Below are 115343 nucleotides of genomic sequence, written 5' to 3'. Positions count from 1 at the left end.
TGCGTTGGTACACCCAGGCAGGTACGCCGCGGTTACAGGTGACGGACAGCTACGATGAAAGCACCGGTAAGTATCAGCTGCAGGTGCGCCAGAGCTGCCCACCTACCCCCGGGCAGAGCGATAAGGCACCTTTCCATATTCCCCTGGCTATTGCCCTGTTAGATCAGCAGGGGCAGGAGCTGGTGGCGGAGCAGGTCCTGGATGTGACCGAAGCGGAACAGGTATTTGAATTTGTCCTGCCGAGTCGTCCTCAGCCCAGTTTACTGCGAGGATTTTCTGCCCCGGTCAAACTGGACTATCCCTATACGCGGCAACAGCTGCGCTTTTTGATGAGTCAGGATAGTGATGGCTTTAACCGTTGGGAGGCAGGGCAGCGGCTGGCGGTGCAGGTTCTACAGGAGCAGCAGGCGGCCTATCTGCAACAGCAACCCCTGCAACTGGATGCGGATTTAGCCGATGCTTTCGCCACCACCTTGCAGCAAACACAGCTGGACCCGGCGGTGGCGGCCAAGGTATTGGCATTGCCCTCCGAAGCTTATTTGGCTGAGCTGGCGGAAGTGATTGAGGTGGAAGCCATCCACTACAGCCGCGAAGGCATCAAACAGCAGTTGGGCGAGCAGCTTTATGAGCAGTGGCTGGCGCGTTATCAGGCCAGCCGAGCCCAGGGCGGTTATCAATTCAATAGCGCGGAAGTCGGGCGGCGGGCTCTTAACCTGTGCTGTTTGGCCTATCTGGTGGCCAGTGGCCGGCCTGCGGCCCTGGAGTTGGCTGAGCAGCATTACCTTCAGGCCGATAACATGACCGATTCCCTGGGTGCACTAGGCGTGTTGGTACAGTATGCGCCCCCTGAGCAGAGTCAGGCTTTGCTAGATGACTTTTACCAGCGCTGGCAGGAGGACTCCCTCGTCGTCAATCAGTGGTTGGCACTGCAATGCGCTACCCCGAATGGGGAGGCGTTGGCGCGGGCAGAAACACTTTTGCACCATCCAGCCTTTGAATGGCGTAACCCGAATAAGGTACGGTCAGTATTAGGGGCCTTTGGTCAGAACACCCTGGGCTTGCACCGTGCGGATGGCCAGGGTTACAGCTTCCTGGCCAAGCAGATCAGTTATCTGGATGCCATCAATCCGCAGATCGCGGCCCGTCTGTTAACACCGCTGACCCGCTGGAAGCGTTATCCTGCTACGCGGCAGCAGCAAATGAAGGCCGCACTCCAGACCCTGGCGCAAGGGGCGCTGTCAAAAGACGCCTACGAGATAGTCAACAAAAGTCTGGCTTGATTTAACAGGAGGCCGCCTGCAGGTTAGCAGGCTCCTCCCTACAATGAAGTCCACAACCAAGAAGGGCTAAGTTATGGAATTTCGTTTAAACCCCGCCGATAAGCCGCAACTTCAGCAACAACTGCGTTTGGGCCTGTCCTACCAGGAGCGCCTGCAGGATGCCGAGGCCGCTCTGCGCCAGGCCCAGGCTGGTCGCTGGTGGATTCCAGGGGTGGTCTGCTTGCTGTTGTTCGCCATGTCATCGGATCTCTTCCTCGGTGCTGGTTTCGCTTTCCTGCTGGTACACCTTTACGGTCTGATTAAGGCCAAGCTAGAAGTAGGGCGTTTGCAGGAGCGTAAGCAAGAGGTGGATTTTTGGCTGCACCGCAAAGGATTGTTACTGTTGGGTCAGTCACTGTATTTCGAGCGTGATGAAAAGCGCACCACCCCGTTAGATCCCTACAACGACGAGCATTATGGCGAAACCAGCCAAACCCAGGCAGCGTGAATTTAAAGGAATCAGTCGGCGTGCCCGTCAGCTGCTGAGTCAGCCAGAGGGGGCAACGGTTGATTTCAAACGGGACCTGACCGGCATTAAGGGCTACCTCCTGGTAGCCTTTGCGAACTCAGCCGATGGTGGCGCCTTATTAATTGGCGTGGAAGAGTACACCACGGCGCATGGGGTGCAGCGCGGACGGGTTGTGGGTTGCCCGGTGGATGACGATGCGCGCTTGCTGGTGCTCAATAAAGCCAGTGATTGCATGCCAGGGGTCGATGTGGAAATCTTCGTCGAGAATCTGGCGAAGGCGCCTTTTCTGCGGGTGGAAATTCCCCCCGGGCGGCATAAGCCCTATTGCACTTCTAAAGGTGAGTACACCATCCGCAGTGACTCCCGCACCCGTGCTCTCTATCCGGCTGAACTGCTGTCCATGTTTATGGAGCGTGAGAGTGACCTGTTTCTCTCCCGCTTTCGTGATGCGGCCCAGCGTTTGGAGCAAACCCTGGAAGATATCAGTGGCTTGTTGACGGAAGGGCTGCCGGGAATTGGTAACCGCCTGCAGGGCTTGGATGAGCAGCTGGTACAGACTGCGACAGCCCTTGAGCAGTTACATACCAGTAATCTCAACCATGCCGATAGCCTGAGTGAACTGTTACGCACCCACGTCAATGCGATTGCCACGGTGAAGAATCTGAGCCGTACTTACGTTCAATCGGAAGTGCGCCATCAGCAGCAGATGCAAAATATTGAATCCCTGCTGGAACAACTGTTAGCGCGTCAAACCAAGCAGGATTAAGCAAGCAAAACGGCCCTTAAAGGGCCGTTAGTAAGGCGGGGGAGGCGATTATTCCTCGTCGCCGAGCTCTTCGCCGGATTCCAGCTCAAGCGCTTCCTCTAATTCCTCTGCACTCATCACCACCTCTTCATCATCGCCATTGGGGAAGATGGCAACATAGGTGTTGTCCTGAGTCAGGCCGGGTGTCCAGCGTTCCAGCCAAACATCCAGGGACACCGCCTCAGGCTGACAGTCAGCCCAATCATCGGTTGCCCACTCTTTGGCGAAGTCAGGGTGTGGCCAGACCGGGATACAGTCTAAACCATCGGCGCTCATGGCAACCCAACCTTCTGCTGATTTCAGGCTCCAGATTTGTTCCCAGTCGATCACTTTACGCAAGAAGTAGTCGTAGCGATCTACGGCGGGCAGGTTACGGATTTTCTGCAGTTGTGCAGAGCTGAGTTGGTAGGGCATAGCTGCACCCTCATTCAGGCCGATTTGCCGCTAGTGTAGCAGGAAAGCCGAGGGACGCAGCGGGTAATTTGCAGCTTTAAGCCAGGATCTCGCGTAAACACTGGATAAGTGTGTCGAAGCGGGTAGGAAGAGAGCGGTAACGTCTTTTGACTAAGTACAGAGGCTCATAGACCGGATGGACAGTGGGGAGGATGTAAAGCTGTTGTGGAGCATGAAAGCTTTTGACCGCGCTTAGTGGCAGCACGGTAAAACCTAAGCCCTGCGCCACCGGTAAGAGAATTTGGCTCAGCTGATTGATGTAGCCGCTGCTGGGTAAGGTGCGTGGATTTAACTGTTGTAAGGTCGCACTTTGGCTATGGGAGCAATACAGAGTGAGGTAGTGCTCCACATCGGGGTGACGAATCAGCCCGAGCTGGTGCAGAGCCTCAATGCTGAGGGGGCGGTTTGCATAGCGATGAGGTAAGACTAAGCAGAGATGCTCTTGGCCAAGAGTCTCTGCACTTAACTCCGCATAATCGGCATGGGCTGTCACAATGCCAAGATCCAACTCACCGGTATTGAGCAAGTGCAAAATGCGCTGATTAGGCGCTACTTCTACTTCTGTAATCAACTTTGGATGTTGGGTTTGTAATTGCAGCAACCCCGGGTAAAGGCGTAATGCTAATGCGCCTGAACAGCCCAGGCGGCATAGGCCGCTGAAGGGGTCGTCAAAGCCTAGGCTATTGAGTAAGTGGTGCTCGTTCTGTGCTTGTTGCTTGGCATATTGATATACCAATCTCCCTTGTTCTGTCAGTTCAAAATGTTTCTTCGTACGTAACAGGAGGGGATAGCCACAGGCTTGTTCAAGTTTGCGGATATGCTGACTCACCCCCGGCTGCGTCATGAATAGTTTCTCCGCCGTTTGGGTGAAGTGCTCTGTCTCGACGAGTGTTGTAAAGGTTTTCAGCCAGCTGGGATGGATCATGATAACGATTAATTATGAAATGGCGAATAAATGATAATTTCATGTGCTTTGTTCGGCAATTTATTCTTGCGCACCTAATCAGCAATGAACTTAACCGTCGATCACGATTGCGAGGTGCACAATGTCGACTCCTTATCCACGCACTTTTTCCCATATTGGTATTTCGGTACCTGACCTGGAAGCTGCCGTTAAGTTTTATACCGAGGTGCTGGGCTGGTACTTGATTATGCCGCCGACCGAAATTAGCGAAGATGACTCTGCGATTGGTGAGATGTGTACCGATGTCTTTGGTGCCGGTTGGCAGAGTTTCCGCATCGCTCATCTCTCAACCGGAGACCGGATAGGGGTTGAGCTTTTTCAATTCAAAAACCAGCAGAATCCTGAGAACAACTTTGAATATTGGAAAACAGGTATTTTTCATTTCTGTGTCCAAGATCCCAATGTTGAAGAGCTGGCGGAGCGAATTGTGGCGGCAGGGGGTAAAAAGCGTATGGCAGCCCCACGCTACTACTACCCAGGTGAGAAGCCCTATCGCATGATTTATATGGAAGACCCCTTCGGTAACATCCTGGAAATTTATAGCCATAGCTATGAGCTGCACTATGCGAGTGGTGCATACCGCTAGCGAGAACCCTGTGCGAGGGGTTTAGCCAGCATCCTTGTTGTTTTACCCACCAGGGCCAGGCACTTACGCCAAGTACTTAAATCAAGTACTTAAGAGCCAAGCGCTGGTGGGTTTGCCGTTTGCAGGAATAGCCAAACGAGTATTGCACTGGTCAAGAACAGCGCTGCACAATTAAGTGGTCAAGGTAAGTTGTGGTAAGGGCAAGGCTTTTACGTTTTGCTGAATCGATTGGTGTGTGGCAATAGACACAAGGATTGGCCTATGAAATTTCATTCTTTTCCTGTTTTGAGCCTGATGTGCTTGGTGCTGGTTTCCTTAGCGGGTTGTGCGAACCGGGCAGGCGTGGGGCAGGGTATGCAGCAGCTGGAGGTCGAGCTGAGTTACCGCCAGCGTATCGCGGTGCCGAGCGATGTCTGGGTAGAAGTGGGTATTTATGATGTCAGCAGTGCCGATGAGGGTATTGCCTTGGTGGAACAGCGCTGGCAGCCAGCGACCCAGGTGCCTTGGCGGGCACAGTTGCGCTTTGATCCTGGCGAGCTGATTGCCCAGCATGATTATGAGGTGCAGGCGCGGGTGTTGTCGGCAGCAGGCGAGCTGCTGTGGCTGAATGCAGAAAGTTATCCTCTACAAGCTCCCTGGTCGAGCCGGATGAGTGTGCTATTACAGCAGGCTGAGGACCATAGTGATGCCGAAGGGCTGAGCTATCAGTGTGGCGATGGCAGCCGTTGGCTGCTGGTGGCGGAGGGCGATGAGATACGGCTGTTGCGCCACTCCGCCGAAACCGGGCGCTTATTGCGGCCCGCTGCAGGGGACTCGGATCAGGTGTTTGTTGCCCCTGGGGCACGTCTAATTCTGCTGGAACAGCGGCTACACCTTGAGCTGGACGGACAGCGTTGGTCTGATTGCCGCTTGCTGCCGTAGCAGGGCGCGCCCTGTCTACGGCCTCCTAGTGGGCTTAATTCGTGCGCCGGGCTAAATAGCGCTCCACCGTATCAACAATCGCCTGGGTGTGGGGATCGATTTCCAGATTGACGCGATCCCCCACCTGGCTGCGGCCAAAGGTGGTGACGTTTAATGTTTCGGGAATCAAGTAGATATAAAAGCCTTCAGCAGTGAGCCCGGCAATGGTCAGGCTGCAACCGTTAAGGGCAATGTAACCTTTATCCATTAAGTATTTGCGATAGGCGGGGGGGACCTTAAAGCTCATCTTGCAGTTATCGCTGCTGCGTTCAATGGCGCTAATCAGAGCGCAATCATGGATATGGCCAGAGGTTTGATGGCCGCCGACTTCATCGCCAATGCGAGCTGCTCGCTCAAAGTTGGCGAAGTCCCCCTCACGCAACTCACCTAGATTGGTCAGTGCCAGTGTCGACTGGATGAGATCAAAGCTCGCCTCATCCCCCGCTACTTCAGTGACCGTCAGGCAGGTTCCATTAAAAGCGACGCTGGCACCGGCTTGTAGACCTTGGCAGGCGCCGGCAGGAAAACGAAAGCGCAGGGTACAAAAATCGTTCCTTGCCTGGCGGGAAACTACCTGAGCCTGGCCTTGCACAATGCCGGTAAACATCGTTTGTCCTTGGTCGTTAACATGGGGCGATTATGGTAGCAAAGTCGTTTGGTGACGTCTTGCCTGTGGAACGGATGGATCAAGGGTGCGTCAGTCGGGGCTTTTGGTTAAAATACCGCCCCTTTTTATAGGTGGCGGGGCGCGCCTGGTGATAGGCGGCGAGACGCACCTGGTCAAGGCAGGGCCTTTGTTCTGCCTGACGCACTCTGTAGCCTGCAACAGTTTAAATAAGGGCGCAGCCTAAGCTGTGCTGACAGGAGCCTGAATGTTTGATTTGCAGCAGTATTCCCGTGCCAGCCTCAAAAATGATGTGCTGTCCGGTTCAGTGGTAGCGCTGGCGCTGATCCCTGAAGCGGTGGCCTTTTCCCTGGTGGCGGGCCTGAGTCCTATTGTGGGGTTACATACCGCCTTTATGCTGGGCCTGATTACCGCTCTGCTCGGGGGTAAGCCTGGCATGATTAGCGGTGCCACCGGAGCGATCGTGGTGGTGTTGGCCGGTTTGGTCGCCTCCCATGGTCTGGAGTATGTGCTCTGGGCCACGATCTTGACCGGCTTGATCCAGATCTCCATCGGCATGGCGCGTTTAGGCAAATTTATTCGGCTAGTGCCCTTGCCGGCGATTTTCGGTTTCGTGAACGGTTTGGCCATCGTCATTATGCTGTCGCAGTTCCCGCTGTTTGAGGGCGAGGGCTGGCTGATGTATGCCCTGGTGGCGGTTACCATGGTGATTGTGTGGCAGTTGCCGAAGTACACCAAGGCGATCCCTTCTTCCCTGGCGGCGATTATCGTCATTAGTGCGCTGGTATTGAGCCTGGATCTGGATACCAAACGGGTCGGGGATCTGGCGGATATCAGTGGTGGGTTCCCCAGCTTTCATCTACCAACCGCCCCGCTGAATTGGGATACCCTGATTACCATTCTGCCTTACTCGGTGATTATGGCGCTGGTCGGCCTGATTGAATCCTTGCTGACACTGACGGTACTGGATGAAATGGGTGGCAAGCGCGGTCGTGGTAATAAAGAGTGTATTGCCCAGGGCGTAGGTAACACCGTCTGTGGTTTCTTTGGTGGCATGGCCGGTTGCGCCATGATCGGCCAATCCATTATCAACTTTACCAGCGGGGGATTAACCCGGGTGTCCAGCACGGTGGCGGCGGTGCTGCTGATTGTGTTTGTAGTCAATCTGGCGGATTACATTGGCATGCTGCCGGTGGCGGCGTTGGTCGGCATCATGTTTATGGTCTGTGTGGAAACCTTTGAGTGGGGCTCCTTTGCCCGTATCAAGCGGATGCCCAAGGCAGATGCGTTGGTGCTGGTGGCAGTGACGGTGATTACGATTTTCGCTGACCTGGCGATTGCCGTGATCATGGGGGTGATTATCTCTGCTCTGGTATTCGCCTGGAAGCACGCCAAGATCAGCGTAGTGGCGGTGGAAGAAGGGGAGAATGAGCGCCTGTATCGCCTGGAAGGCCCTCTGTTTTTTGGCTCTACGACCGCTTTCCTGGAGCGCTTTAAACCCGAGCAGGACCCCGAGCGAGTCATTATCGACTTTGCAGAGGCGCGGGTGATGGATTCCTCTGGAGTGGAGGCCATCGATAAACTGACGAAGCGCTATCTGGATGCTGGCAAGCAAGTGCGTCTGCGCCATCTGAGTGAAGACTGCATTGCGTTATTGAAGCAGGCGGGGCCTTTCTGCAGTCATGAACTGGATAACCCCACCTACAAAGTAGCCGCGGATGTATAAGCCCTGATGATTACTGCGAGCACCCCAGGACGTTTAATGCTGGCCCCGATGGAGGGGTTGGTGGATGTCATTCTGCGTGATCTGCTCACCCGGATGGGGGGCGTGGATACCTGCGTGACGGAGTTTATTCGGGTGACGGATACACTCCTGCCTAATCGTACTTACTATCGTATGTGTCCGGAATTATTGCAGGGGGCACGCACGGCGGCGGGGGTGCCAGTGTGGGTGCAGTTGCTTGGCAGTGATCCTGAGGCCTTGGCCCGTAATGCCCGCCGTGCCGCCAAGCTGGGGGCGCCGGTGATTGACCTGAACTTTGGTTGTCCGGCCAAAACGGTGAATCGTCACTGTGGCGGGGCGGCCTTGCTGGTTGATCCCGAGCGGATTCACCGCATTGTGGCGGCGGTACGGGCGGCGGTACCGCCACAGATTCCGGTGACGGCAAAGATGCGCCTGGGGTTGCAGGATCGCAGCCTGATGTTTGATAACGCCAGTGCGATTGAGTCAGCGGGTGCCAGCCTCTTGACCATTCATGCCCGCACCAAAGTGGAAGGCTACCGTCCTCCTGCCTACTGGGAGGAAATCGCCCGTATTGGTGAGCGGGTACAGATACCACTGGTTGCCAATGGCGAGGTGTGGACGCTGGAGGATTATGACCGCTGCCGCCAACAAAGTGGTTGCGTGGATGTCATGCTAGGACGGGGGCTGGTCTCTCAACCCTGGCTGGCCCTGCAGATTCGGGCGCGGCAGCAGGGCTTACCGATACCCGAGCCCAGTTTGGCGCTGCTCAGCCCCTGGTTGCTGGCCTTCTGGAGTCGTTGCCTGAATCACCTGAGCTTCAACTTTGCCCTGGGGCGCTCAAAGCAGTGGCTGAAAATGCTGTGTCGGGGCGTCCCTGCTCTGCAGGCCGAATTGGCTGAACTGCAGCGGGAAACCTGCCCTATGGGTTTTGGCCAGCGTTTACTGCAGTTAAGTGATAGTGAAGCGGCACGCCAGCACCAGGTGGATTCACAGCCCAGTGCGGCTTAATTAAGGTTGTCTGACTAAGGCTGCCTAGTACTGTAAATAGGAAGCCTTAGGCACGCTTGTTCCTCCTACATTTGCCCGGTACTGCCCAATATCTTGTCCGCCTGGTAACAAGCGCCAAGCCTGTATGGCGCCAACACAGGCTACAAAACTTTCCGTTATTGCTAAAGACGCAGAGGCACGTCTAGGCTCCCAGGGAGTAGGTGGACTGATCGGTGCTGGAATCAACGGCTTTATTTTTCAATAGTGTGGATGTTTACCCAGTATATTGTTTGGTGATGCTTCACCTTGTGCGCATTGCTACCAAAGTGTGCCTGTTTGGCTCTGGCATTTTTGGCAAGACTGGACGAATATTAACCCGTTAGGGAAAGCGAGCTGCAAGATAACGCGCAATGCTTTGCAGAAAAACGAGCATGCTCGTTTTTAACGGAGAAACTCAGTTATGAAGTCGATTTTTCTCTTTTTATTTCAAATGCTTAGCTTATTTTTTCTGCTCAATAGAAAGAAAAGAAATAAGCATGCGCAGGATTATAATGTTATGCCTCAAGGAGGAAGTATGTTCTATCAGCCAAGTGATATAAAACATGGAGAGCAAATTGATGAGCTAATGTGCTCATTAGGCAAGTTTATTGTTGAATTTGAAAGAGTTTGTGCTTCCATTCAGTACTTAGTTGTTTTTGTGCTGGAAAAGGACGGTTTGAGAAATCAACAGCTTGCAAAAATTGTGGTTGGAGATAAGGCTGCCCGTGAGTTACGCATTTTATTCGGCACTATCTATCAAGAACTTCCAGAACAGGATGCTGACGACAAAAAATCAGTAAAAGACCTTCTTAACCGCTTTGATAAACTTGCTGAATTTAGGAACGAACTTGTTCACGCCAATTGGGGGCTTGGAGATGAAGCCGGTGATGAGGAATTAACAGCGGTTCTTCAAAAGATAAAGAATAAACCAACTAAAGGCCTCATCCATAAACGAGCACCGATATCTAAATCTCTAATCGATAGGTTTGCTCTAGAAGCTCGAAAACAACTGGTCCTTTTTCGTCGGCTTAGCGTCGCATTACTTCAGTCAGGTTTTAAAACTAGTGACCACATGAATAGGTTTTCGGATTGCGAGTTAGAGGTGTCGCTATTCGAGTGGCTTAAGGCATAACAAACGCATCAAGTCGCCCAGCAAGCTGGGCTGGGACACCAAAACTACGCGGCGATTAGTTGGTGCTCCGCCCAAGTTTAACCAATCGCCGCTTAAGTTTTGCTGCCCCTTATGCGGGCGTTATAAGGTCGGAGTAACATGAAAGGATATTTTTTAGTCGTTGATATTTTAGGCTTTGGCCAAATGATTAAAAATCTACCGGAAGATGATTTAAACCTTAAAATCGAAAAATGGATTTCGATAGTAAAGAGTGTATGTGATTCTTATGATCTGAAAAACTATCAACTTATAAGCGACACCTTATTCATTGGTGTAGGGGATAGTGACTCTGAGTTAATTCAGGTTGTAAACGCTAGTCGAGAGCTATTAAATAAAAGCGTGAAGGAATCAATACCTTTGCGAGGGGCTATTAGTTTTGGTGATTATACATGGTCGGATGAACTTGTATATGGCAAAGCAGTTATCAGCGCTCATGAATTAGAAATGAAGCAAGATTGGGTAGGGATTGCCTGTATAGAAGGCATAAAAATACCTAATGGGTGTGCAAACTTAATCTGTTATGCACTGCCTCTTAAAAAAAGTGATAATCGCATGGGAGCTTCGGTTATTTGGGACGTTCCCGAATATGAAGACTTGATTTATTATTTATCAACAGGCGGGCTATGCCTGCCTGATAAAGCTCTTAGTGCAGATTGGTTTGCTAGAGTTGAAAAAACTATTTTATATTCTATGTATATAAAACTTGCTAAAAAATATTCATTTCCACAAAAAGAGTTTGGTGGGGTTAGCCCTTTACACTCAATTAGTAAGCACTTTGAAGAAACCTTATAACAAGCCACTAAAGCTTGACTCGTAACAGTTGGCTCGGTTCCGCTTCGCTACACATTTTAGCCAACAATTACTCGCACCTTGGTGGGGCGTTATGTAGTCCTTCATTATTTAGGGTGGGTGCACAACGCGATGTTTGCTGTTAGTTCAGTATTTGGTTTAACGGTGTTGTTTTGAGTTAAGCACAATCTTTAAAAGGTATGTGCGCAACGTGGTGTTTGCTGAATGCTAGGCCACTGGTTCATCAACGTTGCATCTGGTTTGGCACAATCGGCAAAAGGCTGGTCATGGTCTGATGTTGTGGTGTTAAGCAAATAATTTTAAGTTGCTTGGTAGTGCGCTTTGCTGAAAGTGGAGCGGTAGCTTGGTAAATCCGAATGGCTGACAGTAGATAGGTTGTTTTGTTTAAGTCGGTGCAAATTGCTTAGATTTTTGGCTGGCAGTGTGTGGTTTAGCAAACTACATAACAAGCCGCTTAAGTTGCTCACTGGCGTTCGCGGGACAAATATTACTTGGCTTTTGTCACTGCGTTCCAAAGTATAAGCCAAGTAATATTTGCCTCTTAGCGGGGCGTTAGGACCGCACAATAGTTCGGAGAATAAAGTGGATTTAGACTTACAAGGAAAAAACTTACTTGAACTCTTGGTAAGCAAGTTAAAGACGGTGGTACCGGGCAAGCCAGAAACTTATATTGGTTACAAAGAGTGCCACGATCGTCTTGGACTTCCTCAGATGAGAGAAAAATGGGGAGAGAGCCTCAAGCCTCAAGGGCTTTCGTCATTGGCGGATTGGACTAAAGAAAATAATAAACCGGGAATTACTGGAATAATTATTAACCTTTCTACAAAGGAGCCAGGAAAAGGATACTTTAATCTTTTTGGAAAGAATGATGGTGACTATGCTTGGTGGGCTGATCAAATAGCCAAGTCAAAAGCGTACGATTGGTCTCCATATATTTCAAAAGTATTTGATCTTGTTCCAAGTGATCTTGATGTGCCTGATAGGGGAGATATAGTTACGTCTCGTATAATAAGAGACTCATCTCTATCTTCAAAAATAAAAATCCTTCACTCTTATGAATGTCAGTTGTGTGGAATCGCACTGGATATGCCGGAAGGTAAAAAATACGCAGAAGGGCACCACATAAAACCGCTTGGTAAGCCACATAATGGCCCTGACGTTATTGAAAACATGATTTGCTTGTGTCCAAACCATCACGCCATGTTGGATTATGGTGCTATAAAAATTGACCCTAAACAGATACGGACAGTTGATGGACATGAAATCTCAAAAGACTTTATTTCGTATCATAATGAATTCATATATCAGCCCTAACAAGGTGGTGCAGTGGAGCCAGTTACGCTCCGCAAATTTTATGGTATCGCTTCGCTCTTTTTACCATAAAAATTGCTCCACTACACTGACCACGGCGTTAGTGAAATTAAGCGAATCGAGCAAGTATCTGAAAATTAGATAGAGAGTTCATCGCCATATCACTTTGTCTATCCACAGTAATGCAGCTAACAAATGTATCAGTCAGAACGCTCGCAAACTCGCGTCTATTACAGGGAGGTTGTGTACTTTGAGGATTAAATGCATGGAAGAAAATACCGAAAATTGGCGACAGTACTATGAAAAGGCACTATCTCGCCCACATCACCCACGAACTGAACTTGCTGTTCAATCTAACGAATCTTGCTCCAAGGTGGCTATAGACTGTGGTTGTGGTACTGGAAGTGATATTGTCTATTTAAGTGAGCAAGGTTTCTATGTTTTTGGCTTTGACGTTAATGCGGACTCTATCTCAATTTGTCGTGATCGATTTTGTTCTAAAAATAATGTGTGCCTTTCGCAACAGTCATTTGAAACGTTTGACTTTCCAAAATCTGGTGTTGTTATAGCTAACTCTAGTCTATTTTTTGCCAATCCTGATACTTTTAAGGTAACTATGCAAAAAATTACCTCATCAATAGCTATCGGTGGTGTTTTTGCTGGTGACTTTCTAGGGTATAAAGATAGTTGGGCTAGCGGTTTTCGAGTTTCTACAGCTCCTGTTACCAAATCTGATCTGCTCGGGATATTTGCGAATTTCGATATCTTAGATTTCAGTGAAAGAGACGAATTTGGCAAAACCTTAATAGGTGTGAAGAAGTATTGGCATACGTATTCTTTAATAGCGAAAAGACGAGCATAGCAAAAATGTTCAATTCGGATCTGTAAGTGGATGCCGAAGTCGCTTCTTTCAAATATGGCACATGTTTGCTCATTGTTTTACTCAGAATTGGCTGTGCTACCAATTCTGACTCAAAGTGGGGGGTTCCTGGTTGTTTCAGCGGTTTTTTAAACGAAGAACGTAAGCGTTCAGCCAGCCTTAATCCGGTGTCTTGTTTACCCCACCAAACTCCCCTCAATCTTTGACTCTCTCCGCATTCTTATTCCACCCTTCCTTAAATATGCAGGGGTTCTAGTTCGCTATCTTGCTGGCGTTGTTTGCGTAGCCGCAGCTCGCCCAGAATTTGCAGTAAGAGCTCGCTCTGCCAGTCGTAGCTTTCGCCGCGCTCTGCGGCCAGTAGGGCGCCTTCAAGATCTTGCAGGGCGTAATCCAGGGTGGGGTGCTTGGCTTGGCGGCGAATATCGTTAAAGGTGGCAATACCGGCTTCGGGCCAATTGCTCTGTGCCCATTCGATTAGTTTCAAACGTGCCAAGGTTGGCTGGCGGTTATAGCACAGCATGGCCAGTGCCTCGTAGGCTTCCTGTTCATCCAGCGCGTGACGCTTTTGAATTTGCATCTCCCGGGTTTGCTCCAGTTGCGCGCTAAGACGGCGCAATTGCTGCTGCTGGCGCCAAGCGATGGCCATCCCCACCAGGCCCAGCAGCAGGGCGAAGGCAGTGGTGAGCGGCCAGAACCAGTTGGCCTGTGCAGTGTTATCGGGGCTGGCTGCGGTGGCGCCTTCCAGACTGAGGTTGACGGGCGCGATGGCGCTGCCACTGCTGCTGGGTTCTAAGGGTTGGCTGTTGTGAGTGTCTGGGCTGGCAGTGGGGCTGCTGAGGGCGGCGGTATCCGCCAGGATGTCAAAACCTTGTCCTGGTACTTCCACCTGATTGGCTTGCTGCTGGCGCAGATTCCACCAGGGTAGGGTCCAGGCGGGCAATTGCAGTTGGCCACCCTGGTTAAAGGTGAAGCGCTGGACGATTTCCAATTTGCTGATAATGCCTTCTCCATCTTTCCAGCTTTGCTGGCTGGCGATGGCTTGCTCACTGCTAATGCCGGCTACCTGGGGGGGCGGGGGCAGATGAATACGCTCGGGGGGGAGGCCTGAAACCTCCAGGGTGATCAGGCGGTCACGTTTATCACCCGGGCGCAGTTGCGCATTGCCTTCATCTTTCCATTGATGTTTGAGATTGAGCTGGAAGGCAGGCAGGAAAGGCTCAGCTGGACTGGCTTCCAGCGTCAGGTTGAGGGGTTCGGTTTTTAGCTCCAGTGGCAAGGGTTCTTGATCCTCACCCTGGATGTTACCCGTCAGACTAAAGCTGCCTAACTTGAAGTCACCGGTACGATCCAGGTACAGCAGGTAGTGGCGCTCTACACTGCGCAGGCGACGGCCATCCAGGGTTTCCTGATAACTGGGGGCAGGGTGCTCCAGTTCCAGCAACTGACCACCAATGACTTCTGGGGTCTGCAGGCGTGTGCCGGGTAACAGTTCGCCTTCATGCTCAAGTAAGAGCTGTAAGGGGATGGCTTGCCCTACCCGATAAGGTGGCTTGAGTCCGGTGCTGAGGGTCAGGCTGATCTGCGGTAGGGTACTGGTTGCTGCCGAGGGCTCTGCTGTGCTGGCGGTGCTATCGGTTGCCTCGGTGGCAGCTTGAGTGCTGGGTTGGCTGACCACCGGGTAGGCAGGTGCGTTAACCGGGGGAGTCGCTGCTTGGCTGACTACTTGTAGGCCAATCGCATCCGAGCTTTCGTTGCCGACCCGAATGGGGGGCAAAGTTAAATTACCTGCCTGACGGGGGCGTAGCTCAATGCTCCAGCGCGTACTTTTTTGCATGCGGTTGTTGCTGTAGCGGAACTCGGTATTGGCGCGGGAGCTGAGGATTTCAAAGTCGCGATTGAGGCTGCTCAGCTGCGGAGGTTGATCAACCACCGGGCCCTGAACTTGCAGGGTTAGGGTAAGGCTTTCCCCCAGGTTTAAGCGGCTTTGGGACAGGCTAGCCGTCACCTCAGCCCAGCTGTTGGCGCAGGTGAGACTGGCAAGAAGCGCCAAGGTAGCCAAGGCCTTTTTATCCTGCATAGCATTCCCCATCACTTTCTATAAGACTTTCAGCATGTTAAGCCGAGGTGACGGCGAAGTCGAGGTGCCCGGTCAGGAAGGAAAAGCAGGTAAATCCGGCAAATAGCCACGCTTGGCTGTCATATTGGGGAGGCCACTGTTACCTGGCTGGGCAATCGCTCACTGCCTTCTATACTGTGGGTACTAAAACCTGGGCACTGCCGACTAGGTAAATAACAACGAACAAGGAATGGGATATGCCGCACACCCTGGCTGAAACCAAAAGCAAGATCCTCGAACGTCTCGACCAAGCCATTCAAGCGCAAATGCCGGGAGAACACGCTGAATTGGTGGGGCGTTTTGCCCGTTATGCTCTGTTAAATGCCCCGTTGGAGGATTTGGCCCAGCGGCGTCAGGAAGACTTGTACGGAGCCATGCTATATGGCTGGCATTATTTGCAGCAGCGCCAGCCTGGCGAAATAAAAGTACGGGTTTATAACCCCAACTATGAGCAGCAGGGGTGGCAGTCGGGACACACCCTGGTTGAGGTGCTCTGTGAGGATCGTGCTTTTATTGTTGATTCCCTACGGATGGCGATTAATCGCTATGGCATGACTATCCATACTTTGCAGAATGCGATTTTACCGGTGGAGCGTGATGAAAAAGGGCGCTTGCAGCAACTGCATGCCAAGCACGCCGGGGCGGGGAATTTTGAGTCTTATGTGGTGATGGAGGTGGATCGTCACTCGGATGCCGACAAATTGCGTAGCCTGCAAACGGATATTGAGCAGGTATTGCAGCAGGTGTTCGCGGTGGTGGACTCCTATGATCCGATCTGTGAGCGGTTGCAAACGGTACTGGCTGAGTTGAAAGAAGGGCAGGTGCCTGAAGGGGTGGATCGCACTGAGCAAAAAGAGGTGCGTGATTTTATTCAATGGTTGCTTAATAACCACTGCACCTTCCTGGGCTTTGAGAGTTACAGGGTCAAACCCAGTAAAGAGGGCGTCACCCTGGAGGCTGAGGGTGAGTCGTTGGGGGTGTTTAATCTCTGGGATGATGGTTGTCGGGGGCAGTTATTAGCCGCAGAGCCCACCAAGGGGCATGCCCTATTAGCTATGGCCAAGTCTCCGCGCAAAGCGGAAGTACATCGCCCGGCCTATCCTGACTATCTGATTATTCGCCGTTTTGATGCTAAGGGGCGTTGGGTAGGTATTTGGCGCATCCTTGGGTTATTTACCTCCTCTGCTTATGCCAGTAGTGTGCGCCAAGTGCCGTTGTTGCGGCATAAATATAAAGAAATCATGAAACGCTCTGGCTTCTATGAAGGGGGCTACAACTGGAAAGAGCTGACCCAGATACTGGAAGTCTACCCGCGGGATGAGTTCTTCCATACCGAAGTCGATGAGCTCTACGCCACGGTCATGAGTATCCTGCAAATTCAGGAGCGGCGGCGAATTCGGGTGTTTATCCGCCACGATGTGCCAGGGCGCTTCTATTCCTGCCTGGTATTTGCGCCCCGTGAAATCTATAGCACCAGTTTCCGTTTGGCGGTACAGCATATTCTGGAAGAAGAGCTGGAGGCAGGAGAAACCGAGTTCAATACCTTCTTCTCGGAAAGTGTATTGGCTCGTACACAGTATGTATTGCGATATGACTCGCCGCGTCCGGGGCAGCGCCCGGATGTCAAGGCAATCCAAAGCCGCATCATTGAAGTGGCCCGTTCCTGGGATGATCATTTACAGCAGGAGCTGGTTGAGCATTTAGGGGAGGAAAAGGGGCTAGAGGCGATCAGTCGCTATAACCAGGCCTTCTCCGCTGCCTATAAAGAAGACTTTAATGCGCGCACGGCCTTGGTCGACATTGAGTACATGGATGCGGTGACGGCCGCCAAACCGGTCTCTCTGCGCTTTTATCGGGCGATAGAAGCGGCGGAGCATACGTTTAAGTTCAAGCTCTATCACTTTGGCACCCCGCTGCCGCTCTCTGACATTTTGCCCATCCTGGATAATTTTGGTTTACGGGTGATTGATGAGCATCCCTATGAGGTGGTGCGCCAGGACGGCAGCATCTGGATTCATGATTTCAACCTGATTCTGAAAACTCCCGTCGAGGTGGACTTAAAAGAAGTGCGGGAGCTATTTCAGGATGCCTTTATGGCGGTATGGACAGGGGCAGCGGATAGCGATGAATTCAACCGTTTGGTCTTGCAAGCTCAGTTGAACTGGCGTGATGTTGCGGTGTTACGGGCATACGCCGCCTATATGAAGCAGATTGGCTTCTCCCTGAGTCAAATGGCGATTACCCAGGCCCTGTCTCAATATGTGCCCGTGACACGTTTACTGGTGCAGTTATTTCGTGCCCGTTTTAAACCCTCGCGTGCGGATAGTTGGGAGGTGGATGGCCCCGCCTTTACCAAGGTGTTGCTAGAGAGCCTGGAGCAGGTGCAGTCCCTCAATGATGACCGCATCCTGCGCATGTATAAGACGCTGATTCAGGCGACCCTGCGTACTAACGTCTTCCAGCCGGATGGCGAGGGGGCTTATAAGCCCTACCTGAGTTTTAAATTCAGCCCTGAGCATGTGGATGAAATCCCGCTGCCCCGGCCTAAGTATGAGATTTTTGTCTATAGCCCGCGGGTGGAGGGGGTACACCTGCGTGGTGGTAAGGTTGCCCGTGGTGGCTTGCGCTGGTCAGACCGTTTTGAAGATTACCGCACCGAGGTGCTAGGGCTGGTGAAGGCGCAGCAGGTGAAGAATGCGGTTATCGTCCCTGTGGGGGCAAAGGGCGGATTTGTCTGTAAGAAGCAGTCACCCACTGCCAGCCGGGACGAAATTCTGGCGGAAGGGATCAGCTGTTATCAAACCTTTATCCGTGGCTTGTTGGATATTACCGACAATCTGCTGCAGGGTGAGGTGGTGCCGCCCCAAGGTGTGGTGCGCCATGATGAGGATGACCCCTATCTAGTGGTGGCAGCGGACAAGGGCACCGCCACCTTCTCAGATATTGCTAATGCGATTGCGGCGGAATATGGCTTCTGGCTGGGGGATGCCTTTGCCTCGGGAGGCTCACAAGGTTATGACCATAAAAAAATGGGCATTACCGCACGCGGTGCCTGGGTTTCGGTACAGCGCCACTTCCGGGAAATGGGCCTGAATCCGGATACCACCGACTTCACCGTGGTGGGAATCGGTGACATGGCTGGTGATGTGTTTGGGAATGGTCTGTTGATGTCCAAGCATGCGCGTTTGGTAGCGGCCTTTAACCATCAGCATATCTTTGTTGATCCCAATCCGGATGCTGCGCAGTCCTATCAGGAGCGCAAGCGTTTGTTTGATTTGCCTCGCTCCAGTTGGACGGACTATGACAGCAAGCTGATCTCGGCGGGGGGCGGGGTATTCTCCCGGAGTGTGAAATCCATCCCTATCTCGGAACCGATGAAGCAACGCTTTGGCATTAGCGCCAGCCAGTTGACGCCGAATGATCTGATCAAAGCTATTTTGCGTGCACCGGTCGATTTGCTCTGGAATGGCGGTATTGGAACCTACATCAAAGCCTCGGATGAACTTCACACAGAAGTGGGGGATAAGGCCAATGATGGATTGCGGGTCAATGCAAAAGAGTTGCGCCTGAAAGTCATTGGTGAGGGCGGTAATTTGGGCCTGACGCAGCGGGGGCGGATTGAGTTTTCCCGTGCAGGCGGACGCCTGAATACCGACTTTATTGATAATGCCGGTGGGGTGGACTGCTCTGACCATGAGGTTAACGTCAAAATTCTGCTTAACCGGGTAGTGGCGGCAGGGGATCTGACCGAAAAACAGCGCAATCAGTTATTGGTGGAGATGACCGAGGATGTCGCGCGGCTGGTATTGCAGAATAACTATCGGCAAACCCAGGCCCTCAGCATGGTGCAATCCCAGGCGGTGAAGTATCACGAAGAAATTCGCCGCCTAATGGAAAACTTTGAAAGTGACGGCAAGCTCAATCGCCAGTTGGAGTTTTTGCCTACGGAAGAAGAACTGCGTGAGCGCCGTGATGAAGGGTTGTCTCGCCCTGAGCTGGCGATCCTGATGGCTTACGTAAAGGCGGATTTGAAGGCCGAGTTGATTAACTCCAGCGTCGGTGATGATCCCTATGTGGCGAAAATTATTGCCACTGCCTTTCCACCCCGGATCGAACAAGGCTTTGCCCAAGCGATGCTTGACCACCCACTGCGGCGTGAAATCATTGCTACCCAGTTGGCCAATGACATGGTCAACCATATGGGCATTACCTACCTACAGCGCTTGCAGCAATCTACCGGGATGCTGGGGGATGTGATTGCCCGCTCCTATTTGGCGGCGAAAGCGATTTTTGATCTGGATACCCTCTGGCGTGATATTGAGCGCCTCGATTATCAGGTGCCAGCCGATGTGCAGCTGCGCATGATGAATGAGAGTGGGCGCTTGGTACGCCGTGCCAGCCGCTGGATGATTCGCCATGTGCGGCTTGATCAGAGCGTGCAGGAAGCGGTACAGCGTTTTGCTGAGCCTACCCAGGCCATTGCTAATGCGCTCAGCCGCTATCTCTATGGTGAGGCTAGTCGTGAATTTAGCGACTTGCGTACTCGCTTTATTAAAGCGGGGGTGCCGGAGAAACTGGCGGATCGGGTGGCGGCTTCAGATTTGCTCTATACCAGTCTGAGTCTGATTGATGTGGCTACGGAGACGGGGCGTTCGTTGGCGCAGGTTGCGGAGGTGTATTACACCCTGGTGGATATGCTCGACCTCTATTGGGTAGGTCAGCAAATTAACCAGCTGCATGTAGGCAACTATTGGCAGGCCCAGGCACGGGAAAGCTTCCGCGATGACCTGGATGAGCTCATGCAGCGTCTAACATCGGGAGTGATTCAGGGGACAGAGCTGAAAGGGGATGGTCGAGAAGCAGTACAGGACTGGGCTAAGCAACAAGGCGTGCTGATTAAGCGCTGGCGCAAGCTGCTTACGGAAATGCGTGCGATGCCTCAGCATGAGTATCCACTCTTTACTGTCGCGATCCGCGAGTTGGCAGATTTGGCCCGGCAGTCCTTTTGATCCCACCTGATCCTTCGTTGGATAAGAAAAAGTGAGGCCAGCAGGCCTCACTTTTTTTGCGGCTATGTATAATGGCCCGGCCAAAACAGGAGGAGATATGGCTTACTCACTGCTTCGACCGCTGTTGTTCTCATTTTCTGCCGAAACGGCCCATGAACTCACGTTGGACTGGCTCAGTGCGGCGGCACGTTTAGGGCTGACCAAAGCGTTGCCGGCGGCGCCTAAAGCCGAGCCACGTAAGGTAATGGGGTTGGAGTTTCCTAACGCAGTCGGGTTGGCAGCAGGGTTGGATAAAAATGGCCACTGCATTGATGGCTTGGCCGCTTTAGGTTTTGGCTTTGTTGAGATTGGTACCATTACTCCTCGTCCACAACCTGGCAATCCTCAGCCCCGGTTGTTCCGGCTGCCGCAGCGTAATGCCATCATCAACCGCATGGGGTTTAACAATGAAGGGGTTGATCAGCTCCTTGCCAATGTTGACCATGCCAAGTTTCGCGGCATTCTGGGAATCAACATCGGTAAAAATGCCGCTACTCCGGTGGAAAACGCATTGGATGATTACCTGATTTGTCTGCAAAAAGTCTATCGGGCTGCCAGTTATGTCACCGTGAATATCTCCTCACCGAACACGCCTGGACTGCGCACCCTGCAATATGGCGATAGCTTAAAAGCCTTATTAGCCCCCCTGCATGAGGCCCGCCTGCGCTTGGCACAAGAGCAGGGTAAGCACGTACCTATTGCGGTTAAGATCGCACCTGATATGAGCGAGGAAGAGGTGCGGATGGTGGCGGATACCTTGGTGGAGACCAAGATGGACGCAGTAATCGCCACTAACACGACTTTATCGCGTGAGGCGGTGAAGGGGTTGAAGCATGCGGATGAAGCCGGTGGTTTAAGTGGTGAGCCGGTGCGTGATGCCTCGACGGCAGTGATTAAAACCCTGTCAGCCCATTTGCAAGGCGCTCTGCCGATCATCGGCGTAGGCGGTATCCTCTGTGGGCGAGATGCGCAGGAAAAGCTGGAGGCGGGGGCTTCATTGGTGCAGCTCTATTCTGGTTTGATTTATCGCGGGCCAGGGCTGGTGCGTGAGTGTATTGAAGCTACGGCGAAGGTATAGCGCTATTAATAAAGAAGGCTGTCAGCGGGACTGACAGCCTGGTTTAGTGGGTCACACCTTTGCAAGAAGTTCACCTAGTGAAAAGGTGAGGGCGCAGTAACAAGGCGCTATGGCAAAGAATGAAAAAGTCAGGTTGAAGGGTAAAGGTTATCCCATTGAGGGATCACGGTGTAGGGCAGCGACACCAGACATGCCACCCCAGTATGCTTCTCTTCCCGAACGCCAGCCGCTCATCCATACGGCGCGTTCATCCATATTATTTAATGGGCAAAGATCGCGAGACTTGCCCGCCAAACCGATCTGATATCCTCGATTGAAGTGACGTTGAGTGGAGTCGCGCTTTTGTTTTCTCATAGTCCGTGACCTCATGATCGAAATGGGTGGAGAGCCACTCTGCTTATTAACCCCAGTCTTGTTACATCCAGGTTTAGCTAAGTAGAAGAAGCTAACTCCAGAACAACAGCATTAGGCTGTCATCATTTTTTAGCAGTTTTAGTGCAGGGGTGTCGAGGAAGAATCTGTTATATGTATCACCCTGTTTATGACTGGATAGTATTTAAACCATTTTGACCAACAGGTTTAACTAGGGATCAGCCACTTAGCGTGTTTTTGTAACTTATTGATGAGTTGAATTCTTGTTTTTTATTATTAAGTTGAAAAATTTTTAGGATGGGGCTTGTGTAAACCCTAGAGCGGGGATAGGCATTGTCGGCGAGGTGGCGATATTGCCCTCTGGCTATGAGCTGTTTGGACTCCGCCTTGCCCCTCCAGTATCATGCACGCCTTTATAGAATGCCGGACGATTGACTATGAGTGAACGCCATACCTACCTGGTAACTTGCCCCAAAGGGCTGGAATCCCTGATTGAACAAGAGCTGCTGAACTGGCAAGCAGAAGGGGTTCGGCAAACGGTGGCAGGAGTCTATTGCCAGGGCCCGCTGGAGCTGGGCTATCGGTTGTGTTTGTGGTCACGTTTGGCAAACCGAGTGCTGTTGATTCTGGATGAGTGGCAAGTGCAGAACATCGATGAGCTTTACGATGGGGTGAAGCAAATCGATTGGCTCCAACACATCCAGGCTGAAGGCACCCTGGCGATTGATTTTAGCGGTCGCCTGCCTGGAGTTAACCATAGTCACTTTGGTGCTCAACGGGTCAAGGATGCCATTGTGGATCAGATTCGTGAGCAAACCGGCCGTCGTCCCAGCATTGATGCCAAGCAGCCAGATATTCGCGTTGCGGTACATGTTCATCGTCACCGCGCCACCCTTTCTTTGGATTTGGCGGGTGAGTCCTTACACCGTCGTGGCTACCGTTTACAGTCTGGTATTGCACCGATGAAGGAAAACCTGGCTTCAGCCTTGTTACTGCGGGCCGCTTGGCCAGATACCGCTGCTAAGGGTGGGCGTTTGCTCGACCCGATGTGTGGCTCTGGCACTATTTTGCTGGAAGCAGCGCAGATGGCGTTGGATATCGCTCCGGGTTTAGCCCGTTGGCAATACGGCTTTATGCGATGGAAGCAGCACGATAATGCGCTTTGGCAACGTTTGCGGGAGGAGGCCCAGGCTCGCAAAGAGGCAGGGTTAGAGCGTGGTTGTGCCGAGATTCGGGGCTATGATGCGGACCCACGGGTGATTAAGGTTGCTGAGGCCAATATCGAACGGGCAGGGCTGGCCAAGTGGGTCAAGGTGATGGTGAAAGAAGTTGCTGCCCTGTCTAAGCCCAGCCATGTACAGGATCAGGCGCCTGGACTGCTGATCTGTAACCCCCCTTACGGTGAGCGTTTGAGTGATACACCGGTGCTGGTACATCTTTACCGTCACCTGGGTGAGCGCCTGATTGAGCATTTCCAGGATTGGAATGCGGCGGTTTTCACCGGTAATCCCGAGTTAGGCAAGCAGATGCGCTTGCGCTCACATAAGCAATATAAATTCTTTAATGGCGCCTTACCCTGCGAACTGCTGCTGTTTAAGGTGGAAGAGCCTTATATCGTGCGGGCGGTGGAAGCCCGTACTCAGGAAGAAGCGCAGGTACAGCTCAGTGAAGGGGCCAGCATGTTTGCCAACCGCTTGCGTAAAAACCTCAAGGGGTTGAGCAAGTGGGTGAAAAAAGAACAGATAGATGCCTATCGTCTCTACGATGCGGATATGCCGGAATATGCGGTGGCCATCGATCTTTATCATGATTACCTGCATGTGCAGGAGTATGCACCGCCTAAAAGCATTAATGCCGATAAGGCACAGCAGCGTTTGAATGAAGTCTTGGCGGCGTTGCCAGTGGTAACGGGTATTCGACCTGATCGCATTGTACTGAAACAGCGCCAACGCCAAGCGGGGCGGGCACAGTATGAGCGCTTGGATCAGCAGGGCAAACTGCTGGAAGTGGTAGAAGATGGCTGCAAACTGTTGGTGAATCTCACCGATTATCTTGATACCGGCCTGTTCCTCGACCATCGTCCGGTGCGACGCCGTATCCAGCAGCTGGCAAAAGATAAGCATGTCCTTAACCTGTTTTGCTACACCGCAACCGCAACGGTGCATGCCGCGAAGGGGGGCGCCCGTTCTACGACGAGTGTGGATATGTCCCGCACCTATCTTGATTGGGGCCGCAAAAACCTGGCGGTGAATGGCTTTTCCGAGCGCTTCCATCGCTTTGAACAAGCGGACTGCTTTAAGTGGCTGGATGACTGTAAAGACAAGTTCGATTTGATCTTTATGGACCCGCCTTCGTTCTCCAACTCCAAGCGGATGGACGATGTGCTGGATATCCAGCGCGATCATGTACGTTTAATCCGTATGGCGATGCGTTGCCTGGCCCCAGGTGGCTTGCTGATCTTCTCCAACAACCTGCGCTCCTTCAGTCTGGATTATGGTGCCTTGCACAATTTGGATATCCAGGATGTGACTAAGCAGAGTTTTGATCCGGACTTTGCCCGCAATACCCGCATTCACCAGTGCTTTGAGATCCGGGCCAAAAACGGGTGAGAGCATCGGCCTGGTTAGCCAGCTTCCCTGCGCTGTCCTCGTTGCAGGGGCCTGCGTGGCAGCAACTGTTAGCTGCTGCGCGGGTGCAGCAGCTACCGGCAGGCACAGCGTTATTCCATGTTGGACAGACTTGCCAGCAGTTTATGCTGGTTTTATCCGGTTCGGTGCGGGTGGAGAAAAACGCAGTTAATGGACGCGAGTTGGTGCTCTATCGGGTAGAGGCTGGGCAAAGCTGTATTTTGACCAGCGCTTGCTTACTGGGGGGCTCGCCTTATCAGGCCGATGGGGTGACGGAAACCGCAGTTGAGGCTGTGGTGATTCCAGCGGCGATCTTTCGCCAAGCACTCGATAGCTGTGCGGGGCTGCGTGCTTTCGTGTTCGAGCAGTACAGTCAAAGGATTACTGAGCTGCTGATGTTGGTGGAAGCCGTGACCTTTAGCCGTTTGGACGAGCGTTTAGCGGCCTATCTGCTACGTCATGCAGAACAGGGACAACTCCAGCAGACTCATCAGCAGTTGGCGGCGGAGTTAGGCAGTGCACGAGAGGTGGTTAGCCGTCTGCTCAAGGAGTTTGAGCGCAATGGTTGGCTACGCTTGCAACGTGGGCGCATCCAGCTGGAAAACCAGCAAGCCCTGGCTCAACTAGGCTCCCCTGAACTCCGTTAGGCTGATTAAAGGGGTTGGTGACAAAGTCACAGATCTTTAGTTTTTACTTTATTAGACTGCGCTTATCTAATCTTGGTTAGGAGATCAGCATGCAAGCTAATGTGGGTGGTTTAGATCGTGGGTTGCGTATAGTCGTGGGGGTAGCGCTAATCGCCACCGCGCTGATGGGGTGGTTGCCGCTGTTGGGCTGGGTCGGAATTGTTCCCTTGTTGACGGGGTTATTTCGTTTCTGCCCGTTCTATCCTTTACTTGGTATTCGCACCTGTAAGATACGTGACTAGATGTTTGACGCGGGCCTGGTAACGGGCCCTTGCCCCTCCTTCAGCTCCCTCAGCTTCTTTTTCCTGTTAAATTCTGCCTTTTCTGCGAATACTTGATTGCCTCACTGGGTTTTAGGGTTGTTTTGTACTAAAACAGCATGAAAACGTCATCCTATGGGGCTAGTATCTCGGCCTCTGTTTGAGGACTCGAATCAACTGCAGGGAGGGGTAACATGAAAGGAGCCAATAATAATGTTTAACCGTGAGTTGAAGAATCAGCTGCAAGCCCTGCGTCAACGTGAGCAAGAACAGCAGGCGGTGATGGAAGCGTTAGGGCGTTCACTGGCAGTGATCGAGTTTACTCCCGATGGCCATATCGTGACGGCTAATGACAATTTTTTAGCAGCGATGGGCTATGAGTTAGCGGAAATTCAGGGACAACACCACCGTATGTTTTGCTTACCGGCCTTAGCGAAATCCGCTGAGTATGCCAGCTTTTGGAGCAAACTGGCGCAGGGGCACTTTGTTAGTGGACAACACCAACGCGTTACCAAGACAGGTAAAAAAGTATGGCTAGAAGCTACCTATAACCCGGTGAAAGATAGCCAGGGTAAGGTAATTAAAGTGATTAAGCTGGCTTCGGATATTACCGAGCGAGTCGAAAAGGATTTGGAAGCATCCAGTAAATTACAGGCGCTGGATCGCTCATTAGCGGTCATTGAGTTTACCCCTGACGGGAAAATTTTGACGGCTAACAAAAATTTTGTGAATGCCGTGGGTTATAGCCTGGATGAGATTAGAGGCCAGCATCATCGGATGTTCTGTGAGTCGGATTACGCGCAGTCAGAGGCATATCGTCAGTTCTGGCAGACTTTGCAGCAGGGACGTTTTCTGGCTGGACGTTATAAGCGTATTGGTAAGAGTGGACAGACGCTGTGGTTAGAAGCCAGTTATAACCCCGTTTTTGATGAGCAGGGGCGGGTGATTAAAGTGGTGAAGTTTGCCACGGATATTACCCAGCAGGTGGTGCATACGGAGGAAGAGGCGCGACAAGCAGCCGGTGCCCATCGGATTGCATTAAAAACGGAGCAGTTAGCGGAGCAGGGCAGTCATATTATTGAATCTGCCAGTGCAGAGATGGGGCAGATTGCCAAAGGTATTGAGCATGCTGCCAGTCAGTTAGCGGAACTGGGTAAACAGTCGGAGCAGATCACTAACATTGTCAATGCCATTCGTGGCATTGCTGACCAGACTAACCTGCTGGCTCTGAACGCTGCCATTGAGGCTGCGCGTGCAGGTGAACAAGGGCGGGGTTTCGCTGTGGTAGCGGATGAAGTGCGCTCCCTGGCAGGACGAACCAGTGAATCGACGGCCGAAATTACCGGCATGATTGAACGGATTCAGTCGGGTACCCAGGCGGCAATCAATAGCATGACAGAGTGCCAAAGCCAGGCGATTACTGGGGTCGAGTTAGCCAACAAGGCAGCCCATGCCATTACGGAAATCCGGCAAGGAGCGCGGGAAGCGGTTGAAGCTGTCAGTATTTTTGCCAGTAAAGAGTAATTTCATCTGTATTCGGCATCCAAGCTAACAGCTGCCGCGTTGGCGGCTGTTACTGAAGCAAATGACTGCAACATAATGACTGCACAGGGTTGGATGAAGACTATCTGCATAGATACAGGGCGCAGCAGCAGGAGCTGCTGCAACCCCTTGTATAACTGTCTCTAGGCTGGCTAGCACTCTGTTGTTGGCAACAGGGTCGATATTCATCAACGCGTTTTATCCTACTTAGTGCCTATCTATCTGAGTCATTTGCGCTCAGTACCTCCCACATTTTGTTGTAGCAACTAGGCACCAGCGCAGATCAAAAAGTTGGATTTGCTAGCTAGAGCAGGAATGCCATTCGCGTCACGAGCCTAGCTAAAGGCGACACTGCAACGCTGTCTTGTTTGCCTGTCTGCTTTTTAACTAATTGTTTTTAAATTGTTTTTTGATTTGGCTAGAAGGTGCGCCTGTGCTGTCAGGAACAAACTCGCCTTGACATTGGAGTCTAAAATTGCGAGTTTATTTTTAATTGATCGTTCAATTAAAAACCTAATTGCCGAACAGGAAAGACAGATGCCTAAACTGGGCATGGAAGAAATTCGCCGTCCACAGTTAATCGAAGCCACGATGGCAGTGATTGATGATGTGGGTTTGCAAGGTGCCAGCATTGCCTTGATTGGTAAGGCTGCAGGTGTCTCGCCGGGGATTATCAATCACTATTTTGGTGGTAAGGATGGCTTGCTGGAAGCCACCATGCGGGCGGTGTTACGCCAGTTGTCGGAGCATGTACGCGAGCGTTTGCAGGCCACGCAGCCAACGGATGTGTTGGGGCGGATCAGCGCCATCGTCGGCGGTAATTTTGACCCGCGCCAGTTGGATCAGCGGGTGGTAAAAACCTGGTTAGCTTTTTGGTCGCAGGCGATGCATGACCCCAAGCTATACCGTTTACAGCGGGTCAATGAGAAGCGCCTGCTGTCGCATCTGCGCTTGGAGTTAAAGCGAGTGTTACCGGCAGCCCAGGCTGAGCTTGCAGCTCAGGCCATTGCTGCCCTGATTGACGGTATCTGGTTAAGGGGAGCCCTCAGTCCCGATGGGATCGATGGTGCCCTGGCACAACGAATCATTGCACATTATTTGGCTCTGCAGCTGCCCCATTTGGCGGGCACCACTGAGGCGGAGTCTGGACAACCCTATTGCACACAAGGCAGGCACTGATGCAACAACAAGCACTTTATATTCATGGTCGTTATCAGGATGCCACTTCTGGCGAAACCTTTGTTACCCGTAACCCCGCCACGGGTGAGGTGTTAGCGGAGGTTCAGCAGGCCTCACTGGCGGATGTCGATAAGGCAGTTGCCTCCGCCCAGCAAGGCTTTGCGGTGTGGTCGGCGATGAGCGGTGTCGAGCGTGGCCGCATTCTGCAGAAGGCTGTGGCGTTATTGCGTGAGCGCAATGATGAACTGGCCCGTCTAGAGGTGCTGGATACCGGCAAGCCACTGCAGGAGGCGCTCTATGTCGATATCGTCACCGGTGCGGACGTGATCGAATATTACGCTGGCTTAGCCGCTTCCATTCAGGGGGCGCAGCAGAGCCTGGGTGAATCCACCTTCTTCTATACCCGCCGTGAGCCGCTAGGGGTCTGTGCCGGTATTGGTGCCTGGAACTATCCCATTCAAATTGCCATGTGGAAGGCCGCTCCGGCGCTGGCAGCGGGCAACGCCATGGTATTTAAACCCTCGGAAGAGACCCCGCTGACCGCTTTGAAGCTGGCAGAGATCTTTACTGAGGCCGGTTTACCCGATGGCGTATTCAACGTGGTGCAGGGGGATTACCGGGTTGGTCAGGCGCTGTCACGTCATCCGCAGATCGCCAAGGTGTCCTTCACCGGTGAGTGCGGTACCGGTAAAAAAGTAATGGCGGATGCAGCAGGCACCCTTAAGCAGGTGACCATGGAACTGGGCGGTAAGTCGCCTTTGATCGTCTTTGAGGATGCGGACCTGACCCGTGCGGTTTCCGGCGCGATGATGGCGAACTTCTATACCCAGGGTGAAGTCTGCACCCACGGTACGCGGGTATTTGTCCATGCTAGCCGTTATGACGAGTTTTTGGCGCAGCTGAAAGAGCGTACCGAAAAGCTGGTGGTAGGGGATCCATTGGCTATGGAGACTCAGATTGGCGCCTTGATTTCACGTCCACACATGGAAAAGGTGCTGGGCTACATTGAGGCGGCTAAGGCTGCAGGGGCGCGATTACTCTGTGGTGGCGAGCGTGCGTCCGGACAGGGGCTGGAGCAGGGTAACTTTGTGCTGCCGACCGTATTTGCTGACTGCAGCGATGAGATGCCTAATGTGCGGGAAGAGATCTTTGGCCCGGTCATGTCAGTACTCAAATTTGAAGATGAGGCTGAGGTTGTCACTCGTGCCAATGCAACCGGTTTTGGCCTGGCGGCAGGGCTATTCACCCAGGACTTTGCCCGTGCCCATCGGGTGATTGCCAAGATGCAGGCGGGTATTTGCTGGATTAATACTTGGGGCGCTTCCCCTGCTGAGATGCCCGTGGGTGGCTATAAAGAGTCCGGCTTAGGCCGTGAAAATGGCATCGAAACCCTGCATCACTACACCCAGACCAAGAGTGTGTATGTGGAGCTCGGTGAGCTGCAGTGCCCTTACGCCTAAGCGGGAGTGATGGAATGAGCAAGGTTTACGATTACATCATAGTCGGCGCAGGCTCCGCAGGGTGCGTGCTGGCCGATCGTCTCAGTGAGGATGGCCAGCATCAGGTGTTGGTGCTGGAGGCTGGCGGTAGTGACAAAAGCATCTTTATTCAGATGCCAACGGCACTGTCGTATCCGATGAATACGGAAAAGTACGCCTGGCAGTTTGAAACCGAGCCGGAAGAAGGCATAGCCGGGCGCCATCTGCATTGCCCCCGTGGTCGGGTATTGGGTGGTGGCTCCTCCATCAATGGCATGGTGTATGTGCGTGGCCATGCCTGTGACTTTGATGAGTGGCAGGAGCAGGGCGCGGAGGGCTGGAGTTATCAGGACTGTTTGCCCTACTTCCGCAAGGCAGAAAGCTGGAAAGGTGGGGCGGATGACTACCGTGGTGGCGAAGGTCCCCTGGCTACCTGTAACGGCAATGACATGAAGCTGAACCCCCTCTACCAGGCTTTTATTGATGCCGGGGTGCAGGCGGGTTATCCCCATACCGAGGATTACAACGGCTACCGCCAGGAAGGCTTTGGCCCAATGCATATGACGGTGAAGGATGGGGTGCGTGCATCCACCTCCAACGTCTATCTGCGCCGGGCGATGAAGCGTCCTAATCTGCAGGTGAAAACCGGTGTGGTAACCCGTCGGGTGCTGCTGGAGGGCAAACGTGCGGTAGGTGTGGAAATTGAACACCAGGGCCGTATCGAACAGGTGGCTGCCTCCAAGGAAGTGATTCTGGCGGCGGGCTCCATTGGCTCACCGCAGTTACTGCAACTCTCCGGTATTGGCCCTAAGGCGGTACTGGAGGCTGCCGGCGTGCCGCTCCAGCATGAATTGCCAGGGGTGGGAGAAAACCTGCAGGACCATCTGGAGGTGTACTTCCAGTTTTGGTGCAAAGAGCCCATTACCCTGAACTCCAAGCTGGGCTTAATCAGTAAAGGTTTGATCGGCACCCGCTGGATTCTGTTTAAGGATGGCCTGGGGGCCACCAACCACTTTGAGTCCTGTGGCTTTATCCGCTCCCGGGCGGGGTTGAAGTGGCCCAATATTCAGTACCACTTCCTGCCTGCGGCAATGCGCTATGACGGCCGCGCGGCAGTGCAGGGCCATGGTTTCCAGGTGCATGTGGGCCCCAACAAGCCTGAAAGTCGCGGACGGGTATGGATTAAATCCGCTGATCCCCATGCGAAGCCGGGGATTAAATTCAATTACATCAGTACCGAGCAGGATAAACAGGACTGGCGTGACTGCATCCGTTTAACCCGGGAAATCATTAATCAGCCTGCGCTGGATCCCTATCGGGGTGAGGAAATTCAACCTGGTAAGGCGGTCCAGAGCGATGAGGAAATTGATGCCTGGGTGCGCGCCAATGTAGAGAGCGCTTATCACCCCTCCTGCTCCTGCAAGATGGGGGCGGAGGATGATCCCATGGCAGTCGTTGATCCCGCTTGCCGGGTGCGCGGTATTGAGGCACTGCGGGTAGTGGACTCCTCCATTTTTCCCACCATTACCAATGGCAATCTGAATGCCCCCACCATCATGGTGGCAGAGAAAGCCGCGGATTTGATTCTGGGACGTGCGCCTTTGCCTAAAGCCGAGGTGCCGGTCTGGATTGATCCGGACTGGCAAGCACGCCAGCGTCAGGCTGCGCCCAAGCGGGTGATCCAGCCCAGCGGCTAACCGTTACTGGCGGAGTGGCATGCCAGGGCAGCAGGGTTTAGGCGCCTCTGCTGTTCTGCCACTCCGCCATTTTCCCTTCCCAAGGATGAATGGAACCCCCTTTTTAGGTGGGTAGGGCAGGTTTTTGCCCGCAACTTTTGCTGATAACAGGCCGATCTGCTTGGGCATTGCCCAGGCTGGCACCGGCCACGGGTAGCTCAGGCTGCCAAGCTGGTCGATCTTCGGGTCGCTCAGATTAAGTCACATGCCGACAACAACAATAACGGAGCCAATGATGATGACTAACCTGCTGACGGTAGCCATAGCGGTTACCTTGCTTACTTCAGCCTGGATTCTGCTTCGCTATCCTAAGCTGTACTGCAAGGGGGAAATCCCCAGTTCGCTGTTTGCCTTTATGGCCATTCTGTTTACCTCCGGTCTGGATGTGGGACTGATCATGTTCCCGCTAACGGAGTTTCCGACCTATGCCGCCGAAGAGGCATACCAGTTCACCAATCCCCTGGCGATTGAATTTGGCTTTTGGGGCTTTTTGGTCTGGGGCTTCTACTTTCTCACCACCTTTTACTTCTGCATTGTGGAACCACGCTTGAAGCTGTTTGAAATTCCGCTGATCAAGTGGTTAAACAATCTGGTGATTGTGGGTACCTGTGCCTTTACCGGTTTCCTGTTCCTCAGTTACCTGCCCAGCTATGTTGAGGGGATCGGTGATGGGGCGCGCTTCGCTTTGGTGGCGCTGGTGGTATTGATGGCGGTGCTGTCGAGCATGGATATTGGCTATGTGAAGTGGCTGAGTATCGGCTCCACTTGGCTATTCCTGGCCTTGATCGCCGCTATGGGGCTGTCACAACCAGGGCTGACGGGCGCAGAAATGGCGGCCACCCTGGGGTTGATTGGCGGTTACTTTAGCAATCTTGATCAGTTTGTGGCGCCCATCTCAGACTATCACCAGTTTTACCTGTTCTGGTGGTTCTCCTGGAGCATTATGATTGGCCAGTTTGTTGCCCGCTTTGTCGGGGGGTTACCCACCTGGCAACTGTGCTTGGCCCTGTTGGTGATTCCGTCCATTCCCTTGGCAATCTGGTTCTCGGTGTTGTACTACCAGTATTCCAGCGGCTTACCCCTGGCGGAGTGGGCGAAGTTGGCGATGGTGGTGGTGGGAGTGATTTTTGTGATCAACTCACTCGATTCCCTGATCCGCTTGTATACCAGCAATATGGGCATTTCCGTTGAGCGTCATGGCCGTCTGCCCTATGTATTGGGTAACTTTGTGGCTATGTATGGTTTGATTCTGCTTTACCAGTTCACTCCCTTCGATATTGCCTGGGTCGGAACCTTGGTCATTGGCCTGTATGCCCTGGTGTATCTGCTGTTGATTCGGCAACGGACACAGTTGCGGATGGAGCCTGTGCCAGTACGTTAAGTGAATACAGGTTAAGCGTTGCAGGTGAGTGGGGTGCGGGGCCCCATGATCACCAGCGCGTTAGCCAAGGCGCTGTGCGCCAAGTTTAGAGTGCAAAGGCTTCTAGTTGCCAATGGGCTGGATTCGCATCCGCTACCCTCAGGAGCCAGCCTTGCTTATCCCAATCGCCCAAGACGATGCGTTCTTTACCCTCAGCCAGAGGGTGACGCTGGGGGCGATGGGTGTGACCGTGAATGAGGATGTTGACCTGGTGACGCGCCAGGGCTGCCTCGACCTCGGCAGGGGTCACATCCATAATGTCATCCGCCTTATTGCTGGCGGCCATCTTGCTTTGTGCACGCATTTGCTCAGCTAGTTTAATCCGCTCTTGCAAGGGCAGGCTGAGAACCTGTTGTATCCAGGCAGGTTGACGTACCTGCTGGCGAAAGGCCATATAGGCCTGGTCCTGGGTGCAGAGGCTATCACCATGCATCAACAAAACTGCTGTGCCGTAGAGATCGATCCGCTGCTCTTCCGCCAATAACTGCATGCCGCAGTGCTCGGCGTAGGCTTCACCCAAAAGAAAGTCGCGATTACCGTGCTGAAAGTACAGACGGCAACCCTGGTCATGTAGCTGGCGCAGTACTTTCGCCAGCTGCAATTGCCAGGGCTGCACCCCGTCATCGCCAATCCAATACTCAAAAATATCCCCCAGCAGATAGAGGGCTTCCAGCCCCTCTGCCTCGCGGGCCAGTAAGGCCAGCAGTGCCTGATGAATATCCGGGCGCTTGGGGTCGAGATGCAGGTCAGAGATGAACAGGGTAGTCATGGGTTAGACAATCTCGGCAGATTCGATGATCAGATCTTCTACCGGTACGTCCTGGTGGCCGCCTTTGAAGCCAGTAGCGACGGCTTTCATGCGATTAACCACATCCATGCCTTCAACCACTTTACCGAACACGGCGTAACCCCAGCCGTCCATGGTCTTGCCACGGTGATCCAGGAAGGTGTTGTCCGCAACGTTGATAAAGAACTGCGCAGAAGCAGAATGAGGATCCATGGTACGGGCCATGGCGATGGTGCCGGCTTTGTTGGACAGGCCGTTGTCGGCTTCGTTCTCAATCGGTGCTTTAGTGGGCTTTTGCACCATGCCGGGTTCAAAACCACCGCCCTGGATCATAAAACCATCGATCACACGGTGAAAGATCACGCCGTTGTAAAAGCCGTCTTGGACATAGCTTTCGAAGTTCGCGGCGGTTTTGGGGGCCTTTTCGTGGTCCAGTTCCAGGGTGATGTCACCCATGTTGGTGTGCAGAATAATCATAGTTGCAGCCTTAATCGATGCTGGGAAAAGTAGCGTTGTACGCTTGGCGGGCACTTTAGCCCAAGGTCGCAGAGGGTGCAATGGAAGGGCGATGCTGACCGCCTGGATTGACGGCCAGCCTATCCCTTAATCAGCTTGCCAGAGGGCGGCGGGAGTGATATCCGCCAAGGTTGGTGTGCCTGCCAGTGACATGCAGACTTCCAGCTCTTCACGCAGAATACGCAGCATATGGGCCACGCCAAGGGCTCCGGCTACTGCCAACGCATAGAGTTGCGGGCGGCCCACCAGCACGGCATTGGCTCCTAAGGCGAGTGCTTTAAACACATCTGTGCCCCGTTCAATAGCGCCGTCTAGCAGCAAGCATTTATCGACTCCGACGGCCTGGCGAATTGCCGGCAGTACGTCGATGGCGGCGGGCAGGCAGTCCAGCGTGCGTCCACCATGATTGGACACCACCACGCCCTGGGCGCCCACGGCAAATGCCTGTAGTGCATCAGCGGGACTTAAAATTCCTTTCAGAATCACTGGCAGTGAACTTTGCTGGATTAGCCAGGCGATCTGCTCCCAGGTGGGGGCTTCACTCATCATGCCTTGAAAAACAATGCTTTGTGATGGACTGAAGCTGGCCTGGGGGAGTGGCGGACGACCACGCAGGTTTACTGCTTCAACCCCCTCCAGCAGGCTAAAGCCTGCGCGCTGGGCGCGGTTGCGGATGCCATGTAAAGGAGCATCAACGGTAATCACCAGGTGGCTATAGCCAGCTGCTTCGGCTCGGCGCATTAACTGCAGCGTAAAGTCTTGGTTCTCCTGCACATAGAGTTGAAACCATTTGGAGCCCTGGCTGCAGGCGGCAATTTGCTCAAGGCTATAAGAGGCCAGGGTGCTCGTGATAAAGCAGGTTTCGAGGGCTTCGCAAGCGCGGGCGGTGGCGAGCTCCCCTTCCGGGTGGGCTAGGCGTTGGAAAGCGACAGGCGCCAGGAAAATGGGGTGGCGCAATGACTGTCCCAGTAGTTGTAAGTGGGTACCGCCATGGGTGAGATCCCGTAGTACTCTGGGCATGATTAGCAGGCGATCCAGGGCTGTACGGTTACGCTTAAGGCTAATCTCATCCGCGCCGCCACCGGCAATATAAGCATAGGTAGCGGGTGGCAGGTGGGCCTGGGCATAGCGAGCATAGTCGCTGACACTGACCAGGTCGGCGGGGATTTGGCTTAAAGGGGATAGGGTGTCTGACATGGTCAGGTCTCCACCCAGTGTTGCAGCAGGTTTTGATAGACCCGTGACAGACGTATAACTTCAGGGTGGTTGGCATGCAACTGTTGGCTGAGCTCACGAATGCTGTTATCGACTTCAACCAGGAGGTGGCGTTCGGTATGGCTTCGCACCATGCTCTGAATCCAAAAAAAAGCACAGACTCGTTTGCCCTGGGTAACCGGATGTACTTGATGCACGCTGGTGGAGGGGTAGAGGATCATATCGCCAGCCTGCAGTTTGATCAGATGACTGCCATAGCTGTCGTCAATCTGCATCTCTCCCCCTTGATACTGGTCTGGTTCGGCGAGAAAGAGAGTGGCAGACAGGTCGGTGCGTAGCCGCACTGGGGTGCGGGGAATGACGCGGATGGCATTGTCGACATGGGCGCCGTAGTGCCCCCCCTGGTGGTAGCAATTGAACATGGGGGGGTAGATTTTTTGTGGCAAGGCGGTTGCGATGAAACGTGGGTGCTGGGCCAGTCGATCTAAAATCAGGTCGCCAATTTGTTGGGCCAGGGGATCGTCTTGCGCCAGTTGCAGGTTGGCCTTTACCGCTTGGGCTTGACTGCCCGCACTGAGCTTGCCATCCACCCAGTTGGCTTGGTCAAGGTGCTGGCGTAGTTGGCTGACCTCTGTGGCGCTGAAAAGTTGGCTAATTTGGTAAATCACCGTTGGCTACTCCTCTTGGTCCGGATGCTCAGGGCGGCATCCACTCTGATGCGGGCCTTCCGCCAAACGAAATGCGCAAACCAGGGGCGAAGGGGAGCCCCTGGTTTGGCCGTTTGAGGTTAGAACTTGTAGGTCAGGGTCAGGTTGGCAGAGCGGGCATCGCCAAGGTAAACGATGCTGCCGCCACGATAGACCGCTGTGTAGTACTCCTCATCAGTGACGTTTTGCAGGTTGGCACGTAGCTCCAGATCCTGGCTGAAGTTGTAGGTGGCAAAGAGGTCATAAACCCGATAGCTCGGTAAGCGAACGCTGCTGGTTGCCCCAGCATCCGGTTGTCCACCGAAGATTTCACTGGCATAGGTCAGGTTGCCACCGAAGGCAAACTTCGGTGTTGCCTGGTAGCGTAGTTGCAGATGGGCACTCTTCTCGGAGAAGTTTGCCTTGGGGAGCCCAATATTGCTGGCGTTGTATGAGGCCAGGGTTTCGGAGTTCATCAGGGCCACTCCCACTTGGCCGCTGAGTTTGTCGGTCAGGTTACCGGACAGCCCCAATTCTATGCCCTCAACGCGGTTTTTCCCGGTGTTGAGTGACCCACCGGAAGCATAGGAGTCATTGCCCCCTTCAATCACATCATCCTTGGTGATTTGGAATAGCGCTGCGGTGGCCAGCAGACGATCGTCGTTGAGGTTAAATTTAACTCCGACTTCATAGTTGGTGGATTGCTCTGGCTCTGCGGCGGCGTAGTTACCGGCGCTATCCGAACAGAGGCCGCCATAGCCACAGTTGGTACCGGCATCGGCTTCACCACCATTGATGTTGGAGGAGGTGCTCCAGCTGGCATAGAGCTTGCCGTTATCCCAGGCAGAGAAGACTGCGCCGAGATGGCCATTCCAGAAACCATCGTCATAGGCGTAGGTTTTACTGTTGGAGGCGGTGAACAGATGGTAGTCGAAGTAGTCGTAACGCGCGCCGGCAAAGACTTCCAGTTTGTCGGTCAGGGTGACGGTGTCCATCAGGTAGGCCGATAGGGTCTCTAGCTCCAACTTGCTGGCCATAGCGTTTTTGCTGGTACTGCCCTGCCATAGATTATGTTGAGCACTATAGGGATTGAGTACAAAGCTATTGCTGGTGGTGATGGCGTAGTTACCGGACTTTACCGTTTCTTTGGCGTATTCCGCTCCGGCAATAATTGTATGGCGGCGACCGGCGATATCGCGGTCAATCAGCAGGTTGGTCTGGTTGCCCAGGTAGTTGTTATCCTACCAGCCGGTAAAAGAACGCAGCCCACTACTGGAGCGGCTACTGTAGGCAGAGACAATGTAGTCGTTGCTGGTGTTGCCTAGGCGGCTTTTGTTTTCCAGGCGAACGCCATTGCCAAAGTCATAGTCGAGACCGAGGGTAAAAATATCGGCGCCGGTTTTTTGGAAGTCCAAACCATCTTGTCCGACATAGTCATACTTCAAGAATGAGCCGCTGGTGCGGTTGTAAGCGATGCCGGGGTCAGTGCGGTCATCGGTGCTGAAGTGGTAGTAGTCGGCATTGATGGTGAGCTTGTCTGTGGCTGCAATGGTGGCGGTCAGCAGGGCTCCCTGACGACCTTCGCCAGCAGGAGCACGGGAGGGGGTATCTGCCTGGGTGTATAGCAGGTTGGCGCGAACGGCGACCTTGTCATTCAGCGCTTGGTTGCTGTCGGCGCTGTAACGCTGGTAGCCATCGCTGCCAAGACCAGCACTAAGAGTGGTGAAATCATCATCCAGGATGGCTTTTTTGGTGACGGTGTTGACCGCTCCACCGGTGGAGCCTCGTCCGGCAAAGGTTGAGCTAGGCCCCTTGGTGATTTCAACCTGATCCAAGGCAAAGGTCTCGCGTGTAATCAAGCCGGGCTCACGCAGACCATCGGTATAGACGTCACTGCGGGCTTCATAGCCGCGAATAATGTAGCGATCACCAAAAGAGTTACCACCTTCACCTGTTCCCAGCGTAATACCGGGTTGAGCGCTGAGCAGATCCTTGAGCTCTGTTTTGCCGGAGTCTTCAATCAGATCCTTAGTCAGTACAGTCATCGTTTGTGGGGTGTCAGCAATATCCCGGCTGCGACGCTTGTCTGACAGGGATTTGGCTTTGTAGGGAGCACCAGGTTCGGCGTAGGGATTAGCGTCTGCAGGTAGCTTGGATTCCTCCACCACCAGTGTATCCAGCGTCACATCGTTTGGCTGGGGGCTGGCAGCATAAACCATGCCGGAGGTGATAGCAGAAATGGCTAAAGCCAGACTGCTAACAACCATAGGAGTTCGCTGGGAGGGGAGTGCACAGTCTGAGGGCTGATTGACTACAGCGGTCAGGCGTTGATTAAGCATTACAAGAGGCTCCTTTATTAAGGTCATCATGCGTTTTGGCAGGCAAGCAATCAGGGTATTTGGCGTGCTCGGGCAGCGCCGTCAGTTAGCAGGCACCATGGCTGGTACCACTAAACATCCGTGTTGGGGTATGCCATCAGGGCTGTGCTAATGCTGACTGAGTAATAAGGAGGTCAGGTGCCGAAGGGTTATTCCGTGCCTAAGAGGAAGGAAACACTGGGGACTGGCCGTTGCGTACAGAGACGCGGGTACGACTAAGGTTTTCAAGTTAGTTATCTCAATACTGCAATATGTTGAAATAATTAAGAAGGCGAATGATATGAATTGTCATTTGCTTTTGGAAGCGTATTTACATTTTGACTGTGCAAGGTGCTGAATGGCGAAGGTCAGGCCTCCAGCAGGGGGGAGATGACGGCGAGAAAGGGGAAGGATTGCAGCGGGTCAGAGGGTTTAGGCTTTGGTTGTGCTGCTTTCTGCGAGCCCTTAAACTACGGCTTTATTTTTTCTGACGAAAAATTGGGTGCCATGAGCAGCAACGACAAAACCGCGCCAAGCAACTTTATTACTCAGATCATTGAAGCGGATCTGAGTGCTGGCAAGCACAGTAAAATCGTGACCCGTTTCCCGCCGGAGCCGAATGGCTACCTGCACATCGGTCATGCCAAGTCTATCTGCCTGAACTTTGGCCTGGCCGAGCGTTACAAGGGTGAGTGTAATCTTCGTTTTGACGATACCAACCCGGAGAAAGAGAGTCAGGAGTACATCGACTCTATCCAGGAAGATATCCGTTGGCTGGGCTTCCGTTGGGCCGGCAAAGTGCATTATGCCTCCGACTACTTTGACCAGTTGTATCAGTGGGCACTGGAGTTGATTCGCAATGGCAAGGCTTATGTGTGCCAGCTGACACCTGAGCAAATGCGTGAGTACCGTGGCTCCCTAACCGAGCCTGGTAAGCACAGCCCCTACCGTGATCGTAGCGTGGAAGAAAACCTGGCGTTGTTTGAACAGATGCGTGCAGGTGAGTTTAAAGAAGGGGAAGCGGTGCTGCGGGCCAAGATTGATATGGCCTCCCCCAACATTAACCTGCGTGATCCGATTATTTACCGGGTGCGCCATGTGCACCATCACCAGACTGGCAATAAATGGTGTATCTATCCCAACTATGATTTTACCCATGGTCAGTCTGATGCAATTGAGGGGATTACCCACTCTATCTGCACCCTGGAGTTTGAAGATCATCGGCCACTGTATGAGTGGTTTCTGGATAACCTCAGTGTTGCCTGCAAACCCCGCCAGTATGAGTTTGCCCGGCTAAATCTGAATTACACCGTGACCTCAAAGCGCAAGCTGAAGCAGCTGGTGGATGAGGGGCATGTGAATGGCTGGGATGACCCACGGATGCCGACTATTTCTGGTTTGCGCCGTCGTGGTTATACCCCAGTGTCACTGCGTAACTTCTGTGACATGATCGGTGTCACCCGTAGTGAGTCCGTGGTAGATGTGAGCACGCTGGAGTTCTGCATCCGTGAAGACCTGGATGCCCATGCCGCTCGGGCCATGTGTGTTTTGCAGCCGCTTAAGGTGACCCTGACTAACTTCCCGGAAGGGCAGGTAGAACAGATTACCCTGCCTAATCATCCTAAGGATGATAGCTTCGGCAGCCGTGTAGCTCCCCTGACTCGTGAGTTGTATATCGAGCAGGAAGACTTTGCCGAAGAGCCACCGAAAAAGTGGAAGCGTTTGGCGCCAGGGCAGCACGTGCGTTTGCGCGGCACCTATGTGATCAAGTGCGAAGAAGTGATCAAGGATGCCAGTGGCCAGGTGGTGGAATTGCGCTGCAGCTATGATCCTGCTTCCGCTGGGGTCAATACCGAATATAAGGTGAATGGTGTGGTGCACTGGGTATCGGCTAGCCATAGCGTGCCTGCTGAAGTGCGTCTGTATGATCGCCTCTTCACCGAAGCGGACCCGGAAGGGGACAAGGATAAGAGTTTCCTCGATTGCATTAACCCTGAATCGCTGGTGGTTATGAGCGATGCCCGTGCAGAGCTCAGTCTGGCGGACGCTTCTCCTGAAACGCGTTTCCAGTTTGAGCGTCAGGGCTATTTTGTGGTGGATCGTCGCGACTCTCGCCCGGATCGTTTAGTCTTTAACCGTACTGTTGGCCTACGGGATTCCTGGGCGAAACAGCAGGGTAAATAAGCGCAAGCAAATAACGGATGCCCAATGCCGCCCGTCAGGGCGGCCTTGCTTTCTGATGTTGGAGGCCTAGGTGCTGCAGATATACAACACCCTGAGTAAGGGTAAAGAGACGTTCAAACCCCTGGAACCCGGTAAGATCAAGATGTACGTGTGCGGTATTACCGTCTACGACTTCTGTCATATCGGTCATGCCCGGGTGATGGTCTCTTTTGATGTGATCACCCGTTACTTGCGCTACCGCGGTTATGACGTCACCTACGTGCGTAACATCACCGATGTGGATGACAAAATCATTAAGCGTGCGGCCGAGAATCAGGAGTCCGTCGACTCTCTCACCGAGCGTATGATTGCCGCCATGCATGAGGATGAAGACAAGCTGGGGGTGTTGCGCCCCGATCTTGAACCCCGTGCCATGGCGCACATCGAGCAGATTATTGAAATGGTCGCCACTTTGATTGACAAGGGCTATGCCTACCAGGGCACCTCCGGTGATGTGTATTACCGGGTAGAGCGCTTTGCCGATTATGGCAAACTGACCAACCGTAATCTGGAGGATCTGCGTGCCGGTGCACGGGTAGAAGTGGCGGAAGACAAAGAAAGCCCACTTGATTTCGTGCTGTGGAAGCACGCTAAAGAGGGGGAAGTCAGCTGGGATTCTCCCTGGGGCAAGGGGCGCCCTGGCTGGCATATCGAGTGCTCGGCTATGTCCAAGTGCTGCTTGGGTGAAACCTTTGATATCCATGGTGGTGGACCGGATTTGCCCTTCCCCCACCATGAAAACGAGATTGCCCAGTCTGAAGCGGCTAACGGTAAAAAGTTCGTCAACTACTGGATGCATGCTGGTGCGGTGCGGGTAGATAACGAGAAGATGTCCAAATCCTTGGGTAACTTCTTCACCATTCGTGAAGTATTGGAGAAGTACAACCCGGAGGTGGTGCGTTACCTGCTGATCTCTACCCATTACCGTAGCCAGATTGACTACAGCGAAGACTCCCTGCGTGAAGCGCAGCAGGCACTGGAGCGTTTCTACAATGCCTTGCGGGGGCTGGACTATGCCCCGGATGATGATGCGGGTTTGACGCTGGATTATGAGCAGCGCTTCCAGCAGGTGATGGATGATGACTTCAATACCCGTGAAGCTTTGGCGGTCATGTTTGATTTGGTCCGCGAAATCAATCGCTTGAAGAAAGAGGATGCAGAAGCCGCTGCACCCTTGGCCGCATTATTGGTGCGCCTCGGTGGCATTATGGGCATTCTGCAGCAAGATGCGGAAGCCTTCCTGCAGGGCGGTGAACTTGCGCCAGGTTTGGATGCTAATGCCATTGAAGCCTTGATTGAAGCCCGTGCCCAGGCCAAACGTGATCGTGACTTTGCACGGGCTGATCAGATTCGTGATGAGCTGAAGGCACAGGGGATTATCCTCAATGATAGCCGCGATGGCACCACCTGGACGCGCGATAGCCTCTAGGCCTTGCATAGGTTAATTGGCCTCTAGCCAAGAAAAAACGTCTACACTCTAAGCCCGGGTTCTCCGGGCTTTTTTCTGCCTGGCAGAAGGCTTTTAACTGACCGGGAATCCCGTTATGATCCGGACGTTTTAAACCAATTAATTTAACTAATTGGTTTGATTAATAATTAATACTAGGGCCTTTATCGCTGTGTCTTGTGGTTGCTTGCCTAGTCTAACTGGCTAGCAAGCTGCGAATTGAAGCTGGCAGCCAATAACAAGCGAAAAGACACCTAATAGCCAAGGTTGAGCCAAGATGCTGGAATCATTGTTTAAGCTAAAGGAACACGGGACTACCGTGAGAACAGAAGTGGTGGCAGGGATCACCACGTTCTTGACGATGGCCTATATCATCTTTGTTAACCCTTCTATTCTGGCGATTTCTGGAATGGATCAGGGGGCCGTATTTGTTGCTACCTGTGTGGCGGCCGCAATCGGTTGCTTCATTATGGGCTTTATCGCTAACTATCCTATCGCGTTGGCTCCCGGCATGGGGCTGAATGCCTTCTTTACTTTCGCCGTGGTCGGTGAAATGGGGTATTCCTGGCAGGTAGCGCTGGGAGCGGTGTTTCTCTCTGGTGTAACTTTCTTGTTGCTGAGCCTGTTCCGGGTGCGTGAGTGGATCATCAATGCCATTCCTCAACCGTTGCGGATGGGGGTGGCGGCCGGTATTGGCTTGTTCCTGGCTATTATTGCCCTGAAAAGCGCAGGTATTGTGGTGGATAATCCTGCCACGCTGGTTGGCTTGGGCGATGTGAGCTCCCCCTCGGTACTGCTGACGGCATTGGGCTTTGTTCTCATTGTGGCGCTGTCGCACTACCGCGTTCCTGGCTCGGTAATGATTGGCATTCTGGTCGTGACTGCCATTGGCATTATGTTGGATGAGGCGCAGTTGGCGGGGGTGATGTCGATGCCTCCCAGTGTCGCTCCTACCTTTATGCAGATGGATATTGCAGGTGCGCTGAATATTGGCATGCTGAGCATTATTTTTGCGTTCTTGTTCGTGGATTTGTTTGATACCGCCGGCACTTTGGTTGGGGTATCGCAGCGTGCTGGTTTGTTGGATGAGCAGGGCAAACTGCCGCGTATGGGACGTGCTTTGATTGCCGACTCTACCGCTACTATGGCGGGAGCCATGATGGGAACTTCCACCACCACCAGTTACATTGAAAGTGCTGCTGGGGTGAGTGCGGGTGGTCGCACTGGCCTAACGGCTGTAGTCGTGGGAGGCCTGTTTTTATTGGCGCTGTTCTTTTCGCCCTTGGCTTCGTCTATCCCGGTTTATGCTACAGCGGGGGCATTGCTATATGTGGCCGTACTGATGGCAGGTGCCTTGGCGAAGGTGGAGTGGGATGATATTACCGAGGCGGCTCCGGTACTGATTACTGCAATCAGTATGCCTTTGACCTTCTCCATTGCTCACGGTATTGCGTTGGGCTTTATTAGTTATGGAGCCATTAAAGTGGCTTCTGGACGCTACCGTGAAGCAGGGGCAGGGGCGCTGATTCTAGCAGTGCTGTTTGTCGTCAAGTTTATCTATTTGGGGTAAGCTCTGCTGACCGGAAAAAGCCGCCCTTACCGGGCGGTTTTTTTATTTTGGCAGTGACGTAAAAAGGGGATTGATCAATGCGCTCGCTGTGGCTTGTAGCATTCGTGATCTGGTTAAGTGGTTGTGCCACTGTGATGCAGGGGCAACATAAGAATTATGTGAATCCTTATCAGCCTGTGCAGATGAATGCCAAGCTGGTGTTGGAGGCGCCTCTTGAGGCCAAAGGGTACTTGGATACGCTAACGTTGCAATTGCTGGGCAAGGGCTTTAGCCATGCTTATGTGAAGGAACAGGCACCTAAAGATTATCAACCGGACTATCGTGTACTGTTGTCACTTGGCAAGAGTACTGGGCAAAAAACCGTCTCCGAGCCGCAATATGGTTATGTCAATGAAGGCTGGCGTACAGAGTGCGTCGATACCGCTAATGGACGTCAGTGTAACTCGGTGCCGCAGATGAGCTGGGAGGTTGTGGGATATCAGGACAAACAGGTGGTGACGCAGCGCTTGTCCGTCAGTTTGGAATGGTTACCCGCTAAAGGTGGGGAGGCTGTATTAAAAAGCGTGGCTGAGAGTGATCAGGCAGGTTGTGCCGATGACAAGCTATATCGCTTTCTCTTGACCCAAGCGGTGCAGCGAATGGATTTTTTACAGAGTCGTGAAGCTCCGTTTCAGGTGGAAATGCCGGAAGATTACAGCTGCCAATAAGCTGTCGTTATTGCACCCTTGATACAGCTCAAGTAGCACCCTGGCTAAAGTTGGCTATCTTCTAGGATGCCCGCTGCGTCTAATCGAGGACGGGGCGGGCATTTTTGTATTCATTCATAGAGGAAGCGAAGATGGTCGAGCCGTTAGTGCTGACCGATGCCATGCTGGTGTCGGGGTTAATTCTGGCTTTCACTTTCATTGGTATTTTTACTGAACAGATGCATGGCTATGAACGGGCTAAGTTCGCCATGCTGGGGGCAGGACTGATGTTGGTGGCAGGCCAGTATTACGGCTTTTATAGCCCTGAAAAGGCAATAGAGGCTGTGGATTGGAATGTCGTGTTTCTATTGGGCTGCATGATGGCAATCGTTGCCATTATGTTGCCAACGGGAGGTTTTGAGGCCTTGGCTGCTTGGTTAGCTAGGGTAAGCGGGGGACGGCAGTTCCTATTGCTCTGTCTGTTGGGGACAGCTGTGACCCTGATCTCGCTATTGTTGGATAACGTCACTACGGTGGTGATTTTTGGGCCGCTGATTGTGTTGATTGCCCAGGCTTTAAAAGTCAGTCCTATTCCGTATTTGTTAGCCGCTGCGTTATTGTCGGATACCGGTGGGGTAGCCACCCTGGTAGGAGATCCTCCCAATTTGATGATTGGCTCGGCTGCCGGAATTGATTTCAATACCTTTTTCAGTCATATGGGCGGCATTGTTTTGGCGGCCTGGATTGCTATTTTGTTTGCTTTGCGTTTTCTCTGCCGGCACAGCTTGCATGTGGCGACTCAGGGAAGTTTTGAGGAAAACTTCCAATTTCATAATCGTAAATTGTGGAATCAGTCGTTGTGCGTATTGGGACTGATGGTAGTGCTCTTTATGTTTCATCATGCTATTGGCTGGGCGCCTTGGATGGTGGCGGCAACGGGGCTAACCCTGTTGCTGTTTATTGCCCGTCATGTTGAGCTGGAGCATGCGATGGAAGAAGTGGAAATGCCATTGCTGATGTTTTTCGTCGCGCTGTTTGTGATGGTGGGTGGGGTCGAGCAAAGCCGTTTTCTGGAATACATTGGCCAATTTATTCTGCCCTTTATTCAGCAAGACCTGTTGATGGCGACCCTGGTATTGATGTGGGTAGCGGCAATTTTGTCGGCCATGATCGATAACATCCCCTTTACTGCGGCGATGATCCCTATTTTGCTTGGCGTTGAGGCGCAGGGGGTGAATGTCACGCCGCTGTGGTGGGCGCTGGCAATTGGGGTGGGGATGGGGGGCAATGGCACTCATATCGGCTCAACTGCCAATGTGTACATTGTGACGCTCTCCGAACGCTTGGCCAAAGAGCGTAACGATCCCAGTCTGGCGATTACCCCTTGGGTGTGGTTTCGCATTGGTACGCCGGCTATGTTGGTCACGTTGGTTGTGTCCTCGGTTGTCTTTACCTTGTTTTTCGAGTTTTTTGCCACTTCCTGGCGATAATCAGCGTGGGCGTCGGAGAAGAGTGACTCTTCGGCGCCATTACCGCTTGCCTTCATCCCCCAGTCCATCTAAAAATCAATCAGGGCCCGTTTGTCTATGTGGCCCAATAATAATAACGAGGTAGTTATGGGGCACAGTGAAGGCTATCGCTTGGTAACCCGTGGGGATTTCGATGGCTTGGTATGTGCGATGCTCCTGCGAGAGCTCGATCTGATCGACGACATCCTGTTAGTTCATCCTAAAGATATGCAAAGCGGTGAAGTGGCGATTAACGGTTCAGATATCACCGCCAACTTGCCTTATGTTCCAGCCTGCCATTTGGCGTTTGATCATCATCACAGTGAAGTACTGCGTTATGCCTCATTAGAGCCTGATAACCTGATTTTGGATGCTAAGGCCCCCTCTTGTGCACGGGTGGTATACAACCACTTTGGCGGAGCCAAGCGTTTTCCACATATTGACCCTGAGTTATTGTTGGCGGTAGACAAGGGGGACTCCGCTGCTTTTTGCCTGGATGAAATCCTCAATCCCAGTGGCTGGGTGTTGCTTAACTTTATTATGGATGCGCGCACTGGCCTGGGTCGTTTCCGCAACTTCCGCATTTCCAACTATCAGTTGATGTTGAAACTAGTGCAGTACTGCCGTGACCATAGCATTGAGCAAATTCTGCAGCAGGAGGATGTCAAAGAGCGGGTTGAGCTGTACTTTGAACATCAGCAACGGGCGAAAGAGCAGCTGAACCGCTGTGTGAGGGTAGAGGGCAAACTGGCGGTGCTGGATTTACGTGAAGAAGAGGTGATCTGGGCCACCAATCGCTTCATGGTGTATGCCTTATATTCCCAAACCAATATTTCGATGCATTGCATTTGGGGGGTAAAGCAGCGCAATACGGTTTTTGCGTTAGGGAAGTCAATCTTTCAGCGTGACTGCCCGGTCAACATCGGTGAGCTGTGCTTGGAGTTTGGCGGGGGTGGGCATGCCAATGCGGGCACCTGTCAGGTGGATAATGAACATGCTGAACGGGTACAGGCCTTGCTGGTTGAGCGTTGTCGACAAGACTAGTGGGTGGAGCTGCGGAGACGAGGGGATACCAGGCTCCGCTTATTCGCTTACCCTGGATTAGCGAAAGCTAGCCCAGATCGGACAGTGGTCAGAAGGCTTTTCCATTGCTCTGATTGTGTAATCAATCCCTGCATCCTGCAGTTTGGCCAGCAAGGGAGAGGTGACCAGAATGTGGTCGATGCGCAGCCCCCGCTTGGGGGTGTCCTCAAAGCCTTTGCTACGGTAGTCGAACCAGCTAAACCATTCCTGGTTATCTGGGTTAAGTTGGCGCCAGGTGTCGGTTAAACCCCATCCAAGCAAACGCTGATACCACTCGCGCTCTTCCGGCTGGAAGCTGGTTTTGCCGGTACGCAGCCAGCGCTTACGGTTGTCTTCACCGATGCCAATATCGTTATCCGCCGGTGAAATATTAAAGTCTCCCATCACCACTACCTGCTGTTGATTATCCAGGCGTTGCTCCAGGTAATCCTGCAACTGGTTATAGAAGCGGCGTTTATGGGGGAACTTGAGGGGATGGTCAACGCTTTCTCCTTGCGGGAAATAGCCATTGAGCACGATCACGGGTTTGCCTTCGGCATCAGCGTAAGTGCCGATGATCATTCGGCGTTGGGCATCCTCTTCATCATCGGGAAAGCCCTTCTCTAACGCCAAGGGCGCCTGCTTGGAGAGTAAGGCCACGCCATAGTGGCCTTTTTGGCCATGATAGTGCACCTGGTAACCCAGTGCCTGTACATCCGCCAGGGGAAACTGCTCATCCGCGACCTTGATTTCCTGCAGGCCAATGACATCGGGTTGGTGTTGTTCAATCAGCGCCGCTAATTGATGGGGGCGTGCACGGAGGCCATTGATATTAAAGGAAATAATTTTCATATTAGCTCGGCATCTGCGAATAGATGGATTTTAGCTGCTCTTTGAAGCGAGCCATGATCTGCAGGCGGCGCAGCTTGAGGGTAGGGGTGAGACATTGGTTTTCTACCGTCCAGCCCTGATCGGTCAGAAGGACTTGGCGAATTTTGGCATAGCCCGGCATTTGTCCCAGGCTGCCATTCAGGCGACGTACTAATTTAGTCCGTGCGGCCTGAGGTAACTCCTGCAACTGTTTAGGGTTGAGGCCTTCACTTTGGCAGTAATCGCGCCAGTTTTCTGGGTTCACCACCACAATGGCGGTCAGGAAGGCCTGGCCATCCCCCGCTACCATGATTTGTTCAACTAACGGATCCAATGCCATGGCCTGTTCTAGGTCATTGGGGGAGATGTTCTCACCATTGGAAAGCACCATAATGTCTTTGGCACGACCCCGGATATGAATACGCCCGCGTTGGTCAATTTCCGCCAGGTCTCCGGTGCTTAGCCAGCCATCGGCATCCAGAATTGCGGCGGTAGCATCGGCTTGTTTCCAATAGCCCTGCATGACGGAGTCTCCCTTGACCAGTAGCTCGCCGTTCTCCCCTAAACGAATTTGTAGGTGGCTTAACGGACGGCCCACACTAAAGGGGTGGTTACCGGTGAGGTGGTTGACTGAAACAACGGGACTGGCTTCGGTTAAGCCATACCCTTGGAGCAGATTCATGCCCAGGCCGCAGAAGATTTCCGCCAGCTCATTGGCCAGTGCTGCACCGCCACTGACGGCAATGCGCAAACGTCCGCCAAAGGCATCCCGGATATTTTGTGAAACCTTGGGCACCAGAATAGGGGCCAGCAAACACAAAGGATGCCAGCGCATTTCCCCCTGCTGATACATAAATTGGCGCCAGCCGGCTTTAACTGCCAACCGGAAGAGGCGGCGTTTTTGCGGCTGATCCTTCAGCGCATCAACAATTTTGCGATAGAAGCGCTCAAACAAGCGTGGCACCGCAATCATAATGGTGGGGGCGACCTGTTTGAGATCATGGGCGAGGGTTTCGATGCCGCGAGCATGGGCGACGCTGGCCCCTAGCATCATCGGGATGTAGTAGCCGCCGGTACGCTCCAGCATGTGGGACAGCGGCAACACCGATAGAAAAATGTCCTCCTGGTAGCCATCAATAAACTCTAATGAAGAGGAGGCATCCATCAACATATTACGATGGCTGAGCATCACGCCTTTGGGGAGGCCAGTGGTGCCGGAGGTATAAACAATGGTAGCTAAGCTGTCGGGCTCAACCTGTGCCAGGGCGTAAGGCAGGTCAGCATGGGGAGGGAGCCAATCTTCCAGCGCAGTAATATCACTGCGCTCATCCGGTTGTAGTGCCAGTACCCGTTGCAAATGGGGGAGCTGGGCCTCCATATCCTGTAACTGGCGCCATTGGCTACTGGAGCTAAAGAGCACTAATTTAGCTTCGGTATCCTGCAGGATGTGGGCAACATTACCGACCCGATCATTGATGTATAGGGGGACGGTAACCAGGCCCAAGCCAAGGGCGGCTAAATCAAATAACACCCAATCCAGGGAGTTTTTAATCATCAGGGCAACACGGTCACCTGCTTGCAGGCCTTCATTACGGAAGGCTTGTTGCCAGCGGGCGGCTTCCTTGGCGACTTCTTTCCAGCTCACCCCTTTCCATTGGCGGGTGGCTGCATCGTGGACTTGATAGGCAGTTTGTTCTTCGCTGCGACGGACACGTTCTAGAAAAAGTGCAGGGACGGTGGTCGCTTGTTCGAAGAAGATGACATCTTTCGTTTTCATAATTATCAGCTTGTATCGACCAAGCGGAAAACTCTAGCAGGCTGCCTAACAGAAGCAAAGTCTCCAGAGGAACTTGGCGGCTCGATCGGCGTCTTAGCACCATGCGAGTCGTATATCAGTTAAAGCTTTTATACACTGGGACAATCTAATGAAGAGGAAGTGAAGGTGAGCCAATACGATTTTGATTTGTTTGTCATCGGTGCCGGTTCGGGTGGGGTGCGTACAGCGCGGATGGCAGCAGGCCTAGGTGCGCGGGTGGCGGTATGTGAAGACCGCTATATGGGAGGCACCTGTGTCAATGTTGGTTGCGTGCCGAAGAAACTGTATTCCTATGCTGCTCACTATGGACATGATTTTGATGATGCGGCTGGTTTTGGCTGGCAGGTTGAGTCTGTACGTTTTGATTGGTCGACCTTGCGTGACAATAAGAAAGCGGAAATTGCCCGCCTTAATGGTATTTACCGCAATATGCTCGGCCAGGCCGGAGTGAGCTTGATTGATGGCCGTGGCCGGGTTGTGGGGCCTCATGAGGTTGAGGTGGCGGGCCAACGTTATCGGGCAGAACGGATTTTGTTGGCAACTGGTGGCTGGCCGTTTATTCCTGAGGTGACAGGTAAGGAATTAGCGATTACCTCCAATGAGGTATTTGATCTGGAGACATTACCCCAGGCAATGGTGATTGTGGGGGGAGGTTATATCGCGGTGGAGTTTGCCAGTATCTTTGCTGGCTTAGGGGTGGAGACGCATCTTTGTTATCGCGGCTCACTGTTTTTGCGTGGCTTTGATGATGAAATACGTGCCTTTGTCGCTGAGGAAATGACTAAAAAAGGGGTGAAGTTGCACTTCAACACGGAGGTGAAGGCGCTGGCAGGGGAGCCTGGTGCGTTGCAAGTCAGCTTGAGCAGCGGCGAGACGCTGCAGGTGCAGCAAGTGCTCTATGCAACCGGTCGCAAGCCGAACGTACAGGGCTTAGGGATTGAGGCGCTTGGAGTGGTATTGGATCAGCAAGGAGCGGTCGTGGTTAATGACAGCTTCCAGACTTCAGTGCCTTCCATTTATGCGCTGGGGGATGTGATCAATCGGGTACAGCTGACTCCAGTTGCTCTGGCGGAGGGCACCTTTCTGGCTCACCACCTGTTTGGTGAGGGGCGTCCTCAGCCGGATTATCAGTACATTCCCACTGCTGTTTTTACCCATCCGAATATTGCCACGGTTGGTTTAACAGAAGCACAGGCAATAGAGCAGGGACACCAGGTGGCGGTGTATCGTTCCAGCTTCCGGGCGCTCAAGCACACATTGTCGGGGAGTGAAGAGCGTACGCTGATGAAGATGCTGGTGGATCAAACAACCGATAAGGTGTTAGGCATTCATATGGTGGGAGCTGAAGCTGGCGAAATTATTCAGGGGATGGCGGTAGCGTTAAAAGCTGGAGCGACCAAAGCGGTCTTTGATGCCACGATTGGCATTCATCCTACAGCAGCAGAAGAGTTTGTGACGATGCGCACACCAGTGCGTTAGTGATGTACGAAGGTAGGGGAAAATCGGGCAGAAGGGCCGACACCAGGCTGGCCCTTCTCACTCCCTGCCCTAGGGGATCAAACTTAAGCACGCCGAGCTAGTATAGCCAAGCTCCGTTGACTTGTCTGTAGCCGGTTACATAAAGTCAAATACTTTCTCCATGAGTGCGTTTTTTTCCGTGTTTCTCAGCATAAATCGCTTTATGTGCCTACATCCTTCTTTAGTTAGTCGCGACGTAGATGGTCCGGTATGGCAATTGGACAGGGAAAATTAAAGGCAACGATATAGGACGACAACAGAAAGGTCAGAATCGCGGTGGCCTGTATCACATGGGAAGCTTCTATGCCGATTAAGCGTAGATCCGTGGCTAGGTAGGCGATCAACAGGGAGAACTCGCTGACCTGACCAAGACGGAAGCCTATCTCCCATCCCATCGAGCGCCCTTCGCTAATGCGGGTGAGCAGTAAGCGGAAAATAACCGGCTTGAGGCCCAACACCAGCGCTGCCAAGACCAAGGCGGGCAGCAGAATGTCATCCAGCAAGGCTAGATTGAAGCTGGCGCCAATCGAGAAGAAGAACAGAATTAAGAAGAAATCACGCAATGGCTTCAGACTGGTGGCGATGTACTGAGAGATAGGGCTGGTGGCTAACGCGACCCCGGCGGTAAAAGCCCCCATTTCTGCTGATAAACCGAGCCACTGAGCGCCCTCTGCTAAACCTAAGCACCAGCCAATGGCAACCAGGAAAATATATTCATGGAAGCGGTCAAAGGCCTGGATCAGGCGCAGTAACACATATTTGACGAAGACAAAGGCGAACCCAATCATTACTGGGAAGGCGAGTAAGGTCTTCAAATAAGTACTGGCTCCACCATCTCCTTCGCCGGAATAAAGTGCAAGCAGCACGATGATGGCAATCACGTCTTGCAGCAATAGCAAGCCGACTACTAGCTCACCGGTATGCTTGTGGTGTAGTACGGTAGTAGGAAGAAGCTTGATACCAATGATGGTGCTGGAGAACATCATGGCTAAGCCAATAATCAGGCTTTCCGTCTGACTAAAACCAAAGAGTATGCCCACCGCATAGCCAAAGCCGGCAAAGGCTAAGGAGCTTAGTACAGCGACCAGCGTGGCTTTTCGTAGCATATGAATCAGGTGGGAGGGCTGCATGTCCAGGCCGAGCAGGAACAACAGAAAAATAATACCGATGTGGGCGATTTCATCCAGTAGCTTAATGTCGGCCACCCAACCAAAACCGTAGGGGCCAAAGGTGGCGCCTAACACAATATAGGCAACCAATAGTGGTTGCCGAGTGTAGAGTGCTACAGAGGCAAGCAGTGCAGCGCCTGCAAAAATTAAGAAAAACGAATAAACCAGATGCTGTTCCATGCTAGAGCCCAGGGTCAGGTGAGCGCGTCAGATAGGCGCATATTGCCAGTTTCTTTTATGCCAAATCCATAGAAACAAGACAGACGACAAACAACGTTGCACAAAGTGTACCAGCCAAATGGCTACCAAGCCGCCTCCGAGTACGGGGCCGAATAGCCAGGCAAAGGGCAAAAAGAATAACCACTGGCTGGCAATATTGATTTGCATGGCTGTTTTGCCTGAGCCACAACCCAATAAAGCCTGATTGAGCACTAGGGCTGCCGCATCTAAGACCAGCATCAGTGCTGTGAGTTTTAGAGGAGTTTGCGCCAGAGCGATCAATTCGGGCTGATGCAGGAAAAGCGCCAGAATGCTGTCACTGAATAGCCATAAGGGTAACGCTAACAGGGCCAGGAGGATAAACGCCAAGCGGACGCCTGTTACTCCCCAGGCAAAGGCGGAGTCTTGCTGCTGACGCCCTAAATCCTGATTGATCAGCGTTGTGCAGGCAATCCCGGTGCCGACGCCAGGAAGAATCAATAGCAGGGACAAATTGACCAGTACGTGAGCCACTGCCTGTTCACGGGTTCCGATCAGGCCAATCACCCAAAACATCAGCATCAGGCCAAAAGCAAAAAACAATTGCTGAGTTGAATGGGGAATCAGGGTGCGGATCAGACCTTTGCCAGTGCGCCAGCAGGGTGCCCAACGGCTATGGGTTTGCCGCCAACTCCGCCAGGCGAAGATGCCGCACCCCAGCCATAGTGAAATGAAGGTACCTAACCCTGCCCCCTCTGGGCCCCATTCCGGTAATCCCAGGTAGCCTTTTACCAGCACTAAACTCAGTAAAATATTGAGTCCATGCAAAGCAGCTAACCATTTGAGATAGGCGAGGGTACTGCCCTGACCATGGAAAAAGCCGCGAAAAACCAAGTTTAGTGCGACTGCTGGTAGGGCAAGTAAACGCCAGAATAGGTAACTTGATGCAGTGTGCTGCACCTCCGCTGATGGATTTAGCCAGTTCAGCAACCAAGGCGCAGCGGTGAGCATTAGTAAAGTGAGACTGGTACCCAGTAGCAATGCGAGTAAACAGGCACTGCTGAGAAGAGGGGCAAACAGCTGAGGTTGTTGGCGGCCAAGAAAGCGGGCAGTGCGTCCCTGTACACCGGCAGCTAACCCCAGGAGTACAGAAGCAGCAAGAAACGCCACGTATCCACCGAGGCCGACCCCAGCCAATGCCACCTCACCGTAGGGGCCCACTAAGGCGGTATCGACCAAGTTCAGCAGGCTTTGGGAAAGCATGCCGATCATGATGGGTAAGCTCAAGGAAAGGAGTTTTCGCGTGCGCACAAACGAAGTACATCTAAAGAGAGTGGCGGCATTGTAGCAAAAAGCGTAGTTGGCTGGGGGAAATAATAACCAAGCGATTTAGTAGGGTTTAACTTATATCAGCACTCCCTTACAATAGAGGCACTTTGATGAGGTAAGGCTGCTATGTTGACTGTAACCGACAGCGCTCAGGACTACCTGGCGCAACTGCTTGAAAAGCAAGGTGTAGAAGGGATTGCTGTACGTATTTTCGTAACCCAGCCTGGAACGCCTTATGCTGAAACTTGCTTGGCGTATTGCCGTCCTGAAGAAGTTATTCCCACTGATGAAGTGATGGAACTAGCGAAGTTTCGTGTCTATGTAGAACCCAACAGTATTCCTTATTTGGAAGAGGCTGTGGTGGACTATGCTTCTGACCGCATGGGTGGGCAGCTGACGATTAAGGCGCCGAATGCCAAGATGCCCAAGGTGAATCCAGATAGCCCTATCGAAGATCAGATTAACTATATTCTCTACTCGGAAGTGAATCCTGGTTTGGCTAGTCATGGTGGCGAAGTGAGTTTGGTCCGTCTAGAGGACACTGAGCTAGGCAAGTTGGCTATTCTGAAGTTTGGTGGGGGTTGCCAGGGCTGTAGCGCAGTGGACATGACCCTGAAGGAAGGGGTTGAGAAAACCCTGGTGGAGCGAGTAAAAGGTTTGGTAGGCGTGCGGGATGTCACTGATCACACCGTTAAAGACAACGCCTATTATCAATAAGCCTAGTTTATATGCCTAAATGTTATGGTGAAGAGTTGTACGTTTTTTGTACTCTTGTGCTATAACTTTAGTCACTGCTCTCTGTTCGTTATGCTCCCCGCTGGGGATGGTAAAGCTTAGATAGCGTATTGATAACAGAGGCGGTCACGGATGCAGCGCAAAGCTGCATCCGCGAAACTCTCCCAGTGATAGGGGCTGCATAAGTGTCTTGATCTGGTTAACCAATACGAGGAGGGTTCAACGCTGCTAACTAAAGGTAAGTGTTTGTGAGAGCAAATGTTAGTTGATAGCAAGTGTTTAAATGAATGCTGGAGTAGCAGTAAGAGTCTTAATCGTGAATCACTTAACTGTGAATCGATTGTAAAATTGAATACTGAGTATTAACTCGTTAGATCTGTAAATAGCGAAACGTGCTGAAATCGCTAAAGTGCTTAACCTACGTTTTTAAACGGATTTTTCCCTTCCATTAGGCAGAGCCTCGGCTCTGCCTTTTTATTTGTCTGGCGTGTTTAGGGAGGGGAGGCGGGCTGCCCCTGATCCTCCCTGAAGGTGATTAACTGCGCCGACCAGGAAGTATGTCCTTTAAACGTGCGCGGATATCACGCAGGCATTTGGCCGTGGTGTCCCAATCGATGCAGCCATCCGTGACGGATACGCCGTACTCCAGCTGAGAAAGATCGGCCGGAATAGACTGGTTGCCTGCCTTGATGTGGCTCTCAATCATCAGTCCTACAATCGACTTATTACCCTCCAGGATTTGATTGGCAACGTTCTCGGCAACTAAGGGCTGCAGTTCAGGGTTCTTGCTGGAGTTAGCGTGGCTGCAATCAACCATGATGTTGGCCTGCAGCTTGGCCTTGTCCAGTTGTTGATCACAGAGGGCTACGCTAACCGAGTCATAGTTCGGCTTGCCGCCACCACCGCGTAGAACAACATGGCCATAGGCATTGCCACGGGTGCGGGTAATCGCTACCTGGCCATTCTCGTTGATGCCGAGAAAACTGTGCGGTTGAGAAACGGACTTGAGAGCGTTGATGGCAACATCAAGGCTGCCATCAGTACCGTTCTTGAAACCGATGGCACAGGAAAGACCACTGGCCATTTCCCGGTGGGTTTGGGATTCAGTGGTACGGGCACCGATGGCGGACCAGCTAATCAAATCTTGCAGATACTGTGGAGAGATAGGATCCAGTGCCTCGGTTGCCAGAGGCAGACCAGTCTCAGCCAAATCCAGTAACAGCTGACGCGCAATATGCAGGCCCTCTTCGATCTCAAAGGTGTCATTGAGATGAGGGTCATTGATTAGTCCCTTCCAGCCGACAGTGGTACGAGGCTTCTCAAAATAGACTCGCATCACTAAGAACAGAGTATCGGAGACTTCATCAGCCAATTGACGCAGGCGCTCGGCATAGTCTTTGGCCGCTGCAACATCGTGAATCGAGCAGGGACCAACCACTACGAATAGGCGGTGATCCTTGCCATCTAGAATGTTTCGAATGGTTTGGCGTCCCGCCATGACGCTGGCACAGGCCTGGTCTGAGAGAGGAAGTTTGTCTTTTAGCTGATCCGGTGTGATCAGCAGTGTTTGCGACTCAATATTGAGGTTTTCTACGCGTAAATCCGTCATGTTGTTACCTGGGCATTGCCCTGAAATCTGAGGCTCCTTCGTGGAAGCCTTCTTTATACCCTAACGACTAAGTCGTCCCCGCTGATGTTGTACCACAGTCAAGGAGGCGACTTAAGCCTTGAAGCTGGGCGCTAAGACGAAAATATGGATAATGCCTGCGGAACTCTTAGATTGACCCAGGGTCGAACGGGCACCGAAGTGAGGAGCCTCTATGTTTGCGCGTCTAGTTGGATTGATTGGTTTAGTGTTAGTGCTGCCCAGCTGGGCTGGGCTTTTCTCCTCGCAGGCTGAAGGCCCGCTTGAGGTTGAGCAGGCTTATCAATTTTCGGCGGTACAGCAAGGTAATCAACTGATTCTTAACTGGCTGATTACGGACGGCTATTACCTCTATCGGGATAAGGTGGAGTTGAGCAACCCTGGCCCTGTGTTATTGCTGGAGCGTCGTTATCCTCCTTCACAAAGCAAGGATGATCCACTATTCGGCCAAGTAGAGGTGTATTACCAGGAAGTGACACTGGAAGTCGATATGGCCAGTGCGCTGAGTGGCCCGGCGGATGATGTGATCAAAGTCACCTATCAGGGTTGTTGGGAAGGTGGAATTTGTTATCCCCCTGTGAGCAAGGAGGTGAAGGTCAGCCAAGTTGCGCCTTTGGCCGCTGGAGCAGGGTTGGCGAACAGTCAAGCGGTCCTCCAAACCAATGCTGCTCAGGGCTCGGCAGGGCAGGTCTTGCCACAAGGGCAAGGGGTGACTCCTCCGCCGGCGACTGTATCGGCTCTTAGCAGTAGCTCTAATTGGTGGCAGGCAGGGCAGTTTGAATTTGTCAGCTTGCTAGAGCGCCAACCCTGGTGGTTGGTGTTGGCCATTTTCTTTGTGGCAGGTTTGGGATTGGCTCTGACTCCCTGTGTGTTTCCTATGTTGCCGATTCTGTCCAGCATTCTGGCCGGACAGCGGCAACTCACAGCCTGGCGTGGCTTTTGCCTGGCTCTGGTTTACGTCGTGTCGATGGCACTGACTTATACCTCGGCGGGAGTCATTGCCGGCTTGTTTGGTGCCAATATTCAGGTTTGGCTACAGATGCCGGGAGTGTTGTTGCTAACAGCGTTGTTTTTTTTACTGTTTGCACTGGCGATGTTTGGCGTATTCAACCTGCAAATGCCGAATGCCATACAAAGCTACTTGACTGAATTGAGTCAGCGTCAGCGCGGCGGCAGTTGGCGTGGTGTGGCGGTGATGGGGGTATTATCAGCCTTGATAATGGGGCCCTGTGTTGCGGCGCCGTTGGCGGGAGCCCTGCTTTTTATTGGCCAACAAGGCGATCCTTGGTTAGGAGGCGCGGCTTTATTTGTGCTCAGTATGGGCATGGGAGTGCCATTGCTGGTGTTGGGAGGATCAGCGGGTCACTGGCTGCCGCGGGCCGGCGCCTGGATGCATAAGGTCAAGCAAGCCTTCGGTGTGCTCTTGCTGTTTATGGCCTGGTGGATACTGGCACGTTTGCTTGATGCCACCCTGAGCATGGCCTTGCTGGGTTTGCTATTGGTCGTGTCGATGTTTGCGTTAGGTGTGGTAGGACGACCCAGCGCCAGTGGCTGGGGGAGGACGTGGCAGGCTTTGGGGTTGTTGCTGGCGTTCTATGGCGTTTTATTGCTGGTGGGTGCCGCAGCAGGCGGTCACAATGTGCTCAAACCATTACAACCCTTTGCGGGGGGTGGGGCGGCTGGGGTGAGCGCTGCTAGGCAGGGTTTGGCGTTTAAGTTGGTCAGTACACAAGCGCAATTGGATGCTGAGCTGCTGCAGGCAGCGCAGGAAGGGAAGCCTGTGATGCTGGATTTTTATGCCGACTGGTGTATCTCCTGCAAAGAGCTGGAGTACTTCGTGTTTAGCGATGCACAGGTGGTGAACGCCTTTGCTGATGTGCATTTGGTCAAAATTGATTTGACCGCTAATACGGCGGAGCATAGCCAGATGTATCAGCATTACCGTTTGATTGGCCCACCGGCATTAGCTTTCTATGGAGCGGATGGCCAATATCGTCCTGAGTTGACATGGGCAGGGGTGCTAACGGCTGAACAGCTGCTCGCATTACGTGGACGCCTGTAAACACTAGGTAAGATAAAGTTCTTGCTTGAGCTTTGTGGGACTCTTCTCTAAATTATTCTGTAACGGAATACATAAGCCTCTTTTTATAACTGAGGCTTGAGGGGAGCCCCCATGAAGTTGCAACAATTGCGTTATATCTGGGAAGTCGCCCGTCACGATCTTAATGTGTCGGCGACTGCACAGAGTCTGTATACTTCCCAGCCTGGCATTAGTAAGCAGATTCGTTTGCTAGAAGATGAGCTAGGCGTTGAAATTTTTTCCCGCAGTGGCAAACACCTCACCCATATCACTCCTGCCGGTCAGGCGATTTTGCAAAAGGCGGGCGAAATTCTACGCCGGGTAGAAAGCATCAAGCAGGTTGCTCAAGAGTTTAGTAACGAGAAGAAGGGCAGCCTGTCGATTGCGACAACCCATACCCAGGCTCGTTATGCCTTGCCGCCGGTGATCCAGACCTTTATGGGTCGCTATCCTGAAGTAAGCCTGCATATGCACCAGGGCACGCCAATGCAAATTGCGGAGCTGGCGGCGGATGGTACCGTTGATTTTGCCATCGCGACTGAGGCGATGGAGCACTTCCATGATTTGATCATGATGCCCTGCTACACCTGGAATCGCTCTATTGTTGTACCTAAGGATCACCCACTGGCAAAACTGCCAAAATTGACCCTGGAAGCGGTGGCAGAGTATCCGATTGTTACTTATGTCTTTGGCTTTACTGGCCGCTCTAAGTTAGATGAAGCCTTTACCAGCCGAGGGCTACAGCCTAAGGTCGTTTTTACTGCGGTGGATGCGGATGTCATCAAAACTTATGTGCGTCTGGGGCTGGGGGTAGGCATTATTGCCACCATGGCGTTTCAGCCAGGTTCGGATGAGGATCTGGTGGCACTGGATGCCAGTCATTTGTTTGAGCCCAGCATCACCAAAATTGGTTTTCGTCGGGGCACCTTTTTACGTGGCTATATGTATGACTTTATTGAGGCATTTGCTCCGCATCTGCGTCGTAGCCTGGTACAGAAGGCAATTGATTGCAATTCAAAGGCTGAGTTGGATGAACTCTTTGCAGAGATGAAGTTGCCTGAGCATTAAGTTGTACCTGTCACTTGAGGCGTATAAGGCGTAAAGAAGGGGCTCGATGTAGCCCCTTTTTCATTACAAGTGTGCGAGGGTGAACTCAGTCGCGTAGTGCTTGCAGCAGGTTGCCCACTTTACTGAGGGTTTCCTGATATTCCGCTTCTTCATCTGAGTCCGCGACTATCCCGCCACCGGCCCAGCAATATAATTGTTGCTGGTGGGCAATAAGAGTGCGAATGCTGATGTTGGTGTCCATTTGCCCGTTGAGGCTGAGGTAGCCAATGCTACCGCAGTAGAGGCTGCGCCTATGGGGCTCAAGTTCTTCGATGATTTCCATTGCCCTGACTTTGGGGGCACCGGTAATAGAGCCACCGGGGAAGCAACCTTTTAATAAAGGAACTCGATCCTGGGAGCGCTGCAAACGACCGCTAATAGTTGTGACCAGATGATGCACATTGGGATAGCTCTCAATCGCAAACAGTTTGGGCACTTTGACCGAACCAATAATACAGCTACGCCCCAGATCATTACGCAGCAGATCAACGATCATCAGGTTTTCTGCGCGATCTTTCGGGCTATGTAATAGTGCCTGAGCATTTTCCTGGTCGATGCGCGGGTCTTGTGCCCGCGGACGGGTGCCTTTGATTGGCTTGGTTTCTACCTGAAGTTCGCGCACCTGCAAAAAGCGTTCTGGTGACAGGCTCAGTACATCTCCTCCCTGCCAGGGCAGGTAAGCGGCAAAGGGAGTCGGTGCGGCTTGACGCAGGCGTAGATAGGCTTGCCAGGTATCCCCTTGATAAGGTGCCTGGAAGCGCTGTGCCAAGTTGACCTGATAGCAGTCCCCTGAGCGAATGTATTCCTGAATGCGGCGAAAGCGTTTGCCATAGTCGGCTCGGCTAAGGTTACTTTGCCAGGCGCGGTTAAGTTGGAAAGACGCAGTGGGAAGTGCTGGAGCGGCTGGTTGCAATAGGCGTTGGCGCCATTTGTGCAGCAGTGATGGTGGGCACTGAGGGTGGCTGACTAGCCAGCTCTGCTGTTGTTGATGGTCAGTGATGACCGCCCAGAGATATAAGTTAGCCTGCATCCAGGGCAGATGGATATCAGCATTTGCCTGCTGAGGTAAGGTTTCCACTAAGCGGCCAAGGTCATAGCCCCAATAGCCAATCACTCCACCGGTGAAAGGTAGATGTTGCTCGGGACAGGATGGGTACTCGTTCAATAGTTCCTGCATGGCGCAGAAAGGATCGCTGGCGCAGGGCATAAGCCGCTGCTCGCTATCATAGAGACGACAGCCATTGCTGTCGCCGACTAAGCGCAGCAGAGGGTCTGCCGTCAGGATGTCATAACGACCCTGACGAGTGTGATCGGCTTGGTGCTCACCCGCATTGCTATCAAGCAAAACGGGATACGGTCCCTCACGCAGGAGGGGAAAGACCTCAACACTGGCGCGATAAGGAAGCGCTTCAATCAATGCCACTGACTAGGACTCCCGGCAAAGAAGGCGGCATTCTACCCACTCGTTATACAAAGGTGTAGGCTTAACGCCTTCATTTATTATGTGGGCGTCTTATTCTGTATGAGTGTTGCTTCTTATACCGTTACCGTTGAGGAAATAAAACTCGATAAGGTGTGCTTAAGCTATCGGCTGTATCAGAATGCCGCCTGCCCTCAGGCGCGACAGGCACTGCTACTTCATGGTGCGGGGGTAGGGGGGGAGCTGACGTGGGATATGGTTGTGCCCCATTTGACTCACTGGAGCAGCATTCTAGTGCCGGATTTACGTGGTATGGCAAAAACGTATTTCCATGATGGGCAGGAGCACGCATTTGAGGTGCAGGATGTGGTGGTGGATCTACAAACACTGCTCGATCAATTAGCTTGGCAGAGTTGTGACCTGGTGGGGTATTCCTTTGGTGGGTTGGTGGCCAGCTTATTAAAGCAACAGCAGCCTCAACGCTTTGCTCAGCTAATGTTAATTGAGCCAGCACTCTTTGATCGTGAGGATATCAGTGCAGTACGGGAGCTGCGCCAGCGTTATGCAGATGCCGCTCAACTGATTCGCCGCTCCAGTAGTCCAGAAGAGGGGATTCGAATTTTTCTGGACAATATATCTCCTCATCGCAACAAGTCCGAACATACTGAGCAGATGACAATTGCACGGTTGGCGGAGCGGGCGCTAGGTTTTGCCAATGCCTTGGATGCGGTTAATCGCGCCGCCCAACAATTGGATCGCACGGCATTGTTCGAGGCTCTGGGATCGCAGGTGAGTTTGATTGCCGGTGGGCGTAGTCCAGCGGCTTTGCATCAACACTATGCACAGTTACAGCAGCACTTTGGTTGGCGTTATCACCAACTGAAGGGAACTGATCATGCTTTGCCATATCAAAAGCCGCGCCAGTTGGCCTGGTTATTAAATGAAGACAGCCATTATTTTGAGCTGCATACGCAGGGAGGCCTATGAAGCCGCGTTATCAGCAAATCATTGATTTTATTCGTAGCGGTATTAACGATCGGCACTTTGCAGTAGGCAGTAAGATTCCCGCTGAAGTGGCATTGGCCGAACGCTTTGGGGTTAGCCGGATGACAGTGAACAAGGCTATCCGTGATCTGGTGGCGGAAGGTTTACTGGAGCGTTTTGCAGGTGATGGCACCTATGTCAAAGATCATCGTGCTGAGTCGCCATTGCTGGAGCTGCGTAATATTGCGGAAGAAGTACGGGGGCGAGGGCACCGCTATTCAAGTCGAATGCTAGGTCTGCAGCGGGTGACTGCCAGTGAGGCGGTTGCTCATCAGCTGGGCTTAAAGCCAGGGGCCTGGGTGTATCATTCCGTGATTATTCACTGTGAGGATAACGTGCCCATTCAACTGGAAGATCGTTATGTTAATCCGCAGGCTGTACCTGAATATTTAGAACAGGACTTTAGCCGTTTAACTCCACATGAATACCTGATGCAGGTGCGTCCACTGTCTGAGTTTGAGCATGTGGTGGAGGCGGTACTGCCTGACTTGGGGGCGGCTCAGCTATTGGATATCAGCACCACTGAACCCTGCATCCAAGTGAGTCGGCGTACCTGGTCAGCCGGTATGTTGGTTAGTTGTGCGCGGTTATTGCACCCAGGCAGTCGCTACAAGTTGAAGTCTGTGACTCGGCCTTGGGCTTAAATCCACTTTATACCGTTATCTTTTAGGTGCTATGCAACAATCCATTAAGTTAGTCATCTTCGATTGGGATGGCACCCTGATGAATTCAGGTCAACGCATCCATGATTGTATGGCGGCGGCGATTGCAGAGGTGGGCTTGCCTGTGCCGGACTCCCAGGCGATTTTATCGCGTATAGGCTTGGGGCTACCGGAATACCTGATGGATCTGCTGCCTCAGGCGAGTGCGCAAGAGCGGCAACAGGTGCGGCAGAACTATGTGGACTACTTTATTGCTGCCGAGCAGCAACCCAGTCCGCTGTTTAGCGGAGCAGAGCAAGTGTTAGAGCAATTGCAGCAGGCTGGACTCAGTCTGGCGGTAGCCACAGGTAAGAGTCGTCGGGGTCTGAACCGGGTTTTTGCTAAAACGGGGTTGGATCGCTACTTTGCTCATAGTCGCTGTGCTGATGAAACCGCCTCCAAGCCAGATCCATTGATGTTGTACCAACTGCTTGAAGTTGCTCAGGTGCAAGCCAGTGAGGCTGTTATGGTGGGGGATACCAGTTATGACATGGCGATGGCGCAAGCTGCTGCGATGCCGAGGGTGGCGGTGACCTATGGTGTCCATGATGTCGCGCGACTGTCTGCATATCCGTTGGATGGGGTGTTGGAGGATATCCGAGCATTGCCCCATTGGCTCAGTACAAGAGGAGTGAAGGTGTGAGTGAGTGGGAGGCTCCGAAGCAGGAGCAGGCATCAAGTGAGCAGCAGCTGCAAGAGGCTTTAGCTAAGAAGGACTTGTCCAAGCGTGAGTGGAGGCTGATTGAAAAGCTGGTGATGGGGTTGTTTCAAGAGCAGCGCCGAGCACGCCGTTGGGGTATTTTCTTTAAGTTTTTAACGTTCGGCTACTTGGCTGCATTGTTAATGCTGGCGTTTTTGCCTGGTTGGCAGCAAGGGCAGGTGAGTCCCAAAGAGCATACGGCGTTAGTCGATATCCGTGGCGTGATTGCGGATGAAGAAGACGCCAATGCTGAGGTGATCATTCAAGCTTTACGTGATGCTTATGATGAGCCCACGGCAAAAGCTGTCATTCTGCATATTAATAGTCCTGGTGGTAGTCCGGTGCAGGCGGGTTATATCTATGACGAAATCATACGCCTGCGGACTACTCACCCACAAAAACCACTTTACGCGGTGATTAGTGATATTGGTGCCTCGGGTGGTTATTACGTAGCCGCGGCGGCGGATAAAATCTATGCGGATAAGGCAAGTTTGGTTGGCTCCATTGGAGTGATATCTGCCGGCTTTGGCTTTGTCGGTTTAATGGACAAGCTCGGTATTGAACGTCGTGCACTAACGGCTGGCGAATATAAAAACTTTCTTGATCCCTTTAGTCCGCGCTCTGCCAAAGTGGATGAGTTGTGGCAGCAGGTATTGGATACCACCCACAAGCAGTTCATTGAGCAGGTGCAGCGTGGGCGAGGCGAGCGCTTGAAAGAGTCCCCTGAGTTGTTTTCGGGGCTGGTCTGGACAGGGCAGCAAGCACTGCAGTTAGGGCTGATTGATGCCCTGGCTAGTGTTGATACGGTGGCTCGAGATGTCGTGGGTGCGCCTGATTTAGTGAATTACCGTCCCGAACCGAGCCGGTTTGAACAGCTTGCGAAAGAGTTTGGCGTGATGGTGGGTGAGGGCATGGCCCGCATCCTCACCCAAAGCCATTTACAACTGCGTTAGGTGGGAACACTTTTACAAAATGTTTACCCCCTGATCGCTTAGCATGGAAACAAGGCGAATCAGGGGGAGCCCGATCAGAGCATTCGGATCATCTCCTTCTAAACGCTCAAACAACGCAATTCCCAATCCTTCCATTTTAAAACTGCCAGCGCAGTCATAAGGCTGCTCACGCAATAAGTAATTTTCCAGCTGTGTTTGGCTCAGTTGGCGAAAATGCACATGAAAGGGCTCAACCCAGCTAGAAGTTTTACCGCTTTGGGTATGATGCAGGCACAGGCCAGTGTAGAATGTGACGCGTTGCCCTTGGCAAGCGAGAAGTTGCGCTAGTGCTTGGCTGTAAGTTCCGGGTTTACCCAGGATATTGCCCTGACAACTGGCAACTTGATCAGAGCCAATAATAATGGCGTCCTGATAGTGTTTGGCAAGGCTAAGTGCTTTGGCTTGAGCTAACCGCTCAGCTAATGCCTGAGGTTGCTCCCTGGGAAGGGGTGTTTCATCCGCATCGGGGGCAGCGCAAATAAATTCTGGCAGCAGCCGTTCTAATAGCTGACGTCTATAAGGACTGGTTGATGCTAATACTATAGCAGGCATGTTATTCACCTTGCGGCTGTAGAGGGTGCGGTATTTTAGCCGTTAAATCATACTTTTGGCTTTGACACCAATTAGCTTGGTGAATATCATTGCGCGCTTATGTCGAATCAAGCATTTCCGGCAATTATTAATCCACGTAAGTGGGCTGAAAAAGGCTTCTCCTGGTCCGGGGAGTTGCCCCTTTCCCATTTTGCGCGCCTTTGTGAGTCGCTGCAGGGCTCCGAGGGAGCAGTAAAAGCGCAGCTGCAATTTGGCGTAGATGAAGAGGGCTTGCGCTATATGCGTGGTCAGCTTCAGACCCAGGTGACGTTGATTTGTCAGCGTTGCTTGACGCCTGTTGTAAAGACGCTAGAGACAGAGCTCTCTATGGGAATGGCATGGCACGATGAAGCAGCAGCTGCTTTGCCTTCTTACTACGATCCGATGATCGTCAGTGAGGAGCAGGTGGAGTTGCTTCCGGTGCTGGAAGACGAACTGATCTTGGCGCTGCCTCTGGTGGCTATGCACGACGATTGTGAAGTGCAAACTGAGTTCGGGGAGCCGGTCCAATCTGAGGTGGACGAAAGGCCAGCGTCCAATCCTTTTGCTGTGTTAGCACAACTGAAAAAGTAATTTGACTTAGGAGCTTCTTTGTCATGGCAGTACAACAGAACCGTAAAACCCGTTCTAAGCGTGGTATGCGTCGTTCTCATGATGCGCTGGTTGCACCTGCGCTGAGCATCGACCCGACTAGCGGTGAAACTCACCTGCGTCACCACGTTACTCCCGACGGTTTTTACCGTGGTCGTCAAGTGATTGCAGGCAAGTCTGAAGACTGATCTTGTCTAATCGCTTAACCATTGCAGTTGATGTGATGGGCGGGGACTTCGGTCCCCGCATTACTCTCCCCGCTATTGCCCGCTTTCTCTCCGCTGATCCTCATATTCATCTGCATTTAATGGGTGATCCCGAGGTTGTTGCTCCATTTCTATCATCTCTTGGCCAAGACCAGTGTCGTTGTGCGCTTGTTGCTTGTAGTCAACAGGTAGGCATGGAAGAAAAACCTTCTAGTGCATTACGTAATAAGCAGGACTCATCGCTTTACCGGATGCTGGAGAGTGTTGCGGCTGCGCAGGCTGATGTTGCTTTAAGTGCAGGTAATACCGGAGCACTGATGGCAATGGCCTGGAAAGTACTAGGCATGCTAGAAGGGGTGGAGCGGCCTGCTATTGCCACGGCGATACCCACCCGCTATGGACACAGTTATTTGCTTGATGTCGGTGCTAATCTGGAAGCAGGGGCTGCGCAACTGGTGCAATTTGCTCAGCTAGGCGCTGCCCTGGCCATGGCGCTTGATGAACTCTCCTGCCCCAGAGTGGCGCTGCTTAATGTGGGGGTTGAGCATACTAAGGGCATTGCACGTATCCAGGAGGCAGCACGGGTACTGGAAGCGCTCTCTGCGATTGAGTTTCGTGGTTACGTAGAGGGAAATACGCTTTTTTCAGGTAGTGTTGATGTCATTGTCTGCGATGGTTTTAGCGGTAATGTGGCCTTGAAAACAGGGGAAGGGGTTGCACGCTTGCTGTTGGGTTCATTGAAGGAGTACTTGCAGTCGCGCTGGCATACTCGGGTGTTGGCTGCGGCGTTGCGTCCGGCTTTGCGGAGCTGGGCAAGGCGCTTTGAGCCCGGCGTACGTAACGGTGCTATGCTATTAGGGCTGCGCGGAGGTGTGATTAAGAGTCATGGTGGTGCGGATGAGGATGCCTTCTTGGCGGCCTTGCACTATGCTGCCCAAGTAGCAAGGCATCGCGTGCCGCAACGCCTGGCGCAGTCCTTGGCAAAAATACAGGCACAGGCTTGATGCCAACTATGTCAATTTGACCAATATGTAGAGAGGCACAATGGAAGCAAAACTAGCATTGGTATTTCCCGGACAGGGTTCCCAGCACCTGGGAATGCTGGCGGAGCTGGCAGCTGAGCATCCCATTGTAGGTGAAACCTATGCAGAAGCATCGGAAGCCTTGGGGATGGACTTGTGGGCGTTGTCACAGCAAGGGCCGGAAGAGAGATTGAATCAGACTGAAAATACTCAGCCTGCGCTCTTGACCTCTGGTGTGGCAATTTGGCGCCTATGGCAGCAGCAGGGTGGAGCGCAGCCGGCCCTGATGGCGGGTCACAGCTTGGGGGAATATACTGCACTGGTTTGTGCTGGGGCGATGAGCCTTGCTGATGGTGTGCGCCTTGTGCAACAGCGCGGACGTTTTATGCAGGAAGCTGTGCCGGCTGGCACAGGAGCGATGGCGGCGATCCTGGGATTGGAAGATGAGCAGGTAGAAGCCTGTTGTGCTGCGGCGGCTCAGGGTGACGTTGTTGCGGCTGTGAACTATAACTCCCCAGGACAAATTGTCATTGCAGGTAGTGTTGCTGCAGTTGAGCGTGCGGTTGAAGCCTGTAAAGCTGCAGGGGCAAAGCGTGCAGTGCCCTTGCCGGTAAGTGTGCCTTCTCATTGCGCGTTAATGCGCCCTGCGGCGGATCGTTTGGCGGAGGTGATTAGTACCCTCAGTCTGCAAATGCCGAGTATTCCTGTCGTGCAGAATGTCGATGCGCAGGTGGCTGCATCGGTTGCGGAAATGACAGAAAAATTACTGCAACAGCTTTATAGTCCCGTGCTTTGGACACGCTGTGTTGAATTTATGGTTGCTCAAGGAATTGAGTCTATGCTTGAATGCGGGCCGGGCAAGGTGTTGTCTGGTTTGAATAAGCGTATTGCGCGCAGTCTCAATGCGGCTGCTGTGAATGACTCCGCTTCATTGAGTAGTGCATTGACCTCTTGATAATTAGAAACGGCTAAGGCTATGAGTATTGAAGGTAAAGTTGCGCTGGTAACTGGCGCTACCCGCGGCATAGGTCGTGCCATCGCCCAAGCATTAGGGCAGATGGGAGCAATTGTGGTGGGGACTGCCACCTCTGAGCAAGGGGCTCAACGTATCAGTGAAGACTTAGCGGCTGCTGGTGTACAAGGCTGCGGCATGGTGCTGAACGTAACCGATAGCGATAGCATCCAGTCTGTTTTGGATGCCATTACCGAGCGTTATGGCACTCCCTTGATCCTGGTTAATAACGCTGGGATTACTCAGGATAATATTCTGATGCGGATGAAAGATGAGGAGTGGAGTAAGGTGATTGACACCAACCTCACCTCGATCTTCCGCATTAGCAAGGCTTGCTTGCGTGGCATGACCAAGGCTCGCTGGGGACGGATTATTAATATCAGTTCTGTAGTTGGTTCAATGGGCAATGCTGGGCAGTCCAACTATGCGGCTGCCAAAGCGGGCCTGGAAGGCTTTACTCGTGCATTGGCACGGGAAGTCGCTTCTCGTAATATTACTGTTAACGCAGTGGCTCCTGGTTTTATCGATACCGACATGACCAGTGGTTTAGCAGAGGAGCATAAAGAGCACCTAAAGGCCCAGATTCCTATGGCGCGTCTGGGTCAGCCAGCAGAAATCGCTGCAGTTGTAGCGTTTTTGGCTAGCGAAGGAGGTTCGTATATGACAGGCGAATCGCTGCATGTTAACGGTGGCATGTACATGGGTTAACGCCTCTGTTCACTAAATCGTTGTATTCTGTCGTAATTTATTGATAATGTGCCGCATGCCTGCGGCACATCCTGAGTACGGGCCCAACCCGACAAACTTGGCAAGGGTCTTGGGATTTCCTAAAATAGCCATCCACAATTAGAATGTGGGTTGTGTTGAAACAGTAGGATACGTTATGAGCACTATTGAAGAGCGCGTAAAGAAGATCGTTGCTGAGCAACTGGGTGTTAAAGAAGAAGAGGTTTCTCTGGAGTCTTCTTTCGTAGATGACCTGGGTGCTGATTCGCTGGACACCGTTGAACTGGTTATGGCGCTGGAAGAAGAGTTTGAAACTGAGATTCCTGATGAGGAAGCTGAGAAGATCTCTACTGTCCAGGCTGCAATTGACTACATCAAGGCTCATCAATAAGCCCAAGTCCTGAACGGTTCACGAAAAGCCGCTTCTATTCTATTGGATAGAGCGGCTTTTCTTTTGCTGCGAATTGGAGGATATGCGCATGTCTCGGAGAAGAGTGGTAGTAACAGGGCTCGGCATGCTCACGCCGCTGGGTAATGATGTCGCTACAACCTGGAGCAACATTCTTGCCGGTAAGAGTGGCATCGGTCCCATTGAGCTATTTGATACCACTGCGTTCAGCACCCGCTTTGGCGGCTGTGTAAAAGGGTTTGACCCAGCAGACTATATGGATGCCAAAGAGGCCCGCAAGATGGACCTGTTCATCCAATATGGTATGGCTGCGGCCCATCAGGCATTGGAAGACTCCGGTTTGCCGCTTGATAATACTGACCTGGAGCGGGTAGGGGTGGCTATTGGTTCTGGCATTGGTGGCTTGCCACTAATCGAAAAGACCAATGAAACACTGCTTAAAAGCGGGCCAAGACGCATATCCCCCTTCTTTGTACCTGGCTCAATCATCAATATGATTGCAGGTAATTTGGCGATTCGTTATGGCTTTAAAGGGCCTAACATTGCAATTACGACGGCCTGTACCACAGGTACTCATAACATTGGCTTTGCTGCACGGATGATTTCCTATGGCGAGGCAGATGTTATGTTTGCGGGCGGCTCTGAAATGGCGGTCACACCGCTGGGGCTGGGCGGCTTTGCCGCAGCACGTGCGCTGTCTACGCGTAATGATGATCCCACCCGTGCTAGCCGTCCTTGGGATAAAAACCGTGATGGTTTTGTGCTGAGTGATGGTGCTGGTGTGCTGGTGCTGGAAGAGTACGAGCATGCCAAGAAGCGTGGCGCTAACATTTATGCTGAGCTGGTTGGTTTTGGCATGAGTGATGATGCCTTCCACATGACCTCTCCCCCTGAGGATGGCAGTGGTGCCGCGGCCTCCATGCGTAATGCGTTAAAAGATGGTGGCCTGAATCCTGATCAGGTGAATTACATCAACGCGCACGGTACTTCGACTCCTGCAGGCGATGCTGCTGAGTCTAATGCGGTGAAGCTGGTGTTTGGCGAGGCGGCTTATCAGTTATCGGTGAGTTCTACCAAGTCAATGATTGGTCATTTGCTGGGTGCAGCCGGTGCGGTAGAGGCAATCTTCTCGATTTTGGCGATCCGCGATCAGGTGGCGCCGCCCACCATTAATCTGGATGAGCCTTCAGAAGGTTGTGACTTGGATTATGTGCCTCATCAGGCGAAGGCAATGCCTATTGATGTCACGCTGTCGAATTCTTTCGGCTTTGGCGGCACCAATGGCACTCTGGTGTTTCGCAAAGTGTGATGTTGTTTGCACTCGTTAATGGCCAGCCCGCGACTGCTATTTCTGTGCAGGAGCGGGGGTTGGCATATGGAGATGGCCTGTTCGAAACCCTAAAGGTGGCGGCAGGCCATCTTTGTTTTTGGCCCTATCATTGGCAGCGCCTGCAACAGGGAATGCAGCGTCTAGGGATGCTGATTCCAGTCGACTTTGAAGATCAATTGTTAGCGGATATTCGGCGGGCGCTGGCCAGTGTGCAGGAGCCGGATCTGGTGCTCAAACTAATCATTACCCGGGGGGCAGGGGGGCGTGGTTATTTAGCTACGACTGATCTTGAGTTAACGAGGGTAGTGATGTTAAGCCAGCATAAGCCGATGGAGCGGGCACAGCGTCAGCAAGGAATCAAAGTTGGTTTATGTCAAACTGCGCTGGCCAGGCAGCCGCTGTTAGCGGGGATCAAACACTTGAATCGGCTGGAACAGGTATTGGCGCGACGGGAGTGGGCGGCGACTGACTGGCAAGAGGGATTAGTTTGCGATACTCAGGCTAATCTGGTCAGTGGCACCCTAAGTAATGTGTTTTTGTTCCTGGATGGCCGCTGGCAGACCCCCAGTATTGAGTATGCCGGTATCGCGGGTACGCGACGGCGCTGGGTGTTAGAACGCTGGTCAGTGCAGGAAAACCAGCTTCTGACTGAACAGTTGCAGGCAGTCGAGCAAGGCTTTATTTGTAATGCGCTAATGGGCATTGTGCCTATTGCTGAATTAGCTGGGCGTCAGCTATTGGTAACGGAGCAGATCCTCTCCTTACAGGCCGCCCTGGAGAAAAGTGAACAATCATGTTGATCCTATGGGTAATGCGACTTTTATTATTGGCATTGCTGTTATTGATCAGTGGTGCCTATGCTTGGCAATGGGCCTTAAACCAGCTTAATGCTCCGATGCCGCTCACCAGTGAAGAAGAAGTTTATTGGTTGAAGCCGGGTGATGGCCTCTATCAGGTTGCGGATGAGCTGAAACAGCGTGGCTGGTTTGCCTATCCTGAGCTACTGGTTTGGCATAAGCGGTTATTGCAGCCAGGGGGCACGATCAAAACCGGTGAGTATGCGGTACGCAAAGGCACGAGTGCGCTTGAACTGGTTGAAATGCTGCATAAGGGCAAGGTGCTGGAGTATCGTGTGACCCTGGTCGAGGGTTTTACCTTTAAGCAGTTTTTACAGACGTTGCATGCCGAGCCAAAACTTAAGAAAACCCTGGCAGGGGTATCAGATGGCGCCATTATGGAGCGTATTGGAGCCACTGGAGAGCACCCAGAAGGACGCTTCTTTCCCGATACGTACACCTATCATGCCAGCATGACCGATCTGGATATTCTCAAGCAGTCATATCAGCGTATGCAGCAAACACTAGAACAAGCTTGGGCAGGACGGCAGCCGAATCTACCCTATAAGAACGCCTATGAAGCGCTAATCATGGCCTCCATCATTGAAAAAGAAACAGGGGTTGCCAGTGAGCGGGAACAAATTGCCGGAGTATTTGTGCGACGATTGCAAAAAGGCATGCGCCTGCAGACGGATCCTACGGTGATTTACGGCTTGGGTGAGCGCTTTAAAGGAAATCTGACTCGTCAACATCTGCGAGAGCCGACGCCCTATAACACCTATACCATTAATGGCTTACCTCCGACCCCTATTGCCATGCCGGGTAAGGCTTCTTTATATGCGGCAGTGAACCCAGCTGAGGGGAAAGCACTGTATTTTGTGGCCAGTGGTGATGGCGGCCATGTGTTCTCCAATAACCTGAATGAGCATAACAATGCTGTGCAGCGTTATCTGCGGAAGTTAAGGGAGAACAAAGCGGAAGCTAGTGATGAGGAACAACAGTGAAGGGCGTGTTTATCACCCTTGAGGGGGTAGAAGGGGCGGGGAAAAGCAGTGCGCTGGCCACTATCCAAGCTTGGTTGGATCAGCACGGGTTGAACTATGTGTTGACCCGTGAGCCAGGAGGTACGCCGCTGGCGGAACAAATCAGAGAGCTGATGCTAAGTCCGCGGCAAGAAAAGGTGGCGGACTTGACCGAATTGCTGCTGGTGTTTGCTGCTCGTGCCCAGCACATTGAAACTAAAATCCGTCCGCATCTACTGGCGGGAGAATGGGTTGTCAGTGATCGTTTTACCGATGCCAGCTTTGCATACCAAGGTGGTGGGCGGGGCTTGCCTTTACCCCTGCTGGAACAGCTAGAGCTTTACGTACAGGGCGAAACCCGCCCGGACCTGACTCTGCTGTTGGATTTGCCAGCGGAAATAGGACTGGCACGGGCCCAGGCACGGGGTGCCCAGGATCGTATTGAACAAGAGCAAATCTCTTTCTTTAACCGAGTGCGTGAAACATACCGTGCGCGGGCGAATGCTGAGCCGCAACGCTTTCGTGTTATTGATGCCAGCCAAACTTTAGCGCAGGTACAGGTAGCAATCAGCGCCGCTCTGGATAGTTGGTATGCCCAGTTCCGTGCTTGAGTATCCATGGTTGCAGCCTATTTGGGCGCAGCTGCAACAGCGTTATGAGCAGCAGCGACTGCCCCACGCTTTGCTCCTCGGCGGAGCCCAAGGGGTGGGGGAGCGCCAGCTGGCTCAGCAGTTGCTGCAGGGGTTTCTCTGTCGTGAAGCAGGCTTACAGGCCTGTGGTCAATGCCGTAGCTGTCAGTTATTAGCGGCAGGTAGCCATCCTGATTTTTTAGCCCTGCAACCGGAAGGCGCACAGCAAAGTATCCGGATTGATAGTGTTCGTCAGATCAGTGAGTTTTCTGCGAATACGGCCCAACAGGGCCATGGCAAGGCAATCTTGCTTGAGTCGGCTGAGCGTTTAAATGTACAGGCTGCCAATGCGTTACTGAAAAACCTGGAAGAGCCCCCTGCTAATACACTGTTTGTGTTGACCTGCACTCACCCACAACAATTAATGGCAACCATTCGTAGTCGCTGTCAGTTGGTCAAACTGCCTAAGCCCAGCACTGAGCAGGCCATTACCTGGCTAACTGAGCAAGGGGTCAAGCAGGCAGCACTGCTCTGGTTTATGACGCAGGGCTCCCCTCTGCAGGCGTTGCAGTGGCATGAACAGGATTGGCAACAATATTGGCCGAAGTGGCAACAGGATCTACTAGCCACGTTAGAGGCTGAGCAATTGCCCCAGCAAGTGGCTGAGCGCTGGCAGGGCTGGCCGTTACCTCTCACCCCTATATTGCATTGGTGGGCAGGCTTGCTGCACCAGTGTACGCGCCAGCAGTTAGGGGGGCAGGGTGAGGCGAGCCACTATGATGAAGTGTTATTGCAGCGACTACATCGATTACCCAGTGAGCGCTTATTTGCTTTTTATCGGCAGTTATTAGAGTTGGCCGCCCAGCTCGGATCAGTGGCAAACTTTAATCCTGCGATGGCGATTGAAGCCCTGCTGATTGATTGGGTACGCTTAGTGAAGAGTCAGCGCTAAAGGAGAGTGGCCATGGCCCACGGTATTTTGAACTGCACCTTTGACAACAAGACCATGCTCTATCAGTGCTATATGCCCTTTATTGAGCGAGGTGGCTTGTTTATTCCGACTCAGCGCTCGTATCAGCTGGGGGATGAGGTGTTTGCGGTTCTGACCATTATGGATGAACCGGAAAAAATCCCGGTTTCCGGTAAAGTGATCTGGATAACCCCTCCAGGCGGACAGAATAACCGTCCGGCAGGAATTGGTATTCAGATTAATGCTCAAGATGAAGGTGCGGTACGTAAGCTGGAAACCTTGCTGGCGGGTACCCAAGACTCCGAAACCACTACGTTTACGATGTAGTGTTGGCTTTAATCGAGTTATTACGTTGTAGGTGTTATGCAGTTAGTTGATTCCCATTGTCACCTGGATCGCCTGGACTTAAGTCAGCGCCCTGGTGGTGTAGATGAAGTGCTGGCGGCGGCCAGGGCTCGGCAAGTAAAGCGTTTTCTTTGCGTTGGAGTGGACTTGGAGTCCTTTGCGCAGGTTCGGCACTTGGCAGAACAGCATGAGGATGTGTATGCCTCGGTTGGAGTGCATCCACTGCATCCTGCCCAGCTGGATGAGCAGTTACTGCGCCAATACGCAGACCATCACAAGGTGGTGGCCCTGGGGGAAATGGGGTTGGATTATTACTATGCCAAAACAGCGGATGAGCAAGCTGCTCAGCGGCAACTGTTTGCAGCACAATTGCGGGTAGCTGCTGAGTTGGCCAAGCCAGTGATAGTGCATACCCGCGATGCGCGTGCAGATACCTTGGCATTGTTGGCGGAAGCGCAGTTGCCCGCTGCGGGGGTGCTGCACTGTTTTACCGAGAGCTGGGAGATGGCTGAGGCGGCCTTGGCGCTGGGATTTTATATTTCCTTCTCCGGTATCATTAGTTTTCGCAATGCTGATGCGTTGCGTGCAGTCGTGGAAAAGGTACCCCTCGATCGTTTGTTGATCGAAACGGATGCACCCTATTTAACTCCTGCTCCCCATCGTGGACGCCCCAATGAGCCGCAGTATGTATATGAAGTGGCTGAGTGGGTGGCAAAACTGCAGTGCTGTTCGATAGAGCAGGTAGCGATGCAAACCAGTGCAAATTTTAATCGCTTGTTTCAACTCGACTAACGTGGATGTTTTCTGAACATGGCTCTGGATCTTAATGCCCTGCTCAATACAGTCGATAATGCCGCGGATAAGCCCCTACCGGTTGAGCAGTGGCATCCGGACAGCTGTGGTGAGATGGACCTGTTAATCAAGGCTGATGGTAGTTGGTGGCACGAGGGCAGGCCCTTTCAGCGTTTTGCATTGGTGAAGCTGTTTGCCCGGATTCTGCGACGCGAGCCCGATGGTCGTTATTGCCTGGTTACACCAGCAGAAAAGGTCTTGATTCAAGTAGAGGATGTGCCTTTTCTGATTCAGGCATGCCACCAGCAAGAGCAGGGAATTCAACTTATCACCAATTGTGAAGAGGTGTTATGGCTGGGGTCAGAGCATCCCTTACAGATGCGCCCTTACCCAGGCTCTAAAGATCTATGTCCCTATGTACGGGTACGTGCTGAATTATGGGCCAGAGTAGAGCGTAACGTTTATTACCAACTGATCGAAATGGCGACTCCACTGCAGACAGAGCAGGGTACGGACTGGCAATTAACGAGTCAAAATCAGGCTTTTAGTCTGGGCATAGTGGCTGACGACTAATTTTTTTGCCAAAATTTAATACATATTATGTATTGAGTATTAAAAATGGACAAAACTCGTACCTATGACCTGGTTTTTCAGGTGGCAGACACGTTGCTGACGGAAGGTGTGCGTCCCACTCAGCAAAATGTCCGTGAACGGATGGGACGTGGCAGCCTCACCACCATCAACAAGGCATTAAATGTATGGTGGGCAGAGTTGGGGCAGAGGATGGCAGAACCGAGTGTGCCTAACTTGCCCGAGCCCTTGGTCAAAAATATGCAGCAGCTGTGGCGTGATGCTGTGTTTTATGCCCGTGACCAGCTGGCCAATCAGGCCAAGCAACAGGAAGTCGATTACCAACAGCGTTGTGCCCATTTGCAACATCAGCAACAACAGTGGCAGCAGGAGCGTCATGAACTGGAGCAGCGCCTGCGTGAGGCGCTAGCTGCACAAGAGGCACTGCTGAGTGAGCAGAGACAGTTGCAGGAGCGGCTGCATCAGCAGGAAAGCCGGCTCATTAGCCAGCAAGGGGAGTTGAAAACGCTGGAGCGAGAGCTGTCCCGCCAGGAAGTACTGCATCAACGGCTATTAGAGTTGGAAGTGCAGCAGCGAGAGCAATGGCAGCATAAGTACGAACTACTTAAGCAGGAATGCCAGCGTTTAATGGCGAAGCTGCCAGGACAGGGCTAGCGGTAACTAGCCCTGTGGTGAGAGAGCCTATTGGACTACAGATTCTGCTCGGCGTATTCAGCCAAACGACTGCGCACCACTCCGGTAAGATGGATATTGGTTGAGCCTTCAAAATTTTTGAAGCGCTCGACAATATAGGTCAATCCAGAGGTCAGAGGGGTAAGGTAGTTAGAGTCAATCTGCGCTAAATTGCCTAGCACTACCATCTTACTGCCCTTGCCACAGCGAGTGAGGATGGTCTTCATCTGGGAAGGGGTCAGGTTCTGGGCCTCATCAATCAGTACGATGGCATCCTGAATGCTACGACCACGAATGAAGTTTAACGACTTAAACTGTATATTGGCTTTTTCAATGGCGTAACGCACGCTGCTTTGCGGTTGATCATCCCCTTCATGCATGGCCTCCAGGTTGTCGAAGATAGAGCTTAACCAGGGGGTCATTTTTTCCTCTTCGGTACCTGGCAGGAAACCAATATCCTCTGCGACAGGGGGAGTGCTGCGAGTCACCACAATCTTGTTGTAACGCCCTTGTTCAATCACCATATCCAGGCTGCAGGCCAAGGCCATTAAGGTTTTACCGGAACCTGCGGCACCGTTGATGATGACCAGGTCCAGATTGGGATCAAGCATAGCCTGCATGGTAAAGGCTTGAGCCAGGTTGATTGGGCTGATCCCCCAGCAGCTATGCTCCATCAGTTTTTCAAGATTCAGGTCAAGCAGAGTAACTTGCTTGTCTGTGATTCCCACCACCCGTGCCGCAAACTCCTTGGCTTCATCATAGACGTACTCATTCATGTACACCCCAGGTAAGAGGCTGGCATCCACATAGTGGTAAATAGAATGGCCCTGGCGATCGGTTTTGACCTGCTCAACACTATCCCAGAAGCGTCCAGACAGCATTCGATGCCCTTCAGGCAAGAGTTCAACATCCGATACCAATTGGTCTTTGCGGTAGTCTTCAACTCTGTTAAGGCCTGCTCCCAGCGCCTTTAAGCGCATATTAATGTCTTTGGTGACCAACACGACTTCGCGATTGGAGAGTGTGCTTTGTAGATGCAGGGCGCAGTTGATAATGCTGTTGTCTTTGACTTGGCGACCATTGGGCAGGAAACCTTTGCGGTCTGCCAATTCGTGATCGGGAAAAATCATCAGTTTGCCCAGATGTTTTTGACTACTGAGCGAGGGGATGGGAACGCCTTTGGTGATTTGGCCCGCTTTCGCAGTGCGGACAATGTCGTCAATGGCGTGGATAGCCGTGCGTGCCTCGACCGCTACATTCTTTTTGCGGTCTTTAATGTCATCCAGTTCCTCCAGTACGGTCATGGGAATACAAACATCCTGCTCCTCAAAGTTATATAGGCATTGAGGGTCGTGCAGGATGACGTTGGTATCGAGGACGTACAGACGGGATGCGGCCATAAGGGCGACTCCTTGGCTGGGCTGCGATCCCCAAGACTGCGGTAACCGCAGCAAAAGATAATTCCTACATCTGTGTTATGGCGGCAGGCTGCCAGGCTGTCAAGCACTGGCAGTGCTAAGGCATTGATTACATTAGTCGTCGTCGCCTAAAAGGCTGTCTGTGGCGGCGCTGATAGGATTGCTTTCTTCTTCGATCATCTTCTTCAGATCGAGCAGGATAATAAGTTCATCATTGTGGTAGCTCACCCCCTGAATAAATTTGGCGCTTTCATCAGTGCCTACATTGGGTGCCCGCTCAATTTGTGATTGACGTAGATAAATTACTTCTGCAACGGCATCTACCACCATTCCCACAACCTGATCAGTAAATTCCATCACCACAATGCGGGCATTAGAAGTCGGAGTGGTTCGTGGCAGGCCAAAAAGAACACGGGTTTCTACCACGGTAATAACATTACCGCGTAGGTTCAAAATGCCTTGAATAAAGTGAGCAGAGCCAGGCACCGGTGCTATTTCGGTGTAAGCGTAAGTCAGGACCTCTTTTACCTGCATAACATCGACGGCATAGATTTCGTCGGCCAGGTTAAAGGTTGCCCACTGTAATAGAGGATCGTCGGCGGTCCCTTGTTGAGTTTGCTGCGCTGCTGTTGTCGTCATTGGGTGACCCTGAAATAACAATTAATGGGTTCGGCTAAGCATAGAATGCAGAGCCCTGGGCGCTTTTACAAGTGTGGGCCATATATGAACCAAATCAAGATGTTGGCATAAATTCAGCGGGATTGAGCGCGGAAGGTTATAATGCCGCCGATTGAACAGGCTGAGGCAGGAATATCCATGGATACCCAATTCGATATCATCATTGTAGGTGGCGGTATGGTGGGAGCCGCGCTGGCCTGTGCATTGGCTGATGGCCCCTGGCGGGTTTTGCTGTTGGAACAACATGCCTTGCCGCAATTTTCTGCAGAACAACCCCATGATTTACGGGTGTCGGCAGTTAGCCTGGCGTCAGAGGCGCTACTGAGTAATTTGGGAGTATGGCCGCAGGTATTGGCGATGCGCGCTTGCCCATTTCGTCGTATGCGGGTTTGGGAGAAGGCGGATGGGGCGGGTACCTTATTTAGCAGCCAGGAACTGGGGTTGGATCATCTAGGTCACATCGTTGAGAATAAAATACTGCAGGAAGCACTATGGCAACGCTTGCAAGCTCTGCCGCAGGTCACCTGCCTTGCTGAAGCCAGCATTACCAAAGTGCAGTACCGAGCCGAGGGGTCGCAAGTATGGCTGCAGGATGGGCAGTGTTTTAGCGCTCGCCTGCTAGTCGGCGCCGATGGGTTGCATTCGCAAGTGCGGCAAGCCGCGGGCATTGGTATTAGCGGTTGGGATTATGATATGCAGGCTTTGGTAGCTTACGTACGTACTGCGTATACCCAACAAGATATTACCTGGCAACGTTTTACCCCCAATGGCCCCCAAGCTTTTTTACCCTTAAGCGGCCCCTATGCCTCATTGGTTTGGTATGAGCGTCCGGAGCGGGTAAAAGCTTTGCTTGGCCTGGATCATCAAGAGTTGCTACAAGCTTTTCAGCATCATTTCCCTGTTGAACTAGGGGAGGTCGTCAGTCTTGAAGCAAAGACGGCTTTCCCGTTGCGACGTCAGCATGCGTTAGATTATGCCAAGGCTGGTGTGGTATTGGTGGGGGACGCTGCCCATGGGATTCATCCTTTGGCCGGGCAGGGGGTGAATCTGGGCTTTATGGATGTGGCGGTTTTGGCGGAATTATTACTAGCCGAACCGCAAGCACTTGGTAGTGCTAAGTTGGGGCAAACTTTTGAACAGAAGCGTCGTCGAGCCAACCTAGCAATGATGACTCTGATGGACATGTTCTATCGAGTTTTTTCCAATGATGTTTTGCCGTTAAAACACTTACGTGCGCTGGCGTTGCAGGTGGCTGATAAGACTGGGCCGCTAAAGCAGCAGGCGATGAAATATGCCTTAGGGTTAAATGCTGACTTACCCGCATTAGCGCGTTTTTCGTAAGTCATCTTCACGGTAAGCCAAAACAAGAAAACCCCAGTGATGTGTACTGGGGTTTTCATTAGCCATCTTAATGCAATAGACGGCTATTATTCAGCTTTAGCAGCAGGGGCCTTGGGTTTGGCTTCTGCTTTGGGCTTGTTGACGACAGGGGCGCCAAACTTGCTCAGATCAAAGGCATTGCTAAACTCGCCAACTTCTTCCAACTGCTTTTCTACCAGGCTCATGTAAGCTTCACGGGCTTCGGTCAGGGTAGAGAGGTTTTGCTCCAGGGTGTTGGCCAGACGCGCTTCAGCATCTTTAGCAAACTGCAGCTGCAGCTCAACAGTGGACTTGATGTCTTTGCTTTCCAGAAGAGCCTTAGACTGTTTGGAAAGAGTATTGAAGTATTCAGTAAAGTAGGCACTTTGAGTGCTGCTCAGCTTTTCAAAGGCTTTCTTGTTGATTTCCATGACCTCGTTCAGAGGATTTAAGGTCTTGTTGAAGTCAGCAAAATACTTGTCGAACATGGCACACTCCTTGGTTGTTTTGTGCGTTGCACAATTGCTGGTCATATTATAGACAGTGATGGGTCTAGTCAAAACTTTTTGCATTGCAAAAAGATGACGAAGGTCAGGATTCTGGCCGTCAATCTCGGCATTGAGTATAGTGGGCAGGGTTCAGCAAAGGAGCTTGGCATGCAGCACGCGAAGCGATGCGCGTTAATAGTGGATGATGATCCTATTAATGTTGAAATTCTGACGGACTATCTGAGTTCTACCGGTTTTACTATCTTGACGGCTTACGATGGCCGCCAAGCGCTTGAGTTATTACAACAGCAGGCTAACCACATTGATGTGGTGTTACTGGATCGAATGATGCCCCACGTTGATGGTTTGACGGTGTTAAAGGAAATCCGCAACCAACCCGCTTTGCAGCACCTGCTTGTCATTATGCAAACCGCTAAAGCCCGGCCGCAGGAAATAGAAGAAGGGCAGCAGGCAGGCGCAGATTACTATTTGACTAAACCCTTTGAAGAAGACGACTTGTTAGCCATTCTCGATAAATTGCTACCCGGTGGGGTGAGGTTTGAATAAAAAACAGGGCGCCATTCTGATTACAGGCTGCTCCACGGGTATTGGTCTTTACTGTGCGCAGCGTTTGCAGCAAGAAGGCTGGCAAGTGATAGCCAGTTGCCGACAGCCTGCTGATGTGGAACGTCTCCGCCAGCAGGGTTTGACCTGCATTCAGCTTGATCTTAACGCCACAGACACCTTGCCGTTGGTCGTGCAACAGCTGCAAGCGCTTAGCCAGGGGCGATTATGCGCCATCTTCCATAATGGCGCCTATGGTCAACCTGGTGCCTTGGAGGATTTGCCGGTTGAGGCGTTGCGGGCACAGTTCGAAACCAACTTTTTTGCCTGGCATGAACTGACTCGTTTGTGTTTACCTTTGTTGCGTAAGCAACCTGAAGCACGCCTCATCCTTAATAGTTCCGTATTAGGCCAGGTGGCGATGCCGCTGCGTGGGGCTTACGTGGCTTCAAAATATGCGCTGGAGGGATGGGCTGACACGTTACGGTTGGAGCTGGCAGACACACAGGTAAAGGTGGTGCTGCTTGAACCAGGGCCGATTGAAAGTCAGTTTCGTCATAATGCCTATGCCGCCTTTCGGCGCTATCTGCAGTCGAGTGAGCTTGAAAAGAGTCGCTTTGCACCCACCTATGAGCGCATGATTGCTAGGCTTGAACGACCTGCAGAGCTAAGTGGGCGTTTTACTCTAGGGCCCGAAGCCGTATATATCTGTTTAGAGCAGGCCCTGACACAAGCTAACCCGGCTCAGCGTTATGCCATCACCAAGCCAGCAAAGTGGCTGCCTTGGTTGAAGCGTCTATTACCAGGACGTTGGTTGGATCGAATTTTACTCAGGGCTGCTGACTAAGCCCAGTCATGGCAGCGTTGCCAGACTCCTAATGTGACAGGACTCATGATGACAGCACACCCCGCATTTACTTTATTGCGTCAGGCCGAGATCAGCTCACTAGGGCTGCAAGTCTTTGAATATGAGCATCAGCAAACAGGAGCCAAGCATTATCACTTAGCTGCGGAGCATGACGAAAATGCCTTTATCGTCGCGCTGCGTACCATGCCGATGAACTCTACGGGTGTAGCACATATTTTGGAGCACACCGCGCTCTGCGGCAGTGAGCGTTATCCTGTGCGCGATCCATTCTTTATGATGACTCGGCGCTCCCTCAATACCTTTATGAATGCTTTTACCAGTAGTGATTGGACGGCTTATCCCTTTGCCAGCCAAAACGAAAAAGACTTTTATAACCTGCTGGACGTGTATTTAGACGCCGTATTCTTTTCACGCCTGGATCCTTTGGACTTTGCCCAAGAGGGGCATCGGTTAGAGTTCAGTGAACGCAATAATCCTGACACTCCTCTGCAGATCAAAGGGGTGGTGTATAACGAAATGAAAGGGGCGATGAGTTCGCCCGTTAGCATTCTTTGGCACACCCTATGTAAATACCTGTTCCCCACGACCACGTACCATTACAACAGCGGCGGGGAGCCGGATGCGATTCCTGATTTAAGTTACGCTGAACTGCTCGATTTTTATAAGAAGCACTACCACCCCAGTAATGCCATCTTCATGACCTTTGGTAATCTGCCGGCGGCACAGCACCAGGAGCGGATGCATGAGCTTGCCCTGAAGCGTTTCGATCGTGCGCAGCACCGCTGGGAAGTGCCCGATGAAAAGCGCTACTTTGCCCCTATTCGGGTAGAAGAAGCGTACCCGCTGCAAGAGGAAGATATCCAGGGGCACACTCACCTGGTGCTGGGCTGGTTATTGGGCTCCAGCATTGATCTGTACGAAATGTTGAAAGCCCATCTACTCAGCCGTGTTTTGCTGGACAACAGCTCTTCGCCATTGCGGCATGTATTGGAAACCTCTGGCTTGGCCCAGGCGCCATCGCCCCTGTGTGGGCTGGAGGACTCCAACCGTCAGTTAAGCTTCATGTGTGGTCTGGAGGGCAGTGATCCGGATAAAGCGGATGAATTTGAGCAGTTGGTCCTTACAACACTGGAAAAACTGGCTGATGAGGGTATTGAACAAGAACATGTCGCCTCGGCTTTACATCAGTTAGAGCTGTCACAACGTGAGATTGGCGGAGACTCTTACCCCTATGGCTTGCAGCTGATTCTGGGATGCTTGTCGAGCGCCATTCACCGAGGCGATCCCTTGGCATTATTGGATCTTGAGCCCGCTCTGGCTCGCTTACGTGAAGATGTTCAGGATCCTGGGTTTATACCGCAGCTGATTCGTCAGCTATTACTCGACAACCCCCACCGTGTGCGTTTGGTATTACGACCTGACCAGCAGTTAGCTAGTCGTCGTGACCAGGCAGAACAGCAGCGTTTGGCCAGTTTACAAGCCAGTCTGAGTGATGAGCAAAAACAGCAAATTGTGCAGCAGGCAGAAGCCTTAGCGGAGCGACAGAACCAACAGGATAACCCCGATATTCTGCCCAAAGTCGGTTTGGCTGATGTGCCGCCAGAGCTGAAACTGGTGGCAGGCAAGTATCAAGCTGAGCCATTGCCGGTACGCTTTTATGAACGGGGCACTAATGGTTTGGTGTATCAGCAAGTGATCATGCCACTTCCCAGTTTGAGTGCTGAGCAGTTGCAATGGCTGCCCTATTACATGGGGAGTATTGCAGAGTTGGGCGTAGGCAATGACAGTTATCTGCAAACCCAAGCCCGCCAGGCCGCGGTGACTGGAGGCTTGAGTGCCTATACCTCGATTCGTGCCGAGGTCGATAACCGTGAACAGTTGCAAGCCTACATGGTGCTGAGTGGTAAAGCCTTGGCACGTAATCACCAAGAGCTGGATAAGTTACAACTGGATACCCTACAGGCTCTACGCTTTGATGAGCATCAGCGTCTGCGTGAACTGGTTTCCCAACGTAACGCACGTAAGCGACAGAGCATTACCGGCAGTGGTCACGTGTTAGCGATGCAGGCGGCCTCCGCCTATTTCAGCCCTGGTGCACGTTTGGCTCACTTCAGCTCAGGGTTGGAAGGCATTCGTCATTTACAACGCTTGGATAAATCGCTGCAGGATGATCAGAATCTGGCGACGCTGGCGGCATCCTTCGCCGACCTGCACCAGCAAGTACTGCAAGCTCCCCGTCAACTGCTATTGGTTGCGGAACAGGAGCGGATGCCTCAGTGCTTGCAGCAGCTGCACCCTGACTGGGGGCAGGGAGCGTTTCCCGCCCAAGCTATTTGGCAGCCTCAGCTCGGTAGCGTGGCGCAGCAACAAGTATGGAAGGTCAATACTCAGGTGAGCTTCTGTGCCAAGGCCTATGCCACTGTACCCTCTGGTCATCCGGATGCTCCGGTATTGACAGTATTGGGAGAATATTTACGCAATGGTTTCCTGCATAAGGCCGTGCGTGAACAAGGGGGTGCCTATGGGGGAGGAGCTGGGCATGATGCGGCCAATGGCATTATGCGTTTTTACAGTTATCGCGATCCACGCATTAGCGCCACCTTAGCTGACTTCGATCAGGCGCTGGTCTGGCTGCAAGAGCACAAGGCGGATCCTGCCAAGTTGGAGGAGGCGATACTCGGAGTGGTGAGCTCTTTAGATAAGCCAGGATCTCCCGCCGGCGAAGCGTTGCACGATGCGCATAACCTGCTGCATGGACGGGGGCATGAGCAGCGTCGCTTGTTCCGTCAGCGTATTCTCAGTGTCACCCTTGAGGATATGCGTCGGGTGGCGGCCACTTACTTACGTCCAGAGTTAGCCAGTAGCGCGGTCGTCACCCATGAGCAGGGTGTGGCGGAGCTGCAAGAACAAGGCTTCCAAGCTTTTACTCTGGCTTGAGCGTGAGGGGTATCCAGCGTGTCAACAAGGATACGTGTTCTGCTGGTTGATGATCATGATGTAGTGCGGGCGGGCTTTTCCCGCCTGTTGGAGGCGGGAGGAGAGTGCATTATCGTCGGCGAAGCCCGTGATGCAGACTCTGGCACGGAGGCCTATTTCCGCCTACAACCCGATGTGGTCATTATGGATTTATCGATGCCAGGGCAGGGGGGGCTTGAGGCGATCAAGCGCATTCGGGCGCGGGATGAGCAGGCCAGAGTGCTGGTGCTGACTGTGCATGAGAATGAGCCCTTTCCTCAGCGCGCACTCGCCGCCGGTGCACTGGGGTATTTGACTAAGCGTTGTGCACCGGAAGAACTGTTAGAAGCGGTATCTGCTTTAGCAAAGGGTGAAGGGTACATTGCCAGCAACATTCGCCCGATGTTGGAAAAGGCGGGGGCCCAGTCTGGCCATTCAGCAGAAAAGTTGACCCAACGAGAGTTTCAGATTTACGAGCTATTGGCGCGTGGTAGCAGTGTCAGCAGCATTGCACAGACGCTTTATCTCAGTGTGAAAACCGTTCATACGCACCGCGCTAATCTGATGCGTAAACTCCGCATTAAAAATAACGCTGAACTGGTTATGCGGGCTGTGCAAGAGGGGATCGTAGAGCCTTAAATACCCTGGCCTGCGGCACGAGGGAAGGAAAGCTGGAACTGGGTGCCTTTACCTACTTCGCTTTCCACTTTCACTGTACCGTTATGTTGATCAATGATGTTGTAGGAGAGCGACAGCCCCAGGCCGGTACCTGAGCCTACCCCTTTAGTGGTGAAGAAAGGCTCAAATATTTTCTGCAGGTTTTCTTGGGCAATGCCACAGCCGTTATCGGCCACTATCACCTCCACATGCCGAGGTAACACTTTCACCGTTAAGCTGATGACCCCTTGTTGTTCAGTGCCAATGGCATGACTGGCATTAATCAACAGATTGAGAAACACCTGGCTGAGTTGGCTGGGACGGCACATGATAAGTGCCGGAGAGGGCGAGTAAACTTTCTCGATCATGCAGTTGTATTTCAGCTCATTCCAGGCCAGTTTGAGGGTGCTGTCGAGTATTTCCTGAATACTGGCGACCTGTAGTTCATCATTATTGGGGTGAGCAAACTTCTTCAGGCCTGCGACAATATCACGTACCCGATTTGCGCCTTCTGTGGTGTCATTGAGGAGCTCATTGGTATCTTCCATGATGAACTGAATATCAAGTTCTTCTTTTAATTCATCAATGACGACATTGTGGTTCTTCCACAGCGGATATTCCCGCAGCTCCTGGGTGAGCTCTTCATAGGCAGCAAACAGCTTTTGAATGGAGCCAAAGTACTTTTTCAGCGTACTGATATTGCTCAGAATGAAGCCAAGAGGATTATTAATTTCATGGGCTACCCCAGCCGCTAATTGACCCAAGGCTGCTAGCTTTTCCGAGCTTAATAAATTTTTCTCCGTTTCTGCCTGTTTTCTGCGCAACTCTTCCGTCTCTAATAACAGTTTGCGTGCCTCTACCCGTACTAAGGTACTGGCTGCGAAGGCTGAAAACTGGGCAACGAGATCTTCCATATCGTGGTCAAAGACATGTTCTGACTCAGCACTGAGCAGGAGGACATAATGTTTCTGCCCGATCAGAATGGGTGAAATTAACAAGGAGCGAATTTTTTTATGAAAATCAAACTCGGAATTATCCCAGGCCTGGAGCAGCTGATTATTATTCACCGAAAGGGTTTTTCCAGCTAAACAGGACTCCAGCTCAGTGCAGGAGGGGAGAGGGCAATCGTAGAGCTGACTGTCCAAACCACTATCCAGGTTAGAGGCTACACAATGAAAGAGCCCGTCTTCGCAGTGCTTGAGCAGCAAGCCATACTGATAGGGGATGATGTCACCAAAAAAGTCGAAAAACTTTTCGAATATCTCTTCTCGTGACTCGGAGCTGAGCATGGCCTCGAGCCCGGACAGCAGCAAGAGATTGAGGCGTTGATAGGATTTGGCCTTCTCGCACTCCTGGGTTAACTCGACAATTCTTGCTTCCAGTTCTTCTTTGCTTGCCACGGTGGCGCCTCCACTCTGCAGTCACGTATGCAATTACGGGCCAAGAAGTTGCTGCTGCGGGCCTGTTGTAAGGGTCTTTGATCAAGCTATAGGGCTGATAATAAAGAGAAACAATAGTTACTCCAGGATGTAGAGCGCGAGTGACACCCCTTCGCTTTTTTCTTGCGCCTTTACGCGGTTGATCGTCGCGGTGGTGAACCTATGTCCTTCCGGCAACAGCAGCATCTGCGTATGGTTATAGAGGTTACGGGCCAATTGCATCCCTTCTTTTAACTGATCCACCTTGATCAGAATCTCATTGTTTTTCAGTGCATCATGTTCAAGCTTAGCGACTGCACTAGGAAGGAGCTTGAGCAAGTCGGGGTCATACAGGGTTTCCGCTGATAAATGGAGACGATCAATAGCCCCCTGACTGCTGGCCCGCTGAGGAGAGAGTTTGCCAGTCATGGCGGCAAAATAATCTCTGGCAATGGCTAGAATACGTGAGCCCAGGGGGATTTGTTCCTCGTGTAACTCATCTGGCACGCCGGAGCCATCAAAATTCTCATACTGATGGCGAATAATCAGTGCAATGGGGGCTAGGCTATCAGCAGGCGCTAAGGCAATGCTGGCCCGCAATGGGTGAAGTTTGTACTGCTCTTGTTGTTCTTTACTTAGCTCAGATAAGGGCTTGGCTAAGACTTCTGGCGTTGCGCCCAGTAGTCCCATCTGATGCAGTAGGCCGGCGAGGCTAATGTTATTAACGTCCTGTTGCGGTAAGCCTAGCTCTAGCGCCATTAACTTACACAACTCACTGGTTTTAACCGCTGGCATGCCGCCTAGTTTGGGATTAATACTAATCAGGTTATAAAAGGTTTTAACCGTGGTTTTGTAATTGTGCTGTGCCTGCTCATGCATTTTTTCCAGCTTCTTCACACTTTGATGCAGTTGCTGAGTGCGCTGGCGTACACGTTGCTCAAGCGAAGCATTTAACTCTTTTAATTCTTCATTCTGGCGTTCAACCTCTTTCAGGAGGAACGCATTTTCAAAACGTAGGCGCTGGCGTTCAATGATGTCGTCTAGTGCTAACAAGAGCTCTTCATTGTTCCATGGCTTTTGCACGTAACGATGAATTTGACCATGATTAACGGCACTGATGGTCGACTCCATATCGGCATAACCGGTTAAGAGCACCCGAGTCGTTTCAGGGTAGAGCTGGGCAACTTGCGCAAGGAACTCGGCGCCGCTCATCCCCGGCATACGCATATCTGAGATGACGACCTGTATAGGGTGAATTTTCAACAACTCTAAGCCTTGAGCTCCACTATCTGCGGTGAGTACCTCATAGTTGCCTGCGCGTAGCAGACGTTTGAGAGATGACAGCACGCTGGGCTCATCATCTACGCAGAGAATGCGCCAGACACTCATAGAATATTCAGGTGTGGAATGGTCCGTTTCACTCAGTGGCATAGTAACTCCCGAACCTGTTGCCTACTGGAGACTGAATCTAGGGTAACGCAGATAGTCCTGCGAACCCTAGAACATAGTCACATATGTCGCATTTGTCATGATGTTGCACTATGCTGGGGCCAAGTACCTGCATGAGGAAACTATAGTCCATGCGAAACTTTTCGACCGGTGAGATCGCAAAGCTTTGCGATGTGAATTTACGTACGGTCATTCGATGGATTGATAGGGGCGTTTTAAAGGGTTTTAAACTCCCGGGCCGCGGTAATAACCGAGTAAAAGAAGAAGATCTTGTAGCATTTTTGCAGGAGCAGGGCATGCCTATCCCTGCGTTACTTCAACCGACAGTCGTGAATAAACGCATTTTGATCGTTGATGATGAGCTACCCTTGGCGCGAGCATTACAACGCTTGTTGCGCAATGCTGGCTATCAAACAGAAATTGCTACGGATGGATTTCAAGCAGGCAGCCAAATCGCCAGTTACGAACCCGCTTTAATGACATTGGATCTGAGCATGCCAGGCATTAATGGTTTTGAAGTATTAGAGTTTGTTCGTGCACAGTACCCAAAAATCAGAGTGTTAGTGATTTCTGCATTGGACGAGCGAAGACTGGAAAATGCCCTTTCAGCAGGGGCAGACGCGGTATTGTCCAAACCCTTCGAGAATAATATTTTGCTCGAACAGATTGAGGCTTTAATGGATATTTCCTGCAGTAAGCCTTATTAGCAATGGACGAGCTATAACCAGGTGCCAAAGAGGGGAGAACCCTGAATGACGACACCCAGTGCACTCTTTGTTGATGATGAGATTTATCAACTTACTTCTCTACGTAGAGGAGTGAGACTGCATTACCGCCATTGGAATTTTGAGTTTACCCAACGGCCTGACCATGCCTTGAATTTACTGCCACAACTCAAGCCTTGGGTGGTGGTCACAGATCAAAAAATGCCATTGCAGGATGGCACCGCCTTGCTTAGCCAGGTCGCACGCTTACAGCCAGATTGCATCAGGGTATTACTCACCGGTGATGACAGTGGCGAAACCGCAGTGTCAGCCAGTGCAGTAGCCCATATCCTAATTGCCAAACCCTATGAGATCGAATCCATCTGTGAGGCTTTAGCCCGTGCACTGGCATTGCGGGCGATGCCTCTCGCGGATGAGTATCGTCAATTGTTGGGTGGAATAGGGATACTGCCGGGGTTACCCCAGACTTATCAAAAGTTGACCGAGAAGCTTGAGGAAACTCCAGCAGATGTGAATGCTGTGGTTGAGGTGATTAGTCACGATCAAGCTATTGTGGCCAAGCTGCTACAGTTGGCGAATTCAGCCTTTTTCGGGTTCAGCACTGTGATTACCAGCATCAACGATGCGGTGGTAAGACTGGGAATTGATCTGGTGAAGAACCTGGTTTTGATGCTGGAAATGCATCAATCCTCTTTTAGCGAAATCGCAGCAGACCAGCAAGAAAGTATTTTTAAGCAAGCGTTTGAGGTGGCTGTGGTCGCCAAAGGGCTGGCGAAACGTTGGGGGCTTGACCGACAAAAAGTTGAAGCGGCCTTTACTGCTGGATTAATGCACAACATTGGCCAATTGGTGGCTTTGGCACGAGGTTTGGACTTGAGTGAATGGCCCCAGGATCAATTCCCCAGAGCCATGTTGGGGGCGTATTTACTTAATTTGTGGGGTGTTGATCAGCGACTGATTCAAGCGGTGATGTATCAGGATGCACCCAGCCAAGCTCAGGAACATTCTGAACTGGTGTGTTGTTTACATGCTGCTCGTGTGATTGTCGCGGCTCGTAATCTTGGCACCCATCCACTTGATGAAGAGAGTGGTTTGGATCAGGAAACTTTGGAGAGCCTGGGCATGTTGTCGACGATTAGTGCCTGGCTACAGCAGGAAAATGGTTAATCGACACTGTGGTTGATTGAGGAAAGAAGGGGATTGAGGAAAAAGGGCTCATGGAGGTTGAGTGATTCCATCAGCCCTGCTGAGATGATCAGCCGGCACTCCAGGTTGGGCCAGCGCTATCTTGAGTAGCAGTAATTCGGTAGAGGCTCACTTCGCCGCTCATGGAAGGAGCCAATGCATAAGCTTCCCCCGGGTTGATGAGGCAAGTGTCACCTGGGTTCAGTATGGTTTCTCCACCTTCATAGCGTAGTTTCCAGTGACCACGCATTGGCATCAGCACTGTATGTTGTGCAGCTGTCGTCAGCTTATCTGCTACAGAACCACGGGTGAGGAAGTGTACCTCAAATCCGGGTTTGTCCCTGAGCAGACCATCCTCACCAATGACCTTGACGGGTTTCTTCGCCGCTAGCGCCATCAGATCCCAGTAACGAGCAACATAGTCACGTACGACTTTCTCAACTGGGACTTCGGGATAATCCTGTAGTTCTGCTTCCGTTAGCAGGGGCATGGGGGCTACGTCTGCTGGTAGAGTCTCTCCCTTTTTACTGTCATAGAGTTTGCCATTGTCGCCGAGTATCAGCCCGTAAGCTGCGGCTTCTTCAATGACCTGAGGAGCCCAAATAACGCCGCCACCGGCATCATTACCACCGAGAATAGACATGATCATGCCGTAGTCGGTCCCCACGTTTTCAAAACCACGGAAGAGGCCGGTGGGGATATTAAAAATATCGCCTTCCTCAGCAATAAACTCTCCAGCATTGCCATGGCGGCCCCAGAAGAAGCGCCAGCGACCTTTCAAAACGAAGAAGACTTCTGCAGTGCGATGTGAGTGCAGCGAGTTGCGACATTTGGGTGGCTGCCCAGCTGCACCGATGTTAAACCCGGGGGTTTCACGAATGTGGACGTGTTGGTCTGCGCTTTCTGAGACACCGCCACCGATGATGGTGAAGTTCTCTTTTTGGTCAGATCCCGGTGTATGGGTATCAATAAATGCGGTTTTGCAGGGCTTAAGCTCGCCATAGCGCACAATGCGCTGTTCAAGGGCAGTCATATCAAAGATCCTTGATTGAAAGTGGTGCAGATGGGAAGGAGTAACCCCCTTCATCCTTGCTTACTGCTCAGACCTCACCGGTTTGCATGAGAATCTGCTTCAGAATGGCAATTTCGTCATAGAGAGCCCATTCACGACGCAACCCCCAGGGGCCAAATTCGGCGTGGCTGATACCCATCACATGAACACGTTTACCCGTAGGGCGGCCAAAGGTGCCCCAACCATCATGAGTTCCATCAAGTGACCAACGTACCGCTGCACGCGGGCTCAGCATGTCGCTATTCATGCCAATTTGATGGTGAATCTCAAACTTTGCGTTAGGGAAAGAGGAACGTAGCCCCACCCAGAATGCACAGGCTGCATCTCGACCGACGACGCACTCTCCACCGGGATAGTGGCCGATGATGGCGCGGTCGTAGTCTTTCAGAATGTGGGTGAAGTCCGCCCCCATGATGCGGGTCAGGCTATCGGCATAACGCTGCCCCCACTCATTGCTATTACCACGGTTGCGATAGGGGCCAGGCGCATCTAATTCCGGAACGAAAGGCTTTTTCGCTAGTTCAGGGCCTCCTTCGTCACGGATCAGCTGGGCGGTGTACTCCCGTGGGTTTAGACCAAGTTGACGAACCAAACCACCGTAATCACGCACCAACCATTCATCATCGATGGTGTTATTGCGAGCGGCGCAGTCTGCGATGACATTAATCCGGAAGGAGCGTCCGGATGCTGGGCCAAACTGACCATCTTTGCGATGAGTGGCGGTCGAAATAATGCGATGGGAGGATAAAAAGCCCTCTTCATCATTGCCGGCCCAGATCACATCTTCGGCATACAGCTGGCGATCTGGAAATTCATGACAGGTTGCCATCGTGGCACTGATCACGGCCTGATTGCCTTTGGATATACCCATTGGTGTACGGACCAGCAGATCAGGCGCGTAATAGTGATGCAGCGTATTGATGCCACGGTCTTCCCAGATTTCTTGCGTAATTTTGACGATATAGTCAGGGAAGTCAGTAAAAGCAGGATCGAAGCCCTTCATAATCGTTATCCTTGTAGTGCAGCAGTGGGGCCGACAGGGTGATGGAAAGGACGGGTGGGTTACTCTGCAGTCCAGCCGCCATCGACTTTGAGTGAGGAACCCGTGACCAGTGCCGATGCATTAGAGGCCAGATAGACCACCGCTCCCATAATGTCTTCGACTTCCCCGACTCGTCCGAGTTTGATCTTTTCCTCGATCCAGGCACGGCGCTCAGGGTTGGCTAAGGTTTGTTCGCCTAAGGGGGTGCGAATAAAGGTCGGGCATAGCGTATTGATACGAATGCCCAGCGGCCCCCACTCGATGGCCATGGCTTTCACCATGCCTTCAAGACCATGCTTGGTGGCACAGTAGAGGGCGCGATCAATACCCCCGACATGCCCCATCTGGCTGGAGATGTGAATAATGCTGCCGGCAATACCTGCTTCTTTCATGCGCTCGGCACAGCGAGCGGAGAGGAAGTAGGCCGCGCGTAGGTTCAGGCCCATGACCGCGTCATAGTCATCAATACGGGTCGTCATGGCTGGGCTATGGCGGGCCATACCTGCTGAGTTCACCACCACATCAAAACAAGCTTGTGCACTCAGTGCATGATTGAGAGCAGTCAGGTCGGCCATATCCAGTATCAGGCTTTCGGCAGACCCGTTTTGTGCTTGTAAGGCGGCTACGGTTTCATTTAGTTTATTGGCGCCGCGTGCTGCGCAAACCACATGGGCGCCTGCTTCGGCCAAGGCGACCGCGCAAGCCTGACCAATTCCGGATGAGGCACCGGTGACCAAGGCTCGCTTGCCATCCAGACGAAAAGAGGGGGTACGAGGGAGTTGCATCACTTGTCCATTCCTGAAGGTAAGCTGATCGGAGAGAGGTTGCGTGCCTTATTGAACTCACGCAAACGCGCGAAAACATCGACACCGAGTTGATGATAGACATCAAGCAAGTCAACCAGAACCCAATTCTCACGGATAAGTCCCTTTTCGGTACGCCAAAAATCGAGTGAACGCAGGGTAATCTTTTGCCCCGTTGGGGCAATGCCTAGCCAACCACCATGGCTGAGTGTTTGGGCCATATTGGGCCAACCTGTGACAGCAGCATAATCACCATCGCCGAAAAAATGGTGAGTGGTTTCCTGTGGGTATTGGCCGCGATCGGGCATGGCGGTTAAAAAGGGAATGGAGTGCCAGTTACGAAAGCCCGCTACTCCACGGCAAGTACCAATACCGGAAGGGCCATACCAGCTAAAACGTGGATGCCAGAAACGCTCCAGCTCCATCACATCAGGTCCACCCTGACTGGGGTAGCGCACCAGTGCGGTTAGCATGTCCATAATTAACTGACAGCTGGCAGTCGATTTGGCTTCATCACGTGGGCTGGGCACCAGCCCATCCTGACTGGCGGGGCCAGGGACATGCCACTCGCGTCCCAGTGCAGGTGACAGGGGCCAGGCATTGGCTTGTACCATGACTTCAACGATATCCCAGACTGCCTGCATTTCCACCACCTTGCCATTCACAAAGCGATAAAACTCATGGAAACGCATCGCCACCATATGCCCAGTGGGGGGGATATCCAACCAGGAAGCCAGGAAGGTGCCGGTATAGTAGCCGCCGCAGCCCACCCAATCGTTACCTTCCCCATCAGGACCTGCCATGACAATGTAGTCGCGACGCTCCAGGTCAGGTAGCGCATTAAACAAGCCGTGATACGCATGATCGTATAAGGCCTCAGGGCCTTGTAGATCGCCAATGGGGTGGCAAAGCCGTATCAGGGCATCTGCCGCAAAAAGCTGGTTAAGTGTCGTGCGTACCCTGCCAGGTTCAAAGTCATACATGGCGGCACGTAATGGGCTGATTAGCTTTTTGTGCTCAGAGTGTCGGTCCATAGTCATCTCGATTCGACAGGGTCGTTACAGGCTTCCTTAGTGTGGAGAAATTGGCTATTTACCCGTTTCGCGATAGGCAGCAGCCTGTGCGTAGGGCACATCTACTCCGCCAAAGCGACGCACCCGAATGTTGCACTGTTCTGCATGGCCAGCGAAGCCTTCCAGCATGCATAGGCGCGAGCCATATTCGCCGATGAGGGTGGCGGCCTCGTCGGTGGTGATCTTTTGGTAACTGTGGGTTTTGAGGAACTTGCCCACCCATAAGCCGCCGGTGTAGCGCCCAGCTTTTTTGGTGGGCAGGGTATGGTTGGTGCCGATTACCTTGTCACCGTTAGAAACATTGGTGCGTGGGCCAAGGAACAGGGCACCATAAGCGGTCATATTCTCAAGGAACCAGTCATCACGGTCAGTCATGACCTGTACGTGTTCGGAAGCGATGTCATTGGCCACTTCCAGCATTTCTTCGTAAGTGTCACAGACGATCACTTCACCGTAGTCCGCCCAGCTGGCACGGGCGGTATCAGCCGTGGGGAGGATGGTGAGCAAGCGTTCGACTTCTTTGATAGTCCCTTCCGCCAAGGCATAAGAATTGGTCAGCAGTACGCAAGGACTGTTATAGCCATGCTCAGCTTGGCCTAACAGGTCTGTGGCACAGAGTTCCGCATCTGCCGCGGTTTCATCGGCAATCACCATGGTTTCGGTTGGGCCTGCAAAAAGGTCAATGCCTACCCGGCCAAATAGCTGACGCTTGGCCTCTGCCACAAAGGCATTGCCTGGGCCTACCAGCATATGTACAGGGTCAATGGTTTCGGTGCCTATGGCCATGGCGCCAATGGCTTGAATACCGCCAAGTACGTAGATCTCATCGGCGCCACCAAAATGAATTGCGGCAATCACCGCAGGATTGGGTTTGCCCTGGAAAGGGGGAGTGCAGGCAACAATGCGGGGTACACCGGCAACCTTGGCGGTGGCGACAGACATGTGTGCTGACGCCACCATCGGAAATTTCCCCCCAGGGATATAACAGCCTACAGACTGCACCGGAATATTTTTGTGGCCCAGGATGACCCCGGGCAGGGTCTCAATTTCGATATCCAGCATGGAGTCACGCTGTGCGCGAGCAAAGTTCACGACTTGCTTCTGCGCAAACTTGATATCAGCAATTTCTCGTTCTGTTAGCTGACTGATCAACGCGTCGATGTCTGCCTGGCTTAAGCGGAAAGAGGAGGGCTGGTATTTATCAAACTTTTCGCTTAGCTCACGGACAGCGGTATCTCCCCGTTCTTCGATGTCTTTCAGTGTTGCCTCAACCACTGCACGGGTTTTGGCATCTTCTTCGCTGCGGGCGGCGAGGGATTTGCCTCGTTTCAAGTAGTGAATCGTCATGTTGTCAGTCCTTATGTTAGGTGCAGTCTATCGCCACAGCGGATTGCTTGATCGACGAGCCAACCAGTACGCAGTACGGCGGATGATCGATGGGTTAGGTGCAAAGCCACGTTCATGGCTGCAGCGGGTTTATCCCGTACTGCTGTATGTGATCTTGTATGTTTTTTGATATTTATGAATTCGTATGCACAAAAGATACATCTGAGTTGTTGGAATCCGCAAGTCTTAATTGTGTGGGCAGTGGAGGCGTTTGCATGTGTTGGATCAGTAAAGCGCTATTTCTCTCCTTCACAGAGAGCTATTTTGTTATGTAAGCAATTGATTTTGCTGTTTATTTTCGTGTCGATAAAAGCCGATGAGTGCAATAAACATTACGCTGGTAGTTGTTTTGAATGTTTCCTATGGAAGGGGTTGGGTTAGTTGGTGCCATTAATCTGACTTGATTCAATCGTTATCTAGGCAAATTCTTTGTCAGGTATTGCAATCGTACCCAAAATTGGGCAGGTTAATCGTCAGAGCTTGTGTTTGTCATGGGTTCTAGGGTTGGCAAAGTAGGCTGTTTTAGAAATTTTGCGCGGTTCTGCAAAGTCGATTGCCGCGCTTAAACGCGCTAGTTCGCGATCTAACAACAAAAACAACAGGAGATGTCGCAATGACAACTAAAACCAGGGTTGCTCTCTTAACCGCTTTTACTTTGATGGGGACGCTAGGCGCAAGTCAGGTGTCAGCAGGCTGTGGAGTCGAGACCGGCTCAGTGCGAATTCTCGGTAACGATTTTGGTGCGATTCACTCTGTCGTGAATCGTGCTCTTGAGTGCTCAGGTAGCGGGGTAACGGTCAGTTCAAACCTGACTACGGAGCATCGCGAAATTCAGGTTGCGGCCCTGACGGCAAAACCGGCTCAGTACACAACCGCTATTGTTGCAACGAGTTCCATCGTGCCGCTGCTAAATGCTGACTTGGTACGTCCGCTGGATGATTTGGTGGAGAAGTATGGTGACTCCCTCAGCCCTAATCAGTTGATTCGCGTAGACGGAAAAGTCATTGCCATCGCTTTTATGGCCAATGCCCAACACTTGTTTTATCGCAAGGATCTGCTGGAACAGCATGGCATTCAACCACCACAAACCTATGAAGACGTGCTGGCAGCCTCAAAAAAACTGGCTGAAGCTGGCGTGATGAAATATCCCTTCGTCACCAACTCCAAGGTGGGTTGGAACCTAGGAGAAGAGTTCATCAACATGTACCTCGGTTTTGGCGGGGAGTTCTTTAAGCCTGGCTCGGCTGAGCCTGCGATTAACAATGCAGCCGGTATCGCTACCCTAAATATGTTGAAAGACCTGCTCAGCTTGTCTAATCCCGATTTCCTGACGATTGACTCTAATGCCTCCATGTTGAGCTGGGAAACAGGGCAGGCTGCCTTTGGTGTGATGTGGGGCTCGCGCGCCGCAGCCATCTTGGATAATGAAGGCTCAAGTGAAGAGGTGGTAAGCAACACAGTATTGGCTTCTGCGCCGACAGTAGGCGGTAACAGCATTCCTGCGACGTCCCTGTGGTGGGATGGCTTTGTGATTGCCAAGAATGCCTCTGATGAAGATGCACAAGCGAGCTTTGCCGCGATGGTACATGCCATCAATCCTGCCATTCTGGAAAAGCATAATGACGAAGCTGTCTGGCTAATCGAGGGTTATAAGCCTTCTGCTTCTGCGACGGGTGTCTCAGCCAGCCTGGCTAACAAAGCTCGTCCTTATCCGATGCTTCCCTATATGGGCTTGTTGCATACCGCGCTGGGTGATGAGCTGGCAGATTTTCTGCAAGGTAAAGAAACCGCAGAGCAGGCCTTGGCTGATGTCGAAGCGACTTATCTTACTGCTGCCAAGGAGCAGGGCTTCTTGAATTGATTCGCAAGTCAGAGCTGTAGATCCGCGCCGCGACTACAAAAAATATAAGGTTAAGCTTATGCCGCACCGTACATTTTTCTGGTTCATTCTGCCTTCGCTGGTAGCAATGCTTCTGTTTATCGCTGCGCCGATCGTTTCAGTGGTCGTGCAGTCCCTGTACATTCCCCATGAGCAGGTGATCATCACGACCGAAAACTGTGGTCCATTCGGTTGTTCCCAGGAGTCTGTGGTTGATACGGCGGCTACGGCCGCCCTGCGTGAGCAGCAACCTCTAGGGCGCTTTAACGGGCTGGGTAATTTCCTTGATCGCGGCCATCTCGCGGTCGAGGAGGTTGCCGCTGCCTGGGCCGAGGCCGAGAGCCTAGGTGATTTCATGGGGGCGTTGATGAACTTGCCGTTCTACAAGGCCATGATTTTTACCCTGGTGTATACCTTTGTGGTCACCCCCATTGTGATTGTGCTGGGGCTGGCTGTTGCGCTGGCGGTTAATAATCTGCACAAACGTTTGCGCGGGGTGACCATTTTTGTCTCGCTATTACCGATGATTGTGACGCCTTTGGTGGGTTCACTGATTCTGTTCTGGATGATCGATGCCGATGGTGTCATCGGTAAAACACTGCAGATTTTGTTGGATGATCCGAGTTTGTCGCTGAAGGCATCCACGACGCTGACCTGGATTACCATTCTGACCTATGGCGTTTGGCACGCTATTCCTTTTGCTTTCATTGTCTACTACGCCGGCCTGCAGACGGTGTCGAGCGAAACGCTGGAAGCCGCGATGATTGACGGCGCCAATCGCTGGGAGCGTATCCGTTACGTGGTGGTACCTCATCTGGCCCCATTAACGGTTTTTATCATGCTGATTCAGCTGATGGATAACTTCCGTGTCTTCGAGCCGATTGTGGGCTTCTCGGCGGGCGCGAATGCCAGCTCCTTGTCTTACAACATTTATTCCGATCTTCGAGGCGATTTTGCTCGCTTCAATTCGGCTGCGGCTACCTCTGTCCTCACCATTATAGGAGTCACCATCCTGCTGATTCCGGTGCTGATCCGAACCTGGCATGACTTTAATCGCAAGAGGGCTTAAGACATGACTATTGCCGCGCAACAAAAATCGACTGCGCTCAAAGCAATCTCGACGGCCTTCGTTGTGCTCTGGGTTGTGGTGGCAGCGTTTCCATTCTTATGGACGCTGTGGGGATCCTTCAAAGTGGAGTCCGACTTCTTCTCTAAGGCTGACTGGCGCAATGTTTTATGGGGAACGCGCACTGCCATTGAAACCGGGGCCAGCTTTACCCTGAATGGTTATGAGGGTGCTTGGATCGAAGAAGACTTCTGGGTGTCGGTATTGAATACCTCGATAGTGGTGGTTTTTACCGTTGCTATTTCGCTGACGCTGGGTACCTTGGGTGGTTATGCCTTAGCCCGCTCTGGTTACCGCTATGCCTTCTGGCTACTGATGATTGCGCTCGTATTTCGCGCTATGCCGCACATCACACTGGTATCCGGTTATTTGCTGCCGTTCTTTGAATGGAATATCTGGGGCTATTTACCGACGGCCATCATCGTGTTGGTTGCGATTAACCAGCCTTTCACCCTGTGGATGCTGCATAGCTTCTTCCAAAGCGTTCCTAAGGACTTGGATGAAAGTGCAATGGTGGATGGTTGCACCCGTTTTCAGGCTTTCCGTTATGTGATTATGCCGGTGATGTGGCCAGGCCTTGTCACTACAGGTTTGTTTTCTTTCTTGCTGGCCTACAACGACTTTACCGTGACCGCGCTGCTGTTATCTCAGGAAAACCAGACCATGGTGCCGAAGATTGCCAGCTTCCTGGGCTCTACCTATGAGCCGGGTAATGTGATGTTTGCTGTGTCAGCGGTTGTGTCAGCTACGGCGCCGCTATTTATTCTGATTTTGTTCTTCCAGCGTCAAATCGTATCAGGTTTGACCGCCGGTGCAGTCAAAGGATAGGGATGATGAGCTTTCAAGATGAAAAAGCGCTGGTAAGGGCGCATTACCAAGCCCTGGCACAGGCGACCCCGCAAACGGTTGCCGCAGTGCTAGCGGAGCGGACTTCCGATAACTGGCTCTGGAGAGGCATGCATCCCTTTCATGTGCAGCAGGGGGCGAGCAATGTGGCCACTGCATTTTGGGCTCCTTTTCTGACTTCGATGAGCCGCGTGCAGCGCCGTGAGGATATCTTTATCGCGGGCAAGAACGAGATTGATGGTTTCCAGTCAGTCTGGACGATTTCCATGGGACACCTGCTGGGATTGTTTGATCAGCCTTTTTTGGGAATCCCTGCAACGCGGCGTATTGCCATGTTGCGTTATGCCGAATTCAACAAAGTAGAAAATGGCCAGATTACCGAAACGGCCATGTTCTTTGACTTGATTCATCTGATGCATCAGGCCGGACTGCGGCCCTTGCCAACGCAGACAGGTGCCCATCTGGTTCAACCTGGGCCCTTGACTCATGATGGTTTGCATTACGGAGAAACCGATCCCTCCATCGGTGCTGAAACCCTAGCCCTGATCAATCGCATGATTGGTGATATCAATACATCCGAGCGTTTTAGCAGCCCCCAGCAAGAGCTCTCGTTATGTTGGCATGACGACATGTTGTGGTGGGGGCCTGATGGCATTGGTGCTACCTACACGATTGATCGCTATATCGAGCAACATCAACGTCCCTTCCGTACTCAGATTAAAGATCGCCAATTCAATGGTCATCTTTGCCGTCTGGCAGAGGGTAACTTTGGTGGCTTCTTTGGTTGGGCCAATCTGACCGTGACAAACTCCGGCGGTTATATGGGACTGCCAGCCTCAACCCCAGCAGACATGCGGGTAGTGGATATGTATCGCCGTGATGGAGATAAGTTGGCAGAAAACTGGATTTTTATCGACATTCTGCACTTTTTGAATATGCAGGGGCTGGATGTGCTGGGGCGTATGCAACAGCTCTCGGGCACTGCATCGCAGTCCTGACAGATACCAAGGAAGCAATATGACGGTTAATGCGGATTTCAAAACAAGGTTATCAAATCGAGAAACATTACTAGGCGTTTTTGTGAAGACGCCCAGCCCCATCGTGATTGAAATCCTCGGTCAAAGTGGACTCGATTTTATGGTGGTTGATGCAGAGCATGCGCCCTTTGATCGCTCGGCAATTGATACCGCTATGATTGCTGGCCGTGCTGCAGGCTGTCCCATCATTGTGCGGGTGCCTAATGGTCACCCAGACACTATTTTGGGCGTGCTGGACAGTGGCGCGGCGGGCGTCATGGTTCCCCACGTTTGCACTGTTGAGCAGGCACGAGAATTGGCGGCGGCAGTGCGCTACGGAAAAGGTGGGCGTGGCTTTGCAGGGACTACGCGAGCAGCTGATTACGCTCAGCGTAGCTTGTCAGAGCATTTTTCATTAGCTAATCAAGAGGTTTCCCTGATCTGTCAGATTGAGGATCCGGAAGGCTATGAGGCTTGTGCGGAAATTGCTGCCGTGGATGGGGTGGACGCCTTGTTTGTAGGGCGCGCGGATCTATCGGTTTCCTATGGTCTGCAAGACTTCTTTGCGGCGGAAACGACTCAGCGTTGTAACGAGATTCTTGGAGTTACAGGTGCGGCAACCGGCCTTTATTTAGCCCCCAGCGAAGATACCACACAGTGGCAAGCGGCTGGTGCCAGTTTGCTCGTCGTGGGTTCCGACCATTCATTGTTGAGCAGTGGGGTGGGGTTGTTACGGCAACGTATTACTGGCGAGCAGTCAGGCAATTGAGTTTGACCGGGTCGGAAGCCTAACAAGATGGGCATTGGCTCTAGCGTCAATGTTGGCTGGAATAGAGGAGAGAGAAATGAAAGGTTCACGCCCGCAACAGGGTATTTTGACTCAAGATAATGACCTCACAAAGACGGACGAAACACTGGCGGTGATTGACTCCATGGTCGATGGTCTGAACGACCATGACATCGATAATATGGGACGCTTTTTCAGCGAGTCCTTTCGTTGGATCGGTAATGCCGGTTGTGGTTTTAAACAAGGGTTAAAAGAGTTCCAGCAAAACTGGCAGCGGCCTTTTCAGCAGGCCTTTACGGACAAGGTTTGCATTGATGAAGCCCGTATTGCTCAAGGGGAATGGTGTGCTGCTTTTGGGCGTCAAGAGGCGGTGCATAGCGGCCCCTTTATGGGAATAGCGCCTACCGGCAAGCGAGTGGAAATTCGCTATATGGATTTTTGGAAGGTGGTGGATGGCAAGATCGTCGATAACTGGGTCATGGTTGATTTCCCTTATGTGATGCAGCAGTTAGGTGTCGATCCGTTCAACGGCCAGGGCTGGGACAGATTCGATAGTGGGGCCATGCCAGTGCAAAACGGCAGCGTTGGCTAAGGCACTATTGTTCTTTCAGACGAGTTTAGGGCAGGCGGGATACATCCCCCCTGCTTTTTTTGTTTCCACATTTTGGTTATTTGGTTTTTGTTGAAGCTGAGACATGTTGGAAAGGGTATCGGTAAGCGGCTACCACCGCTGTGGCGATGCGCAGCGTGAGATTCCGCGGATAAGAAAAGATGTGTTGAGTATTTAATGGAGGAGGGGCTCCAAGCCATCGGCCACAGATGACTTGGAGTAAGGATATTATCCTGCGTGCTGGTTAAGGGGCTGGACCTTGGTATCAGGGTGGCGACAGATACGCTGTTCAGTTTGCGTATCAAAAAGATAGGCCTTACTTGGATCGAGTCGTAGACCTATTTGGCTATTGATCTCCTCACGGTAGTGGCGATCCCCCCGAGCTGTAACGAACTGATCTCCCACACGTACGGTGACCATGGTTGATTCGCCAGTTAACTCAAGGGAGTAGACAGGTGCATTGATATGGCCTTGTCCTGCGGCTACGACTTCTAAGTCCTCCGCGCGAATGCCTAGGTAGACTTCGGCATTGATGTCGGTTGCAAACCCAGCAATTTGAGTGCCGGGACCACTGAATACACCGTCTTTGAGATTGCCGCGAACAATGTTCATGGGGGGGGAGCCAATAAAGGTCGCTACGAACAGATTGGCAGGATCGTTGTAAATGTTTTCTGGCGTGTCCAGTTGCTGGATTTCGCCTTTATTGATCACCGCGATCCGACTTGCCAGGGTCATAGCCTCAATTTGGTCATGCGTCACATAAACGGTGGTGGTAGCAAGTTCATGGTGCAGGTGTTTGAGTTGGGCGCGCATGGTGCCTCGTAGTTTGGCATCCAAGTTGGATAGGGGTTCATCCATCAGAAATACTTCTGGCTGGCGCACGATAGCGCGGGCGAGGGCAACCCTCTGTCGTTGCCCCCCTGACAGTTCGCGTGGGCGCCGTCCAAGCAGGTTTCCCAACTCGACTAGGTTCGCCGCTTTTTCAGCTTGGCGCCGACGTTCTTCTTTATCGAGACCGCGAATCTTGAGTGGGAACTCGATATTTTCCAGCACGGTCATTTGTGGATAGAGGGCGTAGCTCTGGAAAACCATCGCCACATCACGATCTTTTGGTTCAAGATCATTGACCCTGCGATCACCAATAAAAATATCCCCTTGGCTCGGGTCTTCTAAACCGGCAATCATGCGCATGGTGGTGGTTTTGCCGCAACCGGAGGGGCCGAGCAGTACGAGGAACTCTTTGTCTTTAATCTCAAGATCCAAATTCTTAACAGCGGTGAAGTGCTCCCACTGTTTTTTGATGCCCTTGAGTGTAATGCTCGCCATCTAAGCCTCCATCTGCTCACGTGAGGTAGGGCAGCAGCGGCCGACGGCTGAGTCGGGTAATCGTGCTGCGTTGCCTGTTGTTATATTTCTTCTCCAGCTCTGCTGCGGAAATGGCTCCAGGGTATTTCTGGCTTTATCCAATCCACTGCTATCGCTTGAGGGCTTATTTCAAGACTTAGTTATTTTGCTAGGAATGTCTTGGAATTAAAATGTACTACGAATGCAAAATGCCTGCAAGCTTGATATTCTCTGCTCTGGATAGGCCTAGCTCGCCATTATTCAGGGTGAGCCTGATGCCTGAAAAAGCCGAAATCAGCCTGGAGCATCCTGTGCTGGTTACCGCAATGCATGACTATTCAACTTGGCCATGCCCTGAGAGCTAAGTGAATGGGAAGGAAACTGATCGATGCGAAGGAGGAGCGGCCATGAAAATAGCTAACGTAGGTAAACCTGAACGCCAAGATGAGGAGGGAGATCTTCTGCCGATGGTGGATGCTCATCATCACCTCTGGCAACTTGATGCGTTGGAGTATGGCTGGTTACGGGCCAGGGGCACACCTAAACCGTTCGGGGACCCCACACCTATACAGCGCGATTACTTGCTGGATGAGTACCGGCATGATTGTGCGGTGATGAATGTCTGTAAGTCTGTCCATGTGCAAGCGGATGGAGCCCTGCCGGACCCCGTGGCAGAGACCGCCTGGTTACAAGGCATAGCCGATCAGTATGGTTTTCCCCATGGAATTATTGGTTTTGCTGATCTGTTGCAGGACGACTTGGCAGAGACGCTGGCTCGTCATTGCTGTTACCCCAATTTTCGTGGGATACGGCAGATTGTGAGCCGTCACCCTGATACCCGTCTTTCTTTTTGTCAGCGTGATCTGTTGGCAGAGGATAAATGGCGGGCAAACTTTTCCCTGTTAGGTGAGTTGGGATTGAGCTTTGAGTTGCAGCTATATCCGCATCAAATGGCACAGGCGGCGCATTTTCTTGCTCATTATCCTGAGATTCCGGTGGTCATTAGCCATGCCGGTAGTCCTTGGGATCAGTCAGAAGAGGGGATATGTGCCTGGCGAGAGGGCTTGTCGTTACTGGCCAGCCTTGACCAGGTGTATATCAAAGTCTCAGGGCTGGGCATGTTTGATCATGCATTGCATGAGGAGCGTGTTGGTCTGATTATTCGCACTATTTTGGAGCTATTTGGCAGTCAGCGAATGATGCTGGGGTCAAACTTTCCCGTTGACAGCCTCTATGCAGACTACAGCAGTGTGATTGGCTTGTATCGGCAACAGCTGAGCACTCTATCCAGAACAGAACAGGTGGCTATCTTGAGTACTAATGCGGAGCGTTTTTATCGTATTTAAGTATCGAGAAAGGGCGTAGTAGTACGCCCTTAAGCAGTTATTCAAAACTGTGCAGCATGCCAATATGTTCAGGTAGTCGCGCAGAGTCCCGAATTGCCAGCTCAATACTTTCAATGGAGGCCGCAAGTGGGGTAGAGGGGTCCTCAATGCGCTCAATCAAGTTGTTGATGGTGGCATCGACCATACGCTCAATCGGAGGGCGTATGCTAGTTAAACGGTAACCTTGCCAGGCGGCAGTAGCGATATCGTCAAATCCAATGATGGACACGTCTTCCGGTATTCTAAGTTTTAGTTCGCTGCGCAGAGCATCCATTACGCCAAGCGCCATAATATCGTTGGCACAGAAAATAGCATCTGGCTGGCCAGCGGCAAAAAGACGAAGTGCAGCTTGATAGCCTCCTTCATAGGTATAGTTGCCCACCTCTTTCAGCATGGGTTTGGCGCGGCGCTCAGTGATGCGAGTTTTGTAGCCATATTCCCTGTCTTTGTTGGTGGAGGTGTTTTCAATTCCGGCAATATAGGCTAATTGCTGATGCTTACTATTGAGAAAAAGATCAGCCACCGAGCGTCCTGCCCCAATGTTGTCGCAGCATATTGAACTGGCTTCTACATCAGGAACGTAGCGATTAAATAATGTGACTGGAGTGCCAAGCTTGGAACAGTATTCAGCCATCTCAGAGGAGAGCGTTGAGGAGGTAATAATGACGCCATCAACCTGGTATTCCAGCAGTTGGGGTAAGAGATCATCGATGTTCTGATCCCTTGAGGCCATGAATAACATCACCCGGTGGCCGCGCTCCTGAAATTTGCGCATAAACATGTCCAGCACGGCTGGATAAAAAGGGTTGATGATGTCAGCCATCACAATGCCGACCATATTGGAACGCCGACTGATCAGGCTGCGTGCAATCGCATTAGGCTGATAGCCCAGCTTTCTAGCGGCGGCCTCCACTTTGTCTCGAGTACGTTTAGAGATACTGGCTCCGGGTGTATAAGCTCTTGAGACGGCCGATTGGGAAACTCCAGCCTCACGCGCTACATCAAAGGATGTCACTCGTTTTTGGGTCATGCCGTACCTCTCAAATAGGATGAGTCTTCGGTGTTACAGGAGATTGTTGCGAGCCAGGTAGTGCCAGCGCTAGTAACACTGGTTTTGTTTGCATAATTATGCATTCTAAAGAGGCTAATAGGAAATAAAGCTTCAAAGTGGCAGTTAAAAAGTTTACAAAGTGCTTTTATTTAAGGGCTTTACACTTATGCATTCGATTGCTAGCGATCTGAAGGCAAAAGTCTGGAGCGCAAAAGTGACATGGGCTTGTACAAAACGGCTTGCCACACTAGGAGGCGAATATGAAGGATTTAGAGATGGATCTTGGGCTGGCTAGCCATGAAAAAATGCCTTTGTTGTTGTTGCCAGGTACGCTGTGTGATGAGCAATTATGGGAGCCTCAGAGCCGTAATCTAAGTGATCTTTGTGAGCCCATCGTGATGCCTGTAGGCAATCATCCTTCAACCTGTGCGCAGGTTGAAGAGATACTGAGGCAGGCACCACAACGCTTCGCTTTGGCAGGGCTGTCTTATGGTGGCATTTTGGCACTTGAGCTGATGCACCAGGCACCAGAGCGTGTACTGGGTTTGGCCTTGCTGGATACGAATGCCAGACCGGATCCAGTTGAGAACCGCCAGGCACGGTATGAGCAGTTGCGTACCGCTCAGGAGTGTGGATTAGCTACATTGGTGCGTGAAACCTTGTGGCCTCAGTACGTACATGAATCACGACTTTTTGACCAATATCTTTTGCAAAAGGTTATTGATATGGCCGTAAGTAATGGCATTGGAGTATTGGCTAACCAGTTGCAAGGAGTCATGACTAGGCGAGATAGTCGTCCAATGTTGCGGCATATTGCATGTCCAACTTTAGTTCTGTGTGGGGAAGATGACCGTTTGTGCCCAATAGATCGTCATGAGGAAATCGCTAACGCCATACCTCAAGCTGACTTAGTTGTGTTGCTGCAGTGTGGGCATCTTTCCACCTTGGAAGGCCCTAAAGAAGTGACGGCAGCCATGCGACGCTGGTTATTATCGATATGACGTTTAACTGCCAATAAAAGATTTGATTGTCTCCTAAATGATGCTATTTCCGCTTTTTTATAGAATTTCGCATAATCAAGATTATGTTAAATTAATTATTCTGTGCTCAGTTAGATACCTGAGCATCAACGAAGCCTTTTGCTGTTCTTAGCCATTGAGACGGCCATATTCTGTCAATATGCCGTATGCCCCGTTTTCTTGTCCGCTATTCAATACCGTCGATAATTCGCCTAGTTCAGCAAGAGTGTACGCAACCGCTGCATCGCCTGGGCAATGGCGCCAAGATCATCCGGTTCCGCGCTGATGCTAACGCGTATCGACTGGGGTTGATGCTGACGGCCCACGGCAAAATCTTCTGCGGTGGCGATGCGGATGCCACTTTGCTGTAGGTTGGCGGCGATTTCCTGCGCACTCCAGGGTTCTGGCACTTCCAGCCAAAAGTGAGGGCTATGGCTATGGCTGCGATACTGGCAACCCTCCAGGATGGGGGTTAATGCGGCCTTGCGTTGCTGTAAGGCGTGTAATTGTGCCTGGGCCAATTGAGAGGCCTTGCCGCTGAGAATCCACTGGCTGGCGATGTCCAGGCCAAACGCATTGACCATCCAGCTCTGCGCTTTAATTGCCTGAGCCAATTTGTTGATTAACCGTGCTGGAGCGTGGATAAACCCTGCCCGTATACCTGCACAGGCGACTTTGCTCAGACTGCTGAGCAAAATGCAGTGCTCAGGGGCGTAGTAACTCAGTGGCAGCGGGCGTTCGTCAAACAACATGGCGTGGGTTTCATCTTCGATGAGTAGCAACTGATAACGTTGAGCGAGCCGCGCAAGCTGTTGGCGCCGCTGGGTATCTAGCACGCCAGTGGTAGGGTTTTGAATACTGGGGGTCAGGTACAGGGCTTTAATCGGGTATTGTTGGCAGAGGCTTTCCAGTGCATCTGGCAAGATCCCCTGCTCGTCCATTGCCACCCCTAGCACCCGGATGCCAAGTATCCGCGCTGCACTGATCAAGCCTGGGTAACTCAAATGCTCGGTGGCAATCACCTCCCCTGCCCTTAGACAAGCCAATAAGGTGCTAAACAGTGCATGTTGGCTGCCATGGCAACAGAGGATGTGTTCAGTCTGGGGTTGAAAACTGCCCAGGGATAGCCAGCGCGCCCCCGCCTGACGATGCTGGGGCCAGCCTTGTTCCGGACTATAGCGACTGAGTTGTTGAATATAAGCCGGTTGCTGGGCCAGCTGCTGCCAATATTGACTGAGTAACTCAACCTCATGGGTGGGGATATGCTGATTATGGCGTAAGTCGAGGCCGTCATCGTTCCGGGTCTGAGTCTGAAAATGCTCGGGGCCGACGCGGGTTTGCGGCAGGGTGCGGATATAGCTGCCATCTCCTACACGGGCTTGCAAATAGCCCAGGCGCTCCAGTTCCTGATAGGCCTTGCTCACGGTGCCTGGGGTCACCCCTAGTTGATCGGCCAAATAGCGGTGTGGAGGAAGCTTGCTGCCATTGGCTAACTGACCCTTTTCAATGGCTTGTTGTACTAGCTTAGCCAGGCGCTGGTATTTGCTGATGCCGGCCTCTGCGACGCTGTTATGCCAAGCGGGCAATAGTATTGACAGGGTGTCAATATATCTTTTGACAGGCATATTGCCTCCTTTTAGGCTAAAAATGCGCGCAAAAAACGATCATTAATGCCTAGAAAGATGGATTGATACCATGTCAAAGTCAATGCTGTCGCCATTGCGTGCGCCCCGTACGCTGTTGCTCAACCGAACGCTGCTTATAACGGCGCTGATGTATTTTGGGGTCTGCCTCTGCTGGGGTACTACCTGGCTGGGGATCAAAATTGCGGTTAGCAGCGTACCGCCCTTAACGGCCGCTGGTTTGCGTTTTGTGCTGGCCTTTCCATTATTTTGGCTCTTTGCACGTTGGCGCGGTGAACCCCTGCTATTTCCCGCTGGCCGGCAGGGCTTTTTCTGGCTGATTACCCTGGGCTACTTTGCCCTGCCCTATTATCTGCTCAATGCTGCCGAGCAGCAGCTGTCTTCCGGTTTAACCGCGTTACTGTTCAGTAGCATGCCAATCTTTATTTTGTTGTTCTCGCGTTTGCTGTTAGCGGAGTCGATTCATCGCTTGCAGGTAATCGGCATTCTACTGGGCTTTAGCAGCCTGGCGATGATTCTGCATGAGCAAGGGGTCTTAACTTGGCAGACCAATGGGCAAACCGAGCTGCTCAGTGTTGTCGCTATTTTGGCAGCAGCAGGTTTACACGGTTTTTGTTATGTGATGACCAAAAAGCAGGGCGCGGCGATTAGTGTGATTACCTTTAACACCCTGCCGATAGGATTGGCGGGAATATTGCTGCTGTTGTGCGGCAGTTATTGGGAGCAGCCACAATGGCAGGCGGTAAGCCAGGACTCCTGGTTAGCTTTGGCTTACCTGGGATGGGTGGCATCGGTGGGGGGCTTTCTGCTGTATTTCTACTTGCTGAAACGGATGAGCCCGGTATTGCTCTCCTACGTCTTTTTGATTTTCCCGTTGTTTGCCCTGTTGATTAGCGCCTGGTTTGAGCAGCAGGCTCTATCGCCCCAGCTTTGGCTGTATGTTGGCACCCTGTTATTGGGCTTCTTGCTGACGAAACAGCAGCAGAGTAAGCCCGTTGCCAAGTAAATACTGGCTAGCGGGTTAAGGTGGGGTTACCCCACCTTCTTCACAAACTCGGTTTTTAAACCCATCGCACCGATACCCTCGATTTTGCAATCAATGTCGTGGTCACCCTCGACCAGGCGGATATTTTTCACTTTGGTGCCCACTTTCACCACCAGAGAAGAGCCTTTCACCTTCAGGTCTTTAATCACTGTGACGGTGTCGCCATCCTGCAGCAGATTGCCCACGGCATCTCGGTATACCTTGGCGGCGGGCTCCTGGCTGTCATCCGCCGACCATTCATGGGTGCATTCTGGGCAAACGAGCAGGCTGCCCTCTTCATAGGTATAGGGGGACTGACACTGAGGGCAGGCTGGTAATGATGTCATGGAATATTCCTGTATTGGGAGGAGCATCCTCTGGGCCGCATTCCTGGGTGTGGTCCAACGGAGCTGATTCCTTAAGCAAAGGCGGCATTGTACTGGCCATGCCCGTGCTTGTCCCTGTCAATTGCAGGGTTAATTGACAGTTGTTTGGATTGTCTCCATTATCTTTTGTCTTATATAAGATTAATGACTAAGGGAGATCAAAACCTATGCTGAGGGTTAAGGGGATGCCGGCGGTGGGCTTTGGCCTATGGAAGCTAGCCAAGGAAGACTGTGCGGAGTGCGTGTATCAGGCGATTGCGGCGGGCTATCGGCATCTGGATAGTGCCAGTGATTATGGTAACGAAGCCGAAGTCGGTGAAGGCATTGCGCGGGCGTTGGCGGATGGGCTGTGCCAGCGAGAGGAGCTCTGGGTCACGTCCAAACTGTGGAATACCTATCATGCGCCAGAACATGTGCGCCCTGCTCTATTAAAAACCTTAGCTGATTTACGCTTGGATTATCTTGATCTGTACTTGATCCACTTTCCGATTGCGCAGCCTTTTGTGCCGTTTGAAAAACGCTATCCCCCCGGCTGGTTGCTTGAGCCTGATGCTACGCAGCCGCGTATGGAGCTGGCAGCGGTACCGCTTTACCAAACCTGGCAAGCGATGGAAGCCCTGGTAGAGGAAGGTCTGGTTAAGCAGATAGGGGTCTGCAATTACAACAGTGGCTTATTGCACGATCTCCATAGCTATGCGCGGATTAAACCCGCCATGCTGCAAATAGAATCGCATCCATACCTAACCCAAGAGCGGTTGATTCAGTTGGCCCAGCAATACGATATGGGGGTGACGGCCTTTTCTCCCCTGGGAGCCCTCTCCTACCTGGAGCTGGAAATGGCGGGTGCGCAGGAATCTGTCCTGCAGCAAGAGGTGGTACAGGCAGCGGCAGCACGTGTTGGCCGTACGCCAGCGCAAGTGGTATTGCGTTGGGGCATTCAGCGCGGCACGGCCATTATCCCTAAAACCAGTCGCCCTGAACGTTTGCGAGAAAACCTGGCTCTGTTTGATTTCAGCCTGAATGATGACGAGATGGCTGCCATCAGCGCCTTGAATCAGAACCGCCGTTTTAATGACCCGGGTGCGTTCTGTGCCGCGGCGTTTAACCGCTTCCATCCAATTTATGACTGAGGTGGCGTATGCAAACCTGGGGTGAATTTGTTCCTCAAGCGGCGCCTGGCCATCTTGCCATTGGCCAAGGTTTTCCTGCGCTGGTTGTGTGTCCTGCTCAAGTGATCACTGTGCAGCAGGCTTGCGCTTGGGTGGAGCAGCATCAACAAGCTATTCGCTCTTCCCTGGCGGAAGTAGGCGTACTGTTGTTTCGTGGCTTTCCTTTGCATAGTGCAGAAGACTTTGATGCCTTCTCAGCCGCCTTTAACTATCGCAGTTTTACCTATCAGGAGTCGCTGTCGAATGCAGTGCGGATTAACTTCACCCCACGTGTGTTTAGCGCTAATGAAGCACCACCGGAGGTAGAGATTTTCCTGCACCATGAAATGGCGCAAACCCCGCTAGCGCCGGAGAAGTTGTTCTTCTTCTGCCTGCAACCTGCGGATGTAGGGGGGGCAACACCGGTTTGCCGTTCTGATGCGCTGTATCAGCGTTTGTTAGAACTCGTGCCGGAGTTTATGCAGGACTGCGAGCAAAAAGGCTTGAAGTACCGTACTCGCATGCCAGGGGAAAATGATCAACAGTCCGGTCAGGGACGCAGCTGGAGGAGCACCCTCAATTGCCAAACCCAGGCCGAGGCGGAAGCCAAACTGGTCCAGTTAGGTTATAGCTGGCAATGGCTGGAGGATGGCAGTTTAGAAGCGCGTACGCCGGTATTGCCTGCTGTGATTGAGCATGAGTCTGGGCGTAAGGTGTTCTTCAATCAGCTGATTGCCGCCTATATGGGCTGGGCGGGGGTGCGGGATCATCCCGCCAAAGCCTTAAGTTTTGGTGATGATAGCGCCATCGCGGCGGAGCATTTGCAGTTGGCGGCAAGTTTGGCTGCGGAATTTACATATCCGCTGGCCTGGCAAGCGGGGGATATGGCGCTAGTAGACAACCGCTTAGCGATGCATGGCCGTTACCCTTATCAAGGGCAAACTAAACGCCAGGTATTGGTTGCATTAGGGCGGGACCCTTATTGAACAGCGCGAGAGCCTTATTGAATCTAGCAGTAGCGCAGCGAGTTTAATAAAAGGGCGGCTTGGCTTGGCCGCCCTACTCTTTTGTTTATCTACTCGTGTTACAGGCCAGTCTTAGGGCGCCTTGCTTTCTTTGGGGGCAACCAACCCATCCTTGCGGAACATGGCTTTAATGCCACGCACCGCTTGACGAATGCGGTCTTGGTTTTCGATCAGGGCAAAGCGCACATAGTCATCGCCATAGTCGCCAAAGCCAATACCAGGGGAGACACAAACCTTGGCATCGGCCAGGAGCTTCTTGGCAAATTCCAGCGAGCCCAGTGCTCGATAAGGCTCAGGAATTTTGGCCCAGACATACATGGATGCCTTAGGAATATCCACCATCCAGCCTGCTTCATGCAGCCCTTTTACCAGGGTATTGCGGCGCAGCCGGTATTGCTCAGCAATGTCCCGTACGCACTGCTGATCACCCTCCAGAGCGGCAATGGCAGCCACCTGCAGCGGGGTGAAGGTGCCGTAGTCGTGGTAGCTCTTGATTCGTGCCAGGGCACTCACCAGTTCCTTATTGCCGACCATAAAGCCAATTCGCCAGCCGGCCATGTTGTAGCTCTTGGACAGGGTAAAAAACTCCACCGCAATCTCTTTGGCCCCCTCGACCTGCATGATGGATGGTGCTTGCCAGCCATCGTAAACAATGTCGGCATAGGCCAAATCATGCACCACTAGCACACCATACTGCTTAGCTAGGGCCACTACCCGCTCAAAAAAGTCGAGTTCGACACACTGGGCCGTCGGGTTGGAGGGGAAACCCAGAATCATCATTTTCGGTTTGGGAATACTCTCGCGGATCGCCCGCTCCAGCTCAACGAAGAAGTCGACCCCCGGCACTAGCGGCACCGAGCGCACCTGTGCCCCGGCAATCACTGCCCCGTAAATATGAATGGGGTAGCTGGGATTGGGCACCAGTACCATATCGCCATGGTCGAGGGTGGCCAGCATCAGGTGGGCCAGGCCCTCTTTGGAGCCGATGGTGACGATGGCTTCTTCTTCCGCATCAATCTCCACCTGATAACGGTCACGATACCAATGGGAGATGGCACGGCGTAGGCGTGGAATACCCTTGGAGGTGGAGTAACCGTGGGTATCCTCGCGCTGGGCAACGGTGCACAGCTTGTCGACAATATGGGCCGGGGTTGGCCCATCCGGATTACCCATGCTGAAGTCGATAATGTCTTCGCCACGGCGGCGAGCGGCCATTTTTAACTCAGCGGTGATGTTGAATACGTAAGGCGGTAAACGATCAATACGGGAAAAGCGCCGCAGTGGCGGCTGGGATGGCTGGCTCATAGTGCCCTCGAGATACGTCAGCGCCCGGAACCGTCCGAGCGACGCCGCCTGCCTCCTTGGCAGGCGTGCTGCTAACATACTCTGGCGTTTGTTTTTTTGTAAAGCCTTTTGCGCGGCGATGATTGGCTGTTAACAGTGCGCCGCCTGAGGATCAGTCAGGCCGATAGGCAAACTGATTGTCCAATTCGCTAATGCCCAGCCCCTGGCGTTTACGTAGCTGAATTTGTACCCCTATGCGTTCTTTCAGCGCCTCGATATGGGAAATCACCCCGATCATCTTGCCGCTGGCATTGAGGTTATCGAGGGCATCCAGGGCCATATCCAGGGTTTGCGCATCCAGGGTGCCGAAGCCTTCATCCAGAAACAGTGACTCAATCCGGGTTTTATGACTGACCAGATCGGATAAGGCCAGCGCCAGGGCCAGACTGACCAGGAAGCTTTCCCCCCCGGAAAGGGTGCGGGTATCGCGCTGTGCATCGGCCTGCCAGCTATCCACCACCACTAGATCCAACTCCGTCTGCTGTTGCCGCTGCAAACGATAACGGCCATGTAGACGTTGCAGGTGTTGGTTGGCTAATTGCAGCAGGTGATCCAGGGTTAACCCCTGGGCAAAACGGCGGAATTTGGCCCCATCAGCAGAGCCAATCAAGGCATTGAGCTGCTGCCATAACTCTGCCTCCTGGCGGCTGAGCTCCAGCTGGGCAAGCAGTTGCTGTTGTTGCTGACGCCGTTGTTGGTCCTGATCCAGCTCGGTTTGCAGCCGGACTTGTTCGGCATGCCAGTGCTCCAATTGTGTTCCTAGCTGCTGTAGACGGCTTTGGAGTTCGCTCAGGGAGCCCAGCTCGTTGCATAACTGGGCAAAGTCAGCCAGCTGTTGCTGGTTTTGCTGGCGTAATGCGCTGAGTTGTTGCTCCTGCTCCGCCAGACGTTGGAGCTGCTGTTGCAGGGATTCGATTTGCGCCGGGGCCAAGCGGGCGGCACTAAAGTCCTCTACGTTGGTAAAGGGACTGGCGGCTAAGGCTTGTTGCCAATCCGCAGTGCTTTGCTGTTGTTGCTGCTCAGCCTCCAGGAGCTGTTGCTGCAGGCGTTGCCATTGTCCAGCCAGGCTGGCCTGTTGTTGCTGTAACTGGTGCAGGGCATCCCCCTGCTGTTGCAGTTGCTGCTGCAGCGTGGTTAAGGACAGTTCGGTGCTCTGTGTGGGGGAGCTGTCATCGCCACCCCAACGTTGCTGTTGCGCCTGCCAAGTGTTCAGTTGCTCAGTTAAACGGGACAGGTCATGGAGGCACTGCTGTTGCAGTTGTTGTTGCTCACGCCAGGCTAGGCGGCGTTGCTCCAGGCATGTGAGCCAGTCAGGCGCCTGGCTGAGCTGCCAGTGTTGCTGGGCCTGCTGCAATAGTTGCTGGCTGTGCAGGCACTGCTGTTCTAACTGGTGTTGCTGCTTCGCTAGCAACTGGCGCTGTTGCTGCAGGGTATGCAGCTGCTGCTGTTGCTGGTTGAGCTGCTGCTGTGCCTGCTCGACCTGGCGTTGCAACTGTTGCTGTTGTTGCTGCAGGGTATCCAGCGCCTGCTGGTGCTGCTCAAGTGAGTTCAGGCGTTGTTCCAAAGTGGCGAGTTGCTGCTGGTTAAGGGCCATTGCCTGACTCAGATCATTATCGATCTGCCACTGTTGCCGCTCCGCCTGCCACTGTTGTTGGTATTGCTGCTGTTGCTCGGCCAGCTCCGCCAGTTGCTGTTGCAGGTGGTTCAGACTGGCACTGAGGGCTGCCTCTTGTTGCCGCAGTGCTTGGCCCTGTTGTTCAAGCTCAGCCATCTCCTGCTCGGCGGCCTGTAGCTCAGCCTCGCGCTGTGCTTCACTGACCTGCTGCTGATAGTGCTGAATCAAAGGATGTTCGGTGGCACCGCAGAGTGGACAGGGCTGGCCGGGCTGCAGGGCATCCCGATGTTCACTGAGGGAACGCAGCAAGCGCTGCTGTTCTAATAACTGGCGCTTATCGGCCAGGCGTTCTTTGCTGTGCCGATAGGCTTCTCTGACCTGTTGTAGTTGCTGTTGCAGGAGCTGCTTTTGGTTCTGCTGTTGCTGTTGCAGTAACAGCAGCCTGTCCTGTTGTTGCTGCCGTTGCTGACTCTCCTGCTCCTGCTTGAGCAGCTGTTGCAGTGCCTGTCCACGTTGTTGCAGATAGCGCCAACGCTGTTGCAGGCTGCTGGCGCTGTCCTGCCCCAGCAACTGATGACGCGCCTGTTGTTGCAGTTGCTGCTGGTGTTCAAGCTGTTGTAGTTGCTGTTGCCGCTCACTGTAGGCTGCTTGCAGATCCGGCAAGCGGGCCTGCCCTGCTGCTTCCTGCTGTTGTAACTGCTGTTGCTGCTCGGCCAGTTGCTGCAGTTGTTGTTGCTGGCTGAGTAACAGGCGCTGTTCCTCTTTGAGCGGCGGCAGTTGCTGTTCCAGCTCGGCATCCTGGGCATGCTCGCTCAGATAGTCCTGATGTTGGGCGAGGCGCTGACGACAGGCCGCCAATTCAAGCTGTACCTTGGCCAGGCCCTGACGGGCTAAGCTGGCACCTTGCTGCTGGCTATGCTGCAGTGCCTGTTCTAGCTGTTGCTGTTGTTCGGCTAACTGCTGTTGCTGCTGTTGCAGTTGCTGGCATTGCTGCTGATGCTGTTGCCAGCTGAGGTAACGGGGTTCGAGCTGTGCAGCCTGCAGGGCCTGATTTAACTGTTGTTGATTGTGACTGGCAGCCTGCCGCTGCTGCTGTAGGGCATCCCAGCGCTGTTGTAGCTGTTGTTGCTGTTGCTGCAGTTGTTCCAACTGCTGACGCTGCTGG

Annotated in this window: 102 protein-coding genes (2 of these 102 cut by a window edge); 68 read left to right on the top strand and 34 right to left on the bottom strand. The window is 52.4% G+C overall.

The features are described from left to right. The 3 genes from pepN to Q334_RS0111345 form a co-directional block, all read left to right on the top strand. A protein-coding gene (gene pepN, locus Q334_RS0111355) for an aminopeptidase N (RefSeq protein ID WP_027313315.1) crosses the window boundary here: on the top strand, positions 1–1280 show its end. Its footprint begins 1312 nt before the window's first position; 1280 of the gene's 2592 nt are visible here — the last part of the coding sequence; the start codon falls outside the window, past its left edge; its stop codon occupies positions 1278–1280. Positions 1281–1353: 73 nt separating this feature from the next. After that, positions 1354–1767: a hypothetical protein gene (locus tag Q334_RS18910; RefSeq protein ID WP_051527742.1), complete on the top strand. Its 414-nt coding sequence runs from the start codon at positions 1354–1356 to the stop codon at positions 1765–1767. Further along, positions 1736–2554: an AlbA family DNA-binding domain-containing protein gene (locus Q334_RS0111345; protein ID WP_051527741.1), complete on the top strand. Its 819-nt coding sequence runs from the start codon at positions 1736–1738 to the stop codon at positions 2552–2554. The genes Q334_RS18910 and Q334_RS0111345 overlap by 32 nt, the downstream gene beginning before the upstream one ends. A 48-nt stretch (positions 2555–2602) precedes the next feature. On the opposite strand, the gene Q334_RS0111340 is transcribed toward Q334_RS0111345, so the two are convergent. Both Q334_RS0111340 and Q334_RS0111335 read right to left on the bottom strand, forming a co-directional pair. Beyond that, positions 2603–3007 (bottom strand): DUF2750 domain-containing protein, encoded by a 405-nt coding sequence (locus Q334_RS0111340; protein ID WP_027313313.1) that lies wholly within the window; start codon positions 3005–3007, stop codon positions 2603–2605. Between the two features lie 76 nt (positions 3008–3083). After that, positions 3084–3971 carry a LysR family transcriptional regulator gene (locus tag Q334_RS0111335; RefSeq protein WP_027313312.1) on the bottom strand — a complete coding sequence of 296 codons (888 nt, stop codon included), beginning with the start codon at positions 3969–3971 and terminating at the stop codon, positions 3084–3086. Between the two features lie 121 nt (positions 3972–4092). On the opposite strand from Q334_RS0111335, the gene Q334_RS0111330 reads away from it, so the two are divergent. After that, positions 4093–4596 carry a lactoylglutathione lyase family protein gene (locus Q334_RS0111330; RefSeq protein WP_027313311.1) on the top strand — a complete coding sequence of 168 codons (504 nt, stop codon included), beginning with the start codon at positions 4093–4095 and terminating at the stop codon, positions 4594–4596. A 261-nt stretch (positions 4597–4857) separates the two neighbouring features. After that, positions 4858–5517 carry a YbaY family lipoprotein gene (locus Q334_RS0111325; RefSeq protein ID WP_027313310.1) on the top strand — a complete coding sequence of 220 codons (660 nt, stop codon included), beginning with the start codon at positions 4858–4860 and terminating at the stop codon, positions 5515–5517. A gap of 34 nt (positions 5518–5551) precedes the next feature. Here Q334_RS0111325 and Q334_RS0111320 read toward each other — a convergent pair whose 3' ends face one another. Next, complete coding sequence (locus tag Q334_RS0111320) at positions 5552–6163, bottom strand: riboflavin synthase (RefSeq protein WP_027313309.1); 612 nt, start codon at positions 6161–6163, stop codon at positions 5552–5554. A 265-nt stretch (positions 6164–6428) separates the two neighbouring features. Between Q334_RS0111320 and Q334_RS0111315 the strand changes: the two genes are divergently transcribed. From Q334_RS0111315 to Q334_RS20310, 6 genes are all read left to right on the top strand, one after another. Beyond that, a complete protein-coding gene (locus Q334_RS0111315) occupies positions 6429–7907 on the top strand; it encodes a SulP family inorganic anion transporter (RefSeq protein ID WP_027313308.1) in 1479 nt (492 codons plus the stop codon). A gap of 6 nt (positions 7908–7913) precedes the next feature. Beyond that, entirely contained in the window at positions 7914–8933 is a 1020-nt protein-coding gene (locus Q334_RS18905; protein ID WP_051527740.1) for a tRNA dihydrouridine synthase, read from the top strand. Positions 8934–9372: 439 nt separating this feature from the next. Further along, a complete protein-coding gene (locus Q334_RS0111305) occupies positions 9373–10083 on the top strand; it encodes a hypothetical protein (RefSeq protein ID WP_027313307.1) in 711 nt (236 codons plus the stop codon). A 138-nt stretch (positions 10084–10221) separates the two neighbouring features. Next, positions 10222–10914 (top strand): hypothetical protein, encoded by a 693-nt coding sequence (locus Q334_RS0111300; RefSeq protein ID WP_027313306.1) that lies wholly within the window; start codon positions 10222–10224, stop codon positions 10912–10914. 600 nt (positions 10915–11514) lie between these two features. Beyond that, positions 11515–12246 carry an HNH endonuclease gene (locus Q334_RS20505; RefSeq protein WP_051527739.1) on the top strand — a complete coding sequence of 244 codons (732 nt, stop codon included), beginning with the start codon at positions 11515–11517 and terminating at the stop codon, positions 12244–12246. A 262-nt stretch (positions 12247–12508) separates the two neighbouring features. Continuing rightward, on the top strand, positions 12509–13105 hold the full coding sequence (locus tag Q334_RS20310; RefSeq protein WP_081414436.1) for a class I SAM-dependent methyltransferase: 597 nt from the start codon (positions 12509–12511) through the stop codon (positions 13103–13105). 253 nt (positions 13106–13358) lie between these two features. On the opposite strand, the gene Q334_RS0111290 is transcribed toward Q334_RS20310, so the two are convergent. After that, positions 13359–15200 carry a BatD family protein gene (locus Q334_RS0111290; protein WP_027313305.1) on the bottom strand — a complete coding sequence of 614 codons (1842 nt, stop codon included), beginning with the start codon at positions 15198–15200 and terminating at the stop codon, positions 13359–13361. Between the two features lie 236 nt (positions 15201–15436). Between Q334_RS0111290 and Q334_RS0111285 the strand changes: the two genes are divergently transcribed. After that, positions 15437–20248 (top strand): NAD-glutamate dehydrogenase, encoded by a 4812-nt coding sequence (locus Q334_RS0111285; RefSeq protein WP_027313304.1) that lies wholly within the window; start codon positions 15437–15439, stop codon positions 20246–20248. A gap of 97 nt (positions 20249–20345) precedes the next feature. Further along, a complete protein-coding gene (locus Q334_RS0111280; RefSeq protein WP_027313303.1) occupies positions 20346–21365 on the top strand; it encodes a quinone-dependent dihydroorotate dehydrogenase in 1020 nt (339 codons plus the stop codon). Between the two features lie 147 nt (positions 21366–21512). On the opposite strand, the gene rmf is transcribed toward Q334_RS0111280, so the two are convergent. Next, on the bottom strand, positions 21513–21719 hold the full coding sequence (gene rmf / locus Q334_RS20305; protein ID WP_081414434.1) for a ribosome modulation factor: 207 nt from the start codon (positions 21717–21719) through the stop codon (positions 21513–21515). Between the two features lie 455 nt (positions 21720–22174). Here rmf and rlmKL point away from each other — a divergent pair, with 455 nt between their 5' ends. The 8 genes from rlmKL (at position 22175) to Q334_RS0111240 (ending at position 32626) form a co-directional block, all read left to right on the top strand. Further along, entirely contained in the window at positions 22175–24346 is a 2172-nt protein-coding gene (gene rlmKL / locus Q334_RS0111275) for a bifunctional 23S rRNA (guanine(2069)-N(7))-methyltransferase RlmK/23S rRNA (guanine(2445)-N(2))-methyltransferase RlmL (RefSeq protein ID WP_027313302.1), read from the top strand. Next, positions 24343–25011, top strand: a complete 669-nt coding sequence (locus tag Q334_RS0111270) for a Crp/Fnr family transcriptional regulator (RefSeq protein WP_027313301.1) — start codon at positions 24343–24345, stop codon at positions 25009–25011. Before rlmKL ends, Q334_RS0111270 begins: the two co-directional genes overlap by 4 nt. An 89-nt stretch (positions 25012–25100) precedes the next feature. Continuing rightward, positions 25101–25292: a YgaP family membrane protein gene (locus tag Q334_RS0111265; protein ID WP_027313300.1), complete on the top strand. Its 192-nt coding sequence runs from the start codon at positions 25101–25103 to the stop codon at positions 25290–25292. A gap of 231 nt (positions 25293–25523) precedes the next feature. Beyond that, complete coding sequence (locus tag Q334_RS20620) at positions 25524–26834, top strand: methyl-accepting chemotaxis protein (RefSeq protein ID WP_051527738.1); 1311 nt, start codon at positions 25524–25526, stop codon at positions 26832–26834. Between the two features lie 555 nt (positions 26835–27389). After that, a complete protein-coding gene (gene betI / locus Q334_RS0111255) occupies positions 27390–28031 on the top strand; it encodes a transcriptional regulator BetI (protein WP_027313298.1) in 642 nt (213 codons plus the stop codon). Further along, the gene (gene betB, locus Q334_RS0111250) at positions 28031–29491 is read left to right on the top strand and encodes a betaine-aldehyde dehydrogenase (protein ID WP_027313297.1); all 1461 of its coding nucleotides are present in this window, start codon (positions 28031–28033) and stop codon (positions 29489–29491) included. Before betI ends, betB begins: the two co-directional genes overlap by 1 nt. Positions 29492–29505: 14 nt before the next feature. Continuing rightward, entirely contained in the window at positions 29506–31206 is a 1701-nt protein-coding gene (gene betA, locus Q334_RS0111245; RefSeq protein WP_027313296.1) for a choline dehydrogenase, read from the top strand. A gap of 274 nt (positions 31207–31480) precedes the next feature. Further along, on the top strand, positions 31481–32626 hold the full coding sequence (locus Q334_RS0111240; RefSeq protein ID WP_245593680.1) for a BCCT family transporter: 1146 nt from the start codon (positions 31481–31483) through the stop codon (positions 32624–32626). Between the two features lie 85 nt (positions 32627–32711). Here the strand turns inward: Q334_RS0111240 and Q334_RS0111235 are convergent, their stop codons facing one another. The 6 genes from Q334_RS0111235 to Q334_RS20055 all read right to left on the bottom strand — a co-directional run bounded on the left by Q334_RS0111235 (position 32712) and on the right by Q334_RS20055 (position 38208). Then, a complete protein-coding gene (locus tag Q334_RS0111235) occupies positions 32712–33434 on the bottom strand; it encodes a UDP-2,3-diacylglucosamine diphosphatase (protein WP_027313294.1) in 723 nt (240 codons plus the stop codon). Between the two features lie 3 nt (positions 33435–33437). Then, entirely contained in the window at positions 33438–33929 is a 492-nt protein-coding gene (locus Q334_RS0111230) for a peptidylprolyl isomerase (protein ID WP_027313293.1), read from the bottom strand. 126 nt (positions 33930–34055) lie between these two features. Beyond that, positions 34056–35165 (bottom strand): alpha-hydroxy acid oxidase, encoded by a 1110-nt coding sequence (locus Q334_RS0111225; protein ID WP_027313292.1) that lies wholly within the window; start codon positions 35163–35165, stop codon positions 34056–34058. 2 nt (positions 35166–35167) lie between these two features. Continuing rightward, positions 35168–35851 carry a Fe2+-dependent dioxygenase gene (locus tag Q334_RS0111220; RefSeq protein WP_027313291.1) on the bottom strand — a complete coding sequence of 228 codons (684 nt, stop codon included), beginning with the start codon at positions 35849–35851 and terminating at the stop codon, positions 35168–35170. A 119-nt stretch (positions 35852–35970) separates the two neighbouring features. Next, entirely contained in the window at positions 35971–37098 is a 1128-nt protein-coding gene (locus tag Q334_RS20060) for a TonB-dependent receptor (protein ID WP_081414433.1), read from the bottom strand. Positions 37099–37110: 12 nt separating this feature from the next. After that, a complete protein-coding gene (locus Q334_RS20055) occupies positions 37111–38208 on the bottom strand; it encodes a TonB-dependent receptor (protein ID WP_051527736.1) in 1098 nt (365 codons plus the stop codon). A 525-nt stretch (positions 38209–38733) separates the two neighbouring features. Here Q334_RS20055 and Q334_RS0111210 point away from each other — a divergent pair. The 6 genes from Q334_RS0111210 (at position 38734) to Q334_RS0111185 (ending at position 46704) form a co-directional block, all read left to right on the top strand. After that, positions 38734–40410 (top strand): glutamine--tRNA ligase/YqeY domain fusion protein, encoded by a 1677-nt coding sequence (locus tag Q334_RS0111210; protein WP_027313290.1) that lies wholly within the window; start codon positions 38734–38736, stop codon positions 40408–40410. A gap of 73 nt (positions 40411–40483) precedes the next feature. Continuing rightward, a complete protein-coding gene (gene cysS, locus Q334_RS0111205; protein ID WP_027313289.1) occupies positions 40484–41878 on the top strand; it encodes a cysteine--tRNA ligase in 1395 nt (464 codons plus the stop codon). A 295-nt stretch (positions 41879–42173) separates the two neighbouring features. After that, entirely contained in the window at positions 42174–43466 is a 1293-nt protein-coding gene (locus tag Q334_RS0111200) for an NCS2 family permease (RefSeq protein ID WP_027313288.1), read from the top strand. 77 nt (positions 43467–43543) lie between these two features. Next, complete coding sequence (locus Q334_RS0111195; protein ID WP_027313287.1) at positions 43544–44173, top strand: hypothetical protein; 630 nt, start codon at positions 43544–43546, stop codon at positions 44171–44173. 131 nt (positions 44174–44304) lie between these two features. Further along, positions 44305–45642, top strand: coding sequence for an ArsB/NhaD family transporter (locus tag Q334_RS0111190; protein WP_027313286.1), 1338 nt, complete (start codon positions 44305–44307; stop codon positions 45640–45642). Positions 45643–45768: 126 nt separating this feature from the next. Next, positions 45769–46704 (top strand): exopolyphosphatase, encoded by a 936-nt coding sequence (locus Q334_RS0111185; RefSeq protein WP_027313285.1) that lies wholly within the window; start codon positions 45769–45771, stop codon positions 46702–46704. 57 nt (positions 46705–46761) lie between these two features. Here Q334_RS0111185 and xthA read toward each other — a convergent pair whose 3' ends face one another. Beyond that, the gene (gene xthA, locus Q334_RS0111180) at positions 46762–47574 is read right to left on the bottom strand and encodes an exodeoxyribonuclease III (RefSeq protein ID WP_027313284.1); all 813 of its coding nucleotides are present in this window, start codon (positions 47572–47574) and stop codon (positions 46762–46764) included. A gap of 1 nt (position 47575) precedes the next feature. Beyond that, positions 47576–49369 carry an AMP-dependent synthetase/ligase gene (locus tag Q334_RS0111175; protein ID WP_035461355.1) on the bottom strand — a complete coding sequence of 598 codons (1794 nt, stop codon included), beginning with the start codon at positions 49367–49369 and terminating at the stop codon, positions 47576–47578. Positions 49370–49534: 165 nt separating this feature from the next. Here Q334_RS0111175 and gor point away from each other — a divergent pair, with 165 nt between their 5' ends. Then, entirely contained in the window at positions 49535–50887 is a 1353-nt protein-coding gene (gor, locus tag Q334_RS0111170) for a glutathione-disulfide reductase (RefSeq protein WP_027313282.1), read from the top strand. Between the two features lie 224 nt (positions 50888–51111). On the opposite strand, the gene Q334_RS0111165 is transcribed toward gor, so the two are convergent. Further along, on the bottom strand, positions 51112–52275 hold the full coding sequence (locus Q334_RS0111165; protein ID WP_027313281.1) for a cation:proton antiporter domain-containing protein: 1164 nt from the start codon (positions 52273–52275) through the stop codon (positions 51112–51114). A gap of 27 nt (positions 52276–52302) precedes the next feature. Continuing rightward, positions 52303–53565, bottom strand: a complete 1263-nt coding sequence (locus Q334_RS0111160; RefSeq protein WP_051527735.1) for an MATE family efflux transporter — start codon at positions 53563–53565, stop codon at positions 52303–52305. Between the two features lie 183 nt (positions 53566–53748). Here Q334_RS0111160 and nfuA point away from each other — a divergent pair, with 183 nt between their 5' ends. Then, positions 53749–54339: a Fe-S biogenesis protein NfuA gene (gene nfuA / locus Q334_RS0111155; RefSeq protein ID WP_027313279.1), complete on the top strand. Its 591-nt coding sequence runs from the start codon at positions 53749–53751 to the stop codon at positions 54337–54339. A gap of 553 nt (positions 54340–54892) precedes the next feature. Here the strand turns inward: nfuA and Q334_RS0111150 are convergent. Further along, positions 54893–55966 (bottom strand): 3-deoxy-7-phosphoheptulonate synthase, encoded by a 1074-nt coding sequence (locus Q334_RS0111150; RefSeq protein WP_027313278.1) that lies wholly within the window; start codon positions 55964–55966, stop codon positions 54893–54895. Between the two features lie 211 nt (positions 55967–56177). Between Q334_RS0111150 and dsbD the strand changes: the two genes are divergently transcribed. After that, positions 56178–58064, top strand: a complete 1887-nt coding sequence (dsbD, locus tag Q334_RS0111145) for a protein-disulfide reductase DsbD (RefSeq protein ID WP_027313277.1) — start codon at positions 56178–56180, stop codon at positions 58062–58064. 111 nt (positions 58065–58175) lie between these two features. Then, positions 58176–59150: an HTH-type transcriptional regulator CysB gene (gene cysB, locus Q334_RS0111140; RefSeq protein WP_027313276.1), complete on the top strand. Its 975-nt coding sequence runs from the start codon at positions 58176–58178 to the stop codon at positions 59148–59150. An 85-nt stretch (positions 59151–59235) separates the two neighbouring features. On the opposite strand, the gene pabB is transcribed toward cysB, so the two are convergent. Further along, positions 59236–60612: an aminodeoxychorismate synthase component I gene (gene pabB, locus Q334_RS0111135; protein ID WP_027313275.1), complete on the bottom strand. Its 1377-nt coding sequence runs from the start codon at positions 60610–60612 to the stop codon at positions 59236–59238. A 99-nt stretch (positions 60613–60711) separates the two neighbouring features. On the opposite strand from pabB, the gene Q334_RS0111130 reads away from it, so the two are divergent. The 4 genes from Q334_RS0111130 to sppA are packed head-to-tail and all read left to right on the top strand — an operon-like array spanning position 60712 to position 64007. Beyond that, positions 60712–61596, top strand: coding sequence for an alpha/beta fold hydrolase (locus Q334_RS0111130; protein WP_081414430.1), 885 nt, complete (start codon positions 60712–60714; stop codon positions 61594–61596). Next, complete coding sequence (gene hutC / locus Q334_RS0111125) at positions 61593–62297, top strand: histidine utilization repressor (RefSeq protein WP_027313273.1); 705 nt, start codon at positions 61593–61595, stop codon at positions 62295–62297. Before Q334_RS0111130 ends, hutC begins: the two co-directional genes overlap by 4 nt. 31 nt (positions 62298–62328) lie before the next feature. Then, entirely contained in the window at positions 62329–62997 is a 669-nt protein-coding gene (locus Q334_RS18890; RefSeq protein WP_035461353.1) for an HAD family hydrolase, read from the top strand. Beyond that, positions 62994–64007 (top strand): signal peptide peptidase SppA, encoded by a 1014-nt coding sequence (gene sppA, locus Q334_RS0111115; protein WP_027313272.1) that lies wholly within the window; start codon positions 62994–62996, stop codon positions 64005–64007. Before Q334_RS18890 ends, sppA begins: the two co-directional genes overlap by 4 nt. Before the next feature lie 12 nt (positions 64008–64019). Here sppA and Q334_RS0111110 read toward each other — a convergent pair whose 3' ends face one another. Continuing rightward, a complete protein-coding gene (locus Q334_RS0111110; protein ID WP_027313271.1) occupies positions 64020–64598 on the bottom strand; it encodes a Maf family protein in 579 nt (192 codons plus the stop codon). 99 nt (positions 64599–64697) lie between these two features. Between Q334_RS0111110 and Q334_RS0111105 the strand changes: the two genes are divergently transcribed. The 15 genes from Q334_RS0111105 to Q334_RS20050 all read left to right on the top strand — a co-directional run bounded on the left by Q334_RS0111105 (position 64698) and on the right by Q334_RS20050 (position 75772). Further along, positions 64698–65210, top strand: coding sequence for a YceD family protein (locus tag Q334_RS0111105; protein ID WP_027313270.1), 513 nt, complete (start codon positions 64698–64700; stop codon positions 65208–65210). A gap of 23 nt (positions 65211–65233) precedes the next feature. Further along, on the top strand, positions 65234–65416 hold the full coding sequence (rpmF, locus tag Q334_RS0111100) for a 50S ribosomal protein L32 (RefSeq protein ID WP_027313269.1): 183 nt from the start codon (positions 65234–65236) through the stop codon (positions 65414–65416). A gap of 2 nt (positions 65417–65418) precedes the next feature. Continuing rightward, on the top strand, positions 65419–66438 hold the full coding sequence (plsX, locus tag Q334_RS0111095) for a phosphate acyltransferase PlsX (RefSeq protein ID WP_027313268.1): 1020 nt from the start codon (positions 65419–65421) through the stop codon (positions 66436–66438). Between the two features lie 40 nt (positions 66439–66478). Continuing rightward, a complete protein-coding gene (gene fabD / locus Q334_RS0111090) occupies positions 66479–67411 on the top strand; it encodes an ACP S-malonyltransferase (protein WP_027313267.1) in 933 nt (310 codons plus the stop codon). Between the two features lie 21 nt (positions 67412–67432). Next, entirely contained in the window at positions 67433–68176 is a 744-nt protein-coding gene (gene fabG, locus Q334_RS0111085) for a 3-oxoacyl-ACP reductase FabG (RefSeq protein ID WP_027313266.1), read from the top strand. Positions 68177–68351: 175 nt separating this feature from the next. Further along, entirely contained in the window at positions 68352–68585 is a 234-nt protein-coding gene (acpP, locus tag Q334_RS0111080; protein ID WP_027313265.1) for an acyl carrier protein, read from the top strand. Between the two features lie 88 nt (positions 68586–68673). Then, complete coding sequence (gene fabF / locus Q334_RS0111075; RefSeq protein WP_035461346.1) at positions 68674–69912, top strand: beta-ketoacyl-ACP synthase II; 1239 nt, start codon at positions 68674–68676, stop codon at positions 69910–69912. Next, complete coding sequence (gene pabC, locus Q334_RS18885) at positions 69912–70733, top strand: aminodeoxychorismate lyase (protein ID WP_051527732.1); 822 nt, start codon at positions 69912–69914, stop codon at positions 70731–70733. The genes fabF and pabC overlap by 1 nt, the downstream gene beginning before the upstream one ends. Next, positions 70727–71773, top strand: coding sequence for an endolytic transglycosylase MltG (gene mltG / locus Q334_RS0111065; protein ID WP_035461343.1), 1047 nt, complete (start codon positions 70727–70729; stop codon positions 71771–71773). The genes pabC and mltG overlap by 7 nt, the downstream gene beginning before the upstream one ends. After that, positions 71770–72402 carry a dTMP kinase gene (gene tmk, locus Q334_RS0111060; protein WP_027313262.1) on the top strand — a complete coding sequence of 211 codons (633 nt, stop codon included), beginning with the start codon at positions 71770–71772 and terminating at the stop codon, positions 72400–72402. The genes mltG and tmk overlap by 4 nt, the downstream gene beginning before the upstream one ends. Beyond that, positions 72383–73372 (top strand): DNA polymerase III subunit delta', encoded by a 990-nt coding sequence (holB, locus tag Q334_RS0111055; protein ID WP_027313261.1) that lies wholly within the window; start codon positions 72383–72385, stop codon positions 73370–73372. The genes tmk and holB overlap by 20 nt, the downstream gene beginning before the upstream one ends. A gap of 12 nt (positions 73373–73384) precedes the next feature. Beyond that, positions 73385–73717, top strand: a complete 333-nt coding sequence (locus Q334_RS0111050) for a PilZ domain-containing protein (RefSeq protein ID WP_035461341.1) — start codon at positions 73385–73387, stop codon at positions 73715–73717. Between the two features lie 36 nt (positions 73718–73753). Next, positions 73754–74527 (top strand): TatD family hydrolase, encoded by a 774-nt coding sequence (locus tag Q334_RS0111045; RefSeq protein WP_027313259.1) that lies wholly within the window; start codon positions 73754–73756, stop codon positions 74525–74527. Positions 74528–74545: 18 nt separating this feature from the next. After that, the gene (locus tag Q334_RS18880; protein WP_051527731.1) at positions 74546–75100 is read left to right on the top strand and encodes a DUF1285 domain-containing protein; all 555 of its coding nucleotides are present in this window, start codon (positions 74546–74548) and stop codon (positions 75098–75100) included. A 45-nt stretch (positions 75101–75145) separates the two neighbouring features. Further along, positions 75146–75772: a DNA-binding protein gene (locus Q334_RS20050; protein ID WP_027313258.1), complete on the top strand. Its 627-nt coding sequence runs from the start codon at positions 75146–75148 to the stop codon at positions 75770–75772. Between the two features lie 35 nt (positions 75773–75807). Here the strand turns inward: Q334_RS20050 and Q334_RS0111030 are convergent, their stop codons facing one another. Next, positions 75808–77190: a PhoH family protein gene (locus Q334_RS0111030; RefSeq protein WP_027313257.1), complete on the bottom strand. Its 1383-nt coding sequence runs from the start codon at positions 77188–77190 to the stop codon at positions 75808–75810. Between the two features lie 132 nt (positions 77191–77322). After that, positions 77323–77847, bottom strand: coding sequence for a chemotaxis protein CheW (locus Q334_RS0111025; RefSeq protein WP_027313256.1), 525 nt, complete (start codon positions 77845–77847; stop codon positions 77323–77325). A gap of 177 nt (positions 77848–78024) precedes the next feature. Between Q334_RS0111025 and Q334_RS0111020 the strand changes: the two genes are divergently transcribed. Further along, entirely contained in the window at positions 78025–79227 is a 1203-nt protein-coding gene (locus Q334_RS0111020; RefSeq protein WP_027313255.1) for an FAD-dependent monooxygenase, read from the top strand. Positions 79228–79313: 86 nt separating this feature from the next. On the opposite strand, the gene Q334_RS0111015 is transcribed toward Q334_RS0111020, so the two are convergent. Beyond that, complete coding sequence (locus Q334_RS0111015; protein ID WP_027313254.1) at positions 79314–79733, bottom strand: phasin family protein; 420 nt, start codon at positions 79731–79733, stop codon at positions 79314–79316. Positions 79734–79901: 168 nt separating this feature from the next. Between Q334_RS0111015 and Q334_RS18870 the strand changes: the two genes are divergently transcribed. The 4 genes from Q334_RS18870 to Q334_RS0110995 are packed head-to-tail and all read left to right on the top strand — an operon-like array spanning position 79902 to position 84759. Continuing rightward, the gene (locus Q334_RS18870; protein ID WP_051527730.1) at positions 79902–80300 is read left to right on the top strand and encodes a response regulator; all 399 of its coding nucleotides are present in this window, start codon (positions 79902–79904) and stop codon (positions 80298–80300) included. Next, positions 80293–81144, top strand: coding sequence for an SDR family NAD(P)-dependent oxidoreductase (locus tag Q334_RS0111005; RefSeq protein WP_027313253.1), 852 nt, complete (start codon positions 80293–80295; stop codon positions 81142–81144). The genes Q334_RS18870 and Q334_RS0111005 overlap by 8 nt, the downstream gene beginning before the upstream one ends. Positions 81145–81192: 48 nt before the next feature. Beyond that, a complete protein-coding gene (locus Q334_RS0111000) occupies positions 81193–84102 on the top strand; it encodes an insulinase family protein (protein WP_081414426.1) in 2910 nt (969 codons plus the stop codon). An 18-nt stretch (positions 84103–84120) separates the two neighbouring features. After that, positions 84121–84759 carry a response regulator gene (locus tag Q334_RS0110995; protein WP_051527729.1) on the top strand — a complete coding sequence of 213 codons (639 nt, stop codon included), beginning with the start codon at positions 84121–84123 and terminating at the stop codon, positions 84757–84759. Here the strand turns inward: Q334_RS0110995 and Q334_RS20045 are convergent. Continuing rightward, positions 84756–86177 (bottom strand): ATP-binding protein, encoded by a 1422-nt coding sequence (locus Q334_RS20045; protein ID WP_051527728.1) that lies wholly within the window; start codon positions 86175–86177, stop codon positions 84756–84758. The genes Q334_RS0110995 and Q334_RS20045 overlap by 4 nt on opposite strands. A gap of 117 nt (positions 86178–86294) precedes the next feature. Then, positions 86295–87584 (bottom strand): HD domain-containing phosphohydrolase, encoded by a 1290-nt coding sequence (locus Q334_RS0110985; protein WP_027313250.1) that lies wholly within the window; start codon positions 87582–87584, stop codon positions 86295–86297. Positions 87585–87775: 191 nt separating this feature from the next. On the opposite strand from Q334_RS0110985, the gene Q334_RS0110980 reads away from it, so the two are divergent. After that, entirely contained in the window at positions 87776–88351 is a 576-nt protein-coding gene (locus Q334_RS0110980) for a response regulator (protein WP_027313249.1), read from the top strand. A gap of 45 nt (positions 88352–88396) precedes the next feature. After that, positions 88397–89536 (top strand): HDOD domain-containing protein, encoded by a 1140-nt coding sequence (locus tag Q334_RS0110975; protein WP_027313248.1) that lies wholly within the window; start codon positions 88397–88399, stop codon positions 89534–89536. Positions 89537–89624: 88 nt separating this feature from the next. Here the strand turns inward: Q334_RS0110975 and Q334_RS0110970 are convergent, their stop codons facing one another. The 5 genes from Q334_RS0110970 to hisD all read right to left on the bottom strand — a co-directional run bounded on the left by Q334_RS0110970 (position 89625) and on the right by hisD (position 94891). After that, the gene (locus Q334_RS0110970; RefSeq protein WP_027313247.1) at positions 89625–90587 is read right to left on the bottom strand and encodes a cupin domain-containing protein; all 963 of its coding nucleotides are present in this window, start codon (positions 90585–90587) and stop codon (positions 89625–89627) included. A gap of 67 nt (positions 90588–90654) precedes the next feature. Beyond that, positions 90655–91629, bottom strand: a complete 975-nt coding sequence (locus tag Q334_RS0110965; RefSeq protein WP_027313246.1) for an ester cyclase — start codon at positions 91627–91629, stop codon at positions 90655–90657. A 59-nt stretch (positions 91630–91688) separates the two neighbouring features. Further along, positions 91689–92453: an SDR family NAD(P)-dependent oxidoreductase gene (locus Q334_RS0110960; RefSeq protein WP_027313245.1), complete on the bottom strand. Its 765-nt coding sequence runs from the start codon at positions 92451–92453 to the stop codon at positions 91689–91691. Further along, on the bottom strand, positions 92453–93505 hold the full coding sequence (locus Q334_RS0110955; protein ID WP_035461337.1) for an ester cyclase: 1053 nt from the start codon (positions 93503–93505) through the stop codon (positions 92453–92455). The genes Q334_RS0110960 and Q334_RS0110955 overlap by 1 nt, the downstream gene beginning before the upstream one ends. Positions 93506–93559: 54 nt before the next feature. Beyond that, positions 93560–94891 (bottom strand): histidinol dehydrogenase, encoded by a 1332-nt coding sequence (gene hisD, locus Q334_RS0110950; RefSeq protein WP_027313243.1) that lies wholly within the window; start codon positions 94889–94891, stop codon positions 93560–93562. 652 nt (positions 94892–95543) lie between these two features. Here hisD and Q334_RS0110945 point away from each other — a divergent pair. The 6 genes from Q334_RS0110945 to Q334_RS0110920 all read left to right on the top strand — a co-directional run bounded on the left by Q334_RS0110945 (position 95544) and on the right by Q334_RS0110920 (position 101176). Continuing rightward, a complete protein-coding gene (locus Q334_RS0110945; protein WP_027313242.1) occupies positions 95544–96791 on the top strand; it encodes an ABC transporter substrate-binding protein in 1248 nt (415 codons plus the stop codon). A gap of 58 nt (positions 96792–96849) precedes the next feature. Then, positions 96850–97878: a carbohydrate ABC transporter permease gene (locus tag Q334_RS0110940; protein ID WP_027313241.1), complete on the top strand. Its 1029-nt coding sequence runs from the start codon at positions 96850–96852 to the stop codon at positions 97876–97878. A 3-nt stretch (positions 97879–97881) separates the two neighbouring features. Further along, positions 97882–98763, top strand: coding sequence for a carbohydrate ABC transporter permease (locus tag Q334_RS0110935; RefSeq protein WP_027313240.1), 882 nt, complete (start codon positions 97882–97884; stop codon positions 98761–98763). A gap of 5 nt (positions 98764–98768) precedes the next feature. Beyond that, positions 98769–99779 carry a nuclear transport factor 2 family protein gene (locus Q334_RS0110930; RefSeq protein WP_027313239.1) on the top strand — a complete coding sequence of 337 codons (1011 nt, stop codon included), beginning with the start codon at positions 98769–98771 and terminating at the stop codon, positions 99777–99779. 82 nt (positions 99780–99861) lie between these two features. Further along, on the top strand, positions 99862–100566 hold the full coding sequence (locus Q334_RS0110925) for an HpcH/HpaI aldolase family protein (RefSeq protein ID WP_211249529.1): 705 nt from the start codon (positions 99862–99864) through the stop codon (positions 100564–100566). A gap of 76 nt (positions 100567–100642) precedes the next feature. Then, complete coding sequence (locus Q334_RS0110920) at positions 100643–101176, top strand: ester cyclase (RefSeq protein WP_027313237.1); 534 nt, start codon at positions 100643–100645, stop codon at positions 101174–101176. A 246-nt stretch (positions 101177–101422) separates the two neighbouring features. Here Q334_RS0110920 and Q334_RS18860 read toward each other — a convergent pair whose 3' ends face one another. Further along, a complete protein-coding gene (locus Q334_RS18860) occupies positions 101423–102520 on the bottom strand; it encodes an ABC transporter ATP-binding protein (RefSeq protein WP_051527726.1) in 1098 nt (365 codons plus the stop codon). A gap of 425 nt (positions 102521–102945) precedes the next feature. On the opposite strand from Q334_RS18860, the gene Q334_RS0110910 reads away from it, so the two are divergent. Then, positions 102946–103884 carry an amidohydrolase family protein gene (locus Q334_RS0110910; RefSeq protein ID WP_051527725.1) on the top strand — a complete coding sequence of 313 codons (939 nt, stop codon included), beginning with the start codon at positions 102946–102948 and terminating at the stop codon, positions 103882–103884. Positions 103885–103921: 37 nt separating this feature from the next. On the opposite strand, the gene Q334_RS18855 is transcribed toward Q334_RS0110910, so the two are convergent. Then, entirely contained in the window at positions 103922–104953 is a 1032-nt protein-coding gene (locus Q334_RS18855) for a LacI family DNA-binding transcriptional regulator (protein WP_035461333.1), read from the bottom strand. Positions 104954–105234: 281 nt separating this feature from the next. Here Q334_RS18855 and Q334_RS0110900 point away from each other — a divergent pair, with 281 nt between their 5' ends. Beyond that, entirely contained in the window at positions 105235–105975 is a 741-nt protein-coding gene (locus Q334_RS0110900; protein WP_051527724.1) for an alpha/beta fold hydrolase, read from the top strand. 230 nt (positions 105976–106205) lie between these two features. Here the strand turns inward: Q334_RS0110900 and Q334_RS0110895 are convergent, their stop codons facing one another. Further along, a complete protein-coding gene (locus Q334_RS0110895) occupies positions 106206–107618 on the bottom strand; it encodes an aminotransferase-like domain-containing protein (protein ID WP_027313234.1) in 1413 nt (470 codons plus the stop codon). Positions 107619–107688: 70 nt separating this feature from the next. Here Q334_RS0110895 and Q334_RS0110890 point away from each other — a divergent pair, with 70 nt between their 5' ends. After that, positions 107689–108642 carry a DMT family transporter gene (locus Q334_RS0110890; RefSeq protein ID WP_027313233.1) on the top strand — a complete coding sequence of 318 codons (954 nt, stop codon included), beginning with the start codon at positions 107689–107691 and terminating at the stop codon, positions 108640–108642. Positions 108643–108668: 26 nt separating this feature from the next. Here the strand turns inward: Q334_RS0110890 and Q334_RS0110885 are convergent, their stop codons facing one another. Then, positions 108669–109007 (bottom strand): zinc ribbon domain-containing protein YjdM, encoded by a 339-nt coding sequence (locus Q334_RS0110885; protein WP_027313232.1) that lies wholly within the window; start codon positions 109005–109007, stop codon positions 108669–108671. A 206-nt stretch (positions 109008–109213) separates the two neighbouring features. On the opposite strand from Q334_RS0110885, the gene Q334_RS0110880 reads away from it, so the two are divergent. Continuing rightward, positions 109214–110176, top strand: coding sequence for an aldo/keto reductase (locus Q334_RS0110880; protein WP_027313231.1), 963 nt, complete (start codon positions 109214–109216; stop codon positions 110174–110176). A gap of 8 nt (positions 110177–110184) precedes the next feature. Further along, positions 110185–111180 carry a TauD/TfdA family dioxygenase gene (locus Q334_RS0110875; RefSeq protein ID WP_027313230.1) on the top strand — a complete coding sequence of 332 codons (996 nt, stop codon included), beginning with the start codon at positions 110185–110187 and terminating at the stop codon, positions 111178–111180. A 111-nt stretch (positions 111181–111291) separates the two neighbouring features. On the opposite strand, the gene alaC is transcribed toward Q334_RS0110875, so the two are convergent. Together alaC and Q334_RS0110865 are read right to left on the bottom strand one after the other, a co-directional pair. After that, positions 111292–112524 (bottom strand): alanine transaminase, encoded by a 1233-nt coding sequence (gene alaC, locus Q334_RS0110870; RefSeq protein WP_027313229.1) that lies wholly within the window; start codon positions 112522–112524, stop codon positions 111292–111294. 151 nt (positions 112525–112675) lie between these two features. Then, a protein-coding gene (locus Q334_RS0110865; protein ID WP_027313228.1) for an AAA family ATPase crosses the window boundary here: on the bottom strand, positions 112676–115343 show its 3' portion. 734 nt of this gene lie beyond the right edge of the window; the window shows 2668 of its 3402 coding nt (coding positions 735–3402); the start codon falls outside the window, past its right edge — the gene reads right to left on this strand; it ends in the stop codon at positions 112676–112678.

The organism is Balneatrix alpica DSM 16621, assembly GCF_000619885.1.
Lineage (GTDB): Bacteria > Pseudomonadota > Gammaproteobacteria > Pseudomonadales > Balneatricaceae > Balneatrix > Balneatrix alpica.
Note: the sequence above shows the minus strand (reverse complement) of the source record. Positions and strands in the feature narration are given on the sequence as shown.

Excerpts from the sequence above, each read along its gene's own strand:
- Q334_RS18910 (WP_051527742.1), top strand. The coding sequence starts at position 1,354 with ATGGAATTTCGTTTAAACCCCGCCGATAAGCCGCAACTTCAGCAACAA.
- Q334_RS0111345 (WP_051527741.1), top strand. The coding sequence starts at position 1,736 with ATGGCGAAACCAGCCAAACCCAGGCAGCGTGAATTTAAAGGAATCAGT.
- Q334_RS0111340 (WP_027313313.1), bottom strand. The coding sequence starts at position 3,007 with ATGCCCTACCAACTCAGCTCTGCACAACTGCAGAAAATCCGTAACCTG.
- Q334_RS0111335 (WP_027313312.1), bottom strand. The coding sequence starts at position 3,971 with ATGATCCATCCCAGCTGGCTGAAAACCTTTACAACACTCGTCGAGACA.
- Q334_RS0111330 (WP_027313311.1), top strand. The coding sequence starts at position 4,093 with ATGTCGACTCCTTATCCACGCACTTTTTCCCATATTGGTATTTCGGTA.
- Q334_RS0111325 (WP_027313310.1), top strand. The coding sequence starts at position 4,858 with ATGAAATTTCATTCTTTTCCTGTTTTGAGCCTGATGTGCTTGGTGCTG.
- Q334_RS0111320 (WP_027313309.1), bottom strand. The coding sequence starts at position 6,163 with ATGTTTACCGGCATTGTGCAAGGCCAGGCTCAGGTAGTTTCCCGCCAG.
- Q334_RS0111315 (WP_027313308.1), top strand. The coding sequence starts at position 6,429 with ATGTTTGATTTGCAGCAGTATTCCCGTGCCAGCCTCAAAAATGATGTG.
- Q334_RS18905 (WP_051527740.1), top strand. The coding sequence starts at position 7,914 with ATGATTACTGCGAGCACCCCAGGACGTTTAATGCTGGCCCCGATGGAG.
- Q334_RS0111305 (WP_027313307.1), top strand. The coding sequence starts at position 9,373 with ATGAAGTCGATTTTTCTCTTTTTATTTCAAATGCTTAGCTTATTTTTT.
- Q334_RS0111300 (WP_027313306.1), top strand. The coding sequence starts at position 10,222 with ATGAAAGGATATTTTTTAGTCGTTGATATTTTAGGCTTTGGCCAAATG.
- Q334_RS20310 (WP_081414436.1), top strand. The coding sequence starts at position 12,509 with ATGGAAGAAAATACCGAAAATTGGCGACAGTACTATGAAAAGGCACTA.
- Q334_RS0111290 (WP_027313305.1), bottom strand. The coding sequence starts at position 15,200 with ATGCAGGATAAAAAGGCCTTGGCTACCTTGGCGCTTCTTGCCAGTCTC.
- Q334_RS0111285 (WP_027313304.1), top strand. The coding sequence starts at position 15,437 with ATGCCGCACACCCTGGCTGAAACCAAAAGCAAGATCCTCGAACGTCTC.
- Q334_RS0111280 (WP_027313303.1), top strand. The coding sequence starts at position 20,346 with ATGGCTTACTCACTGCTTCGACCGCTGTTGTTCTCATTTTCTGCCGAA.
- rmf (WP_081414434.1), bottom strand. The coding sequence starts at position 21,719 with ATGAGAAAACAAAAGCGCGACTCCACTCAACGTCACTTCAATCGAGGA.
- rlmKL (WP_027313302.1), top strand. The coding sequence starts at position 22,175 with ATGAGTGAACGCCATACCTACCTGGTAACTTGCCCCAAAGGGCTGGAA.
- Q334_RS0111265 (WP_027313300.1), top strand. The coding sequence starts at position 25,101 with ATGCAAGCTAATGTGGGTGGTTTAGATCGTGGGTTGCGTATAGTCGTG.
- Q334_RS20620 (WP_051527738.1), top strand. The coding sequence starts at position 25,524 with ATGTTTAACCGTGAGTTGAAGAATCAGCTGCAAGCCCTGCGTCAACGT.
- betI (WP_027313298.1), top strand. The coding sequence starts at position 27,390 with ATGCCTAAACTGGGCATGGAAGAAATTCGCCGTCCACAGTTAATCGAA.
- betB (WP_027313297.1), top strand. The coding sequence starts at position 28,031 with ATGCAACAACAAGCACTTTATATTCATGGTCGTTATCAGGATGCCACT.
- betA (WP_027313296.1), top strand. The coding sequence starts at position 29,506 with ATGAGCAAGGTTTACGATTACATCATAGTCGGCGCAGGCTCCGCAGGG.
- Q334_RS0111240 (WP_245593680.1), top strand. The coding sequence starts at position 31,481 with ATGATGACTAACCTGCTGACGGTAGCCATAGCGGTTACCTTGCTTACT.
- Q334_RS0111235 (WP_027313294.1), bottom strand. The coding sequence starts at position 33,434 with ATGACTACCCTGTTCATCTCTGACCTGCATCTCGACCCCAAGCGCCCG.
- Q334_RS0111230 (WP_027313293.1), bottom strand. The coding sequence starts at position 33,929 with ATGATTATTCTGCACACCAACATGGGTGACATCACCCTGGAACTGGAC.
- Q334_RS0111225 (WP_027313292.1), bottom strand. The coding sequence starts at position 35,165 with ATGTCAGACACCCTATCCCCTTTAAGCCAAATCCCCGCCGACCTGGTC.
- Q334_RS20055 (WP_051527736.1), bottom strand. The coding sequence starts at position 38,208 with ATGCTTAATCAACGCCTGACCGCTGTAGTCAATCAGCCCTCAGACTGT.
- Q334_RS0111210 (WP_027313290.1), top strand. The coding sequence starts at position 38,734 with ATGAGCAGCAACGACAAAACCGCGCCAAGCAACTTTATTACTCAGATC.
- Q334_RS0111200 (WP_027313288.1), top strand. The coding sequence starts at position 42,174 with ATGCTGGAATCATTGTTTAAGCTAAAGGAACACGGGACTACCGTGAGA.
- Q334_RS0111195 (WP_027313287.1), top strand. The coding sequence starts at position 43,544 with ATGCGCTCGCTGTGGCTTGTAGCATTCGTGATCTGGTTAAGTGGTTGT.
- Q334_RS0111190 (WP_027313286.1), top strand. The coding sequence starts at position 44,305 with ATGGTCGAGCCGTTAGTGCTGACCGATGCCATGCTGGTGTCGGGGTTA.
- Q334_RS0111185 (WP_027313285.1), top strand. The coding sequence starts at position 45,769 with ATGGGGCACAGTGAAGGCTATCGCTTGGTAACCCGTGGGGATTTCGAT.
- xthA (WP_027313284.1), bottom strand. The coding sequence starts at position 47,574 with ATGAAAATTATTTCCTTTAATATCAATGGCCTCCGTGCACGCCCCCAT.
- Q334_RS0111175 (WP_035461355.1), bottom strand. The coding sequence starts at position 49,369 with ATGAAAACGAAAGATGTCATCTTCTTCGAACAAGCGACCACCGTCCCT.
- Q334_RS0111165 (WP_027313281.1), bottom strand. The coding sequence starts at position 52,275 with ATGGAACAGCATCTGGTTTATTCGTTTTTCTTAATTTTTGCAGGCGCT.
- Q334_RS0111160 (WP_051527735.1), bottom strand. The coding sequence starts at position 53,565 with ATGATCGGCATGCTTTCCCAAAGCCTGCTGAACTTGGTCGATACCGCC.
- nfuA (WP_027313279.1), top strand. The coding sequence starts at position 53,749 with ATGTTGACTGTAACCGACAGCGCTCAGGACTACCTGGCGCAACTGCTT.
- Q334_RS0111150 (WP_027313278.1), bottom strand. The coding sequence starts at position 55,966 with ATGACGGATTTACGCGTAGAAAACCTCAATATTGAGTCGCAAACACTG.
- dsbD (WP_027313277.1), top strand. The coding sequence starts at position 56,178 with ATGTTTGCGCGTCTAGTTGGATTGATTGGTTTAGTGTTAGTGCTGCCC.
- cysB (WP_027313276.1), top strand. The coding sequence starts at position 58,176 with ATGAAGTTGCAACAATTGCGTTATATCTGGGAAGTCGCCCGTCACGAT.
- Q334_RS0111130 (WP_081414430.1), top strand. The coding sequence starts at position 60,712 with ATGAGTGTTGCTTCTTATACCGTTACCGTTGAGGAAATAAAACTCGAT.
- hutC (WP_027313273.1), top strand. The coding sequence starts at position 61,593 with ATGAAGCCGCGTTATCAGCAAATCATTGATTTTATTCGTAGCGGTATT.
- Q334_RS18890 (WP_035461353.1), top strand. The coding sequence starts at position 62,329 with ATGCAACAATCCATTAAGTTAGTCATCTTCGATTGGGATGGCACCCTG.
- Q334_RS0111110 (WP_027313271.1), bottom strand. The coding sequence starts at position 64,598 with ATGCCTGCTATAGTATTAGCATCAACCAGTCCTTATAGACGTCAGCTA.
- Q334_RS0111105 (WP_027313270.1), top strand. The coding sequence starts at position 64,698 with ATGTCGAATCAAGCATTTCCGGCAATTATTAATCCACGTAAGTGGGCT.
- rpmF (WP_027313269.1), top strand. The coding sequence starts at position 65,234 with ATGGCAGTACAACAGAACCGTAAAACCCGTTCTAAGCGTGGTATGCGT.
- fabD (WP_027313267.1), top strand. The coding sequence starts at position 66,479 with ATGGAAGCAAAACTAGCATTGGTATTTCCCGGACAGGGTTCCCAGCAC.
- fabG (WP_027313266.1), top strand. The coding sequence starts at position 67,433 with ATGAGTATTGAAGGTAAAGTTGCGCTGGTAACTGGCGCTACCCGCGGC.
- acpP (WP_027313265.1), top strand. The coding sequence starts at position 68,352 with ATGAGCACTATTGAAGAGCGCGTAAAGAAGATCGTTGCTGAGCAACTG.
- fabF (WP_035461346.1), top strand. The coding sequence starts at position 68,674 with ATGTCTCGGAGAAGAGTGGTAGTAACAGGGCTCGGCATGCTCACGCCG.
- pabC (WP_051527732.1), top strand. The coding sequence starts at position 69,912 with ATGTTGTTTGCACTCGTTAATGGCCAGCCCGCGACTGCTATTTCTGTG.
- mltG (WP_035461343.1), top strand. The coding sequence starts at position 70,727 with ATGTTGATCCTATGGGTAATGCGACTTTTATTATTGGCATTGCTGTTA.
- holB (WP_027313261.1), top strand. The coding sequence starts at position 72,383 with ATGCCCAGTTCCGTGCTTGAGTATCCATGGTTGCAGCCTATTTGGGCG.
- Q334_RS0111050 (WP_035461341.1), top strand. The coding sequence starts at position 73,385 with ATGGCCCACGGTATTTTGAACTGCACCTTTGACAACAAGACCATGCTC.
- Q334_RS0111045 (WP_027313259.1), top strand. The coding sequence starts at position 73,754 with ATGCAGTTAGTTGATTCCCATTGTCACCTGGATCGCCTGGACTTAAGT.
- Q334_RS18880 (WP_051527731.1), top strand. The coding sequence starts at position 74,546 with ATGGCTCTGGATCTTAATGCCCTGCTCAATACAGTCGATAATGCCGCG.
- Q334_RS20050 (WP_027313258.1), top strand. The coding sequence starts at position 75,146 with ATGGACAAAACTCGTACCTATGACCTGGTTTTTCAGGTGGCAGACACG.
- Q334_RS0111030 (WP_027313257.1), bottom strand. The coding sequence starts at position 77,190 with ATGGCCGCATCCCGTCTGTACGTCCTCGATACCAACGTCATCCTGCAC.
- Q334_RS0111025 (WP_027313256.1), bottom strand. The coding sequence starts at position 77,847 with ATGACGACAACAGCAGCGCAGCAAACTCAACAAGGGACCGCCGACGAT.
- Q334_RS0111020 (WP_027313255.1), top strand. The coding sequence starts at position 78,025 with ATGGATACCCAATTCGATATCATCATTGTAGGTGGCGGTATGGTGGGA.
- Q334_RS0111015 (WP_027313254.1), bottom strand. The coding sequence starts at position 79,733 with ATGTTCGACAAGTATTTTGCTGACTTCAACAAGACCTTAAATCCTCTG.
- Q334_RS18870 (WP_051527730.1), top strand. The coding sequence starts at position 79,902 with ATGCAGCACGCGAAGCGATGCGCGTTAATAGTGGATGATGATCCTATT.
- Q334_RS0111000 (WP_081414426.1), top strand. The coding sequence starts at position 81,193 with ATGACAGCACACCCCGCATTTACTTTATTGCGTCAGGCCGAGATCAGC.
- Q334_RS0110985 (WP_027313250.1), bottom strand. The coding sequence starts at position 87,584 with ATGAGTGTCTGGCGCATTCTCTGCGTAGATGATGAGCCCAGCGTGCTG.
- Q334_RS0110980 (WP_027313249.1), top strand. The coding sequence starts at position 87,776 with ATGCGAAACTTTTCGACCGGTGAGATCGCAAAGCTTTGCGATGTGAAT.
- Q334_RS0110975 (WP_027313248.1), top strand. The coding sequence starts at position 88,397 with ATGACGACACCCAGTGCACTCTTTGTTGATGATGAGATTTATCAACTT.
- Q334_RS0110970 (WP_027313247.1), bottom strand. The coding sequence starts at position 90,587 with ATGACTGCCCTTGAACAGCGCATTGTGCGCTATGGCGAGCTTAAGCCC.
- Q334_RS0110965 (WP_027313246.1), bottom strand. The coding sequence starts at position 91,629 with ATGAAGGGCTTCGATCCTGCTTTTACTGACTTCCCTGACTATATCGTC.
- Q334_RS0110960 (WP_027313245.1), bottom strand. The coding sequence starts at position 92,453 with ATGCAACTCCCTCGTACCCCCTCTTTTCGTCTGGATGGCAAGCGAGCC.
- Q334_RS0110955 (WP_035461337.1), bottom strand. The coding sequence starts at position 93,505 with ATGGACCGACACTCTGAGCACAAAAAGCTAATCAGCCCATTACGTGCC.
- hisD (WP_027313243.1), bottom strand. The coding sequence starts at position 94,891 with ATGACGATTCACTACTTGAAACGAGGCAAATCCCTCGCCGCCCGCAGC.
- Q334_RS0110945 (WP_027313242.1), top strand. The coding sequence starts at position 95,544 with ATGACAACTAAAACCAGGGTTGCTCTCTTAACCGCTTTTACTTTGATG.
- Q334_RS0110940 (WP_027313241.1), top strand. The coding sequence starts at position 96,850 with ATGCCGCACCGTACATTTTTCTGGTTCATTCTGCCTTCGCTGGTAGCA.
- Q334_RS0110935 (WP_027313240.1), top strand. The coding sequence starts at position 97,882 with ATGACTATTGCCGCGCAACAAAAATCGACTGCGCTCAAAGCAATCTCG.
- Q334_RS0110930 (WP_027313239.1), top strand. The coding sequence starts at position 98,769 with ATGAGCTTTCAAGATGAAAAAGCGCTGGTAAGGGCGCATTACCAAGCC.
- Q334_RS0110920 (WP_027313237.1), top strand. The coding sequence starts at position 100,643 with ATGAAAGGTTCACGCCCGCAACAGGGTATTTTGACTCAAGATAATGAC.
- Q334_RS18860 (WP_051527726.1), bottom strand. The coding sequence starts at position 102,520 with ATGGCGAGCATTACACTCAAGGGCATCAAAAAACAGTGGGAGCACTTC.
- Q334_RS0110910 (WP_051527725.1), top strand. The coding sequence starts at position 102,946 with ATGAAAATAGCTAACGTAGGTAAACCTGAACGCCAAGATGAGGAGGGA.
- Q334_RS18855 (WP_035461333.1), bottom strand. The coding sequence starts at position 104,953 with ATGACCCAAAAACGAGTGACATCCTTTGATGTAGCGCGTGAGGCTGGA.
- Q334_RS0110900 (WP_051527724.1), top strand. The coding sequence starts at position 105,235 with ATGAAGGATTTAGAGATGGATCTTGGGCTGGCTAGCCATGAAAAAATG.
- Q334_RS0110895 (WP_027313234.1), bottom strand. The coding sequence starts at position 107,618 with ATGCCTGTCAAAAGATATATTGACACCCTGTCAATACTATTGCCCGCT.
- Q334_RS0110890 (WP_027313233.1), top strand. The coding sequence starts at position 107,689 with ATGTCAAAGTCAATGCTGTCGCCATTGCGTGCGCCCCGTACGCTGTTG.
- Q334_RS0110885 (WP_027313232.1), bottom strand. The coding sequence starts at position 109,007 with ATGACATCATTACCAGCCTGCCCTCAGTGTCAGTCCCCCTATACCTAT.
- Q334_RS0110880 (WP_027313231.1), top strand. The coding sequence starts at position 109,214 with ATGCTGAGGGTTAAGGGGATGCCGGCGGTGGGCTTTGGCCTATGGAAG.
- Q334_RS0110875 (WP_027313230.1), top strand. The coding sequence starts at position 110,185 with ATGCAAACCTGGGGTGAATTTGTTCCTCAAGCGGCGCCTGGCCATCTT.
- alaC (WP_027313229.1), bottom strand. The coding sequence starts at position 112,524 with ATGAGCCAGCCATCCCAGCCGCCACTGCGGCGCTTTTCCCGTATTGAT.